We start from the raw sequence: 112,529 nt of genomic DNA, 5'->3' as shown, positions 1-112,529 counted from the left end.
GGGTGGCCTCGCTGCCGTGCATGCCGGGCCCGAGCCGCAGGTCCATCAGCACCACGTCCGGGGACAGGCGGCGGGCCATCTCGACGGCCTCCTCCCCGGTGGCGGCCTGGCCCGCCAGCTCGAAGTCGTCCTGGCCGGTCAGCATGGCGCACAGCCCGGAGCGGACCACCGGGTGGTCGTCCACCAGCAGGATCCGGATCACCGCCGTCATGGCGCGCTCCCGGACGGCAGCGGCAGTGCCGCCGCGATCGCGGTTCCCTCGCCGGGGACGGACTCCACGGTCAGGGCGCCGCCCAGCGCGGTGACGCGGTCGCGCATCGCGCGCAGACCGAAGCCGGTCCCGCGGCTGGTTCCGCGGCCGGCGCCATCATCACCGGTTCCGTCCTCGCGGGCGCCGTCCTCATGGAAACGGGCGGGCGGGCCGGGGGCGAAGCCGCGGCCGTCGTCGACGACGTCGAGCACGACCGTGTCGTCGAGGTAGGTGAGGGTGACCGCGGCGTGCCGGGCGGCGGCGTGCCGGCTGACGTTGCCGAGAGCGCCCTGGGCGATGCGCAGCAGCACCTGGTCGTAGTCGGCCGGCAGCGGCAGCGGGACGCCCGACACCTCGAAGCGCACCTCGGTGCCGGTGCCGGCCACCGCCGCGTCGCTGATGCGGCGCAGCGCCGCGGTGAGCGAGGAGTGCTGCAGGGCGGGCGGCGCCAGGGCCCGCACGAAGTTGCGCGCCTCCTCCAGGTTGTCCTGGGCGGCGCGTTCGGCCTCGTCGACGCGCGTCCCGGCCAGTTCCGGGTCGCGGGCCAGGTCGGCGCGGGCGGCGCGCAGCAGCAGGATGATGCTGGACATCCCCTGGGCCAGGGTGTCGTGGATCTCCCGGGCCAGGCGTTCCCGTTCGGCCAGGCGGGCGCCTTCGCGTTCGGCCTCGACGAGCCTGTCCCGGGTGCGCACCAGGTCGTCGATCAGCCTGCGCCGCTGCTCGCTCTCGGCGTGCAGGGCCTTGTAGACCAGGCCCATCAGCGTGGCGACGGCCGCGCCGACGACCGGGCCGACCACCTGGGCCCCGGTCAGGCCCCCGGTGTGCCAGCCGGTCGCGGCGACGGCGGCGGCGGTCAGCACGGCCACGCCGGGCAGGGCGACCGGCGGCGGCAGCAGGTGCAGGTGGGCGAAGAACAGCGGGAAGGCCAGCCAGACGTACTGCGGGGCCGCCAGCGCCAGCCCGGCCCAGCCGAGGGTGATCGCCACGAGCCAGATCCGGCCCAGCAGCAGGTGCGCGCGGCCGCCGAAGCGCGGCAGCCGTCCCTCGATGACGATCCCCGCCGCGTACAGCACGCCCAGCGGTACGCCGGCCGCGGCCAGGGGTGCGTGGCCGCGGCGGAGCAGGCCGATCAGCGCGACGGCCAGCAGGGCCGCGAAGGTGCCGTGGACGGTCCACCGCAGCAGCCGCAGCGCCGGAGGAAACGGATAGTTCATCATTTCTCGCTCAGAGTAGGCGAAAAATTCCATCCGTCGCGTCGTCCGAAAGGTGTACCCCGGGTCACCGTACGGGCGATCCCGGGCGGGCCGCGGGCATGACGCGCCGGGCGGGCCGGATCCCGGACGCTGGGAGAAGCCCCGGTGCCCGGCCTTCGGACACCGGGAAGAGCCCGGACTCCGGGCGCCGGGAGAAGCCCGGACCATCGACAACCGACCGGGGGGATGCGCCGTGTTCGTGGCGCTCAGAGACCTGCGTTTCGCCAAGGGGCGGTTCGCCCTCATGGGGACCGTCGTCGTACTCATCACGCTGCTGGTGACCATGCTGTCCGGACTGACCGCCGGCCTGGCCCGCGAGAACGTCTCCGCGATCGAGGACCTGCCGGCCGACCACATCGTCTTCGCCGGCGGCGGCGACCCCTCCTTCGCCGACAGCCGGATCGGCGAGGGCGCCTGGCGCGGCTGGCGGGACCTCGACGGTGTCCGGGCCGAACGCCTGGGCGTGTCCATGGCCCGCCTGACCCGCGGCGACCGGGGCGACCGCGGCGCCGCCGCGGCCGTCTTCGCCGTACAGCCCGGGGGGAGCCTCGCCCCCCGATCACTGCGCCCCGGCACGGTGGTGCTGTCGGAGGCCCTGGCCGGCGAGGGCGACCCGTCCATGGGGGAGGCGGGGGACACGGTGCGGCTGCTCGGGAAGGACCTCACCGTCGCCGGAACCACCGGTCCGGTCTCCTACAGCCACGCCCCGGTCGCCTGGATCGCCATCGAGGACTGGACCGCCGGGGTGCGGGGCCAGACCGGCCCCGACACCGCGGCGACCGTCCTGGCCCTGCGCACCGGCGGCCGGGCCGATCTCGCCGCGGCCGACGCCCGGCTCGGCACCGTCACCGTCCCGCTGGCCGACGCACCGGCCGCGATCGGCTCGTACACCTCGGAGAACGGCTCGCTGCAGTTGATGCGCGGCCTGCTGTTCGCCATCTCCGCCCTGGTCATCGGCGCCTTCTTCACCGTGTGGACCATCCAGCGGCGCGGTGACGTCGCCGTGCTCAAGGCGCTGGGCGCCGGCACCGGTTACCTGCTGCGCGACGCGCTCGCCCAGGCCGTCATCGTGCTGCTGCTCGGCGCCGGTCTCGGCGGCCTGCTCGGCGCCGCCCTCGGCGCGCTGGCCGCGGGCACCGTGCCCTTCGTACTGTCCGCCGCCACCACGGTCGTCCCCGTGGCCGTGATGGTCCTCCTCGGCGCCGCCGGCGCGGCCCTGGCCATCCGCAAGATCACCTCCGTCGACCCGCTGACCGCCCTGGGAGCCTCCCGATGACCCTCAAGCTCACCGACGTCGTCCTGACCTACCCCGACGGCGACCGTGTCCTCACCGCCCTGGACCACGTCGACCTGGCGGTCGCACCCGGCGAGTTCACCGCGGTCGTCGGCCCGTCCGGTTCGGGGAAGTCCAGCCTGCTGGCCGTCGCCGCCACGCTCATCCGTCCCGCCTCCGGCACCGTGTCGGTGGCCGGGACGGACGTCACCGACGCCGGCCAGGCCGCCAGGACCCGGATCCGCCGCGACCACGTCGGGATCGTCTTCCAGCAGCCCAACCTGCTTCCAGCGCTGACCGCGCTCGACCAGCTCCTGGTCATGGCCCACCTCACGGGCGCCAGGCCCGCCGCCGCGGTCCCGCGGGCCCGCGAGCTCCTGCACGCCGTCGGCCTGGACGGCAAGGAGGGCAGGCGGCCCCACCAGCTGTCCGGCGGCGAGCGTCAGCGGGTCAACATCGCCCGCGCCCTGATGAACACCCCCGGCGTCCTGCTGGTGGACGAGCCCACCAGCGCCCTCGACCACCAGCGCGGCGAGCGGATCGTCACCCTGCTGGCCGGGCTCACCAGGGACAACGGCCTGGCGACCGTGATGGTCACCCACGACGCCTCGGCCCTGTCCCTGGTCGACACCGTCCTGACCATGACCGACGGCAGGCTCACCGGCGGCCGGTGACCGCGCCGGCGCCGGTCTACGCCGTGGCCTTGGCGGCCTCGCCCGCCGCGGTCCGCCCCCGCGTGACGGGGCGGCGCCGGCCCGGCAGCCCGAACGTCGGGTTGGCGACCGCCCAGGCGGCCCCCTTGCAGACCAGCTCCTTGTAGACGGCGGCGAGCCGTCCGGTCAGCGCCGCCCGCACGGCGCGGTCGTCGGCGGTGACGTACTGGATCAGGCCGTCCCCGCGGCCCAGCGAGATGCACTGGTTGAAGTAGCGGATCGGCACGTCCGGGAGCTTCCCGCCGGTCAGGCGCGCCGCGATCGCGTCGGCGGCCTGCAACGCGGCCGGAGCGCCCGAGGCGCACGACATCCGCAACGGCTTGTCCCCCGGGCCCATCGCCATGGCCGCGTCGCCGACGGCGTACACGTCCGGGTGCGAGACCGAGCGCATGGTCGCGTCGACCGCGATCTGACCGGTGCCGGTGACCTCCAGGGTGGTGGCCTTCGCGATCGGGTGGACCGCGAAGCCGGTGGTCCACACGGTGACCGCGGCCGGGATGGTCCCGCCGCCGGCGGTGACGACGCGGCCGGCCTCGACGCGGGCGACGTCGGTGTGCTCGTGCACGGTGATCCCGAGCCTGCCGAAGACCTTCCGCAGGTGCTCGCGCCCCTTGGGGGAGAGCCAGTCGCCGAGGCCGTCGCGGGCGGCGAGGGCCACCTCGAGGTCCGGGCGGGCCTCCGCGATCTCGGTGGCGGCCTCCAGGCCGGTGAGGCCGCCGCCGACGACGAGCACGGTCCGCCCGGCGGCGAGACGGGCCAGGCGCTCGCGCAGCCGGAGCGCCCCGGGACGGCCGGCGATCTCGTGGGCGTGCTCGGCGACCCCGGGGACGCCCTGGGCGTTCCAGGCGCTGCCGAGGGCGTAGACGAGCGTGTCGTAGGCGAGTTCGGCGGCGCCGTCGGTGCCGGTGACGGAGACGGTCCGGCGGTCGGCGTCGACGCCGGTGACCTTCGCGATCCTCAGCTCGACGCCGGTGCCCGCGAACATCTCGCCGAGCGGCCTGGGGGTGAGGTCCTGGCCGGCCGCCAGCTGGTGCATGCGGACGCGTTCCACGAAGTCGGGCTCGGCGTTGACGAGGGTGATGGCGACGTCCTCGCGGCGCAGCCGCCTGGCGAGGCGGCCGGCGGCGATGGCTCCGCTGTATCCGGCTCCGAGGACGAGGATGCGGTGCTGCATTTCCTTCTCCTGTCGTGTACGGCTTCCGCCGGCGTACGGTTTCGCCCCTTGAACCGGGCGGCCCGCCGTTTCCTGACAGGGACGCGGTGTGAAGCACCTCACACCGCGTTCAGCGGCGGATCAGAAGACGTGGAACAGGGGCTCTCCGTGGTCGGCGGCCGCCCAGCGCGCGGTCGCGCGTTCGAGCTTGTCGGGGTTGACCTGGTTGCGGACCGCGACGACGCCCCCGGCGGTGACCTCCAGGCACATGACGCCGACGACCCGGCCGTCCACGACGGCCACGGCGGCGGGCTCGCCGTTGGCGGTCCAGGCGTAGACCCCGGGCGAGCCGCCGGCCAGGGCGCGCTTGGCCCCGCCGGGTTTGAACAGGCCCCGCAGGAACCTCGCGACCGCGGTGACGCCCTCGAACGCTCCGGCGCGGGCCGGGATCTTGCCGCCGCCGTCGCCGATCGCGATGACGTCCCCGGTGAGCAGGCGCACGAGCGGCTCGGTCCGGCCGCTGGCGGCGGCCGCGAGGAACTCCTCGACGATCCGCCGGGTGGCGGCCTCGTCGATCTCGGTGCGGGCCCTGCCGTCGGCGACGTGCTTCTTGGCGCGGTGGAGGATCTGCTGGCTGGCGGCCTCGGTGACGCCGAGGATCTCGGCGATCTCCCGGTGCGGGTAGCCGAACGCCTCCCGCAGCACGTACACCGCCCGCTCGGCGGGGGAGAGGCGCTCCATGAGGACGAGGACCGCGTAGGAGACCGACTCGCGCTGCTCGGCGGTCTCGGCCGGGCCGAGCATCGGGTCCCCGTCGAGCAGAGGCTCGGGCAGCCACTGGCCCACGTAGGTCTCGCGGCGCGCCCGCGCTGAGGAGAGCTGGTTGAGGCACAGGTTGGTGAGGACCTTCGTCAGCCACGCCTCGGGGACCTCGACGCGGTCGACGTCGGCGGCCTGCCAGCGCAGGAACGTCTCCTGCACGACGTCCTCGGCCTCCGCGGCGGAGCCGAGGAGGCGGTAGGCGATGGCCTCCAGGCGCGGCCTGGACGCCTCGAACCGGTCGACGTCGTTCGCGGTCAGGGGCATGACCCGATCCTAGAGCGGTCGCGCGCGGACCGGACTCGGTCGGGGCGGCTCAGGCGCGCCCGGTCTCCCGGTCGGTGGCGATGCGGCCGCGGAGCATCTCCTCCATCACGTCCATGAACCGCTGCGCCCTGGAACGGCCGATGACGAACGGGTTCTCCGGGCCCGCGGACCCGGCGCGGAGCCGCTCCATGCGCACCAGGCCCTGGTCGCAGGCCCCGTGGTTGTTCAGCTCGACGTCCACTCCCGCTCGCCTCATGTGGGAGGCGAACCTCCGCACCGAGGACAGCAGGGCACGCTTTCCCGTCGTGTCTGCGGGAGGGTTGGTCCCGCCCCACAGCATCGCGGTGTGCCGCCTCCCCCTCCACCGCACGGGGAAGATCGCCGAGACGGTCCCGGGGGTGTGGCCGGGGGTGCGGTGGAACACCACCGTCGTGCCGCCGAGGGTCAGCCGCTGTCCGTCGGAGATGTCCAGGTAACTCCCGTGGGCGGGGGAGGATGCGGCGGCGATCTTCCAGTCGGCCCGGTTCATCATGACCCTGGCCCCGTACCGTTCGGCGAGGTGGCGGGCGCCGCCGAAATGGTCGTCGTGGCCGTGGGCGGCCACCACGTACCGGATCTCCGCCGGGTCCACGCCCACCGCGCGCAGCCCGGGGACGAGGACCTTCTCGGCCTCCTCCGGCGACCCGAGCGCGTCGATCAGGATCACGCCTTCGGACGTCAGGATCGCCGTGACCGAGACGAAGCCGGTCGTCACCACCGCCACGTCGTCGAAGATCCTGAGCGGTTCGACGGGGTCCGGGGACGGCGGCACGGCGCCCGGGGAGAGCGCTCTGACGATGTTCCGCAGGATCGGGTCGTCACCCGCCAGCCTGGCCGCGCGGTCGTAGTGGGACCGCGCGCTCTCCGGCGCGGCGGCGGACGCCCGGGCCTCCTGGCCCGCCAGCGGCACGATGGCCGTGGCGGCCAGCACGGCGCGGCGGGACAGGCCGGAAGGAGGTTCGAAGGACATTCGGTGGCACCTGCTCTCACTCTCCCCGCGGTCGTACGGGACCATCGGGGCCGGACGTCGGCGCCGTCCAGCAGACCAGGGCCGATCTTGGGATGTCCAATATCGATCTTGCCCGCGCATCGATAGGGGAGCCGATATCGATGCAGGCCGGACGGTACGCGCGTGTCCTTCCCGGCCCCCGCGACGGCTCCCGCCGTACTGTCGGTGGCGGGCCGTACGATTTCCGGTGTGACCGGCAGATCCTCCGCGGCGCAGCGACTGCGCGACCTCGCGCGGCTGCGGCGCGTCCGCGACCGGATCGACCGGGAGTACGCGCAGCCGCTGGACGTCGAGGCGCTCGCCCGCGGCGCGAGCATGTCGGCCGGGCACCTCAGCCGCGAGTTCAAGCTCGCCTACGGCGAGTCCCCGTACAGTTACCTGATGACGCGGCGCATCGAGCGCGCCATGACGCTGCTGCGCCGCGGCGACCTCAGCGTCACCGAGGTCTGCTTCGCCGTCGGCTGCTCCTCGCTCGGCACCTTCAGCACCCGCTTCACCGAACTGGTCGGCATCTCGCCCGGCGCCTACCGCCGCCACGCGGCGGACGCGACCGCGGGGATGCCGTCATGCGTGGCCAAACAGGTGACCAGACCGGTCAGGAATCGAGAAGTGCCGGTCGCGGAGCCGCGGATAGGGTGACCGGCATGGACATCGCCATCCACACGGTCTTCCTGCCGCACGACGATCCGGACGCCTCCCTGGCCTTCTACCGTGACGTCCTCGGCTTCGAGGTCCGCGACGACGTCGGCTACGGCGGGATGCGCTGGATCACGGTCGTTCCCCCCGGGCGGCCCGGCACGTCCATCGTCCTGTACCCGCCGGCCGCCGACCCCGGCGTCACCGCGGACGAGCGCCGCGTCATCGCCGAGATGATGGCCAAGGGCACCTACGCCACCATCGTCCTGTCCACCGAGGACCTCGACGGAGTCTTCGAGCGGCTCCGGGCCGGTGACGCCGAGGTCGTCCAGGAGCCGGCCGAGCAGCCGTACGGTGTCCGCGACTGCGCCTTCCGCGACCCCGCGGGCAACCTGGTCCGCATCAACGAGACGCGCTGAACGCCCGGCCGGGAAGCCGCGCGCCACCGGAAGGAGACCGGAAATGTCGCCCGCACCTGGTTGGATCATCCAGGGCGACGCCGGCGCAGGCCGAAGGCGGGCCCGACCATCCCCCGCAACGAACGGAGACACCGCATGGCCCCGAGGACGAACCCGCAGTCGCCCTCGTCGCACCTCGCCGACAGCCACGACCTGATCCGCGTCCAGGGCGCACGGGAGAACAACCTCAAGGACGTCAGCGTCGAGATCCCCAAGCGCAGGCTCACGGTGTTCACCGGCGTCTCCGGCTCGGGCAAGAGCTCGCTGGTGTTCGGCACGATCGCCGCAGAGTCGCAGCGGCTGATCAACGAGACCTACAGCGCCTTCGTGCAGGGCTTCATGCCGACGCTGGCGCGGCCGGAGGTCGACGTGCTGGAGGGGCTGACCACGGCGATCATCGTCGACCAGGAGCGGATGGGCGCCAACTCCCGCTCCACCGTCGGCACCGCCACCGACGCCAACGCGATGCTGCGGATCCTCTTCAGCCGGCTCGGCGAGCCGAGCGCCGGGCCGTCGTTCCACTACAGCTTCAACGAGCCCGCCGGAGCCTGCCCCCGCTGTGAGGGCATGGGCAGGATCAACGACATCGACCTGACCCAGCTCTACGACGACGGCAAGTCGCTCAACGAGGGCGCGCTCACGATCCCCGGCTACAGCATGGACGGCTGGTACGGCCGCATCTTCGCCGGCTGCGGCTTCTTCGACCCCGACAAGCCGATCCGCGAGTTCACCGAGACCGAGCTCCACGACCTGCTCCACCGGGAACCGACCAAGATCAAGGTCGAGGGCATCAACCTGACCTACGAGGGTCTGATCCCGCGTATCCGCAAGTCGTTCCTGTCCAAGGACAAGGAGGCGCTGCAGCCGCACATCCGGGCGTTCGTGGAGCGGGCGGTCACCTTCACCGCCTGCCCCGAGTGCGGCGGCAGCCGGCTCAACGAGGCCGCCCGCTCCTCACGGATCAAGGGCGTCAACATCGCCGACGCCTGCGCGATGCAGATCAGCGACCTGGCCGGATGGATCCGCGGCCTCGACGCGCCGTCGGTGGCGCCGCTGCTGGCCACGTTGCAGCAGACCCTCGACTCGTTCGTGGAGATCGGGCTGGGCTACCTCTCGCTCGACCGGCCGTCGGGCACCCTGTCGGGCGGCGAGGCGCAGCGCACCAAGATGATCCGCCACCTCGGCTCCTCCCTCACCGACGTCACCTACGTCTTCGACGAGCCCACCACGGGCCTGCACCCCCACGACATCCAGCGGATGAACGACCTGCTGCTGCGGCTGCGCGACAAGGGCAACACGGTGCTCGTCGTGGAGCACAAGCCGGAGACGATCGCGATCGCCGACCACGTCGTCGACCTCGGCCCCGGCGCCGGTACGGCGGGCGGCGCCGTCTGCTTCGAGGGCACCGTCGAGGGGCTGCGGGCCGGCGGCACCCTCACCGGCCGCCACTTCGACGACCGGGCCGCCCTCAAGGAGACGGTGCGGACGCCGACCGGGAAGCTGGAGATCCGCGGCGCGACGGCGCACAACCTGCGGGACGTCGACGTCGACGTCCCGCTCGGGGTGCTCGTCGTCGTCACGGGCGTCGCCGGCTCCGGCAAGAGCTCGCTCGTGCACGGGTCGATCCCGGCCGGCGCGGGCGTCGTGTCGGTCGACCAGAGCGCGATCCGCGGGTCGCGGCGGAGCAACCCGGCGACCTACACCGGGCTGCTCGACCCGATCCGCAAGGCGTTCGCGAAGGCCAACGGTGTGAAGCCGGCGTTGTTCAGCGCCAACTCCGAGGGCGCCTGCCCCAACTGCAACGGCGCCGGCGTCATCTACACCGACCTGGCGATGATGGCCGGCGTCGCCACCGTCTGCGAGGAGTGCGGGGGAAAGCGTTTCCAGGCGTCGGTGCTGGAGTACCGCTTCGGCGGCCGTGACATCAGCGAGGTGCTCGCGATGCCGGTGACCGAGGCCGAGGAGTTCTTCCGCGCCGGCGAGGCGCGCACGCCGGCCGCGCACGCCATCCTCGCCCGGCTCGCCGACGTCGGGCTCGGCTACCTCAGCCTCGGCCAGCCGCTCACCACCCTGTCCGGCGGCGAGCGGCAGCGGCTCAAGCTGGCCACCCACATGGCCGAGAAGGGCGGCGTGAGTTCGCCGACTGCGTCGGCTTCGACACACTCAATCGGCTCGGGAGCACGAGCAAGCTCGCGCTCCTCTCGCCTCAATCGCGTGTACGTCCTCGACGAGCCGACCACCGGCCTGCACCTCGCCGACGTCGAGCAGCTGCTCGGCCTGCTGGACCGGCTCGTCGACTCCGGCAAGTCGGTCATCGTCATCGAGCACCACCAGGCGGTCATGGCGCACGCCGACTGGATCATCGACCTCGGTCCCGGCGCCGGCCACGACGGCGGCCGGATCGTCTTCGAGGGCACGCCCGCCGACCTCGTCGCCGCCCGCTCCACCCTCACCGGCGAGCACCTCGCGGCCTACGTCGGCGCCTGACCGGAGCCGCCGGGGCCACCAGAGTCGCCGGGGCCGCCGGGCCCGTGGAGGCCCTGGGGCCCGTTTCCGGAGGTTCCGCGGCGGAGATCCGTACCGTGCCCGCCGGTGTGACCCACCGCCTCCCCGGAGGCGCCGGGTCGCACCGGACGGGCGGGCGGTCCGGTTCCCCGCCGACCCTCTGACGGGGGTGCGGCAAACTATGACGGTGGTTGCAGGAGCGGACATCTCACCTCGGGAGGCCGAGGTGCTGGAACTGGTCGGGGCCCATCTCAGCAACGCCGAGATCGGGGCACGGCTGTACATCTCAGTGCGCACCGTGGAAAGCCATGTCTCCTCGCTGCTGCGCAAGCTGGAGGCTCCGGATCGGCGCGCGCTCGCCCGGCGCGCACCCGAGCCGTCCGGCGCCGGCCCGTCCCACCCGGCACCGGTTCTGCCGACCTCGCTGACCTCGTTCGTCGGCCGGGAGAGCGAGCGGGCCGAACTGACCGAGCTGATCAAGGCGCACCGGCAGGTGACCGCGACCGGTCCCGGCGGCGTGGGCAAGACCCGGCTCGCGCTGGCGGTGGCCGCGGAAGCGGCCGGCGAGTACGCCGACGGGGTGTGGTTCGTCGACCTGGTCCCGGTCACCGACCCGGGAATGATCGCCACCGCGGTCGCCGGGGCGCTCGGCCTCGGAGAGCAGCCCGGCCGCGACATGACCGCATCCGTGGTCGGTGCGCTGGCCGACCGTCAGGCGCTGCTGGTGCTGGACAACTGCGAGCACGTGGTGGACGGGGTGGCGCTGTTCCTCGGGCGGCTGCTGGCGGCGTGCCCCCGGGTGACGGTGCTGGCGACCAGCCGGGCCCGGCTGATGGTGCCGTTCGAACGGGTGTATCCGGTCCCGCCGCTGTCGCTGGCCGCCGACGGAGGGTCGGACGCGGTCGCGTTGTTCATGGAGCGGGCGGCGGCGGCCGGCCGGCCGGCGGATCTCCTGCGGCGCGATCGGATCGCCTCCGTCTGCGAGCGGCTCGACGGGATGGCGCTGGCGATCGAGCTGGCCGCCGCCCGGTATCCCACGCTCGGGCTGGACGGCATCACCGCCGCGCTGTCCCATCCGCTGCGGATGCTCACCGGCGGTTCCCGCGCCGACGAACGGCACCGTTCGGTACGGGCGGCGCTGGACTGGAGCCATGCCCTGCTGGAGCCGGCCGACCGGGCGCTGCTGCGCCGGGTGTCGGTGTTCGCGGCGTCGTTCACCGCCGCCGCGGCGGCGGAGGTGACCGGGGCGGAGGAGGGCATGGTCGCCGACGTCCTGGCCCGGCTCGCCGAACAGAGCCTGCTGGTGGTGACGGCCACTCCGGACGGTACGGAGTACCGGGCGCTGGAGACCATCCGCCAGTACGGCACGGAGCGGCTCGCCGAGGCGGGCGAGCTGGCCGGCGCCCGGTCCCGGCACCTCCGCTGGTGCCTGGAGCGGGCCGCCGGCCTGGCAGTGGCAGGACCGGACTGGCGGGCCCGGTTCGACCTGGTGGCGGACGACCTCCGCGCGGCCCTGGTGTGGGCGGCCGACCGGCCGGAGCGGAGCGCGGACGCCTGCGAACTCGCCCGGCACCTGGCGGAACTGTCCTTCACCCGCAACCTGGTCGGGGAGTCGCAGCGGCACTTCGAGCAGGCGGCCGAGCTCGCGACCGACCCCGCCGTCACCGCGTCGATGCTCCGGCAGGCCGCGGCCGTGGCCGGCTGCCGGACGGCCGGGGATGACATGTACCGCCTTCATCTCGCGGCCGCGGACGCCGCCCGCAGGTCCGGCGACTCGGTCGGCGCCGCCGCCGACCTGGCGACCGCCGCCACCGTCGCGTTCCGGTTCTCGACCACGTTCGTGCGCCTCCCGTCCGGGGAGGAGGCGCTCGAGCTGGTCGCCGAGGCGCGGGAGCGGGCCGGCGACGACCCGGTCGCACAGGCCGCGGTCGCCCTGGCCGAGGCCGCGGTGCTCGCCGACGCGTTCGGCGCCGCCCAGGGCCCGCCCGGCAACGCCGTACCGGAGACGACGGCGTACGCCGAGCGGGCGGTCGAGCTCGCCCGCCGGACCGGTGACCCGCTCGCGGAGTCGGCCGCGCTCGACGCGCTCACCGGCGCTCAGAGCTGGGCCGGTGACACGTTCGCCACCGCGGCCACGGCCCGGCGCCGGATCACGATCCTGTCGTCCATGCCGATCTCACCGGCCGGAACCCACGAACTGATCGACGCGCTCGGCATAGCCACCGAGGCCGCCCTCGGCGCGGGGGATGTGCGGGACGCCAGCCGATGGGCACGCCGGCTGGCCGGCCATCCGTCACTGGCGGAGGTCGGTCACCGCGCCACATGCCGGCTGCTGATGGTCGACGCGCTGGTGGGCGACGTCGACGAGGTGCTCACCGGCGGCGTCCGGTTCCTCGACGCGTGGCAGCGGGCGGGCAGCCCGTCCCGGTCGCTTCTCCGCCCGGCGGCGGCCGCTGTCGCGATGATCCACGATCTCCGTGACGACCACGCCGCCCGACGCGAATGGCGAGAAGTCCTGGATCGGCTCGGCGCGACGCCGGAGCACACCTTCGGCTACGGTGCGGTCTTCGACTCGATGGTCCTCCTGCACCGCGGGCGGGCGTCGGAGGCTCTGCTGCGGATGGCCCCCGAGCCTGAGCAGGTGTGGAAGTGGGTCACCTGGATCTGGCACCACTGGTATGTCGCGCTGCGTGCCGAGGCCGCCGTGCTCGCCGGGAGTCCCGGCGCGTGCGACCGCCTGGCCGAGGCCCGGACCATCGTGGCCGGCAACCCGGTCGCCGGTGCCATCGTCGAGCGGGCACGGGCGCTGTTCGACGACGACCGGGAGCGGTTGCTCGCCACGGTGGACGCGTTCGACGCCGCCGGCTGCCGCTACCAGTCCGCACGGACGCTGGTGCTCGCCGGCGGCGACCACGCCGCCCGCGGCGCGGCCGTACTGGCCGGCCTCGGCTTCGCCCCGATGGCCCCGCCCGTCCGCCCGGCAGCGCCATGAGGCCCACGCTGCGGCATCACCACAGGTCACAGCCATATCCGACCGAAACTTCGTGAGTGCCACCGAAAACCCTTCAGGCTCCTCCCGCAGCCCGGCCACCGGGGATCCGGCTCCGTTGACCCAAGGTCGTCCGTCCCTTTTCGCGCAGGACCAAAAGGCATTGCGGCCGGGATTCGGCTGGGGAAGCATTACCGCCACGGGCCGATGGGACGTCGTCTCATCCGTCTCACGAAGGACGGCGCACTGTCGACCCCCTGCCGGGCGCAATCATCTCTCAACGGCTCAGAAAGGGTGGTGACAGCCATCCGGCCCATGAGCGATTTATCTGCAGATAGCGGAAAGATCGGTCACCCCCGGCTGTCACCGACACCCGGACAGCACGATGCTCACGTTCTGTACTCCTGTGCTTGAGCACGCGTGCCGGCTTCCCCGAACCGTCCGGCACTCCACCCATTCCCTTGTGAAGGAGACCGTCATGCCCATCGCCGTCTCAGCCCAGCGCAAGCCGATACGGAAGACCAGGAACGTTCTGGCCGCGGCTCTGGCCGCGGGCGCGGTAGCGATGATCTTCTCTCCCCAGCCCGCGTCCGCGGACGGGGTGGTCCGGACCTACTGCGAGAGCGGCCGTGCGTGCGCCATCGACACGGGCCCATCCCCGGACAAGGTCTGGAACGCCCTTTGGTGCGGGTTCCACAACATGGGAGATGAGGGCTTCAACGACAAGACCGATAGATACCAGACGAGCGGCAACAGGATCCAGTTCGGTAACTACAAGGGGTCTGGCGACACCCACACCACGTCCAGCTTCGTCTGGGATTCGATTCTTCCCGCGAACAGCAGTGGATCCGTCCCTGCGAACAAGTACGACGCCATGTGGGTGTACTGCTGATCAGCGGGCCCGGGTGACGCCGAGCGGAGAGAGGCCACTCGTCGTCCGGGCCCGCTGACCAGCGCGGACGCCCTACTTTGCGTCTGGCGACACCGATCCGGGCGCCGGGCCTCTCAGCCGGTGTGAAGGACCCGGAAGTGATCCGGTCTCGCCGGGTCCCGATCGACGACCTGGATCGGCGCCCAGGCCCACTGCCGGACGCCGATGCCCGGCACGCGGGAGAACCGGATCGGCCCGCGGGTGCCTTCGACCTCGACGCGCGGCCAGGCTCCGGCGATGCGCGCCCGGTCCGTTCCGTGGGACCGCAGCACGTCGGCGAGGACGGCGACCGTGTCGTACCCCTCGAAGGCGACGAAGGAGGGCGCTTCGGCCAGCCGTTCACGCAGGGCCGCCTCGACCCGTGCGCCGAGCGGCCCGAGGCGCTCGGGCAGGTAGCGCAGGAACGGGATCGCGGCGCCCTCGCCGCCCAGCGCCGTCGCCCATCCGGCGAACTCCGGCTGCCCGGCCGGAGCGCCGATCATGACCTCGGCGAGGCGCCGGTCACGGCGGACGGCCCTGACGATCGGCATCGCCGGCTCCGGGTGGCCCACCAGCAGGAGGAGGGCCGTCGCACCGTCGGCGGCGAGTCGGTCGCACACCTCCGCGGGGGTGAGCGCGCTCACGTCGAGTTCGGCGACGGCGCCGCCGTGGGGAGCGAGGTGGTCCCGCAGGATGCGGGTCCCGGAGGCCCAGTAGACGCTCGGCTGGGTCGCCACGGCGATCCGGCGGTGGCCCGCGCCGAGGAGGAAGTCCGCGTAGACCCGCCAGCCGCGCGACTGCGCCGGGGCGAGGCGCGCGACCCGTTCCGTCGGCTGTTCGGTGAGCGCGTCGAGAACCGCCGACGAGCAGAGGAACGGCAGGCCGAGGGCGTCGGCCCTGGCCGCGGCGGCGCGGGCGACGACGCTGTGGTACTCGCCCGCCAGGACGGCCACGCCCAGGCGGGCCAGCTCGTCCACGGCCTCCGCGGCCCTCTGCGGATCGGCCGCGGTGTCCCGGACCACCAGGTCGAGGGGCCTTCCGGCGATCCCGCCGGCGTCGTTGACCTCGTGGACGGCCAGTTCCAGTCCGGCGAGCAGATGCCGGCCCGCCTCGACCCAGCCGGGCCGGGTCAGCGGCACGAGGACGCCGATCCGTACGGATGACTCGTCGGTCCGCTTCGCTCCGGGCGATGACGGTCGCGGGTTCATGCGGCGTCCTCTCCCGTGTGACGGTTCCGCCGGCTCTGCGCCGGCAGGGTGAGGATCTCGGCTCCGTCGTCGGTGATGGCGATCGTGTGCTCGCTGTGGGCCGTCCGGCAGCCCGTCGCGCTCCGGAGCGTCCACCCGTCGGCGTCGGTGACGAGTTCGGCGGTGTCGGCCATGACCCACGGCTCCAGCGCGAGCAGCAGCCCGGGACGCAGCGTGTATCCGCGGCCGGGCCGTCCGGTGTTCGGGACGTGCGGGTCCTGGTGCATCGTCGATCCGATGCCGTGGCCGCCGAACTCGGTGTTGATCGGATATCCCGCCTCGCGGAGGACGGTGCCGATGGCGTGGGAGATGTCGCCGATGCGGGCCCCGGGCCCGGCGGCGGCGATCCCCGCGGCCAGCGCGCGTTCGGTCGCATTGATCATCGCGACGCTCTCCGGGGGCCGCGTGTCGCCCACGATGAAGCTGATGGCGGCGTCCGCGGCGACTCCGCCCCTGGAGACGGCGAGGTCGAGGCTCAGCAGATCGCCGTCGGCGAGCGTGTAGTCGTACGGTCGTCCGTGGAGCACGGCGTCGTTGACGGCCGTGCAGATGTGGTGGCCGAACGGGCCGCGCCCGAAGGACGGCGCGTAGTCGACGTAACAGGACAGCGCCCCCGCCTCGACGATCATGTCCTTGGTCCACCGGTCGATGTCCATGAGGTTCGTGCCCACCGCGCTGCGGCTCTTCAGCGTCTGCAGGATGTCGGCGACCAGGGCGCCCGTGTCCTTCGCGCGGGCCAGCAGGATGGGGCTCAGGATCTCGATCATGCGGCGTCCTTCTCACGTAACCAATAGCTATACCGGCCATACTATACCGGTATAAGAATCGGAGGCATGTCCGGGCCGCCGTCCGCTCCCGCGGAGGCCGAGCCCGGACGACGTCCCGGCGTCTCCCGCGCCGGACCGCGCCGGACCGCGCCGGACCGTGGGGGACCGCTCGACGCCCGGCGCCGCGCGTGTCCCGCCGGAAGGCCGCCGGTCGCGGGTCGCGGGCACCCGCGAGCCCTTGCGCTCCGTTCCGCGCCTGGCGGTCGGGGGCGGGAATTCATGCCATTTTTCTCCTCTTGTTTGAGGGCTATTGTTTCGCCATCTTACGGATCCACTGTCCGGATATTTCGTGACCCGGTGTTAATTCATTCCTATTGGAGGTGGCTTCCATCAGAGCCAGCAAGCGGTCCGCCGGGTTCACCCGGTGGGGGAAACGCTTCCCCGATCCGGTCCCCGTGTTCGAAGCGGGCAGATCCCGTCCGTCTCCCACCCCGGCGGACGGAAACGGGAAACCGTTCCCCGTAAGGAGAGGAAGGGGCGGGCACGCGGGGCTGCCCAGGATCGCCGGCGCGCTCATGCTCGCCATGACGGCCGTGCCGATCGTCACGGCGGCCCCGGCCGCCGCCCGCGCGGCGGACCCGCCGTCGGTGGTGATCGACTCCTCCGAGGTCGCCCCCGGCGTCGTACGGCTCGCCGGGCGCTTCACCGGGGCGTACGACGTGTCCGTCGTGGTGAACGGCGAGCGGATCGAGCGCGCCCGGGTGAGCGACCCGGACGCCGACGACAGCGGGACATGGTCGTACGACCTGGACACCGGCGCGATGGACGGTGAGATCGAGGTCTACGCCAAGGCGACGGCTGCGGAGACGCGGTACGGCACGTGGTCGGAGCCGCTCACCCTGCGGGTGGACGACCCGCGGGCCAGGGCGCCCGAGGTGTCGATCGCAGAGCCCGCCGACGGGGCGCGGCTCACCCGGCCCACGCCGGTGCGGGTCGACGTCGCCGGGGCGGACGTGCGTTCGGTGCGGGTCCGGGTCAACGGCGGCCCCTGGCGGCGTGCCGCCGGCGCCGGGGGACGGTACGTCGCGCTGGTCAAGCCGGCGGAGTACGGCGACGTCATGGCGAGCCTGGAGGCGGAGGCGGTCGACGCGCGCGGCCACGTCTCCAGGTCGGCCAGCAGGTACGTGGCGTTCGGCGCGACGAAGAAGGAACGCCCGGTGCCGCACCGCCAGGACCGGGCGATGTGGATCTGGGAGAAGGCGTCCTACAACCTCGTGCTCAACCCCGGGTCGCGCCGCCTGCTGGAGACCGTTCTCCCGCCCGGCTCGACGATGTACCTGGGCGTGGACACGTACGCGGGACGCGACATGATCGAGGACGCGCGTCCCGGACTGCGCGATCTCGTGGCCTGGGCGCACCGCCGGAAGATGAAGGTGCACGCCACGGTGGCGGGCGGGACGCGCCCGCCCTACCTCGGCGCGCTCTCCCGATACCGCGACCGCGCCGTCGGGGAGATGGAACGGGTCCTCGACTACAACCTCTCCTCGAAGCCGGCCGAGCGGTTCGACGGGATCAACGTCGACATCGAGCCGTACAGCCTGCCCTGGTTCAACAGCGCCAAGCCCGACGTGCAGATCCAGTGGCTGGACACCCTCCGCGCGATGATCGCGCGCCGGGACGCCTCCGGGCAGCCCCTGCTGTTCGGCCCCGCCGTACCCCGCTGGCTGGACACCTCCGCCTGCTGCACGGACATCCCGTACGGCGGGACCGTCCGCGCCATGTCCGAGCACGTCCAGGACATCAGCGACTACATCGCGATCATGGACTACCGCGACCAGGCGGACGGCGGCGTCGGCATCATCGCGCAGGCCGCCGGTGAGATCGCCTACGCCGGGCGGATCGGCAAGCCGCTGTCCGTGGTGGTGGGGGTGGAGACGCTGGACATCGCGACCAGCGGCGACCCGTCCAGCATCACCTTCCGCGAGGAGGGCAGGGACGCGCTGGAGGCGGAACTGGCGAAGGTCTACCGGGCGTTCTCCGGCGACCCCGCCTTCGCCGGGGTGGCGCTGCACCACTACGACTCCTACCGGGAACTGCCCACGATCTGGGGCCCCTCGGCGCGATGGCCCGCGCCGCCCGCCGACTCCGGGCCGCCCACGGGCGTCGGGTCGCCGCCGAAGGCCGTCGCCTTCGACCACGCCACGGTCGACCTGACCTACGGGCGGGCGCGCGACGACACCGAGGTCGACTTCTACGAGGTGCACCGGTCGGCGGAGCCGGGTTTCACACCCGGCCCCGGGACGCTCGCCGGCAGGGCGCGCGGCCTCACCCACACCGACACCGGACTGCTGCCCGGCACCGCCTACCACTACCGGATCGTGCCCGTGGACGTGGCCGGACACCGCGGTCCCGCGTCCGACCCGGTCACCGTGACGACCGGCGCCACCGACCTGCGTCCCATGGTCGTGGAGTCGATGACCGTCACCCTGGAGGGCGGTGCGGCGCGGATGAGACTGCGGGTCGTGGACGAGGAGACCGGGCGGCCGGTGGCCGCCACGGTGCGCGGGCGGTTCACCTTCTCCGCCGGGCGCTACGTGACGGTGACCGCGGACGCCGACGGCTGGGCCACCGCGACGTCGGAGGCGCTGAAGCAGCCGACCGGCGAGGTCGGCTTCGCCGGTCACCGGCTGACCGCCGCCGGCCACTACTGGGCCGGCGCCTACGACCGGGGCAGGGACGTCACCGCCCGCTGGTGACGCCCGCCCCGCCGAAGGGCCGTCTCCCGTCGGAGGCGGCCCTTTCGTCATCCCTAAAGGAATGAATTCATCCCTTTTAGAGGTAAAAAAGGGGATGAATTAGCATTGACATTGCCCCTGTTTGACGAGAAGAATCCCGTTATGGAGCCACCTGATGGAATGAATTCCCTCCCCAGGGGAAGACGATTCCGCACCCTCGCGGCGCGCCTGCGGCAGGAGATCGTGCAGGGCCGCTGGCCCGTCGGCGGCAGACTGCCGACCGAGGCCGAGCTGGCGCAGACCTACGCGGTCGGGGTGAACACCGTGCGCCGCGCGGTCGACCTCCTGGTCGAGGAGGGGCTCGTCCGCCGCCGCCAGGGATCGGGCACATTCGTGGCGACCTCCGTCACCGCCGGGGCCAGGCCACGTCTCATCGGCGTGCTCGTCCCGTCGAACACCTACTACTTCCCCCAGGTCGTCCAGGGCATCGAGCGGGCGGCCAACGCCGCCGGAGTACGACTCGTGCTCGCGTGCTCCGACTACGACCCCGACGTCGAGCCGGCGCAGATCCAGCAGCTCATCGACGTCGGAGTCGCCGGTCTGCTGCTGGTGCCCAACCTGCACCTCGTGGCCGACCCCGACGCGCACCTGGCCCGTCTGCGCGAACTGCCGGTGCCGTACGTGCTGGTGGAGCGGCGGCCGTCCGACCCCCGCCCGGCCGACCCGACCTCGTACGTCTGCACCGACGTGCACGGCGGCGGCTACGCCGCGGTCCAGCACCTCAGCCGGCTCGGCCGGAGCCGGATCGGCTACCTCGGCCGGCTCGGCACCGCCAGCTCGGAGCAGGTCTTCGCGGGATACCGCCAGGCCGTCGCCGACCTGGGGCTTCCGGAGATCCCGGAGGCCGTGGCCAGGCAGCCCGTCTGGACGGGGACCGACATGCTCGCGTACGCCAACTCGCTGGTCACGGAGAAGGTCCGCGCGGTGGTGTGCCTCGGCGACCGCGAGGCGACCACGCTCCTGCCCTACCTGCGCCGGGTCGGCCTCACCGTTCCCGACGACATCGCCGTGGTCGCCTACGACGACGAGGTCGCCGATCTGTCCGAGGTGCCGCTCACCGCGGTGTCGCCTCCCAAGGCCGAGGTGGGCCGCATGGCGACCGAACTGCTGCTCCGCCGGATCGAACTCGGTCCCGTCGCCCCGGTCTGCCGGGTCGTCCTGCAACCCCGCCTGGCCGTACGGGCCTCCTGCGGAGCCGCCTCCGGGAGCCTCGTCGAGGTCCGCGTCCCGATGTGACGCGGCCGTCACCCTCACCCCCTTCCCCCCTTTGTTCCTGTTGGAGGTCCCAATGAGAGTGCGCACGCTCGCCGCCGCCGCGGCGGCCGTCCTCACCATGGCCGGCACGGCGTCATGCGGCGGCTCGGCAGACGACTCCGGAGCGGTCACCCTGAAGCTCGGCTTCTACGCCGCCGCCGGAGACAAGGCCGACACGACCATGCGGGAACTCGTCAAGGAGTTCACGGCCGCCAACCCGTCGATCAAGGTGCAGCTCGAGGTCGCCCCCTACGTCAAGTTCTTCGAGCGGCTCCGGACCCAGATCGCCGGCGGCCAGGCGCCGCAGGTGTGGCTGTCCGACGGCGTGCTCGTGCAGGAGTTCGCCGCGCGGGGCGCCCTCGCCGACCTGACCGACCGGGTCAAGACCGTCAACGCCGCCGACTACTCCGGCATCGAGCTGAACCAGGACGCTCAGGGCCGGATCCACGGTTTCCCCCAGGGCGCCCAGACCCCGGTGCTCTTCTACAACAAGAAACTGTTCGCCGAGGCCGAGGTCGCCGAGCCGACGGCCGAGTGGACCTACGACGACCTCGCCGCGGCGGCCAAGAAGCTCACCAAGGACACCAACGGCGACGGCAAACCCGACACCTACGGCTTCCGCGCGTACTCGCCGGGCTTCACCGAGAGCTGGTGGCCCGTCATCAAGGCGTTCGGCGGTGATATCGTCACCGACGGCAACCGCAAGGTGGTCGTCGACAGCCCGCAGTCCACGGCCGCGCTCGACTGGATGCTCGGCGCGATGGGCAAGGACGGCTTCGCCCCCGACTACGTGACCACCGAGGCCATGGGCAAGGGCGTCGTCCACACGTTGTTCGCCACCGGCCGGGTCGCCATGTCGTACGGGATCTACGCCCGCACCCTGCCCGCGGTGAGCGCGGGCGTCGACTTCGGGGTGGCGCCGCTGCCGAAGGGCCCGGCCGGCCGCGGCAACGTCGCGATCGTCAACTCCTGGGTGGTCAGCAAGGCGGCCTCGCAGGCGCAGGCCGACGCGGCGTGGAAGTGGATCACCTTCTTCTCCGGTGAGGGCCCGCAGCGCAAGTGGGCCGAGCTCGGCGAGGCGATCCCGATCAACAAGAAGGTCGCCACCACGGCCCTGCCCGCCGACCGCGGCAAGGTGTTCCTCGAATCGCTCGACGCGGCCACCGACCTCGGCACCAACGCCGTGTGGTCGGAGTACACCGAGGCCCTCGCCAAGCGGATGAACGAGGCGCTGTCGGGCACCACGCCCGTCGCCACCGCGCTCCAGACGGGGCAGAAGGAGTCCCAGGAGGTCATCGACCGCTTCTACGCGGGGCAGACCCAGTGACGGTGCTCACCAGAGGGACCGGGAAGGTGGCCGCCGAACAGCGGCCACCCGCCCGGCGACGGCACGCCGGCGAGCGGATCTGGGCGTTCGCCTTCGCCTCGCCCTACATCCTCCACCTGGTCGCGCTGGCCGCCTGGCCGCTGCTGGCCTCGCTGTTCTTCAGCATGACCGACTACGACCTGATGGCCCCGCCACGGTTCGCCGGGTTCGACAACTTCACCCGGCTCTTCGGCGACCCGGTCTTCTGGCGGACGCTCGGCAACACCGCGTACTTCGCCGTGCTGTTCGTGCCGACCCAGACGGCCCTGGCCCTGGCCCTGGCGATCGCGCTCAACCAGCGGCTGCGCGGCATGGCCCTGTTCCGCGCGGCCTACTTCGTCCCGGTCGTCTCCTCGTGGGTCGTCGTCGCGTACGTCGCCGACGCGGTCTTCAACCCGCAGACGGGCATCGCCAACCAGGTGCTCGGCCTGTTCGGGCTGCCCGCCGAGAACTGGCTGCAGGACCCCGCGCTGGTGATCCCCACGCTCGCGGCGGTCGCGGTGTGGAAGGGCGTCGGCTACATGACGGTGCTCTTCCTCGCGGGCCTGCAGGCCATCCCCGAGGACCGCTACGAGGCCGCGAAGATCGACGGTGCGTCGGCCTGGAACCGGTTCCGGTACATCACCCTGCCGGGCATCTCCGGCACCACGTTCCTGGTGCTGGTGCTCACCTCCATCGAGACCCTGCAGTCCTTCGAGCAGGTCTTCGTGATGACCGACGGCGGCCCGCACGGCGCGAGCGAGCTGACCGTGCTCTACCTCTACCGGCAGGGCTTCCAGTTCTTCCAGATGGGCTACGCCTCGGCCATCGCGTGGGTGCTGTTCGTGCTGGTGCTCGCGCTCACCATGGTGCAGTTCCGGCTCCAGCGCAGATGGGTTCACTATGCGTAAGACCGTTTCCTACGCGCTGGTGCTCGCGGGCGCCGCGGTCATGCTGCTGCCGTTCGTGGCGGCCCTCGGAAACTCGCTCAAGAGCTTCGCGCAGTACATCCAGGTCCCGCCGACGTGGATCCCCGACCCGTTCCAGTGGGACAACTACGCGGAGGTGTGGCGGCGTACCCCGTTCGGGCTCTACCTCGTCAACAGCCTCGTGATCGCGGTCCTCGCCGTCGCCGGCAACGTCCTCACCAGCGCCATGGTCGGGCACGCCCTGGCCAGGATGCGCCTGCCTGGCAAGCAGACGCTGCTCACCCTGGCCCTCGGGACCATGATGCTGCCGACCGTCATCACGATCGTCCCGAACTTCCTGCTGTTCCGCTCGCTGGGCTGGCTGGACACCCTGCTGCCGCTCATCGTGCCGTACTGGCTGGCCACGCCCATCGGGATCTTCCTGATGCGGCAGACGTTCCTCGGCATCCCCAAGGACTTCGAGGAGGCGGCGGGCCTCGACGGGGCCAACCCCTGGCAGGTGTTCTGGCGGGTCCACCTCCCGCTGGCCAAACCCGCCCTGGCCACGCTCGCGGTCTTCACCTTCACCACGTCGTGGAAGGCCGTGCTGGAACCCACCATCTACCTCACCTCGCCCGAGAACTACACGCTGCCGGTCGGCGTGCTGAGCCTCAAGGGGGAGTTCGTCGGGAACGACCAGCTCGTCACGGCCGCGGCGATGATGAGCCTGCTGCCGATGCTGGTCGTGTTCGTCCTGGCCCAGCGTTACTTCGTCCGCGGAACCATGTCCGCGGGACTCAAGGGCTGAAAACCCTCATCCGTTCGAGGAAGGAAATCGTGACCACAACATCCGGGCTGCGCCTGGGCGTCATCGGCGCGGGCACCATCGCGGAGTTCCACGTGGCCGCCGCCCGCCGGACCGCCGGGCAGGTGAAGATCGCCGCGGTGTGCGACGTGCGGGCCGAGGCGGCGGAGAAGCTGGCCGTGGAGGCCGGCTCCCGCGTCTTCACCGACCACCGGGCGATGATCGACGCGGGCGGCCTCGACGCCGTCGTGATCACCGTCCCGCACGCCCTGCACGCTCCGATCACCCTGGACGCCGCCGCGGCCGGGCTGCACGTGCTCGTGGAGAAGCCCATCGCCACCACGCGCGGGGACGCGGTCCGCATGATCGAGGCATGCCGTACGGCCGGCGTCGTGTGCGCGGTCGGACACGTCCTGCGCTTCGTTCCGACGCTGCGCACCGCCGCGGCCTTCCTCGCCTCGGGCGAGCTCGGTCACGTCGTGGTGGCCTCGGAACGGCGCACCGCCGACTACGCCGACCCGTCACGGCCCCGCTGGTTCCTCGACGCCGACATGGCCGGCGGCGGGATCGTGCTCAACGTCGGCACCCACAGCATCGACAAGCTCCAGATGCTCGTCGGTTCGCCGATCGTCGAGGTCACCGGCCACATCGCCGGGTCCGCCGGCGGATCGGTGGAAACGGAGGCGGTGGCCCTGGCCAGGCACGCCGACGGCGCCCGTTCGACGATCTCCGTCACCGGCACCGGCCTGCCGTTCACCGACGAGGCCGAGATCGTGTGCGGCGAGGGCGCGGTACGGATCAGCCGCGGCGAGGGCGTCTGGTCCTTCCGCGGCGGCGTCGCCACCCAGGTCGCCGCACCCGAACCCGGCGAGATGGCCAGGGCGTTCGCCGCGCAGCTCACCGACTTCGCGCGGGCCTGCGCCGCGGGGACCGCACCCGAGGTCACCCCGGAGTACGCGCTCTCCGTCCTGGACGTCGCCCTCGCCGTCTACGAATCCGCCCGTCACGGTTCCACCGTCACAGTGAAGGGACAGATGTGAACCCGCTCGCGTTCAGCACGCTCGGCATGCCGGGCGCCTCCGCCGACGAGGTGATCGCCACCGCCTCCCGGTACGGCTGCGCCGCCGTGGAACTGCGCTGCGCCGACGGTGAGATCGTCTCGCCGGAGACGTCCCCCGGCGACCTGCGCGCGGTCGCCCGCGCGTTCGCCGCCGCCGGGGTCGGGATCGTCGCCGTCTGCTCCTACACGCGCGTGGCCCGGCCCGACGGCGACCCGGTGGCCGAGGTCCTGCGCCACGTCGAGATCGCCGAGGCGCTCGGCTCGCCGTACGTGCGGGTCTTCGGCGGGGTCGAAGGGCAGGACGGTCCGGCGGCCGCCGCGACCCGCAGACTCGCGGAGGTGGCCGACCGACTGCCGGACAACGGCGTCGACGTGCTGCTGGAGACCCACGACGTCTTCCTCACCGGCGAGGCGATCGCCGGGGTCCTCGCCGGGGTCGGCTCGCCACGGATCGGGGCGCTGTGGGACGTGGTCAACCCGTGGCGCGCGGGGGAGACCGCCGCCGCCACCGCGGACACGCTGGCGCCGTACCTCAGGCACGTGCAGATCAAGGACGCGGCGACGCCCACCGAACTGGCGCCGGTGCTGCCCGGCCGGGGCGCGGTGGGGGTGCCCGGCGTGCTCGCCGAACTCGGCCGCATCGGCTACTCCGGCTACCTCGCGCTCGAATGGGAACGCGCCTGGTACCCCGACGCGCCGCCCATCGGAGAGGCGCTCACCGCCTTCCGTGAGGTGCTCGGGCGATGACCTCCCCGGTGAGCCCGCCCGCGACCCCGCAGGTGATCCCGCGGGTCGGCTCGTGGCATCCGGCGGAGGGGCGGTTCCCACTCGGCCGGGGCACACGGGTGCGCGGCCCGCACGCCGGGACGGCGCGGGACCTGCTCGGGCTGGACGCGGACGGCGACGGCCCCGGTGAGATCGTCCTCCGCCTCGTGACCGACCCCTCCCTCGGGGAGGAGGGCTACGTCCTCGCCGTCACCCCGGAGGAGGCCGTGATCGCCGCGGCGGGCGCCGCCGGGCTGCGCTGGGGCGCCCAGACGCTGCGCCAGCTGCACGGCCCCGGCGGCGTGCCCTGCGGCACCGTCCGCGACGTGCCCAGGTACGCGTGGCGCGGCGTCATGATCGACGTGGCCCGCTGGTGGCGCCCGATCTCCTTCCTGCGCGCGTACGTCGACCTGCTGGCGCTGCACAAGTTCAACGTCCTGCACCTGCACCTCACCGACGACCAGGGCTGGCGGTTCGAGGTGCACGGGCACCCGCGGCTCACGGGGATCGGCGCCCACCGCGCCGAGTCCCCGGCCGGGCACGCGCGGGAGGGCAGGTCCGACGGCACCCCGCACGGCGGCTTCTACACCCAGCGGGAGCTGCGCGACCTGGTCGACCACGCGGCGGCGCGCGGTGTGACCGTGCTCCCCGAGATCGAGTTCCCCGGACACTCCCAGGCCGCGATCGCCGCCTGCCCCTGGCTCGGCCACCCGTCCGCGAGGCCCGTCGAGGTGCGGACCTCGTGGGGCATCTCCTCGCACGTGCTCAACGTGGGCGACCGCGCCGCCGGGTTCGCCCGCGACGTGCTCGACGAGCTGAGCGACGTCTTCCCGTCCCGGTTCGTCCACATCGGCGGAGACGAGGTCCGCGGCGACGAGTGGGCCACCAGCCCCGAGGCCGCGCGGAGGGTTGCGGACGCCGGGCTCGCCGGCCCCGCGGCCCTGCACGGCTGGTGGGGCCGGCTCCTCGCCGATCACCTGCGCGGGCTCGGCCGCCGCGCGGTGGCCTGGGACGACATGCTCGACCACGACCCGCCCGAGGACATGGTGATCATGGCCTGGCGGGGCGCGGACCGGATCGAGGCGGCGTCGCGGGCGGGACACGAGGTGGTCGCCGCGCCCCACACGCACACCTATCTCGACTACGCCGAGTCGGACGCCCCCGGTGAGCCGGTCAGCATAGCCGGGCCGCTTCCGCTGGAGACCGTCTACGGATTCGACGCCGGCGAGGCCGTCCTCGGCACGCAGGCGCAGCTGTGGGGCGAGTACCTCCCCACGAGGGAACGCTTCGACTACAACGCCTTCCCCCGCCTCTGCGCCGTCGCCGAAGCCGCCTGGTCCTCCGGCCGGGACATCGGCGACTTCACCCGGCGGCTGACCGCCCACCTGCCGCTCCTCGACCGGCTGAGCGTGCGCTACCGGCGGCCGCACGACGAAGGAGCATGACATGTTCACATCCGAGCGGGAGCTTGAGGACCGGCTGGCCACCCCCTCGGCCGCGCTGGTCGCCGACGCCGCCGAACTGGACGGCGACCTCGTCGTGCTGGGCGCCGGAGGCAAGATGGGGCCGAGCCTGGTCCGGCTGGCCCGGCGCGCGCTGGACGCCGCGGGGCGGGACTCCGCCCGCGTGTACGCCGTGTCGCGCTGGTCGGACGACGAGGCGGCGCGGGCCCTGGCGGACGAGGGCGCCGACGTGGTCCGCCACGACCTGATGGGCGGCGACGACCTCGCCGCGCTGCCCGACGCGGCGAGCGTCGTCTTCATGGTCGGGGCCAAGTTCGGCACGTCGGCCGCGCCGTACCAGGCGTGGGCGGTCAACGCGGCGCTGCCCGCCGCCGTCGCCCGGCGCTACCGCGACTCGGCGATCACGGCGTTCTCCACCGGCAACGTGTACCCGCTGGTGGACGTGGCCTCCGGCGGCAGCGCTGAGGACGACCGGCCGGGACCGGTCGGCGAGTACGCGATGAGCTGCCTCGGCCGGGAGCGCATCTTCGAGCACGCCGCCGCCGTGTACGGCACCCGGGTCGCGATCCTGCGCCTCAACTACGCGGTGGACCTGCGTTACGGCGTGATCGCCGACATCGCGGCCACGGTGGCCGCGGGCGAGCCGGTCGACGTCACCACCGGGCACGTCAACGTCGTGTGGCAGGGGTACGCCAACGAGGTCGCGTTGCGCTCGCTGCGGCACGCGCGCGCCCCGGAGGCGTTCACGCTCAACCTGACCGGCCCGGAGACCGCCTCGGTGCGGCGCACGGCGACCCGCCTCGCCGCCGCGCTCGGCGTCGAGGCGGCCTTCGGCGGCGACGAGAGCGGCACCGCCCTGCTGAGCGACGCCTCCCGCTGCCACGGCCTGTTCGGCTATCCGGACGTGCCGCTGGACACGCTGATCGCGTGGCAGGCCGACTGGCTGGCGCGCGGGCTGCCCCTGTCCGGGAGACCGACGAAGTTCGCAGTCCGCGACGGGAGGTTCTGAGGTGTCGATCGACCTGCTCAGGGCGGGAACGGTCATCCCCGCCCATCCGCTGGCGCTGACCGGGGGGCGCACCCTCGACGAGCGCCGCCAGCGCGCGCTCACCCGCTACTACCTCGCCTCGGGAGCGGGCGGCGTGGCCGTGGCGGTGCACACGACGCAGTTCGAGATCCGCCAGGCGGGGCTGCTCCGGCCGGTGCTGGAGATCTCCGCCGACGTGGTGGCGAAGGAGGCGGAACGGCCCTTCGTCATGGTCGCCGGCGCGTGCGGCGACACCGCCCAGGCCGTCGCCGAGGCGGAGCTCGCGGCCTCCCTGGGCTACCACGCCGTACTGCTCTCGCCCAAGGTGCCCGGCGCCGGCGAGCCGGAGCTGCTGGAGCGTGCCAGGGCCGTGGGCGAGGTGCTGCCCGTCATCGGCTTCTACCTCCAGGAGGCGGTGGGCGGGCGCAGGCTCAGCCCGTCCTTCTGGAGCTCGCTGAGCGAGCAGGAGTCCCTGGCGGCGATCAAGATGGCGCCCTTCGACCGTTACCGTACGGTCGACGTGGTCCGGGCCGTGACGGCGTCGGGGCGCGGCGACGACATCGCGCTCTACACCGGCAACGACGACAACATCCTGGCCGATCTGCTCACCCCCGTCGCGGGGCGCCGAGTCGTCGGCGGGCTGCTCGGCCAGTGGGCGGTGTGGACCCGCGCGGCGGTGCTCATGTTCGAGGAGGTACGGCGGGCCTGGGCCGGCGACGACGAGGTCCTCCGCTCCCTGCTGGGCCGCGCCGGCGACCTCACCGACGCCAACGGAGCCGTCTTCGACGTGGCGGGAGGCTTCCGCGGCTGCATCGCCGGGGTCCATGAGGTGCTGCGCGGGCAGGGGCTCCTGGCCGGCACCTGGTGCCTCGACCCGTTGGAGGGGCTGTCCCCGGGGCAGGCCGGGGAGATCGCCCGGGTGCGCGCCGCCTACCCCTGGCTGTCGGACGACGACTTCGTCGCCGCCCGCCTGGACGACTGGCTGCGCTGAACACGTGTGAACGGCGGCCCGGGGCCGGGGGAGTGCGTCCTCCGGCCCCGGGCCGTGGTCGTGGTGCGGTGCGTGTGACGCGGTGCGCCGCCGGTCAGGCGCTCCAGTGCGCCGTGGAGAGGGCGCGGACCGCGTCCTCGTCCACCTCGACGCCGAGGCCCGGCCCGGTGGGCACCAGGGCCGTGCCGTCGACGACCTCCACCGTGCTCCCCCCGACGTACGCCGAGCGGACGAACTGCCGCCCGTTGAGATCGACCGGGGTGTCCACGCCGAACGCGGCGAACAGGTGCAGTGAGGCGGCGAACCCGAGATCGGTGTCGGTCAGTCCCGAGCCCATGACGCGCAGCCCCGCGTCCTCGGCGAGCTGGCACAGCCTGCGGGAGAGCGTGAGGCCGCCCGACCGCTGGACTTTCGCGATGGCGATGTCGATCGCGTCGAGCTTCACGAACGTGGCCAGGTCGGAGGGGTGGCGCAGGCTCTCGTCCAGCGCCACCGGCAGGGGGCTGTGGTCGCGCAGTCTGCGCAGCCCGGTGAGGTCGTTGGCGGGCAGCGGCTGCTCGAACGCCGACACGTCCAGGTCGGCGAGCCTGCGCGCCATGCGCAGCGCGCCGTCCACGGTGTACGCCTGGTTCGCGTCCACCCAGATGGGCGCGTCCGGGGCCGCCTCCCTGACCGCCGCCACGACGGAGACGTCCGTCGCCTCGTCGTGCAGGCCCACCTTGACCTTGTAGGCGTGGTAGCCCTGCGCCCGCCCCTCCTCGACCGCCTGCCGCACCTCGCCGGGGGTCTGGCCGGCCACGATCCAGCCGAGCGTGATCCGGTCGAGGCGGCGCTGGCCCCACAGCACGCCGACGGGGACCCCGAGGGCCCGGCCGAGCAGGTCGTGCAGCGCGATGTCGAGCGCGGACTTGGCGATGGGGGAGCCGATCGTCAGGCCGCGGTTGATCACCTTCTCGTAGGCCGCGCAGGCACCGTCCAGGTCCCACGCGGGTCGTCCGACCAGGGCGGGAGCGAGATAGCGGGCGATCGTCGTCGAGATCGACTCCACGGTCTCGTAGGTCCAGGCGGGCGTCGGCGTCGCCTCCCCCCAGCCGGTCCGCCCGCCGGCCGTCACCTTGACGAGAACCCGCTCGGCGGGCTTTCCCGCCGTGGTGACGCTTCCTCCGGAAATGCTGAACGACCGGATGGACGGCAATTCCACGACGAATACGTCGACCCGCTCTACGACCAGCGACTCCATGCTTCTCCAATGGGGAGGAATTCATACTGTTCAATGCATTCGGGCGCTCCGAACCTAGCACGACATAAATAGCAGACGAATTAAAGGAATGAATTCATGGCGGCCGCCGTTCGTGACGCCGGCTCGTCCTGTGCCGGCTGTGACCTGGGGCCGCCCCGGCGGCACAGCCGGGGCGGCCCGCCCGGGAGATCGTCCGCGGTTCACCTCACACGTGTGTCACGGCTTCTTCCCGCGTCCCTTTCTCCCTTCCAGGTCCCCTGCTCCGCGACCTCCCGGGTTCGCGGATTCCCTGTCTCCGGTTCACCTCAGGCCCGCGTCCACCGCGGCGGTCAGGACCCCGGGGTCGCCGGACATCTCCCAGATCATCACGCCGAGCAGGCCCTTGCTCCGCAGCCAGGCGGTCTTCTTCCCGATCGACCACGTGTCGTCGAAGGTCCACCACTGCCCGCCGTTGCCGGTGTGGCAGTAGGTCGCGACCGCCTGCTCGTCGTGCTTGACGGTGCACCCCGGCACACTCGCCAGCAGGTTGGCGTAGCCCCGGGTGCCCGCCTCCTCCTGGAACTGCCCGGGAGCGGCGCCGGTGGCCGGCTGCCACTCGCCGGATTTCCCGCCGTCGGCGACACCCTGCCAGCCGCGCCCGTAGTAGGCGAGGCCGATGGTGATCTTGCGGGGGTTCACCCCGGCCTTGAGGTAGACGTCGACCGCGTTCTCGACGCTGAAGTGGAACGGGTAGGGGTCGTCGGTGTCGGCGTACAGGTTGCCCTGGTGGCCGGTGCGGTTGGGCTCCCAGGAGTTGTCGCTCCCCGCGCCGTGGAAGTCGTAGCCCTGCACGTTGAAGATGTCCAGGGACTTGGCGACCTCGGGCAGGTCCCAGCCGGCGGCCACCTTCGCCGGGTCGGCCGGGGTGAACGCGGTCAGCTGGTAACGCTTGCCGGTCTCCTGGGTCAGGGCGTCGAGCTGCCTGCGGAACTCGGCGATCAGCAGCGTGTTGTTCGCCTTGTCGTCGGCGCCGATGTGGTTGCCGGCGTGGCCCTCCGCGCCCGGCCACTCCCAGTCCAGGTCGATGCCGTCGAAGATCCCGGCGGCGCTTCCCGGACCGCCCGCGGCGTTGTAGACCGGCAGGTTCCCCTTGATGTACATGTCGATGCAGGAGCTCACGAACTTCTTGCGGGAGGCGTCGGTGGCGGCCACGTCGGAGAAGTACTTGGAGTAGGTCCAGCCGCCGAGCGAGATCAGCACCTTGAGGTTCGGGTACTTCGCCTTGAGCTTGCGCAGCTGGTTGTAGTTGCCGCGCAGCTTCTCCCAGCCGGTGTCGGCCACGCCGTCCACCGACTGGGCCGCGCTCATCGGCCTGCCGTAGTCGGCGTCCGCGTCACCGGCGCCGTCACCCTGTTTCGGATCCTGGGGGTCGGCCGTGGTGCCCTTGGTGACGCCGTGCAGGCAGGTCAGGTTCACCGGGTCGATGTTGCCGAAGGCGTAGTTGAGGTGGGTCAGCCTGCCCGCGACGCCGGTCGTGTCGAGGTTGCGCACGAAGTACTGGCGGCCGTAGATGCCCCACTGCACGAAGTAGCCGACTCTGGCGTAGCCGCTGCCGACGATGTCGTCGGTGCTCACCTTCAGCGCGTCACTGGCGGCCGAGACGTTGTCGTACAGGTCACGGGCCCTGACGGTGAAGGTGTACTCGGTGGACGGCGACAGCCCGGTCACGGTGGCCGAGGTGCCGGTCACCGTCGCGGCCAGGGTCGTCCCGGTGTAGACCTCGTATCCGGCGACGCCCTTGTCGTCGGTGGAGGCGTTCCACGCGAGGGAGACGCTCGACGAGTTCTTGCCGGTGCTGCGCAGGCCGGTGGGCGCGGTGGGCGGCCGGGTGTCGTCGCCTGCGTTGTTGGTCGTCACCTTCAGCGCGGCACTGGCGGGGGAGAGGGTCCCCTTGCGGTCCTTGGTCCTGACGGTGAAGGTGTACTCGGTGTTCGAGGTCAGGCCGGTGAGGGTCGCCGCCGTCCCGGTGACGGTCGTGGCGAGGGCGGCGCCGTTGTAGACCTGGTAGCCGACGATGGGCAGGCTGCCCGGGGTCGCGGCGTCCCACTCCAGCGACACGGTCTTGGTGGTCTTGACCGGTGAGCGCAGGTTGCCCGGCGCGGCGGGCGGGGTGTCGGCCGAGCCGTCGCACCTCACGTCGTTGATCCGGCAGTTCGCCGGTTCGGCGGACGCGCTGAGCGTGAACGCGGGGCTGTAGGGCTCGGTGGACCTGTGCGCGGCCACCGACGTGTTGTAGTGGGCCGGGGTCAGGGTGACCTGGCGTCCGCTCTGGCTGAGCGAGCCGTTCTGGGCGTTGCCCGCGGTGACCCCGGCGGGCAGGTCGAAGGTGATCGTCCAGCCGTTGAGCGCGGCGTCGGTGTTGTTGTTGACCACGAACCTGCCCTGGGTCCCGTCGGCCGAGTAGGTCGCGGTGACGGGCGCGTCAGGAGGAGGCGGGTCACCGCTGCCGTCGCAGTTCGCGCCGTTGATCGTGCAGCTCGTGGGCCGGGCCGCGGCGCTGAGCGTGAACGTGGGGCTGTAGGGCTCGGTGTCGCCGCCGGCGCGCACCGTGTTGATGTAGAAGGCGGGGGTCAGCTTGACCCGCGTTCCCGTCTGGGAGGCGGTGGCGTTCTGGGCGCCGCTGACGGTGACCCCGGCGGGCAGGTCGAAGGTGATCGTCCAGCCGGTGACCGCGGCAGAGCCGGGGTTGCTCACCACGAACTTGCCCTGGGTCCCGGTCAGGGTGAAGGCGGCGGTGAGGCGGGCGGCGGCGCCGGCGGGTGCGGCGAGGGCCGCGAAAGCGATCGCCAGGACGGCGGCCAGTAGAACGGAGAGGCATCGGCGCATGTAGAAGCCCTTTCTTTTAGTAAAGTTTACTAACAATTAGGCGGATGCTAACTCCGCCCCGATGCTCCTACAAGGCCCAAAACAGCAGTGAGACGATCGGGAACGCAGGGCCGTACGGCCCTCAGGCGCCCGCCATCACCGCGGCGCCCAGCCCCAGCAGGACGACGCCGGTGGTCACGCTGAGCCCCCGCAGGACGGCCGGTCGCGACACCAGGGCCCGCCCCCGGCCGACGGCCCAGGTGAGCAACGTGTACCAGGAGGCGCTGACGAGCGCCCACAGGGCTCCCAGGGCGACGGTCGACAGGAACACCGGGCCTTCCGCGGTCACGAACTGGGGCAGCACCGAGACGGCGAACACGCCCGCCTTGGGATTGCCGAGGTTGGTGATCAGGCCGGTGAGATATCCGCCCGCGAAGCCGGTACGGCGCCCGTCCTCACGGGGCGGGCGGGCGGAGACGGTGGCGAGCGCGGTCCGGATCGTCTTCACCCCGAGGATCATCAGCACGACGCCGCCCGCGATCCGGAGCGCCGCGTACGCGGTGGGACTGGCAAGCAGGACGGCGGACAGCCCGGCCGCGGCGGCCGTGGACCACAGCAGGAAACCGGTTGCGTTGCCCGCGAGCGTGCCCCGGACCGTGCGTCGCCCGCCCTCCAGGACCTGCCGGACCATCAGGGCCTGGCTCGCGCCCGGCAGCATCGCCAGCAGCAAGGTGGTGAGGATGAAAACGGGCACATGTGTGGGCATGGGAAAAGAGCCCCTTCCAGGGATGGCGGCCGGTGGATGCACCACCAGGCTTCCTGTCTCGCGCCCGTAAGAGAAGTTAAAAGAGAAGGGTGCAGCGTTAAGATCGGTGAATGGTGGTGGATCCGGGACAGCTGCGGCTTCTCGCGTTGATCGAGCGGCACGGCTCCCTGACGGCGGCGGCCCACGCGCTCCGCCTCACGCCCGCGGCGGTCACCCAGCAGGTGGTCAAGGCCGAACGCGACTGGCAGGTGCCCCTGGTCATCCGTGGTCCTCGCGGAGCGAGGCTCACCGCGGCCGGCGCGCTGCTCGCCTCCCACGGCCGGACCGTGCAGGAGGCGTCGGACAGCGCCGAGGCGCAAATGGCCGCGCTGCTCGGCCACCTCTCGCTCCGCCTGCGGATCGGGGCGTTCCAGGCCGCCGCCCTGCACCTGCTGCCACCCGCCCTGACCGCCCTGCGGCACCGCCACCCGGACGCCGACGTCTCGGTCGTGGACGTGGTGTCCGGACGCGGAGCGGACGAGATCAGCGCGGGGCGCCTGGACCTCGCCGTCGTCGCGTCCTGGGGCGCGCCGCTCGCGCCGCCCCCGCACCTGCGGGCCCACCCGCTCCTGTCGGACCCGATGGTCGTGGTCCTGCCCGATGACCACCCACTGGCCACCGGGCGACCCGCCGGCACCGAACTCCGCCTGGAGCAACTGCGCGACGAATCGTGGGTCTCCATCCTGGCCGGCCACGCCGCCCGCGAACAGTTCCACGACGCCGCCCGCGAGGCCGGCTTCACCCCCGCCGTGCGGTTCGAGACCGAGTCCTACGACGTCGCCCAGGCCCTCGTCGGCACGGGCATCGCGGTGGCCCTGGTCTCACGCCTGGCCCTGACCCGTACGCCGGGCACCACCCATCGCGAACTGGCCCACCCCAGGCCCTACCGCCGGATCTACGCCGTGACCAGAGCCGACACCGGCCTCACCCCGCTCGCGGGCATGCTCATCGACCTCCTGCGTGATGTCGCCCGCGACATCACCGCCACCTGGGAGGCCCTCCCGCAGGGAGAACACCCCTCATCGGACCCACCCCCGGGAGCCTGAAAGGCCCTCGGCTCCGAACCGGCACCGCCGGCCGTGGCTGTGCGGGCGCGGGGCCGGGACCCGCGGTGCGACGGGAACGGCCGGGGCGTTCACGAAGCCGGCGTTCCGGAATCCACGTGCCGCCGGGCCGCCGCGATCAGTCTCCTGCTCGCGGCGAACGCGGCCTCCTTCCTCTCCGCCAGCGTGTCCCCGGGTCCGCCCTGGCGCAGGACCACCCCGAGGATCAGCCGGTCGCGGTCCCCGGAGGCGGGACGGACGGCCCACAGCAGCGCTCCGCCCGCCGCCGTGCTGGTGCCGGTCTTCATGCCGACCACCCCGCGCAGCCCGAGCAGCCTGTTGCTGTTGACGATCTCACCCGCGACGCCCGGTACGGTCGTCCTGACGGTGGCGACGATGTCACGCAGCACCGGGTTCCTCATGGCCTGCCTGGCCAGCCTGAGCTGGTCCACCGCCGTGCTGACCGTGGTGGACTCGTATCCGCTCGCCCCGGTGTAGACGGTGTCCCTCATGCCCAGCTCGGCGGCGACCGCGTTCATCCTGCGGACGAAGGCCCGCTCCGAGCCCGCGTCCCAGCGGGCCAGCAGACGCGCGGCGTTGTTCCCCGAGGGGATCAGCATCAGCTCGAGAAGCTGCCGCTCGGTGAGGACCTGGCCCGCGGTGATCGGCACCGTCGACTCGTCCCGGTTCCCCGCCTCGATCGCCGCCTGCCGGTCGACCTCGATGGACGGCCCCGCGGCGTTCACGCCGAGCGGATGGTCGCGGAGGATCACCAGGGCGGTCATCACCTTGGTGAGGCTCGCGATCGGCACGGGCCGCTGCTCGCCGTGCACCCTGAGACCGTTCGCCCGCCCGGTGAACTCGACCGCCGCCTGCCCTGTCGACGGCCAGGGCAGCGCGGGCGGGCGGGACAGGGCCGGCGGCCGGGCCGCGGTGGCCGGCGCCGGCCTGGAGCTCGACGACGGTGACGGCCTGCCCCGCGCGCCGCCGTGGACCGTACAGCCCGTGGCGGCGAGGACGGCGGACACGGCCGCCGCCGGCAGCAGCACGGAGAACAGCCGGTCCCGTGACCGGGGGAGGATGCGTGGTTCGCTCATGCCGAACTACGATTGGCGCCTGATGTGCGCGCGTCGTCCGCCGTATGTCATGGTTCATCGACGGCGGCCACCGCCGGCGCGACCGTGACACGACCATGACACGGCGCGGACGAGGCGGGGACACGGCCGGCCGACAGTGGACGGAGTTGACCGGGGGCGAGTTACGGAGCGTGCTGTGGTGCTCGGCGGCGTGTCGCGGGTTTTGCTGATCGAGGACGATCCGGCCGTGCGGGAGGGCCTCGAGCTGGCCCTGGGCCGGCACGGGCACCGGGTGCGCGCGGTGGAGTCCGGCGAGCAGGGGATGGAGCGGCTGCGCGCGGACCTTCCCGACGTCGTCGTGCTCGATCTGATGCTGCCCGGCATGGACGGGTTCGAGGTCTGCCGCCGCATCCGGGCCATCGGTGAGACACCGATCATCATGCTGACCGCGCGCGGCGACGACATGGACGTGGTGGCCGGGCTGGAGGCGGGCGCCGACGACTACGTGGTCAAGCCGGTGCAGCCCAGGGTGCTGGAGGCGCGCATCCGCGCGGTGCTCCGGCGGATCGGCCGGGACCAGGCCGAGCTGGAGCGGCACGGGGACCTGACCATCGACCGGGCCGCGCTGACGGTCTCCCGCCGCGGCGTGCCGGTGGGCCTCGCCCCGACCGAGTTGCGCCTGCTGCTCGAACTGTCCGGCACGCCGGGCCGGGTGCACAGCCGCCAGCAGCTGCTGGAGTCGGTGTGGGAGCACGACTACTTCGGCGACTCGCGTCTGGTGGACGCGTGCGTGCAGCGGCTGCGCGCGAAGATCGAGGACGACTCGGCGGCGCCCGTCTACGTGCAGACGGTGCGTGGGTTCGGGTACCGGTTCGGGCCGGTGTGAGCCGCCGGTGACGCCTCGGCCGAGCCTGGGGCTGCGCGCCCGGCTGCTGTCCGCCTTCGCACTGCTGTGCGTGGTCACCGCGACGGCGGTGGCCGGCGGCGGCTACGTCCAGGCCCGCATCGCCATCCTGGAGCGGACCCAGGACGCCGCGGTGAAGGCGATGACCGGCCGCCTGCAGGCGCTCTACCCGTTGCGGAGCGCGGCGCCGGGCCCGGAGGAGCTCGGTGGGATCGCCGAGGCCGCGGCCGACCCCGACCAGGGCATGCGCGCGGTCGCCGTCTACCGCGGGACGCACTCGCCGTTGCCGCCGGGCCCGCCCCAGCCTCCGGGACGGGGGCGTCCGAGCCTGAGCCCGCCGGTCCTGGACCCCGGGGTGATCCCCAGAGGACTGCGGCGGGTGGTGGCCGGCGGCGACACCGCCTGGCAACGCGTGGTGTGGCGGGGCACCCCCTTCCTGATCATCGGCACGCCGTTGCTGATCACCGAGCGGGACGGGGCGGCGCGGATGTCCGGCATCGAGGTCTACGTCGCGCGCAGCCTGCTTCCCGAACAGCAGAGCATCGACGAGCTCGCCACACGCGCCTGGCTCATCGGCGGGGCGGCCCTGGCGTTCGCGGTCCTCCTGGCGTCGCTGGCCACCCGTGGCGTGCTGCGCCCGGTGCGCGAGCTCGGCCGGGCGGCGCGTCTGCTGGGCGAGGGCGAGCTGCGGACCAGGATCGCGGTCCGCGGCTCCGACGAGCTGGCGGAGGTGGCGCGCACGTTCAACGACACCGCCGCGGAGCTGGAACGGCACGTCAGGCAGCTGCGCGAGATGGAGGCCGAGGCCCGCCGGTTCGTGGCCGACGTGTCCCACGAGCTGCGCACCCCGCTGGCCGCGCTCACCGCGGTCGCCGACGTCCTGGACGAGGAGGCGGCCCGGCTGCCCGAGCCCGCCGGCCGGGCCGCCAGGCTCGTCAGCCAGGAGACGCTCAACCTCACCGTTCTGGTGAACGACCTCATCGAGATCAGCAGGTTCGACTCCGGCGTCGCGGCCCTCGCGCTGAACGAGGTCGACATGGCCGAGCTGGTGCGCGCGACCCTGCGCGTCCGGGGCTGGTCGCAGCGGGTGAGCACCGACCTTCCCACCGGGGTGACGGCGCGGCTGGACCCGCGCCGGGTGGACGTCGTCCTCGCCAACCTCGTCGGCAACGCCCTGCGGCACGGTGAGCCGCCGGTGTCGATACGGCTCCGCGCCGACCCGCACCGGATCTCCCTGGAGGTCCGCGACCACGGGCCGGGGCTGGACGAGGCGGTGCTGCCGCACGTGTTCGACCGGTTCTACAAGGCCAGCGCGGCACGGGCCAGGTCCGAGGGCAGCGGCCTCGGCCTGGCCATCGCGCGGGAGAACGCGCGCCTGCACCGAGGCGACCTCACCGTCGCCAACGCCCCGGACGGCGGCGCCGTCTTCACGCTGCACCTGCCGCGCCGGGCACACGAACCGGACGGAGGCCCCGAATGAGACCCGGACCCGCCCGCCGCGCGCTCGCCGCGGGCCTCGTGTCGCTGGCCGCCGTGACCGGCTGCGGCGTGCAGCCCAGCGACGCCATCCCCGCCGGCGACCCTCCGAGCGGACCCGTCGCGCCGACCATCGCGCAGGCCACGAAGATCACCCTCTACCTGGTGAAGAACGGCCGGCTCCGCGCGGTGACGCGGACCGGTCTCCGGCTGTCCCAGGCGGACACGCTCGCGTTGCTGGCCGTCGGGCCCACCCCGACGGAACGGACGCGCGGGTTCACCACCGCCGTCCCGCCCGGAGCCGTCCCCTTCTCGGTGGCCATCGGGCCGGCCGGCCGCGTGGCGGTGAACCCGTCCGTCCCGGCCGGTGAGCTGTCCGCACCGGCCGTCGCGCAGATCGTGTGCACGGTCGCCGCCACGATGCCGGAAGGCCCCGCCCAGGTCACCGTCGTCGGCGCCGGGCGCGGCGCCGGCCCCCGCGAATGCCCTCTGGGTGACGGCGGCGACCCGTCCTCCGCTCCGGGCTGATCGCCGTGGCGCCGGAGAGACCGGGCGGAACGTACGGCAGGCGGCGGCGACCGCGGCGAGGGCGCGTCAGCGGGCCAGCGCGAAGCCGGCCGCCGCCTCCGCGTGCAGCCGGGCGCTCGGCAGCAGCGGCACGGTCGCGTCCTTCTCGGTGATCAGGAGCTCGATCTCCGTACAGCCGAGGATGACGCCTTCGGCTCCGTCGGCTGCGAGATCGGCGACGACCTGGGCGTACGCGTCCCTGGACGACTCCCGGAGCACCCCGCGCACCAGCTCGTCGAAGATCACACGATGGACCAGCTCCCGCTGCTCACGCCGCGGGACGACCACGTCGAAGCCGTGGGCGGCCAGCCGGTCCCGGTAGAAGGGCTGCTCCATGGTGAAGCGGGTGCCCAGCAGACCGACCCTGCGCATCCCCCTGGCCCGGACCTCCGCGCCCACGGCGTCGGCGATGTGCAGCACGGGCACGCCCGCGGCCCGCGCCACGTCGTCGCTCACCCGGCTGAAGGTGTTGCTGCAGACGAGCAGGACCTCGGCGCCGAGATCCTCCAGCTTCCGGCCGGCGTCGGCCAGCAGGGTGCTCACCTCGTCCCAGCGGCCGGCGAAGACGAGATCCTCGACGGTCGTGTAGTCGACCGACCAGATGAGGCTGTTGGCGGAATGGCTGCCGCCGAGCCGTTCGCGTACCCGCCGGTTGATGACCTGGTAGTAGATCACCGTTGATTCCCAGCTCAATCCGCCGATGAGACCGATGGCGCGCATGGAACTCCGTTTCGCTGGTCTGCGCCGGCACACCGATCGGTGCCGGCCGTGGTGACGGTGCCGCCACCGGCCGGGCGGTGCGTCGGCAGGGACTTTCCGGACCCGCTCGGTCCTCGGGGACGCGCCGGCGGTCAGGCGCCGGCCAGCGCGCGGGCGCAGGCACCGAGCCCGACCTCGCTGGAGGCCTTGACGAACACCACGTCTCCCGGTTCGAGAAGCGCGGTGGCCAGCCTGAGTGCCTCGGCCACGTCCTCGGCGGCGTGGACGGTCACGCCCCGGTCCGCCGCCTCCGCCGCCTCGGCCATCGCGAGCGGATCCCCGGCTCCCACCGCGATCAGCACGTCGAAGCGAAGGTCGGCGACGAGACGGCCGATCTCCGCGTGCCGGGCGCGGGAGGCGTCCGCCTGCTGCCCCATCGCACCGAGTACGGCGACGGTACGGCGGGCGCCGGCCAGGGCCTTCACCGCCCGCAGCCCGGCCCGCATGGACTCGGGGTTGGCGTTGTAGGCGTCGTCGACGACGGTGACGCCGTCCGGCCGTTCCACGATCTCCAGCCGGCCCGCCGAGCGCCGCCGCGCGCAGCTCAGCCCGTCGGCGATTCCGGCGGCGTCCAGGCCGAGTGCGGTGGCGGCGGCGGCTGCGGCCAGGGCGTTGCCCACCTGGTGCCCGCCCATGAGGTCCAGCTCGACCGGGGCGCGGCCGGAGGGCGTCACCAGCTCGAACGCCGTCCGCGCCCCGTCGCGCATCCGCACGTCCTCGGCCCGCACCGGCGCCTCCGGCGACCTGCCGTACAGCAGGATCCGCGCCCTGGTGCGGCCCGCCATGCCCAGGACGTACGGGTCGTCGGCGTTGAGCAGGGCGAACCCGTCCGCCGGAAGCGCCTCGACCAGCTCGCCCTTGGCCTCGGCCACGTCGGCGATCCGGCCTCCCATCCGCTCCACGTGCGCGGTGCCGACGTTGAGCACCAGTCCGACCCGGGGCGGTGCGATCCCGGTCAGATACCGCAGATCGCCCTTCCGGCCCGCGCCCATCTCCAGCACGAGGTACCGGGTGGCGGCGTCGGCGCGCAGCACGGTGAGCGGCAGGCCGAGCTCGTTGTTGAACGACCTGTCGGTGGCGACCGTCGCGGCGTGCCGTTCGAGCACCTGGGCCAGCAGGTCCTTGGTGGTGGTCTTGCCCACGGAGCCCGTCAGGCCGATCACGGTCGGGCTGATGCGTCCGAGCAGGTGCCTGGCCAGCAGGCCGAGCGCGAACTGGACGTCCTCGACCACGAGGGCGGGCACGCCGACGGGCCTGGAGGCCAGTACGGCGACGGCGCCGCCCGCGACGGCGCCGGCCGCGTGGTCGTGGCCGTCGGCGCGGACGCCGACCGTCGCGGCGAACAGGCCGCCGGGCGCCACCTCGCGGGAGTCGACCACCGAGGGCGCGGTCACCGGCGTCTCCGGGTCGCGCACGTCGTGCATCGTCGCGCCGACGACCCGCGCGATCTCGTTCAGCGTCATGGGGATCACGAGCCGCTCCCCGTGGTGCTGACGGCGGCACTCCTGGCGGCGCTTCCGGTGGTGCTTCCGGCAGTGCTCCTGGCGGCGCTCCTGGCGAACGCGAGGTCGATGAGGCGGCGCAGCAGGTCCGGGTACGGGACGCCGCCGGCGGCCCAGGCCCTGGCGTAGACGGAACGGGAGGTGAAACCGGGCATGGTGTTGATCTCCAGTGCGTACAGCCGTCCCGTGTCCTCCTCGTAGAGGAAGTCGGCACGGGCCAGGCCGTAGCCGCCGATCGCCCGGAAGGCGCGCAGTGACAGCTCACGCACCTCCTCGGCCACCCGTTCCGGCAGAGCGGCGGGGATGACGGCGATCTCGGCCGAACTGAGGTACTTGGCCTCGTAGTCGAGCCAGTCACCGGGCGCGATGAGCTCGCCGGGCACCGAGGCCTCCGGCGCGTCATGGCCGCCGAGCACGCCGCAGATGATCTCGCGCGCGGTCACGCCCTGCTCGACGACGACCTCCCGGTCGTAGGTCAGGGCCAGTTCCACGCCCGCGCGCAGCTCGTCCACGGAGGTGACCCGTGAGACACCGATGGAGGAGCCCAGACCGGCCGGTTTGACGTACATCGGCCAGTCGAGCGGCTTCACAAGCCCCCGGTGGTCGGTGGTGGCGCGCCATTCGTGGTCGGTGAACCACACGTACGGGGTGACCGGAATGCCCTCAGCCAGGAACGCCCGGCGCATCGCGACCTTGTTCATGGCCACGGCCGACGCCAGGACGCCGCAGCCCACGTACGGGATGCCCAGCGTCTCCAGGTGTCCCTGGACGACGCCGTCCTCGCCGAACGGCCCGTGCAGCGCGGGGAAGACCACGTCCGCCAGACCGCGTCGCAGTTCCACCGGCCATCTGCCCTGCCGGTCGATGATGACGGCGACGGGCTCGTACAGCTCCCTCGGCAGCGCGTCGAGCACGGCCTGCGCCGACTGCAGCGACACCTCGTGCTCGGCGGACGGCCCACCTGCCAGCACGGCCACGCGTACGCGTTCGGTCACGATCGATCAGCCTTTCTCGGTGACACGGAGCCGGCCGGACCCACCGCCGGAGAGCGGGCGCCGGTCGACTCCGTCCACCGTCGGCCGGCCGTGTCCCCGCCCCGTCAGCGCCGTGTCATGGTCGTGTCACAGCCGCACCGGCCGCCGTCGTCACACCCGGCGGCCGGCGGCTGCCCGACCGGCCGGAGTCCGGGAAAGACCCGTGACGTCCTGGTCCGGGATGCCGGAACCATTCGAACCGAACGGCTGATCCTCCCCGGCTCGGCGAGAGAGGCCGTGCGTTCTCGCGTGTGCGGAGACGGCCCTGTTCCGGCCCGCGGAATCGAGGCGTCCTGGGGCGTGTCCGATGGTCCGGTGCGGCGGAGCCGGAACGGTGGGAAAGTGATGTCGGCACCCGTGAGGCATCACCTGGCCTCACCACCCGTGTCATTCATCGGACACGCCTCAGGCGGATGACGCCGGGTCGTCGAGGGAATCCCCGCCTCGCGCACGTCTTCCGCCGTCTGTGCGTCCACGAGGCGTTGTCCGAGATCTGCCGCGTACTGATCCGCCTGCGTCGTCTCAGCTCATCGCGTCATGAATCTCCTGGCCGGCCCTCCTAATGAGTGTTAGCGAGTCGCCATCCGGCAGACTCGGTGCCTGGTAGCCGCCGGCAAGTGAGCACTTGTTCCTCCTGGACCCCGAGTCCTGGTGAAAGATCGTGCCCTTGCCGGTCGGCCGGGAGAGTTGATCGCTGATGGGATGTCGTGCCCGCCCGCTGTCGGCGTGAGCACTGCTTCATTAGGTCGCTGATGGTTCTCCCGCAGGCTGCTGCCACCGCCCGCGGCTCGGGTGGCCCGGCTGTTCGCGGTCCCCCTGCCGGGGACGAGCGGCATCGGCCGCGCGCTCGGTCCGCGGTCTGGTTCGCATCACGACGGTGTTGAGCAGGTGGGATCGGACGCCGATGAGAAATGGCGCCGACAGCCGTCTAAGTAGACGTCCGGTGAAAACGCGCTGCGCGCATCAAGGGAGAACAACGAGATGAGACCACTTCGATACTCGATCAACGTCACGCTCGACGGCTGCTGCCATCACGAGGCGGGGCTCGCCCCGGACGAGGAGTCGATGCGTTACTGGACCGCTGAGATGGAGCGAGCCGATGCCCTGCTGTTCGGCCGGGTGACCTACGAGATGATGGAGTCGGCGTGGCGGAAGCCGGCCACGGGCACGTGGCCTGACTGGATGGGTGAGTGGCAGATCCCGTTCGCCGAGACCATCGACCGGGCGAAGAAGTACGTCGTGTCGAGCACGCTGAGCGCGGTCGATTGGAATGCCGAGCTGGTGGGAGGCGACTTCGGGCAAGCGGTTCAGCGGCTCAAGCAGGAGCCGGGCGAGGGCCTGTGGGTGGGTGGCGTGACGCTCCCCCTGGCGTTGGCGGATCTGGGACTGATCGACGAGTACGAGTTCCTTGTGCAGCCGATCCTTGCCGGACACGGGCCGACGTTGCTCGCCGGTCTGCGCGAGCGCATCCAGCTCGAGCCCGTGGACCGCCGTGAGTTCCGGTCGGGGGCGGTCGCCCTGCGATACCGGCCCACGCGAGTTACGGCTTGACGTGATTCATCCCGGCACGTTGGCGGCTCCCTCGCGACGGAACGGCGGCTCGGATGTCGGCCTGGGTCTCCTGCGGATCGGCGGTGGGCGCCGTCATGTGCAGGGGCGGCGCATCGGCGCGGGCCGGGTGCTTGACCAACCCTATGATCGGGTTGGCGAGCATGGCCGGCAGGGCGGCGATCAGGTCGGCGGGCCCGGCCTCCCGGTAGGGGGTGCCACCGGGATACGGCAGAAGGTCTGGATTCGCGGGCGGGTACTGCCGGGCCGTGGGCACGGTCGGGACGCAGACCGGCGCCGTCAACGCTGCCGCGATGACCACCGGCGGGAACGGCACGAGTCGCGCCGCCCGGGTACGACGCCGACCGTCAACGCGGCGGCCGTGACGGTCGCGGCCGACAGTGCGGAGATTGCCGCCGGTCTCCTGGTCACCATCGTTCGGATGCCGATTCACGTCGTCTTCCTCTCGTGTCGTGCGGTGTGAGAGGAAGACGGGCCGGGCGTGCCGAGGAAACGTCGAGGATCCGTCAGAGCCGGTCAAGCACGTCGAGCGCTTCGCCCCTGCCTCGGTCGTCACCGACTCCGTCGAAGATCTTCAGTGCTTCCTCGGCCAGGTCGCGCGCTCGGCTCGCGGCGCCTTCCGCGAGGTTGACGCGCGCCAGCATCAGCAGCCCACCGGCGTCCAGCAGCCGATCGCCGAGGCGTACGGCGATGCCCCTCGCCTGCTGCGCCGCCTGCCTGGCGTCGGGAACCAGGCCCTGCGCCAGCCGTACCGCGGTCAGCTCCAGCAGCGCGTCCGCGTGCTGGTGGCGGTCGCCCAGACCGGCCAGGCGCGAGGCCGCGTCCGCAAGCCGCTCGGCCGCCTCCGCGAGGCGGCCCGCCCGGTGCGCTACCGAGCCCAGAGCGCAGATCGTCTCCGCCGTGTCCTTCGCGTTCTCGGCCACGGCCAGGCACTTGAGGAGGTTACGCTCCGCCTCGTCAAGTCTGCCCTGCTCCAGGTAGACCCGGCCTAGTCTGTGCCGGGTGCGAGCCACATCCCGCACGGCGCCCTCGCGCAGGAAGGCGCTCAGCGCAAGCCTGAGCCGGTCGTGGGCCAGATCCCACCGCTGTTCGGCGCGATGCAGGTCGCCCTGGTCGCGCAGGCTCAGGGCGACGCCGCGGGCGCTGCCCGCGCGGCGGGCGGCTTCGAGGCCGGTTTCGCAGATCCGCCGCCAGTCGTGCAGGAACCGCTGTCGTTCGAGGAAGGGGGTGAGCAGGTGCGCCAGCCGCCGGCTCTCCTCCCATAGTCCGGCCTCGTGCAGGTCGTCGACGAGGTGCACCAGGAACACCCGCTCGGCGTGGAGCCACTCCATCGAGTGTCTGATGTCCGTCGTCGCGGCGGGAGAGGGGACCGACTCGCCGGAAACAAGGGTGAACCGTGAGGCCAGAACCCTGGCCGTCGCGACCGCCGCGAGATTCGACAGCGCCTCCTGGGTGGTGTCGGCGTTCAGCTGTTCTCGCGCGAAGAGCCGGGTGAGGGCGTGCAGGCGGTAACGGACCTGGCCGGCGACATCGATCACGTGCGTCTCCAGCAGGCCCGCCTCCACCAGCGCCTCCGCGTGATCGCCGAAGACCGCGGCCGCCCAGCCGGCGAAGTCGGGCGCCGACAGCGCGCCGAGCCGGCGCAGCGTGCGCCTGGCCGGCTCGGGAAGGCCGTCGTAACCGAGACGCAACACCCCACGGACGGCCTGGTCGCCCACACGCAACCGGTCGAGCCGCCCATGCTCGTCCTCCAGCAGGCCCACCAGGTGATCGACCGTCCAGGCGGGGCGGGTGGCGAGCTGGGACCCGGCGACGCGCAGCGCGATCGGCAGGCCGCCGCACAGGCGCACGAGCCGTGCCGTCGCGTCCGGAGCCGCCCGCAGTGGCCCGGCGAGCCGGGTGATGAGGTCGCAGGCGTCGTCATCACCGAGGACGCCGACGGGCACGTGGGTCGCGCCGGTGAGCCCGCCGAGCGTGGAGCGGCTGGTGACGACCGTCGGGCACGATGTCAGCAGCGGCCGGACCTGGCCTTCGTCGGTGGCGTTGTCGAGCAGCATGAGCAGGCGCCGGTTGGCCGCGTATGTACGCAGCAGCCGCTCACGCCGTTCGAGGGTGGTGGGGACGGCTTGGGCGGGACAGCCCAGCCAGCGCAGGAAGTCCTCGAGCACCGCGGCGGGAGTGGTCGTCTCACGCAGGTCGGCGTAGAGGATTCCCTCGGGGAAGCGTTCCCTGTGCCGCCAGGCGGCGTGCACGGCCAGCGCCGACTTGCCCACGCCCGCCGGACCGTGGACGACGACCAGGTCGCCGATCACCCGGTCGACCAGGTCCCGTCTGTCGGTGAAGTCGGCCACGTCACGAGGCAGGAGCACGGGCGGGCCGGCGGAGACGTGCAGCGAGACGTCGTCGTGGAGCATCCGGTGGTAGAGCAGCTGAAGGTCCGCGTCAGGCTCGATGGCGTGTCCGTCGTCGAGCTCGTCGCGCAGCGCGGAGTAGGCGTTCAGCGCGTCCACCCGGCGGCCGCTGCGATAGAGCGCGAGCATGTATTGACCGCGGAAGCCCTGCCAGAGCGGGTGCTGCGCGATCAGCCGCCGTAGCTCCGCGAGGACCTCACGATGGAGACCCGCGTCGAGCTCGTAGCCGATCCGGCGTTCGAGCGCCAGCAGGCGAAGCTCCTGCAGTTCCTCACGCAGCGGCCCGGTCTCCGCCCAGCGCCCGGCGTCGGGGTCGACGTCCTCCAGCACCGGTCCTCGCCACAGGGCGAGCGCCTCCCGGAGGTCCTCCCGCGATCCCCGCGCCACAAGCCGCCTGAAGCGCTCGACGTCGAGCTGTTCCTCATCGATGGCGAGCGTGTAGGTCCCCGACACGGTGGTGATTACATCTTTGCCGATCAATCGCCGGAGTTGGCCGATGTATCCCCGTACGAGCGAATCGGAGCGTTCCCCGTCCTCACGAGGCCACAGCAGCGCGCGCAGCCGCCCGACCGTCAGCGGCCGCCGGGCGTTCAACACGAACAGCGCCAGCAGATCCCGGTGCTTGGGCACGGTCGGGGTGCGGTCCTCCGCATCGTCGCGTACCTCAAGTGCGCCCATGATGCGAAATTCCATGTGAATTTCCTCAATGCGACGGACAGATGATCATTTGATCCTCAGAATTTCATATTGATGACTCCTCTGGCTCCTTCTGATCCGCAGCGGTTGGGCCACTACCGGCTGGCGGGGCGGCTGGGCGCCGGCGGTCAGGGAGTGGTCTACGAGGCCTACGGCGAGGCCGGCGAGCGGGTCGCGGTCAAGGTTCCCAGGATCGACGATCCGGCCTCCCGAAGCCGGCTGGCCGCCGAAGCCGCGGCCGCGCAGCGGGTGGCGTCGTTCTGCACGGCCAGGGTCATCGAGGCCCATCTCGATGCGGCCCAGCCCTACATCGTCAGCGAGTTCGTCCCCGGGCCCAACCTGCGCCAGGTGGTCGAGGAGACGGGCCCGTACGAAGGGGACGCGCTGCGGCGCCTGGCCGTCGGGGTCGCCACCGCGCTGGCCGCCATCCACCAGGTCGAGGTGGTCCACCGCGACCTTAAGCCCGACAACATCATCATGGGTCCCGACGGGCCGCGAGTGATCGACTTCGGTGTGGCCCGGCAGGTGGGGCCGACCACGACGGGTCCGATCATGGGTACGCCCACCTACATGGCGCCGGAGGTTCTGACGGGTCGCGGCGCCACGGCCGCCGCCGACATCTGGGCCTGGGCGTTGGTGGTGCTGTTTTCCGCGTCGGGGCGCGATGCCGTACAGGATCGGGACCCCGTGACGGTCATCGGGAGCGTGCTCGGCTTCCGGCCCGATCTGAACGGCCTGGCGGAGCCTCTCGGCGGGCTGGTGGCCGCGGCGCTCTCACGGGATCCCGCCCGGCGGCCCTCGGCCAGGGGCGTCCTGCTGGGCCTGCTCGGCCTGCCTGACGACCTGGACGGCGGCGAACTGCTGATCGAGGGCGGCGCCGCGGCCGCCGCGCTGAAGGGTCCGGCGGATCCGGATCTGGGCACGATCGCCGAGGAGCTCTTCGAGGAACTCTCCGAACGCGAGAGGGTCGTCGCGCCCGAGGTCTTCCTGCGGATGATCGACGTCGACGAGACGATCAGGAAGGTCCCTCGCTCGGAGTTCCCGGGTTCCGAGGCCGTCGATGCGCTGCTGTCCCTCTACGCCGCCGCCGGGCTGATCGTCCAGGTGGACGCCACGGTGGATTCCGCCGTGGACCGCGGTTACACACTGGCCAGGCCCGCCCTGGTCCAGGCGTGGCCGCGGCTGCGGCAGTGGCTGGACGACAACCGTGAGGGTCTGCCCGTCCACCGGCGGCTGACCGAAGCCGCCCGGTTCTGGGACGGCCACGGTCGCAAGCCCGGTGATCTGCTGCACGGCTCCAACCTCGACAGGACCCTGCGGTGGGCCGCCACCGAGCGCAGGGACATCACGCTGATGGAGCTGGAACGCGAGTTCCTTGACGCCGCGGCAAGACGGACCAGACGGCAGTCCAGGCGCCGCGGCCTGCTCGCCGCCGCGCTCGCCGTCCTGTTGGTGGCCGCGCTTGGCGGACTCGGTCTGGCGGAGTACCGCCGGGGGGTCTCCGACCGGCAACGGGACGCGGCCACGGCCCGATCGCTCGCACTGCGCGCGGCCGGCCTGCGGCAGAGCGATCCCAGGCTCGCGATGCTGTTGAGCGTGGCGGCGTGGCGGCTGACCCCTTCACTGCCCGAGTCACGCGGAGCGCTCTACGAGGCGCTGTCCCAACCCATGACCGACTCCTTCACCGATCCGCACGCGAGTCCCGGAACCGTCTATGCCCTCAGCCACGACGGTCGCGCGCTCGCGGCCGTCCTCGGCGGCCAGGTGCGACTCTGGAACGTGCGGGCACACCGTCAGACCCGCGCTTTCTCCGGCGTGGGCGAGACGGTCAGGAAGGCCGCGCTCAGCCCCGATGCCAGGATGCTCGCTCTCCAGGACGATCGGAACGTGCGGCTGTGGGACGTCACCACGGGCAGGCCCGTCGGCGGCGGATTCGCGGCCGGGGTCGAGGAGTTCCAGCCGGGTGAGATGACCTTCGACCGAACCGGGCGGTTGCTGGCCGTACCCGAAGGCGCTTACGCGGCCCGATGGTGGGACGTGGCCGGCCGCACACCGCTCCGGGCGGGATCGGGGGCGGGTCTGGACGCCGTGAACGCCGACCGGAGCCTCGGCGTGGTCGCCTCCACGGGGCAGGGCCGCGCCGAGTTGTGGGATCTGCGCAGGAGCAGGCGAATCCTTGCGCCCTGGCTGCCTGTGAAGCATCGTTTCAGCGAGGTCCAGTTCAGTGAGGACGGCCGCACCCTCGCGTTCGTCGTGGACGGGGCGCAACAGAGACGGGTGCTGATAAGACGCGTGCCCTCGGGTGGCCTCGTGACGGACTACCCCGGTGGCGCCGCCGGAATGCGGATCGCGTTCAGCGCCCGGTTCGTGGCGCACTGGAGCCTGCTCGGAGAGCTGGTCGTGCACCGGAACAGCGACGAGCGCATCGTCATGGAGCGACAGCTGCCCGAGCCGCCGGACACCCTCCGCATCGACGAAGCCGACCGGGTGCTGCGCGTGGCGACGGACGGGGGGAGGGTCCACACGCTCGACATCTCACCGTTGTTCGACCACCCCGTGGCCAGGGGCACCCTTGACGGCGGCGCGCTGGTGGGACCGGGCGGGCGGACCCTCGCGATCGGCGTGGGCGACGAGACGCGGCTCTGGGACATCCGCGAGAGCCGGCAGGCCGGCGCGCCCGTCCCGGGGCCAGCCAACGTGTTCGCCTTCAGCGCCGACGGCAGACGCGTGGCCGCCGGAGACAGAGCCGGCAGGCGGGTACGGGTCGCCGACGCGGGCTCGGGCAGGCTGCTCACCTCCTTCGAGGTCTCGAACAGGCAGGCCACGGGCGTCGACGGCCTGGCGTTCAGCCCGGACGGCGGCACGCTGGCGGTCACGGTCACCGGGGTGGACGGCATCCTGCCCATGGAGCTGTGGAACCTGAAGACCGGCTCGGTCACCGTCACCGACGTGGCCGCCGGCGGTTCCCCGGCCTTCCACCCCGGCGGAGGGCTTCTCGTGGCCGGCATGGTCCCCGAACCCCTCGACCCGGTCAGCGGCTCCCGCCGCCCACGTCCCGAAGGGCTCGGCAGCCTCTCCACCCCCTACGCCTTCCGTCCCGACGGCGGACTCATCGCCTTCAGCGGACCCGGCCGGATCTCCCTGTGGAACTCCACCCTGACCTCCGCCGTCGGCGACCTGCCCGCCGCGGGCGAAAGCACCTCCCTCGCCTGGTCACCCGACGGGCGCACGCTCGCCTCCTACGAGTCCGGCGACCGGATCCGGCTGTGGGACGTGCCGAGCAGGCAATCGCTCGGTGTCGTGTTCGACGGCCTGACAGGCCTCGGCATCGGAGCGGGCGCTTCGATGGCGTTCAGCGTGGACGGCGAGACGCTCTACAGCACGACGCCGGAGGGCGTCGTGCGACGGCACCCTCTTGAGGGGGAGCGGGTCACGGCGGCCGTCTGCGCCAGAGCCGGCCGGACCATGACCCCACAGGAATGGCAGCGACACCTCCCCGGGATCCAGCGCTTCAGGGTGTGCGGATGACGCGCCGAGACGACCACCCGGGCTCACCGCTGTACCAGCCCGAGCCAGGCGGGCGGTCAGCGGCAGGGGCGTTTCCGGAACGTCGATCCTCGACGGACGGGACGCCCGGACACTCTTTTCGAGTGGGTAAGCGCTCCGGTCTCCGAGCGCCACCGTGGCTCGTCATCGTCCGCTGAGATGTCCCTGCCAGCAGCCATGCTCAACAGAAACTCAACATATTCTCAACACAAGGCGCCCTACCTTCTCCACAACCGAGCACCACGTACTCATCGGGAGAAGGAAGGAGACGACATGAAGGCCACGACGAAGATCAGCGCCGTTGTCGCGGCGGGGGTGTTCTCGCTGGTGCCGGCGGGAGGGCCGAGTGCGTCAGCGTAGAGCGCCGCATCGCCCGCCACTTCGGCATCCATTGCCTCGGCATCCGTGACCTCGGGCGTCCAGGCCGACTCGCCGAGGCCCAGCATCAAATGGCTCTGCGGGAAGCGGATCGTGAAGAAGTCCATCCCTGCCTGCTCGCACGGTAAGTGGGAGCAGGTAACGATCAAGAAGATGCGCCGCCTTCAGGGCCCGGTGCTCGGGTCGCCGCCACCAGGGGCAGAGTAACGTTGAGCAACTATTGCCACTCTTTGTGGTCGCGAGGTTGGTTCATCTCAGCGTCGAATAACCCTGGCACCCTCGTTTTCCGGCACACTCACGCCGCGAAGAACATCTGAATCGAAATGCGCGCTTGCACTGTCAGCCACCTATGTCACAGAGAGTGCTACCGCCAAAATCCGATCCGGTCCTCCCCGGAGGCCGGCCCGTCCCGGAACATCCCGTAGCGACAGTGCGTCCCCGCAGACCGGGGACAGACGCGTCCCTGAAAGTCCCAGACGCCCCGCCGTGGAATCACGGGACGCGTGCCGCAATTCCACGATTGGTACCAGCGGCGGCCACTCGGGCCACCGCCCACGATCGCCCCCAATCGATTACCAAGGAGCGAAAGTGTCCCTCATCAAAACGGCCACGACCGGACTTGTTGGACTGGTCACCGCAGGTGCGGCGCTCAGCATGAGCGCCTCCATCCCCTCCGCCAACGCCACCACCCGTCCGGCCGTGCGGACCATGGCGGACCTCGCCCAATCGGCGCCGATCGCGCGCAGGGAGGTCTCGACCAACGCAAGCGCAACGGCAAGAAGCGGCTGGTACAACATCCGGCACGAGGCGTTGGGCCCCGGCACGTTCTTGGAGACCCGTGCCTGGAAGCGACCCGCAGGTGACCGCGTAATGCAGGTCAAGGCCCGCTGCTGGGGCAACAACACAAGGATGTATGTCAAGCTCTACTACAGGTCCCGCTGGCACGCCGAGAAACTTGCCAAATCCGGCTCGTGGCGCTGCAACGGCAAATACGGCATCGTCCGTATCCACAACGCCGGGCACACATGGTATTGGGCGAGATTCGTCCTCGGAAAGAAGCACACCGTCGAGTACTGGGCGCAGTACTACAAGTAATCGGCCTGGTAGGCGAGCATGAGCTGCTGGGGTTTGTGCCGGTGGACAAGGCGGTTGGCCCGGAGCCGAGCGATGGTGATCTCCGGGCAGGCGGCGAGGTCGAGGTGAGGCTGGCCTGGATCGCTGAGCCAGATGCGGTGGCGTGTGCAGATTTTCTGGTGAGCGGCGGTGGACGGCGATGCGCTCGTCGATGCCGCGGCGAGCGGTGCATGAACGGGGGGTCGCGCTGATCGGCGCCGACACTCCCCAGGAGGTTCAGCCGTCAGGGTACGACGACGTGTTGATGCCGGTTCACGCCGTGGGACTCGTCGCGATCGGTCTGTGGCTGCTCGACAACTGTGACCTGGAGGCGTGCGCGGCGATGGCCGCCGAGCTCGGTCAGTGGGACCTCCACCTGGCGGTCGCGCCGGTCCGCTTCGCCGGCACGACCGGCAGCCCGGTCAACCCGATCGCCACATTCCGACCTCGGTTCACGAGGGGTGTGACGCCGTGAAGGACCCGGCCCGCCTCTGGAACGCGGTCACGGCCGGTGCGGACACGCCGTGCCGGTCGGGGCGGCGGAGGAGACGTGCCGTCCGCGCCCACCGGGGAAACGTCAAGGGGACCCGCCTCGTCCGCGCGCCGTGACCGCCGGTTGATCGTTGCTCCTCATGGCCTCCAGGCGACCGGGCCCGTAAGGGGGCTGAGAGTCTGGTGCGCGTGACAGTTGATGCGGTTGAGGAGTTCGAGCGGCATCGTTCGAAGCTGTTCGGGTTGGCCTATCGGATGCTGGGTTCGGCTGAGGAGGCCGAGGACGTCGTCCAGGAGACCTTCCTGCGTTGGCATCAGGCGAGTGCCGTCGCGGCGCCGTGGGCGTGGCTGGCCAAGGTCGCCACCAACCTGTGTGTGAACCTGTTGACGTCCGCTCGTGCACGCCGAGAAAGTTATGTCGGTTTCTGGCTGCCGGAACCGGTGCTGACCGCGGGCGGCGCTTTGGGCCCGCTGGACAGCGCCGAGCAGCGGGAGTCCGTCTCGCTGGCCTTCCTGGTGCTGCTGGAAAGGCTCAACCCGGTGGAGCGCGCGGTGTTCGTCCTGCGCGAAGCCTTCGGTTACAGCCATCGGGAGGTGGCCGGGGTCATCGACTCGTCCGAGGCGAACTCCCGGCAGCTGTACGCCCGGGCTCGTCGGCGCCTGACCGAGGCGCGTGGCCGCTCCGATCGCCGCCTGGACCAGGCCCGCCGCCGCGACCTGGTGGAGAGCTTCCTGAAAGCAGCGGAACAAGGAGACCTGCCGGGGCTGGAGAAGGTGCTGGCCGAGGACGTGACCGTGTGGGTGGACGGTGGCGGCAGAGTCAGCGCCGCCCGGCGGCCCATCTCCGGTGTCTCCAGGGTGGCGCGCTACCTGGTGGGGACGTTGAGCATCGCCGGTGAGGGGGTGCGGTTGTCGGCCACGGAGGTGAACGGCGTGCCGGGGCTGCTGGCCCGGGCCGGCGGGGAACTGGTCGGCGTACTGGTGCCGGAGACGTCGAACGGCCGGATCAGCGGGATTCGCATCGTCGCCAACCCCGACAAGCTGCGGTTGTCACATTCCGGAGGGCCATCCGGTTCCTAACGGGTGACCGCGAACGCCGGGACCCGGCGTGAGGCGGTGACCTGACAGCCGCGCGAGGCCGGACCACCGGCATCGCGCTCCCCATGGAGGATTGCCACTCATGACGAACCCGATCCTGGTGACGGGCGGTACCGGCCGGCTCGGCCGCGCGCTCGTGCCACGGCTTCTGTCGGCCGGTCATGCCGTCCGCGTGCTGAGCCGCAGACCGTCGTCGGATGAGCGGATGTGGCGCGGTGACCTGGTCACCGGCGAGGGCCTGGAGGGAGCGGTCGGCGGCGTCGGTGTGATCGTCCACTGCGCGACCGGTAACGGCCGTGCGGACATCGCCGGCACGCGCAATCTCATCCGGGCGGCGGCGCGAGCCGGACGCCCGCATCTGATGTACGTGTCCATCGTCGGCGTCGGCCGAGTGGACATGGCCTACTACCGGGCGAAGCTGGCATGCGAGCAGTTCGTGGAACGCTCCGCCCTGCCGTGGACGATCCAGCGTACGACGCAGTTCCACGAGCTCATCGTCTGGATGTGCACGAGTCAGCGGTGGCTGCCGTTGATCGTGATGCCCGGCGGGGTCAGCTTTCAGCCTGTCGACGCCGGCGAGGTGGCCGCCCGCCTGGTCACGCTGGTCGGCGCGCCGCCGGCAGGCCGGGTGCCGGACATGGGCGGGCCCGAGGTGCGCCCCGCCGCCGATCTGGCCCGCGCCTATACCCGCTCGCGCTCCAGCCGCCGGCCGGTGGTGTCGGTGCCGATGCCCGGGGCCGGCATCCGCGGCTACCGCGAAGGGGGCCATCTGACCCCTGAGCATGCTGACGGACGGATCACCTTCGAGCAGTTCCTCGCCGCATGAGTGCCCGCACCTGGCTCCGCGCCGGCCTGGCCTTCCTCGCCGTGGCGCAGTTCACCGTGGGAGGCTGGGCGCTGTCGTCGCCCCGCTCGTTCTTCGAGATTCCGTGGGTGGGGATGCGCATGCCGTACAACGCGCATCTGATGATGGACTACGGCGCGATGAGCCTGGCCACGTCGGTGGTGCTGGGCGTGAGCGTTTTCATCGTACGGCGGAGCATGACCCGTACGGCGCTCGCCGTGTACCTGGTGTTCGCCGCGCCGCACCTGGTGATCCATCTTCGGCTGCTGCACCACCTCACGCCCGGCGAACGCGTGCCGTTGCTGACCGCGCTCACGGCGGCCGTCGTGATCCCGCTGGTGCTGCTTCCGCTCACCAGCCGGCTTGAAAAGGCATAATTCCTCCCCCTCTCGGCGAGGGCGGCGAGTTCTGTCTGGTCGCTCCCTGGACTCGCCGCAGGCGGATTCGGTGACGGGTGGTTCCTTCCATACGGCTCAGGCGATGAAGCGGTGCCGTCACCGCGCTCTTCGCTCAGGAAGCCACGAGCAACAAGGCCACGGTTGTTCCGGTGACCACCGCCAGCACCACGGGCGCCACGGCGTGGGAGCGGTGGCGCCGGTGCGTGAAGTCGCGGGCGCGGAGATGGAATCCCACTGCTCCGATCAACAGCAGCGTGAGACCGGCCGCGGCCGCGACGGCGAGCGGCTTGAACCAGAGGCCGGCCGCGAGCCCGAGCGCGCCGGCGATCTCCAGGGTGCCGATCGAGCGGGTCATCGTCGAGCCGACGCCGAGCCTGAGCAGGTTGGCCGTCACGGGATCCCGTAACAGGACCTTCTGGGCGCCGGCGAGCAGGAAGACGAGAGCGACCAGAGCGCTCAGTGCGTTGGCGGCGAACGGCATGGTGCGACCTTTCACGATAAAGAGAACGAACGTTCTTTTTCTAGAAGGGTGGTGGCGAAGTTGTCAAGTACGAATGTTCGTTCTACGTTGTGATCCCATGGCACGCATGCCCAAGGAGCACCTCGAAGCCCGCCGCCGCCAGATCCTGGACGCCGCCCGGCGCTGCTTCATCCGCAACGGCTTTCATGCAACGTCCATGCAGGACGTGCTGGCCGAGGCCGAGCTGTCGGCCGGGGCCGTCTACCGCTACTTCAAGAGCAAGGACGACATCATCGCGGCGATCGCCGCCGAGGCTCTGGCCGAGGTCGCGTCGGCCTTCGAGGCGGAGGACGACGCGCGGCCGCCGGATCTGGACAACATCGTCGATCTCGTACTGGGGGTCGAGCGCCCGCCGCTGTCCGGATCGCAGGGGTCGGCCCAGCTGCTGGTCCAGGTCTGGTCGGAGGCTCTGCGATCGCCGTTGCTGGGCACGAAACTGAAGGAGGTCATGACGGAGGCCCGCGGCGTGGTCGGCGGCCTTGTGGCACGGCATCAACAGCGCGGACTGCTTCCCGCCGACGTCCCTGCCGAGCATGTGGCCGATGTCCTGATGGCTCTGGTCGACGGGTTCCTGGTGCGCCGCGCGGTGTTCGGCCACGCGGATCCGGTGACCTTCAGGAACGGCATGCGGGCCCTGATGTCGGCGCCCGCGCAAGCCGGCCGGTAGGGGAGGACATTCGCTCTTGACGGCGATCGGAGGCTCATGCTCTTCTAAAAAGAACGATCATTCGTTCTAAGAGGGTGGGTTTGTGACCACGAAAGCGGACGTTCTCATCGTCGGCGCGGGGCCGACCGGCCTGGTGCTGGCCATCGACCTGGCACGGCGGGGAGTGATCCCACGGATCATCGACGCCGCGCGCGCGGACCATCGGGAGAGCCGGGCGGTGTCGATCGTGGCGAGATCGCTGGAGATGCTGGACGACCTCGGGCTGGCCCAAGCGGCCATCGAGCGGGGCGTCCCGCTGCACACGCTGAACTTCTACCAGGGCACGACGGTCCTGGCCGAGATGGATGTGACGGCCGTGGACTCCCCGTTCCCGCTGGACCTGTGCATCCCGCAGTGGCAGACGGTCGCGCTGCTGCGCGAGCGCGCCGAGGAACTCGGAGTCACCATCGAATGGGGCACCCGCCTGGTCGGACAGCAAGCCGGTGAGCACGGCGTCAGCGTGGAACTCGGCCACGAGGACGGTCGCGGTGAACAGTGCGAAACCGGGTGGCTGATCGGCGCCGACGGCGCCCACAGCGCCGTGCGAGAGACGGCGGGCATCACCCGGGAGAGAGCCGACCTGAAGCGGGGGTTCATCCTGGGCGACGTCGCCGTGGACTGGCCGCTCACGCGGGACCGCTTCCATGTCTACTTCGGCAGGTCCGGCCTCGTGGCGGTCTTCCCCATGGTCGGGGGCTACTGGCGCATCCTGGCCAGCACGCCCGACGACCGGCCGCCGCAGACCCCGGGGCTGGACGACTTCGCCGCCTACGTCACCGAACGCACACCCCTGGACTCCCGCGTACGCGATCTGCAGTGGAGTTCGTCGTTCGTGGCCCGCGAGAGCCTGGCCGACCGGCTTCGCCAGGGCCGGATCCTCCTGGCCGGTGACGCCGCGCACAGCCACAGCCCGGTGGGCGGCCAGGGCATGAACACCGGCATGCAGGACGCCTACAACCTGGGCTGGAAACTCGCGCTCGTCGTCACCGGGCGCGCCGAGGAGTCCCTCCTGGACAGCTACGAGGCCGAACGCCGGCCCGTGGTCAAGGCCGTGGTCGACGCGACCTCGACCACCACGAAGGCCGCCACCGGCAGCACGCTGGTCGCCCGCAGAGCCAGGCGGCACGCGCTGCGCCTGTTCGGCCGGCTCAATCCCGTGCAGCAGCGGCTGTCGAACGCCTTCGGCGAACACCTCGTCCACTATCGCGACAGTGACCTCGTCTTCGAACGCTGGCACGAGTCACAGGCCAGGGCATGGAGTGACGTCGCCCGTACCGGACCGGAAGCCGGCGAGCCGGTGCGGGACGCCTACGTTGAGAACCGTGAGGGGCCGGTGGCTCTCCGTCACATCCTCCGGGCGCCGGGCCACCACCTCGTCCTGTTCGCGGCGGACACGACGGACTCCGCCACCCTGGCCGCCTGGCGTGTCTCCGCACACGAGGCGATGGCCGGGCACGGCGAGGTCCATGTCATCACCCGGGGCCACCTGCCGCACGAGCCCATGGACGGAGTCTTCGCCGACCTGCGCAGCGAGGCGCACAACCGCTACGGCGTGCGCCGCCCCAGCCTGTACCTGATCCGCCCGGACAAGTACGTGGGCTTCCGCGGCGACAGCGTCGACTTCGCACCCGTGAGCGACTACTTCCGCGCCCTGGGCGCCCGCCCGTGACACCGCCTGCCAAGATGAGGAGCCGGACAACCCCGTGACGCAAGAACCGACCGTCCCCGAAAGCCTGGCCGGAATCGGCGCCACCGCCTTGGGCGTGGCTCTCCTGCGAGCCCAGGAGAGCAGCCGCCCGGACCGGCTGTTCGATGACCCCTACGCACGGCACTTCCTCCAGGCCGTCGATCCGGCGTTCAGCCCTTGGGCCGCCGGGACCTCTCCGGCGACCGAACGTTTCCTGCAGGTCATGGCCGAGCAGGTCGCCGTCCGCACCCGGTTCCTCGATCGCGCGCTACTGGAAGCCGCCGAACGAGGATGCGAGCAGGTGGTCCTGCTGGCGTGCGGCATGGATGCCCGCGCGTTCAGACTCGCCTGGCCGCCCGGCACCAAGGTCTTCGAGCTGGACTTCGCCGACGTGCTCGCATTCAAGGCGGCCGTACTCGACGGCCGCGGCGCGACCGCCGCGTGCCACCGCGTCGAGGTCGCCACCGACCTGCGCCAAGACTGGCCGCGCGCGCTGACGGAGTCCGGCTTCGACCCGGGGCGGCCGGCCGCCTGGCTGGCCGAGGGCATCCTGTACGCGCTTCCGCCCGAAGCCGCCGACCTGCTCCTCGACCGGATCACCACCCTCTCCGCCCCGGCAAGCATGCTCGCCCTGGATCACATGAAGGACTCCGAACTGCTCCGCAGCGCCCGCGCGGACATCTCCGCCGAGCTCGTCGACCTATGGCGCGGCGGCCCCACCGAGAACCTCGACGCCTGGCTCGCCCGCCGCGGCTGGCAGCCCGCCGTGACGGACATCGCCGAGGCCGCGGCCGCCGGCAAACGCCCGGTTCCACCCGCGTTCGATCCCGCCCGCGCCGCCGTCGGCCGCGGCTGGCTGGCCACGGCACACCTCCCGGAACCTCCCTGAAAGGCCCTCGACGTTTCACCCCGCGGCCATCGGGCATGCGCGGTGCGCACGTACACACTCGAGATCCATCGGCCCTGAAGGGCACCGGCCCCTGCCGGCCTCCGTCGATGCCCGGCCGACCCACCGTGCCCGTTTCCAACACCGTCGCGGGACTCGGCATCGCTGCGGGCAACCTGCTGGCGGGCGCTTTGACCGGCAGCGCCGGAGTCTGGGTCGCGCCGGCCGTCCTCGGCTCGCTGTGCGCCCTGGCCGTCGCCGTGCTCAACCGCCGGGGATTCCTGCGGCCGCCGTCGTGCCGGCCCCGGCCGGACCCCGACACCCTGCTCAGTCATGCCGTGGCAGGCCCGAGACCTCGTGGTCGGCATGAAAGAGGGCCTCGGCGATGAGGGAGCGGACATGGGCGTCGCGTGCCCGGTACAGCACGCGGCGTCCGTCGCGGCGGGTCCGCACCAGCCCGCCCATGCGCAGCTTGGCCAGGTGCTGGGAGACCGACGGGCGGGCCACGCCGGTCATGGCGGCCAGCGAGGTGACGTCGTACTCGCCGCCCGACAGCAGCCACATCAGGCGCAGCCGGGTGCCGTCGCTGAGCATGCGGAACGCCTCGACCGCCGTCTCCACCTGCGCGCCGGTCGGTTGCTCCTGCAACGGGTTGGCACCTGCTTCGTTGTCGCGTGCATACATGACTACATATAATCCGGCAAAACACGCCTTATGCAAGCGAGGTGCGCACCGTGGCCGACCCGATACCCCCGCACAACCAGCACGACCACGCCGATCATCACGGCCACGGACATGGGCATGGCAACGGGCACGGGCATGGGGATGAGGGCGTGCGCGGGTTCAAGCGCCTGGTCTCCGCGGCCGGCCATGCCTTCACCCCGCACAGTCACGACAGCGCGGACAAGACCGACGCGGCCCTGGAGTCCAGCAGCCGCGGCATGCGGGTGCTGGCCATCTCCTTCGCCGCACTCATGATCACCGCTGTGGCGCAGGCCGTCATCGTCGCCTTCTCCGGCTCGGTGGCCCTGCTGGGCGACACCCTGCACAACTTCGCCGACGCGCTGACCGCGATCCCGCTGGCGATCGCCTTCTCGGTCGGCCGACGCGCGGCCACCCGCCGCTTCACCTACGGCTACGGCCGGGCCGAGGACCTGGCGGGCATCGTCATCGTGCTGCTGATCGCACTGTCGGCCGCGCTGGCGGGCTACGAGGCGGCCAAGCGCCTCCTCGATCCGCAGGACGTGCGGGCCCTGGCCTGGGTGGCCGTCGCCGGTTTCGTCGGCTTCCTGGGCAACGAGCTCGTGGCCCGCTACCGGATCAAGGTCGGCCGCCAGATCGGCTCGGCCGCCCTGGTGGCCGATGGCCTGCACGCCCGCACCGACGGTTTCACCTCACTGGCCGTACTCGCCGGCGCGGGCGGCGCCGCGCTGGGCTTCCCCGTCGTCGACCCGATCGTAGGGCTGCTGATCACCGTCGCCATCGTGTTCGTGCTGCGCGACGCCGCCCGCGAGATCTACCACCGGCTGATGGACGCCGTCGACCCCAAGCTGGTCGAGCAGGCCGAGCAGGCCCTCGCCGCGGTATCCGGCGTCCGGCGGGTGGGCTCGGTACGGCTGCGCTGGATCGGCCACGTCCTGCGCGCCGAGGTGGACATCCAGGTCGATCACCGGCTGCCCCTGATCGAGGCGCACGCCGTGGCCGTGGAGGCCGAGCACCGGCTCATACACGACGTGCCGAGGCTGAAGGCCGCCACCGTGCACGCCGACCCCGACGGCCCGGCGGCGGCTGAGCATCACGCCGTTTTGCTGGCGCACCGCCAATACTCCAGCATCACTGACGTGCTGCGGGTGGATCTGGACGTGACCGGAACTCCCACGCCGCAATAGCCGTCAACAGACCTGACAGGGCGCCACCAGGTTGGGTACCGCGAGTGGGCGCCGTGGACTTCCAGTCACCGGGGCCGCCCGGCTATCATGGACGCCGCCCGCGCAGGCCCTGCGATCTTGAAGTTTTTCTGCAAGGTTCCCTGCAGGTCTTCTCGATGGACGCGCGCTTCCGCCCGCCAACAGACTCCCTTCCTGAGATCCAAGCAGCGGACCCGATCGATCGGGACCGCCTCACAGGAAGCGCGATCTATGGCGAATCGATCCCGGAGAGTGCTGCCCACGGGGCTCGCGCTCGTCCTGGCCCTAGTGACGGCGGGCTGCAACGCGAACTCGCAGCCCACCGAGCCGGCCAGGGAAAGGAAGGCTGCGGCGCTCGACTCCGTGCCTCAGGGCGGGACCCTGCACTACCTCTCGCGGCGCGCGACCGAGTCCTTCGAGACCGCCAGCGCGCAGATGGTCCCGACCAGCCGGCTGCGGTGGGTGCACCGCGGGCTGACGTCGTGGCGGACGCTCCCGGACAAGGACACCGTGCTCGTGCCGGACCTCGCCACCGACACCGGCAAGACGGACGACGGCGGCAAGACGTGGACCTTCATCCTGAAGGAGGGCTTGAAGTTCTCCGACGGCACCCCGATCACCGCGCAGGACGTGAAGTACGGCATCGAGCGGTCGTTCGCACCGATGTTCCAGGGCGGTCTCGGCTACCACAAGACGTTGCTGGTCGGCGGCACCGACTACGAGGGCCCGTACGACGGCAAGGAGCTCGACTCCATCGAGGTCGCCGGCGACCACAAGATCGTCTTTCATCTGAGGCGTCCGTTCGGCAACTGGCCGTGGATCGTCAGCATGCCGGCCTTCGCGCCGGTGCCGGCCGCGGCCGACACCAAGCCGGAGACGTACGGCGAGCACCCGGTCGCCAGTGGGCCGTACCGGGTGACGAGCTTCCGCAAGGGCTCGCAGGCGGTGCTGGAGCGCAATCCGAACTGGAAGGCCGACACCGACCAGGTCCGATTCGCCGGCCCGGACAAGATCATCCTCGACATGGGGCTGAACAACGACACCATCGTGCAGCGCCTTATCGACGACAAGGGCGAGGACCAGAACGCGATCAGCAACGCGCTCATCTCGCCGTCGCAGTTCCAGCGGATCGAGTCCGACCCGGCGATCTCGGGGCGCATGGCCAACAGCCCGTCGGGCTACTTCCGCTACCTCGCCATGAACGTCAAGCGCCCGGGGCTCTCCGACGTCCGCGTGCGGCGGGCGATCAACTACGCGATCAACAAGGCCGAGGTGCAGAGCGTGTACGGCGGTCCGAAGTTCGGCGGCCAGATCACCTCGACCATCATGACGCCCGGCATCCCCGGCTACACCGAGTACAACCTGTACGACGGCGGTGAAACCGGCGACGTCGACAAGGCCAAACAGCTGCTCGCCGAGGCCGGCGTCTCCGACCTGAAGCTCACGCTCACCTACCCGACCGACGTGAGCGCGATCGAGGAGAAGGAAGCCCAGAGCATCAAGAACTCGCTGGCGCGGGCCGGTGTCAAGGTGGAGCTCAAGGGCCTCGACGGCAACGCCTGGTACGAGCTCATCTCCGCTGCCGACGGCGACTACGACCTGACGACGAACGGCTGGGGAGCGGACTTCCCGAGCGGCATGAGCACCATCCAGCCGCTGTTCGCGTCCAGCGAGATCGATAACGGCGGTGGCAACGCCTCGAAGTTCTCCAGCCCGAAGGTGGACGCCGCGATCGAAGCCGCGGTCGCGGAGCCGGACCTCGACAAGGCCGCCACGATGTGGGCCGCGATCGACAAGCAGATCATGCAGGACGCTCCCGTCGTGCCGATCCTCGTGCAACGCACCCAGGCCCTGGCGGGTTCGAAGATCTCGAACTACTTCATCCCCGCCTACCCGCCGTTCGCGAACGAGTTGGTCGTCGGTGTCGATCACTGAGTCGCAGCAGGCCCAGGGCCGGCGTACGTCGGTCCTGGGCCGCCTCCTCCGAAAGCGGTCCGGGGCCGCCGGCCTGGCCATGCTGGTCGTGCCGCTTGTCGCGGGGCTCTGCGCGCCGCTGCTCGTGCGGATCGAGGGGCAGGATCCGAACACCATGCACACCGACCTGCTCGCCCCCGACGGCGGCCGTCCACTGGGGGCCTTCGGTGGCGTCAGCGCCGACCACTGGCTCGGCGTCGTCCCGGTGACGGGCGTCGACCTGTTCGCCCAGATCGTCTACGGCATTCGCTCCTCGCTGTTCATCGCGTTCGGGGCGAGCATCCTGGCGATCGCCTTCGCCGCCGTCCTCGGTACGGCGATGGGGTACTTCGGCGGCTGGCTCAACGCCGTCGCGGGGCGGGTGATCGACTTCATGTTCGGCTTCCCGGGCCTGATGTTCGTCATCGCGATCACCGCGATCGTGCCGCCGGAGTTGCCGCGGGGCCTGGTCCTCGTGCTGGTGCTGGCCTTCTTCGGCTGGACCGTTCCCGCCCGGATCATCGGCGCCCAGGCCGGTGCCGTCAACGCCCGCGCCTTCGTCGAGGCGGCGCGCGCGACCGGGGCGCCGGCCTGGCAGATCATCCGCCGCGAGATGTCGCCGCACCTCTTCGGGCTGGTCGTCATCCTGTTCGCGATGTCACTGCCCGGCAACGTCAGCGTCATCGCGGGCCTGTCGTTCCTCGGTGTCGGCCTGCGCGGCGATGTCCCCGACCTCGGCAAGCTGCTCTCGGACTCGCTGCCGTGGATCTACAGCGGTGCGGACGTCTGGTACATGCTCTTCCCGGGCGCCGTCGTGTTCCTGATCGTATTCGGCGCCACGCTCGCCGGTGATGCGCTGCGCGACGTCCTCGACGTACGCACGGAGGATGCCGCATGATCGTCTACATCGCCCGCCGCCTGTTCACCGCGGTGTTCATGCTCCTCGCGATCGCCTTCGTGACGATCGCCCTGTTCTTCGGGGCCTCCAAGGACCCGGCCCGCGCGATGTGCGGCAAGCCGTGCCCGCCCGAGACCCGGGCCAAGGTCAGCGCCTACATGCAGACCGACCAGAGCCCGGTGTGGCAGTACACCGAGTTCGTGAAGGGCCTCTTCGCCGGCCGTACCTACGGCGAGGGCTCCCAGCAGGTGCACTGCGACGCCCCCTGCTTCGGCTACTCCTTTCCCAACCGCAGCGACGTCACGACGCTCATCGCCGAGCGGCTGCCCGTCACGTTGTCGCTCGCGATCGGCGCGGCCGTCCTGTGCCTCGTCGTGGGCATCGGCCTCGGCGCGTTGTCGGCGATACGCAAGGGCGGGGTCGTCGACCGGTTCTCGACCGGCTTCGCCATGTTCGGGCTGTCGGTGCCGACCTTCCTCGTCGGGCTGCTCGTCGTCCAGGTCTTCGGCTTCATGCTCAACGCGCTGCCGTACTCGGGGTTCGTGTCGTTCGCGGAGTCTCCGGTGGACTGGGCCTGGCACCTGGTCGGCCCGTGGATGGTGCTGTCGTTCATCCTGGCCGCCGGCTACGTCCGGGTCACCCGCAACCAGCTGCTCAACGAGCTCTCGGCCGACCACCTCGTCGCGATGACTGCGCGCGGCGCGTCGTCCCGGCAGGTGAACCGGCACGCCGTCCGCGGCGTCATGGTGCCGGTCGTGGCGATGTTCGCGCTCGACGTCACCGCGCTCCTGGGCGGGTCGGTCATCGCGGAGAAGGTGTTCAGCCTGCACGGGCTCGGCGACCTGCTGCTTTCCGGTGTGAACGAGTCTGACCTGAGCATCGTCGTCGGGGTGACGCTCTTCTCCGCCTTCCTCATCATCGTCGGCAACCTGATCGCCGACCTGCTGATGCCGCTTCTCGACCCGAGGATCCGCCGTGCCTGACCCCGTTCTCCAGGTCGAGAACCTGTGCGTTTCGTTCACCGGCGGCGGCGTCACCGTCGATGTCGTCCGGGATCTGTCCGTGCGGCTGGAGGGCGGCCGCACGCTCGCCGTCGTCGGCGAGTCGGGGTCGGGCAAGACGATGACCGGCAGGGCCGTCATGCGGTTGCTGCCGCGCGGGGCGAGTGCCACGGGCCGGATCGTCGTCGCCGGCCGGGAGATGCTCTCCGCCGACGAACGCGAGCTGCGCCGGGCCCGTGGCTCCGACGTGGCCATGGTGTTCCAGGACTCGATGTCCGCGCTCAGCCCGTACCTCGACATCGGCGCGCACATCGCCCAAGCGGTCCGCTTGCACGACCCGTCGGTCACCCGCCGCGCCGCGCGGGCCCGTGCCGTCGAGATGCTCGGCCGGGTCGGCATCCCCGGGCCCGCGGACGCCGTACGCCGCTTCCCGCACGAGTTCTCCGGCGGCATGCGGCAACGGGCGGTGATCGCGATGGCCCTGGTGAACCGACCGGCGCTGCTCATCGCCGACGAACCGACCACCGCGCTCGACGTGACGGTGCAGGCGCAGATCCTGGCCCTGCTCCGCGAGCTGCAACAGGAGTACGGCATGGCGATGCTCCTGATCAGCCATGACTTCGGGGTGGTGGCGAGGGCCGCGGACGATGTCCTCGTGCTGTACGCCGGCCGCCAGGCCGAGTACGGCAGCCTCCGCGACATCTTCGATCGGCCGGCCCACCCGTACACCGCCGGTCTCCGCGCGGCCACGCCGCGGCTGGACGCCCGGCTCGACACCGGAGGGCGGCGGACCCGGCTCCGTGCCATCCCCGGCTCGCCCACGTCGTTGCGTGCCGCCGGACCCGGTTGTGCCTTCGCGCCGCGCTGCGGCTTCGCGGACCAGGTCGGCGAACGCTGCGCTGCCGAGGCGCCACTGCCCACTGTCCGCCCGGCCGGCGAGGTCGGCGGCCTGCACCTTGCGGCCTGCCACCTCGATCGTCTCCCCGCACAGCAGGAGGTCGCCCGATGAGTGCGCCGATTCTGGAGATGACCGACGTCAGCAAGCGTTTCCGCACCGCCGGTGGCTTCGGCCGCCGGCGCGGGAGCTTCCTCGCCGTGGACGGCGTCTCCCTCCACATCGAACGGGGCGAGGCGCTGGGCCTGGTCGGCGAGTCCGGTTCGGGCAAGTCCACACTGGCGCGGATGGTCAACGGCCTGGTGGCGCCGACGTCCGGCACCGTCCGTACGAACGGGCAGGACGTCGCCGGCCTCGGCCGGCGAGGACTACGGCGGCTGCGGCGCAATGTCGCCATGGTCTTCCAGGACCCATTGGCGTCGCTGAACCCGCTGCAGACCGTGCGGCAGACGCTGGAGAACGTCTTCCGCGCGCACGGCGAGACGACGTCGACCGCTGAGCTGGTCGCGCTGCTGGAGTCGGTCGGCCTCGGCGCCGACTACCTGGGGCGCTACCCGCATGAGGCGTCCGGCGGGCAGCTCCAGCGCGTCGCCGTGGCACGCGCGCTCGCCCTCGGACCGGACCTGATCATCGCGGACGAGCCGACCTCGGCGCTCGACGTGTCGGTCCGCGCCCAGATCCTCAACCTGCTGGCCGACCTGCAACGCGACCAGGGGATCTCGTTCCTCCACGTCAGCCACGACCTGGCGGTGATCCGGCTCTACAGCGACCGCGTCGCCGTCATGCGGCGCGGCCGCATCGTCGAGACCGGCCCGTCCGACGAGTTCTTCCGCTCCCCACGGCACCCCTACACGCGCGCGCTGGTCGAGGCGACGCCGGAGGCGGAGCTGCTGACCTGACCTGCGGGAGCGTTGCGCGACGCCGAAGAGGCGTGCCACGATCATGACCATGATCCATTGAACGACAACCCCGTCGTGCCTCGGCCGGGGGCCGGCGCGACAGAGCACCGAATGAGGACATGTGGGAACCGACCTGTTCGTCCGGAAGTACGGGCGGGACGCAGCAGATGCGCCCGCCATCCTCATCCTCCACGGCGCCGTGGAGTCCGGCGCGTGCTACGGTGACGCCGTCGACCGCTGGGGCGGCGACTACCACATCGTGGCGCCGGACGCCCGAGGCCACGGCGAGTCGCCCGGCCGCCTGCCCGAGCACGAGGGCGTCCCGTCCACCGACGTAATGGTGCAGGACGCGATCGACATCCTCAACGACATGCTCGACGAGACCGGGCGCAGGACGCTCCTCGTCGGGCACTCCATGGGCGCGCGGATCGCAGCCTTCGTCGCCGCCGATGCCCCTCATCTCGTGGCCGGCGTCGTGCTCGAGGACCCGCCGTGGTGGGTGCCGGAGGCCGGCCCCAACCCTTGGCTCAGCGTCGAGCAGACGACCAAGGACCCCTTCGACTACGCCGGCACGGCATCGGTCGAGGAGCTCATGGACATGCAGCGCGAGCTCAAGCCCCACTGGGCGGAGCAAGAGCTGCGCCCGCTCGCCGAGGCGATGAAGGCCGTCGACATCGACTACATGCAACAGCGGGTCCACGAGAAGCGCCGGATCTGGACGCCGACCGCGCGGCAGATCACGGTCGGCCCGGCCGGCGTGCCGGCGCTGCTCGTCACCGGCACCGGCGACGTCATCGTCGACAAGCACTCCCGTGAGCGGCTCACGGCCGTCGCGCCCGGCTTCGACGTCGTCGTGATCGAGGGCGCCCACCACTGTGTGCGCCGTGACAAGCCGGAGGAGTACCACCGGCACGTCGACGCCTTCCTCCGGGAGAACGCGCCGCCCGGCCGGAACCGTCACTCGACGCTGAAGGTGTCGGATCGCGCAAGCGGACCGTAGATCTCCGAGCCCGGCTCGGCGACGGCGGCCCGCATCGCCTCCAGCCCCGCGCGTACGACGGGGTGACTCTGGTTGTCGCGCCGCGTTGTCATGATCACCTTGCGTAGCGGCGCGATGCCGCGCGTCGGCAGGATCGTCACCCAGTCGGCGTCGCGGGCGTAGAGCGCGGACTCCGGCACCAGGCAGATCCCCGCCTCCGCGGCGACCAGCGCCAGCGCGGCGCGGTAGTCGTCGGAGACATGGCTGATCGGCGGGTGAAAGCCGAGCTCGGCGCACGCCTGCAGCACCATCGTGCGGCACGGGTTGCCGGGCGAGGGCATGATCCAGCCCTCCTCGGCGAGCTGGGTGAGCGCGACGCCCTCCTCACCGGCCAGCGGATGGGCCTGGGGGAGGACGGCCTTGAACCGCTCGATGTAGAGCGGGAACTTCACGATGTCGGGGGAATCGCGCTCGGGGTCGGACTCGTACTCCAGGCTGATGGTCATGTCGATGTCGCCGCGCATCAGCATCCGGTGGCTCATGTGCACCTCCGCGTCGAGGACCGTGACGTCGACGCCCGGCGCCTTGTGGCGCAGTTCGACGATGGCGGGCGCCACCAGCCAGCTGATCGCCGTGGGGAACGCGCCGATCCGGAGCTGCCCGAGGACACCGCCCGCGTGCGCGGCCAGGTCAGCCTCGGCGATCTTCAACAGGGAGCTGATCTCCTCGGCGTGTCCGGCGAGGATGCGCCCGGCCGGCGTGAGCGCCAGCTTGCGCCCCGTGCGTACGACGAGCGCGTGGCCGACCTCGCGTTCGAGCGCCGCGAGCTGCTGCGACACCGCGGACGGCGTCAGGTGCAGCGCCGCCGCGGTCGCGGTGACCGAGTCGGACAGTACGAAGGCGCGGAGGATGAGGAGACGTCGAGGGTCGATCGTGGGCACGCGTGCTCCGTGGCGAGTCGGCCGAGCGTCCGTCGCGGCGCATCCGCGAGGCGGGACCAGGAACCCCGATGCTAGCGTGCGCCTCCGGGACGCGTCCGCTCCGGCATGGTGCACCGCTCAGCCGCCGGATCACGTGACCTCGGCTGCGGTTCACAGCGCAGCGTCCCGGCCTCCAGCCGAGGCCCGACCACCCCGGACGCCACGTGCCACCGCGGCGCAGGCCCCGCGTGGCCACCGGACGGTACATGTGGATCATCCGGACGACGACAGGTACCGGCCGGTTTCTCAGGCATGATGCCGTCCCTCCTCACACCAGGCGGCGGAGGGACGGCATCGTCACCATGCCTGCATCAGGCCCAATCGAAACCAGGTGACCACACGTGAACGTCGTCAGTCATCTCTCTGCCTCCCTTCATGCCTTGATGAGATAGCCGGACGGCTGGCCGGCGTGTCGCTAGCCCACCTCATCACCTGCCGTATGCGGCAGAGGGCTGACGTGGTGGGCAAGGTGCCGCCATCCGTGGTCGCGGCGGACCAGAACGTCCGTGGCAAGGCCACGCATGGTGAACGGTGCGCCGAGATGCACGCCGGTTTCGCTCCAGACGTAGGAGCAGACGGCGGCGTCGCCGTACTGACGCACTTCCATCGCGTCCACCGCCCACTCGTCGATCCTGGCCTGGGCGAAGAAGGCGGTCGCCTCGGTGATGAGAGCGAACCGCCCGACGGAACGACCCGCGGGACCGCCGGAAGACAGATAGTCAGGCAGAACCAGCTCGGAGAGGGCCTGGGGATCCCGATCCTTCATCGCCTGCCACCACGCGGTGACGGCGGCCTGCGGCGTGGCGGTCATCGTGTCTCCTCCGCGCCTCGGAGTCGCGCGGGCGCATGCGGCCGGTCGGCAAGACGGGCTCGCTCCCACTCCAATGGGCACGTGGGCACCGCGTCAACGACGCCCAGTTCGGACAGCGCCGCCGCCAGGATCTCCCGGCGACAGGCGGCATAGGTCAGCACGTGCGCGATGACGCCGCCCAAGGTGAAGCTCTGAACCGGATCGCACAGCGCGTCGACGAAGGTGTCATCCCAGGCATTCCGCTGACGGATGTCCCGTACGAGTGCCCGGAAGTCTGTGCTCGCCCGCTCCCAACGCGTGCGCAGGCCGCTTGGGGAGCGGTCACCGTCGGCGGGCAGATCGCGACCCGCAATCGCCGCCGTCCAGACCTCCTTGGTCCAGACGAGCCGGTCGAGCATGTGACGCACCGTAGGTTCGGGGCCGTCGAATCCGAGCAGGACGTGTCCTGGCCGGACCTCCCTGTCCCATTGCTCGCTGGTCAATCCGCCGGCGCGGTCAAGCAACGCCCCGGTGAGCCAGTCGTCGTGGTCTATCAGCCGATCAGTCAGGTCCATCGTGATCTCCGATACTTCGCCGGTCACGAACAAACCGGCAGGGGGGTGGAAGTGGACACCGTTCGGAGCCGGGAGCCGAAAGTCCGCTTCCTGAGCCTTGTACTTGATTGGTGACCTTCCGAAGGCGCGCCGAAAGGCGCGGGAAAACGCTTCGGTCGAGTCGTAGGCGGCTTCGAAACCGGCGTCCGTGACCGACGATCCCCCGGTCAGGCGCCAGGCGGCGCGTTCCAGCAACATGCGGCGGCGGAAGGCCGCCGGCGCCTCGCCGAGCCCTGCTGACAGCAGCCGATCGAAGTGGAACCGGCTCAGGTGGGCTCGGTCGGCGATCCGCCGGCCGTCGAGCCGCTCGTCAAGCGTGGCCAGCACCGTGTCGAGCAGCATCCGCAGGCGGTCGGGCCGCACGTTGTCCATACGGGTGATTCTCCGGCGCCGAGCCGCTTCTCCGCCTGATCGGTTTTGCTGTACTCGATGACACGGCATCGAGGCGGAGCAGCGACCCGTCACATGCCGGCTCCCCGGCCGCCGGGAGCGAGGGTCACCCGCCGTATGGCCCTGCCCCTTCCCAGGTGAGCGGTCCCGTCGCCACACGCGGCCTCGGTGGGCGGCGTCGCCGCCGGTCAGATGCAGGGCGAGCGGCAGGCCGTGGGCTTCGGTGATCAGATGGAGCTTGGTGGTCGGCCCGCCCCGGGACCGGCCGAGGGCCTGTCGTCTTTGGGAGGCTCTCGCGTCGATCGTCCCTCCGCCGTCCCCCTTTTTCGGGCGCCGGCGGCGTGCTGATGGGCTCGGGCGATGGTGGAATCGATGCCGGCGACCAGCTGCACCGCGCCGAGGGAGTCGTCCTTGACCTGCATCTCCTCCAGCAGGCGGGTCCAGGCGCCGTCTTCCTCCCAGCGCTTGAACCGCTCGTAGCAGGTCTGCCGGGGACCGTAGCGTTCCGGGACGTCACGCCAGGGCGCTCCGGTCCGCAGCCTCCGCGAGATCCCGTTGATGACGGCGCGGTGATCCCGCCAGGGCCGTCCCCTGCCGTCCTTGGCGGTCAGCAGGGGCTCGATCCGCTGCCGGGCTTTGCCGGTCAGCTCACCTCCTCGCACCACGAGGAATCATCTAACCGCACCACCGAGATCATTTATCAGACACGCCTCAGGAAGGGGCTCCGCGCCCGCCGGTGCCCACACCGGCCGCGAGATCGGCTTCGGGCCTCGGTGCGGCCGGCGCCGGGCGGCCCAGCAGTCCCCACAGGACGCGCAGCGCGACGGCGGGGGCCAGGAGCCTGGCGGGCGCGTCGATCAGGTTGAGGACGCGCAGGAACGCCGCCCCCACCACGGGGTCGGTGGTCGCGGCGGCGTGCACCCGGTTGACGTAGGCGTTGACGAAGCGGACCATCGCCGTGCGCCGCCCCTCGACCCCCGGGAACCGCAGGTCGGTCCCCACCGAGATCGACCAGGGGGCATCGATGATCCTGGCCGCGCCGCGGAAGAACCGCCGCGCCAGGCCGTCGGCCCCGCGGGTGAGCAGGCGGCGCAGCAGCAGCGCCTCAAGCGCGGCGACCGTCATCCCCTGCCCGTAGACGGGGTTGAAGCTGCACAGGGCGTCGGCCATCACGAGGTAGCCGTCGGGGAAGCGCCGCAGCCGCTCGTAGCGCCGCCGCACGCTGGCCGGGTAGCGCATCCGCACCGGCGCGCTCAGCGGCACCGCCGACCGCACGACCTCGGCGATCTGCGGCGCGGTGAGCGTCGCGGCGTACCGCGCCATGCCCTCGTCGTCGGTGGGCGGCTCCTCACCCAGCATGCCGGACAGGACGACGGCGAACGTGCCGTTCTCCTGCGCGGCCACGATCCCCGCGCGCGGCAGCTCCGGGGTGGCGTTGGTGAAGGCGCCCAGCAGACCGCCGAGATGGTGCGGCTCCCGCCGGTAGGTGCGGGTCACATAGGTGATGCCGACGCGCACCTGCTCCTGCGCGGCGGGCGCGTAGCCCAGCTCCTGCAGCCAGACCGGGCTTCGGGAGCCGCGCCCTCCGGCGTCCACGACCAGGTCGGCGTGGATGACCGACTCCGCGGCCGGCGCCGTGTCCCCGGCACGGGGCCGCACTCGCACGCCCGTGACCCGTCCGGAGCCGGGCGCCGCGACGAGGCCGGTCACCTCGCACCCGGCGACCAGGTTCACGCCGGGCAGCGCCGCCACCCGGGCCCGCACCACGTGTTCGAGGAGCGGCCTGCTGATTCCGAACGCCACCAGGGGGGAGGGCACCCGGCGCATCCGGTGGCCGTCGTTGTACCAGTGGACCTGCTCCTGAAGGTCGATCAGGGGCGCGCCCATGGCGGCCAGCTCCTCCGTCAGGCCGGGGAACAGCTCGTCGAACGCCTCCCTGCCGCGGGCCAGCAGGACGTGGAGCTGCCGGCCCTGCGGCACGCCGCGACGGCTCGCCGCCTCCTCGGGCAGCAGGTCACGATCCACCACGGTGACCTCGGCATGGGTTTCGCTGAGCGCGCGGGCGGCCAGCAGCCCGCCGATGCTCGCGCCGATCACAACCGCACTGTCGGTCCGCTCCATGCTCAGCACGGTAGGCCGCCGGTCGCCGGCCCGTGTATCGCCCGTTGCTCGGTCGGTGAGCCGTCTTCACACCGCACCGCGAGGTCACCGGCGCGGGCTTGCCCAGCGGCGGCGACAGTGGTCCGGTCCGCCGGCGGACCGGACCGCACGCGGGTACGAGGATCGTCCCCCGGCCGTGGTCGCGGCCAGGCGAGGCGGGGGTCTCAGCCCGCCGCGCCGCCCCTTCCGCCGGTGTCGCCTTGACGCGTCGGAACTAGAAGTGATCTTGCTGACATCTCATGCATATCTACTGACACCTACTGGCAGAAGCCCAGGACGGCTTTGTGGCAATCCGCACCGAGCCGACCCTCTCGTGTGCGGGGCGCGGGGGAGTGAAGCACTCATACCCGGATATCCAGGGTTGCGATAATGAAGCTTATCGCAACCCTGCTTCATGAAACCCATTGCTTCAAATTTCGTTTCGTTACATAACCGACAGCAATATCGTTCGAACGAAACGAAACCTCTCCGCCTGGCTGGCCAGCGCCCTACCGGCTTTTCGAAGAGGCGGAAGGCGGCGCCGAGCCTCCGTCGCTTCGTAGAACAGTCCGCTGAAAGCGATGCCGGCAGGCTCCGTGCCGGGAGGGTCGCCGGGGTCGCGCCCCCTGTCGCGGGGTTCGTGACTTTGACGGTTGTCCGGTGGGCCAGGACATGGCCGAAGCCCTCATGCTATAAATAAACCGGCAGCCGGTTTGCTAATGAGACAGGAGGACTGAGTGGCGCGGACAGTCGATCAGGCTGCGCATGCCGGACGGCGGACGCAGTTCCTGGACGCGGCAGAGATCCTGCTGCATACCAAGGGCTACGAGCAGATGAGCGTGCAGGACGTCTGGTCGCAGGTGGGCGCCTCCAAGGGCGCCTTCTACCACTACTTCGCCTCCAAGCGGGCGCTCATCGAAGCGGTGATGGAACGCATGGCCGACCAGATCGCCGCGGCATTGGCCCCGCTGGTCGCCGACCCGGACACGCCGGCACTGGAGAAGCTGCAGAGCTTCTTCACCGGGCTGGGCCAGTGGAAGGCCCAGCGGCGCAAGCTGCTGGTCGCGCTGCTGCGTGTCTGGCAGTCCGATGACAACGCCGTCGTACGGCAGAAGTTGCGCCCGGGCATCGCCGACCGCATCGCCCCGCTGCTGGCCGGTGTCCTCGAGCAGGGCGCACGCGAGGCCACCCTGGCCGTCACGCATCCGGAGGAGACCGGCCGCGTTGTCGTCGCGCTGGTGCAGGACCTCAACGACCGGCTGGCCGAGCTGATCCTGTCTTTCGACGCCACCGGCCGGCCGGGCCTGCCTGCTGCTCAGGAGACGGTGGCCGCCCACACCCAGGCCCTGGAGCGGATTCTCGGTCTTGCCGAGCACTCCGTCGTCCTGGTCGAGCCCGACGTGCTGAGCCCGTGGTTCACCGCCACCCCCACCGCGCCCACCGTCACCGCCACCGCCACCGGTGGCGACGACATCTCGACCTTATGAAAGGACGCCGGCCATGACCATCGCGCTGAGCGTCGTGATCGCCCTGTTCTATCTGCAGGCATTGGCCAAGTTCGGCCTGTGGCTGTTGGTCCCCTATCAGGTTCGGATCAAGCGGATCGCCGCCTACTACGCGCGCTCGCAGCGCCTCATCGGCATCTATGACACCCTCACGCTGCTGTGCGTCGTGGCCATCATCGGCCTGCAGTTCGCCGCCGGGTTGAGCGCGCTGAGCTTCGCGGCGGGGCTGGTAGCCGGCATGAACCTCATCCAGATCTTCATCCACCGCTTCAACGAGCCCCTGGCCGAGAACCGGCGCCCGCCCGCGCCGGCGGCGCCCAACATCACCATGTCGTACGCCATCCAGGCCAGGCCCGCCCTCGGCTGGCGCGAGATCGTCATCATGGCCGGGTTGTCGCTGTGGGCGCTGTACGTCATCGTCACCGAAGTCCTGGCCGGTTAGAGGGGTGTCCCTTCTCCGGGCGTCGACACCTGGAAGGCGGGCCGTGGCCGACTGGCCGGGACAATCGCACGGCAACTCGCCACGGCTTCCGATCCGGAGCTCACCGCGCTCTACGAAGAACACCTCGCCCCCCGCCCGGGAGACGCGGACCGGCCGGTCGAATCCGAGATCGCCATCCCGATGGTCTTCCGCTTCGGAGGGCGGGAGCTGCGGCTGTTCTCGACGACCACCACCTTCGGGACCCCGATGGACATCACCCTGGACGAGGTCGCGATCGAGTCGTACTACCCGACGGACGCCGAGAGCGCCGCCTACTTCACCTCACCCGACGCCCGCGTGTAGCCGACCGGGGCAGGGTCCGATCAGGGCCCACCGGCAAGCCCTGTGACCCTCCCCGAGTCGGCGGCGCTCACGGCGCCGGTGTTCCTCTCGCGGCCGACGGCGGGGGCGGGCCGGTGCGGATCGGCGTCGCCGTGCCCTGCAACCTTTCGCCCGGCGGGTCGCGTTGGGAACGGGCGAGAGGAGACCACATTGGATCGTCACGACGGCTTCCGCGAGTTCGTGCTCGCCCGCCGGCAGGCGCTGATGCGGACCGCGTACCTGCTCACGGGAGACGCCCACCTCGCTGAGGACCTGCTGCAGAGCGTACTGATCAATGTCGTGGGGCGGTGGCCCGAGCTGTCCGCGGACGGCAACCTCGAGACGTACACGTGCAAGGCGCCGGTGAAGGCCCTGTTCTCCCGAAGCTGCCGCGAAGTGACAAGCAGCTCTCTGTGATCAGAGTGACGCTCGGTCAGGGAGAGCGAGGCGGGTCCGGGGACTTCGCTGGCCTGGAGAGCGGCGAAGTCGGCGTGCGCGGCCTCGATGGCTTCGGGGTACGCCTCGCGCTTGGCGTGTTCGGCGAGCGCCCGGTAGATGCCGGCCACGGAGGGGTTCTGGCCCTTGCGCTTGCCGGTGGGGATGAACAGGCCGGGCTGGATCTGCTCGACGGACTCGCCGTTCGCCCGGCGTCGCAGGACGGTGTGGAGCATGTCCTCGGTGATGACCGGCGGCCGGCCGCCGTGCTTGCCCTTGCGGGCCGCGGTGTCGAGCCCCTCCAGGGTCGACTCGCGGATGCTCTCCCGCTCGGTCTCCGCCATCGCCGCGAAGAACGCGAACAGCAGCTTGCCGGGCCCGGTGGGGTCGTAGATGCCGGGCAGGGGCCCGGCGAGCATCTCCAGGACCAGGCCGTGGGCGGTGAGGCGGTCGGCGAGCGCGGTGAGTTCGGCGGCGTCGCGGCCGAGCCGCTTCATCTCGTACACGGTGAAGATGATCCGGCAGTGCGGGGCGTGTGCCTTGATCTCCCGCGCGGTCCGCAGCGCCTCCTCAAACTTCGGGCGGCCCCGCGACCTGTTGTTGATCTTGCTACGGCAGAGGATCGTTTGTGAGAGTGACCCCGGGTGCAACTCCGGCCGTTGCTCATGCGCGGGCAAGATCATCGGCATGGTCGTGCTTTGCGGGTGGCGCGGTTATGGCGCGGGGGGCTGAGTGGTGACGCGCGAGCGGGGACGGCAGGAGTGTAAAGGTTCCCTTGACGCCGCAGATCACGTAAAGACATTCTTGACATGTGACTGATTCATCGATGTCTCTCGCGGGCATGGCCGCCCGCCTTAGTGAGCAGGCCTCCGCCCTGGTCGAGTCGCTCGGCAGCCCTGTGGCTCAGCCGGCCTATCTCGACCTCGTCCGGCTCGCCCGTGATGTCGACGGATTTGCAGATCAGGTGCTGAAGCTGTGCGTGCAGCAGTCCCGGGACGCCGGACACACCTGGCAGGAGATCGGGGAACTGCTCGGCGTCACCCGCCAGGCCGCATTCCAGCGGTTCGGCAAGCCCATCGACCCGAGAACGGGAGAACCCATGGACAAGACCGTGCGCATGGCTGACGCCGCCGCCCGCGCCACCGAGATCGCCACCGCCGTCCTCGACGGCCGCATGGACGAAGCCCGCCAGTCGTTCAACGCCGAAGTGCTGGCGGCCTTCACCGACGAGGTTCGCCTCAACGGACTGGCCACGGTCACCGGCCTCGTCGGCGCCTTCGAAGGCTTCGGCGAGGGCGAGCCGTTCGTCCGCCGCATCGGCGACCACACGGTCGTCGACATCCCTCTGCGCTATGAGGCCGGCGAGATGAAGGCCCGCGTCGCCTTCGATGCGGAGGAGAAGGTCGCCGGCATCTTCATCCTCGCACCCGAGACCCCGTGACCCCCCGCACCGCTCCCCGGCCCACGGTGGAACGTCAGGAAAGGCAGATGATCATGGCCACAGCCGACGACGACGGCACGATTCACTGCGACGACCATGAGATCACCATCCGCCGCTACTACCTGTGGGGGCCCGAGACGATCCCGTACGCCTCGGTCACGGGCGTCAAGACGCTCGCGCTGACCGGCGCCAACCAGATGCGCCGGTGGCGCATCTGGGGCTCAGGTGACTTCATCCACTGGTGGAACCTCGATCCGCACCGGCCCAAAAAGGACACGGCCCTCGTGCTCGACGTCGGCCGCAGGGTCCGCCCCACGATCACACCGGACGACACGGCTGCCGTGGCCCGCATCATCACCGAACACGGGCAGGGATGATGGGGGCGTACGTCACCACGCTGATTCCCCTTGCGGTCCTGCTCGGGAGCGTGGGCTGGGTCTACCAGGACGCGTCGGCCCACGCCAGGCGCGGAACACCCGTCTACTTCTCGGCGGGATCGATCGAGCTGAGCAAGCCCCCCGCCTGGGCCCTCGGCTGCCTGTGCTTGTGGATCGTCTTCCTGCCGCTCTACCTCACGTGCCGGCGGCAAGCCAGCTGACAGCCGATGAGGCGGCCAAACGGGGCCCGCAGCCGCGGATGCGCCGAATGTGGCGTGCTACGCGCCATCGCTCCGTGTGGCTCCCAGTCTCACCGGAATTCAGGTGACTCCTGACCCAGGCGGAGACGTGGCTCTCGCCAACCTCGGAGAAAGCAATCTCGTCCTCGGTGAGGACGTCGCGCGCATCGTTCATGCTGCTCAGGATGCCCCGGAGGCGGGCGCCGATCGGGCGGTTTCCGCCTCGGGCGCGGTGCGGGGGCCGGCCACCGCGGCGGCGAGGTCGAGGTGGGAATTCATGTCCGGCTCGAACCGGCCGTAGGGGTTCACGTGCGTCCAGAACGGCGGGGACAGAGCCCGCCGGTCGGCGTCGGTGAGCCGCTCCCGCCACTTCTCCTTGCTCAGGATGTCCTGTAGGAGCAGGGTGTTGACGTGCACCAGCGCGGACTGAAGCAGGTGCAGGGCCAGCATGGAGACCTCCTGGGACTCCTTGTCGGAGCCGGTCAGGTCGCCGTCCTTGCCGTAGAACAGATCGTGGTTGGCGGTTCGCCCCTGGCACCCAGATCTCCCGCCGAAGCAGCGCATCCCGCAGGGCCACCAGCACGCACAGCTCGTACGGGATGCGCTCCATCCGGCCGCGCTCATCCACCACGACCTTGCGCCACTCTTCGCACACCACCCCACCCAGCGGAATCTTCTCCGCCTCGTCGAAGAACGCCCCCTCCTTGGCGATGGGCTGGTCCAGATACCGCTTGAGCAGGTCGATCGCATCCATCACCGGCCGGTAGGCGGTGTTGTTGCACTTCAGATCTTCCGGAGGGCGAACCCGTTTTCGCCACCGGTCTCTGGCGGAGCGGATCGGAGCTCACGGTGCTGTTGGACGGGAAGCGCCGGCGTGCCTACGGGGTCGACACCCGCACCGGGAAGGCCCATCGGCTGACCGACTACCCGGAAAAGGCGGCTCTGGTCCTGCCGGGGCTCGCGAGCGACGCGATGACGATCTCCGGGTAGGAGCGGAACCGGCCTGCCGGGGCGCCGTACCCTACGGCGCCCCGGCAGGCGTGGTCGGTCGCTGTCCCGGTGGTCCTGGAGACCGGGGCCCTGCCTCACGTGCGTGCTCCTCCCGGAGGCCCGGCGTCCGGAGCCGCCGACATGGCCGGTGCGACGGCGGCGGCGCGGGCCTGCAACGCGTCCAGCACCTCGGCGTGCCGCGCCGGGACCGTCACCTCCAGCGCCAGGTCGCCGTCGGCGACGGTCACGGCGAAGGCGAAGAAGGAGCAGCAGCCGCTCTCCCGCGCCGCCAGCTCCGCAGCGCGTGCCGCGTGCCCGGGGGAGAAGGCGAGTTCCAGCCGCAGCCGCGTGGGCCGCTCACGCCGTACGGCCTGTACGGCCTCGGTGAACAGCGCGTCGAACTCGGCCACCCGCAACGGCTGCTCGGCGGTGGGCAGCGTGCACGCCGGTGGCACCCATGCCCGGCCGGAGACGATGTCGTCACTCATGCCTCGACGGTAAGCCCGTACCCGGGTACCGGATGCGACGTCCTCGCCGGGGTGGCGCGTCCATGCCGCTCCATGCCACACTCACTGTTATAGAACTCATAAATGAGTTATAGAACGATAGGAGTGTGACATGCGAGACGTGCTGCCGCGGCGCGCACCGGCCCCGCCGGACGGAACGATGGGCGAGCCCCGGGCCCGGGGCCGGTTCGGCGGGTACGGCGGACGGTACGCGCCGGAGTCCCTGGTGGAGGCGTGCCGCGAGGTGGACGAGGCGTTCCGGGAGGCATGGGCGGATCCGGGGTTCCGCGGCGCGCTGGCGGAGCTGCTCGCCCTGCACGCGGGACGGCCGACCCCGCTCACCCCGGCCCGCCGGCTGTCGGAGGAGTTGGGCGTGCGGCTGTACCTCAAGCGCGAGGACCTCGCCCACACCGGATCCCACAAGATCAACAACGTGCTGGGCCAGGCACTGCTGGCCACCCGGATGGGACGGCGCAGGCTGATCGCCGAGACCGGGGCGGGCCAGCACGGGGTGGCCACCGCGACCGCCGCCGCGCTGCTCGGGCTGGAGGCCACGGTCTTCATGGGCGAGCGCGACATCGAACGCCAGGCGCTGAACGTCTTCCGGATGCGCATGCTGGGCGCCGAGGTGATCCCGGTGACCACGGGCAGCCGCACCCTCAAGGACGCGACCAGCGAGGCCATGCGCCACTGGGTGGGAGCGACCGGCGACTCCCACTACTGCATCGGCTCGGTCATCGGGCCGGACCCGTACCCGTGGATGGTCAGGGAGTTCCAGCGGGTCATCGGCGACGAGGCCCGCGGGCAGTGCGCCGCCGAACTGCGGACCGGCGTGCCGGACCACGTGGTCGCGTGCGTCGGCGGCGGCTCCAACGCGGCCGGCACGTTCGCCGGATTCGCCGACACCCCGGCGCGCCTGATCGGTGTCGAGGCGGAGGGCGGCGCCGGGGCGGCCCTCGGCCGGCCCGGCGTCCTGCACGGCTGTCGCTCGCTGTTCCTCCAGGACGACGACGGGCAGATCCCGCAGGCGCACTCCATCGCCGCCGGACTCGACTACCCGGGGGTCGGCCCGGAGCACGCCCACCTGCGCGACCTGGGCCGGGCCCGCTACGTCACGGTGACCGACGACGAGGCGGTCGGCGCGGCCGTACGGCTGGCGCGCACCGAGGGAATCGTCCCGGCGCTCGAATCGGCGCACGCCCTCGCCTGGGTGATCCGCGCGGCGGGCGGCGACCTGCCCGGGGGGTCGACGGTGCTGATGACGCTGTCCGGCCGGGGCGACAAGGACGTCTCAACCTTGAAGGAGCTGCTGTGACGAACCCCGCGACCCTCGCCGCGGGCGCGGTCGAACGCCGCCTGCGTGCCCGCCGGGACGCCGGCCGCGGCCTGCTCATGCCGTACGTCACCGGGGGGATCACGCCCGGCTGGACGGAGTACCTGCGGGCGTTCGCCGCCGCCGGCGCGGACGCGATCGAGGTCGGCCTGCCCTTCTCCGACCCCACGCTGGACGGCGTCACCATCCAGCAGGCCGGTGACACGGCGCTGGCCCGGGGGGCGAGCACCCGCCGGATCCTCGCCGGCCTGTCCGGGGTGCGGGGCCTGGACGTGCCGCTGGTCGCCAGCACCTACTACAACCTGGTGCTGAACGACGGCCCCGAGGCGTTCTGCGCCGCGCTGCGCCGGGCCGGCGTCACCGGGCTGATCGTGCCCGACCTGCCGGTGCACGAGGCGGACGAGCTGGCGGACGTGGCCGCCGACGCCGGGATCGACCTGGCCCTGCTGGCGTCGCCGTCGACGCCGCAGCCGCGGCTGGCGGAGATCGCGCGCCGCAGCCGCGGATTCGTCTACGCGGTGTCGCTGATGGGCACCACCGGCGAGCGGGCCGCCCTCGCCGCTTCGGCGGCGGAGCTCACCGGGCGGGTCAGGAGCGTCACCGACCGGCCGGTCTTGCTAGGATTCGGTATCTCCACCCCGGCCCAGGCACGCGAAGCCCGCCGGTACGCCGACGGCGTGGTGGTCGGCGCCGCGGTCATGCGGCGGGTGCTCGACGGGGCCGGGCCGGACGACCTGCGGACCTTCCTCACGGCGCTGCGGCAGGCCCTCGACCAGGAGTGACCGATCACGATGACCCCCGACGCCGGGCACGAGGCGAGATACCGCGCCATCGCCGCCGACCTCGCCGCGAAGATCCGGTCGGGACACTACGCCCCCGGTGAGGCCCTGCCGCCGCAGCGGGAGCTGAGCGCCTCCTACGGGGTGACCCTCATGACGCTGCGCCAGGCGTTGCGGGAGCTCAGCGACGAGAAGCTGATCGTGCAGCGGCCCGGCAAAGGCACGTTCGTCGCCCCGCCCCACCTGGCGTACCAGCTCGACTCGCTCCGCAGCCTGGTCGACGACCTGCGCAAACAGGGTCACGACGTGCGTACCGCGGTGACCGGGCGGGCGGTGCGCCGGGCCCCCGGCCGGATCGCCGCACAGTTGCGGCTGCGTCCCGGCGACACCGCCCTGCGGCTGGAGCGGGTCCGCGAGTTCGCGGGACGTCCCGCCGTGCACCAGGTGTCCTGGGTCCGCCGGCCGGTGGCCGACCGGATCCGCGACCGCGACTTCACCTCCGTCTCCCTCTACACGGCCCTCGCCGACGAGGGGGTGACGGTCGCCCGGGCGTCCGAGGTGGTCCGGCCCGGTCTGCTCGACCCCGCCGCCGCCCGTCACCTCCAGGAGCCGGAGGGCAGCCCGGTGCTCGTCAGCGCCCGGATCACCTACACCCTCGACGCCACGCCCGTGGTGTCCGACCACGCCACCATCCTCGGCAGCATGATGGAGATCCGCACCGAACGCGCCGCCACCGGTCTCTCGCTCACCTGGGGCGCCACCAGCTGAGCCGTGGCCCCGGTCGTCGTCAGGACGGTTCGGGGGCCTCCCAGCGGGTGACCGAGAAGGTCGCGGAGACGGGGTCCCCGGCGGTCACGGCGGTCACCTTCAGCAGCGCGACGTACTTGTCGAAGCCGTCGAACATGCAGAACCGGTCCCCGGTCCGCAGTTCGGACATCGGCACGTCGAGGTCGTCACGCCCGCCGCGGATCGCCGTCTCCTGGCAGGCGGTGATGTCCGGGTCGGCGTCGCCCTTCACCCGGGCCGCGTATCCGCCGAACCGCATCTTCGGGCTTCCCAGGCAGCTCGGGAAGTACTCGACGTCCCCTCCGCCGCCGGACAGCATGTGCCGGTACCGGACGCGCGGCATGTCCGAGGCGATGCCGACGCCGCCGGGGCTGCAGTCGTTCGCCTCGGCCACGTCGTCGGACACCGTGAACGGCTGGTCCTCGTAGCTCCTGTCGCCGGGCTTCGCCAGGGGACCCTCGACCTCGGGCGGTACGGCCCACAGCGTCGCCGACAGCGTGAGCTCCGCGACCGGGGAGCCGCTCACCTTCACCACGCGCAGGAGGAGCACGCGGCCCTCCGTGGCGAAGTCCTCACAGAACCGCTCGCCCTCCGCCAGGGCCCGGGTGCGGTAGCGGTCGATGGCCGTGCCGCTGCCGACCGCCGCCCGTGCGGCGTCCCGGCAGCCCGTCTCGTCGAGGTCCCCGGCGTCCGCCGCCGCCTGGGCGACGGCCACGTCGTCGAAGTCGAACCGCCCGTCCGACGAGGAGCAGGGGGGCGACCACGCCAGGACGGGCGGCCTGTCCTCCTCCGTCTGCCGCCCGTAGTCGTCCTGGCGCGGGTCCGACTCGTCGGTCCCGAGGACGCGGGGCCCGTCGTCGGCGAATTCCACGTAGACGTCCGACGGGCAGCCGTTCTTGATCGCCTGGATGTCGCTCAGCGAGATCTCCCGGTCCCGGTAGAGCAGCCCGGTCCTGGGGACCGCCGGCGTGGGGGACGGCGACCCTTCCGGTCCCTGCGACGTGGGCGACGCCGATCCGGCCGGCGTGCGGGGCACCGGTCCGGCCGGGTCCGCGGACCGCGCGTCGCCGTCCCCGCAGCCCGCGAGGACCACCGCCAGCAGCAGGACGAGGCCGGTTCCCCATGACACCCCGGCCCGGCGGCCGTCGATTCCCTGCACGTCAACTCCTTGATCAGATTCGTCGGGCCACCCACCGTAGCGACGGCCGGAGCTCCGGGGGGCCGGTTTCGTACGATGTCCGGTCTATCGCCGGGCGTACTCCCGGGCGGCCAGGGAGGCGGCCAGGAGATACGGGCCGAGCAGCAGGACGGCGCACAACAGCGCGTACCAGAACCGCGGGCTGAGCGGCCCGAGCAGGAACCCGTCGGCCGCCCAGGCCAGCACGGTCACCGCGACGGGGGCCACGAAGAAGACGAACCAGGCCAGCACTCCGGCGAACCCGGCCAGCCACAGCCACCGGAACCACCGCCCGGCCCGCACGTCGGCGGGCGCGGCCGAGAGCAGCTCCGCCGCCTGCGCCGGGGTCAGCCCGCCGAACGCGCGCCGCAGCATCAGCGACTTGACCCGCCACAGGTCGCGGCAGCCGAGCACGTTGACCAGCACGCCGTACAGGTCGGTGCGCAGGAAGACCATGCACTGCCACAGCAGGCCCGCCAGCTTCACGAACACCCATGTCGAGAGCGTCGCGTCCACCAGGGGGTCCGGCGACCACGTTCCCCGCAGGATCAGCAGGCGGGCGCCCAGCAGCAGGCTGAGCAGGACCACGTCCACGGCCATCCCGCCGAGCAGCGGCCCGTAGCGGCGGCGGCGCGGCACCGTCCAGATCTGGGACAGGTCGGTCTCCAGGACGGGCAGCATCATCCGCCGGTCCACCCCGAACCGGGACTCGACGCCGATCGCCCGGGCGGCGAGCCAGTGCCCGCCCTCGTGCAGAGCCGTCGAGACCAGGAAGAACGGCACGAGCAGCAGCGCGCTCAGCCCGACGTCGCCGAGCAGGAACGCGTCCCGCGCCGGGTTCGGGAACAGGGACGGCGAGGTGGCGAAGACGGCCAGGCAGAACAGGGCGAGGACGGTGTAGCAGGTCCAGGCCACCGGTCCGAAGAAGGGACGGGCCGCGCGCTGGCTGACCCCCGCCATCCAGTTCCGCATCTGGATGGGCGCGGTGCGCACGGCCCGGCGCTCCTCGTCGGGCCGGTCGTCGAGGAACCCCAGTTCGGCGAGGGTCGCCACGAACGACGGCATGTCCACGGGCTCACCGGCGAACGCCTCGGCCTCGGCCGCGGCCTCCTCCTCGGTCGCGCCGCGCAGCAACGCCGAGATCACCACCCCGCCCACGGCCGGCATGGTCACGAAGGTGCCGGTGGCCGGATCGCCGACCAGCGCCTCCTCGCCCTCCTCGACGACGCTGAGCGGGCGCAGCGGGACCCCGCCGCTCATCGGCTCACTGCCGGGCCAGCGCGCACGCCGGGCACGCGGGGTCGCGGGGGAAGGGCTGCCACACCGGGACGAGCCCGTTGAGCAGGTCGACGACCACCCGGAACCCGGCCGCGCGAGGCGGCTCGACGCCGGTCAGGTACCGCATGGCCTCGTAGGCGACCAGCGACCCGACCTGCATCGCCATCGGCCCGGTGAGGCCGTTGGCGAGCCGCAGCCCGCGGGTGATCCGATGGGCGACCGCCGTGGTCGTGGGTTCGTCGGGGCCGGGCAGGTCGGACTCGTCGCAGCGCAGGCAGGCGCTCTGGCCCGGGTCGACGGAGAAGTAGATGAGCTGGGTGCGGGTCATCCCGCCGGCCACCCAGGGGACGCCCGCGCGCAGCGCCGCCTCGTTGACCCACAGGTTCGCGTCCATCTCGCCGTCGAGGCCGCCGGCGATCAGATGGACGTCACCGGTCAGGTCCTTGAGGTCGTCCGGGCCGGAGATCCACCGGTCCACGGCGCGGACCTCGATGCCCGGGTCGTACTCGCGCACCCACTCGGCGGCGCGTTCCACCTTCGACCGGCCGATGTCGGAGTGCCGGTAGAGGAACTGGCGGGCGAAGTTGCGCGGAGCGATGTCGTCGCGGTCCACCAGCGTCAGCGCGCCGACGCCGAGCCCGGCCAGGCACTGCACGAGGGACGAGCCGCCGCCGCCCGCGCCGAGCACCAGGACGTGGGAGTCGCGCAGCCGCCGGACGAACTCCGCCCGCGACCTGCCGAGCCGGGCGAAGACCCCGAAGAACGTCAGGTTGGAGAAGTGCCGCTCGTCGGCCTCCGGGTCGCCCAGCAGGCGTTCGCCGGCGTCCTCGACCAGGCCGAGGGAGTCGAGCCCGGCGAGACCGTCGCGGACGTCCTCCACCGTGACGGCCACGCCCCGCGCGGCCAGCGCCTCGCTCAGCGCCTCCGCCGTGGCCGGCCCGCGGGCCAGCTCGTCGAGGAGCGCCGCGATCCGGCCGTCCGGGTCGGCCAGCGTGTACGCCTCGCGCGGGTCGTGGACCACCACCAGTTCGTCGCCGAGGGACTCCCAGGCGCACTCTTTCAGCATCACTGTCATCGCAGCATCACCGGCATCGTTCATCCGCGTCGCTTCCGCATCGCTCGTCGGGACGGCGCCGGCCGGGGGGCGGCCCGCGCCGTCCCCCCGACCGGCTGAGAGGCGGTGCCTCAGGTCATGACCTGGGTGGCCTTGACGGCCTCCACCTTGCGAACCTCGATCTTCATCTCATCCACCTCCTTCCGGACGTCTTTGATCAAGGTCCTCCCTTCACCCACACAAACCGCATATGGTCGCCATAGAAGAGGCAGAACCGCTGATCGTTCCGGGAGACGAAGTGGACTTCGCGGTCCTCGGACCGGTCCGGGCCGCCGACGCCGGGCGGCCGATCCGGCTGACAGCCAAGGCGCGCGCGGTGCTCGCCGTCTTCCTGCTCCACCCGGGCGCCGTGCTGTCCAGGGACCGGCTGATCGCCTCGGTGTGGGACGACCCGCCCCGGTCCGCCCTGCCGAACCTCCAGACGTACCTGACCGCGCTGCGCCGCGCCTCGATCGACGTCGAGACCGTGCCGTACGGCTACCGCCTGCGCCTCGGCCCCGACCGGCTCGACCTGCTCGCCTTCGACGAGGCCGTACGGCGGGCCCGGCTGGAGGCGGCGGGCGGCGACGCCGCCACGGCGGACCGGCTGTTCGCCGAGGCGCTGGCGCTGTGGCGCGGCCGGCCGGCCGAGGACGTGCCGCTGGCCGCGACGATGCAGGCGCGCGTCGCCGAGCTGGAGGAGCGCCGGGAGAACGCCCGGCTCGGCTGGATCGACGTGCGCCTGCGGCTCGGCCTGCACGACGAGCTCGTCGGCGAGCTGACGCCGCTGGTGGAGGCCGCGCCGCTCAACGAACGCCTGTGGCACCGGCTCATGCTGGCGCTGCACCGGGCGGGCCGGCGCGCCGAGGCGCTGGAGGCGTACCGGCGGGCCCGCTCGACGCTCGTCACCGAGCTGGGCGTGGAACCCGGCCAGGAACTACGCGGCCTGCAGGCGGCGGTCCTCGACGACGCCCCCGCCCCGGCCCCCGCTCCGGAGGAGGCCCGGCAGCCCGCCTGGACGGGGATCTGCCTGCTCCCGGCCGACATCGCCGACTTCACCGGCCGCGAGGACGAGACCCGCGACCTGGTCGCCGCGCTGGACGGCACCGGAACGGCGCCGGTGATCGTGACGGTGTCGGGCCCGCCCGGGGTCGGCAAGAGCACCCTGGCGGTCCACGTCGCGCACCTGGTGCGGCGGCGGTATCCGGACGGCCAGCTGTTCGTCCGGCTGTGCGACGCCTCGCTGTCGCCCCGCGACCCGGCCGACGCGCTCGCGGAGCTGCTGCGGGCGCTCGGCGTGGACACCGCCGGCCTGCCCTCCTCCGCCGGGGAGCGGGCGGCGATGTACCGGGCCAAGCTCGCCGACCGGGCGGTGCTCGTGGTGCTGGACGACGCGGCCGGCGAGGCCCAGGTGGAACCGCTGATCCCCGGGACACCGGGATCGGCGGTCCTCGTCACCTCCCGCGGGCCGCTGCCCGCGCTGCCCGGCGCGACCGCGTACGCGCTGGACGTGCCGCCGCCCGCCGACGCCCGCGACCTGCTCGCGGGCGTGGCCGGGGCGGGCCGCGTGGCGAGCGACCCGGAGTCGGCGGAGACGATCGTGGACGCCTGCGGGCGGCTGCCGCTCGCGCTGCGCATCGCGGGGGCGCGGCTGGTGACCCGTCCCGCCTGGCCGCTGGCCGAGCTGGCGCGGCGGCTCGCCGACGCCTCGGCGCTGAACGAGCTGCGGGCGGGCCACCTGGACGTCCGCGCCACGTTCGGGGCGAGCTACGCGGCGCTGTCGGCCCCCGCGAGGTACGCGTTCCGGCTGCTCGGATCGGTGGCCGCCGACGGCGTGGCCGCCTGGACGGTGGCCGCGCCGTCGGGGGCGACCGCCCGTGACGTGGACGGCTCCCTGGAGGAGCTGGCCGCCGCCGGACTGGTCACCGCCGGTGACGCCGACTCCGCCGGCCAGCCCCGCTATCGCATGCACGACCTGCTGCGCGGCTTCGCCGCCGAGCTGTTCGCCGCCGAGGAGAGCGAGCGGAGCCGGACGGAGGCGCTGCGCCGGATCGCCGCCGCCGCCCGGGACCGCGCCGTCGACGCCGCCCGTGAACTGCCCCTCGCCTTCGCCCCGCCGCCGCCCGGCGTCCCGGCCCGGACGCCGCCCTGCCCCCGGGGCGGCGCCTGGCTGGAGGCGGAGCGCGGCGTGCTCGTCGCCGTGGCCGAGACCGCCGCCCGCGCCGGGCTGGCGCACGAGGCGGCCGGACTCGCCTGCGCGCTGGCGCCGTTCCTGGTCGTGCGCGGTTTCCACGACGAGGCCGTCCGCATGCTGGGGACGGCCGCCGGCGCCGCCGCCGCGGCGGGTGACGCCGACGCCGAGACGCGCCTGCGGCTGGTGCGTGCCGACGCCGAGGTGGACCGCAGACGCGCCGGCGAGGTCGCCGGCGAGTTCCGCCACCTGCTCGACCGCTGCTCACGGGCGGGGGACCGGCACGCCGCCGCGTACGCGTCGCTCGGTGTCGCCGCCACCCTGGAGGCGGATCTGGGATCCGCGCTCGCCTTCGCCACCCTGGCCGCCGAGCGGTTCGAGGCGCTGGGCGACGGGCACGGCCTGCTGAGCGCGTGGACCGAGATCGCCGCGATCCAGCTCTTCGTGGGCCGTAACGACGCGGCCGTGGTGACCTGCCGCCGGGCCCTCGCCCACGCCGGGGGACACAGCGCGGTCCACCGGGCCCGCTTCCTGCGGATGCTCGGCATCGCCTGCTATGAGACGGGCCGCGTCGAGGAGGCGATCGGCCTCTACCGGGCCTGCCGGGACCTGTGCCGGGATCTGCGGTGGAGCACCGGCGAACGTCTGACGCTGCACCGGCTGGCCCAGGCCGAGGCCGCGCTGGGCCGCCACGACGCCGCCACCGGCATCCTCCTGCGGTGCGCGGAGATGTCCGTCAACGCCGGGGACACCCGGGGGGAGGCGCTGATCTCCTACACGATGGGCGAGATCAGCCGGTGGCGGGGCGACGAGCGGGCCGCGCTGGCCCACTTCACCACCTGCCTCGACCGGCTCGACCCGCTCAACGAGCACTTCTGGTCCGCCCGCACCCGCGACCAGATCGCCCGTTCCCGGGCCGTCCTCGGCTGACCGAAGGGGCCGCAGTGACGAGGCCGCCGGTCATTCCGAGCCGGACGGGGGCCAGTGGGAGAGCCTGACCGCCTGCTTGAGGAAGACGATGCCGTCGATCATGTCGAGCCGGGCCGGGTCCAGCGGGAAATAGGCGAAATCGTGGGATACGCGTGGGGTGAGGTCCGGGACTGCCTCGGCCAGGCGGCGGGCGTCGACGAGGGAACGGTCCCAGGGCAGCGTGGACAGGACGCCCTCGACGGTGTCCGGGGGCGGGGTGTCGTCGCCGGCCGTGCCGAAGGCCGAGGCCAGGAACGCGTACCGGTCGCGCAGATGCGTGGCGGCGATCGCCCCGGCGCCCCACCACTCCAGCTCGTGGTCGCCGAACGACATGAGGCTCCTGTTCCGCTGCAGGTGGAGGTTTTGGGCGAAGACCAGGGCCGGGCCGTGCTCGGCGACGGCCAGCAGGTTGGCGGCCATCATCGCGTCCCGCAGAGCCGACAGCCGGCCCCAACGCGCCGGGGACGTGTCGGCCATCCAGTGGTGGTAGCGGAGCAGGCCTACGGCGGTGCGCCCGTACAGTGCCGCCCGCTCCATGTCCCGCGCGCTCAGCCGCGGCGCCTGCGTGTCGAGCAGCGCCACCAGGTCGTCGGCGATGACGCGCAGCCGCTGGGCGTCGGCCGACCGGCCGATCGACCGGGACGGATCCATGACCGTGGCCTCGTCCGACCACCGCTCGTCCGGGCCGAGCAGCGCGTCGAGGGTCTCCGCGGTGCAGGGGAGCGGTCCGTCGAGGAGGGAGTGCAGGGCGGTGAGCGCCTGGCGCGGGCTCGCCGCCCAGTACTCCAGCGGGCCGTCGAACCCGAAGAACCGGAGCTTGTCGTCGTGCTCCTCGTTGTACGCCCGCATCCAGCGCACGAGTTCGCGGTTACCCGGTGCGTCACCGAAGCCGTGGCTGAAGCCGCGTTCCATGACGTCGTCGAGCGTGCCCGCGCCCGTCGTGACGTAGTCGTCCACCGCGAGGCCCATCAGGCAGTCGCTCTCGATGGCGAACGAGCGGTAGCCCTCGTTCTCGGCCAGATGCCGGAAGATCTCGTTGCGCACCTCGCCCAGTTCTCCCACGAAGTGCCTGGCCTCACCCAGGCCGAGCAGCAGGGGCTCGGCGGGAAGCGACCGGAGGAACGCCGAGACGCCCGCGCCGTCAAGTGAGCGGGCCGTGTCCTTGATGTCCATGCCTTCAACGGTATCTTTGAACACTCGGTGTAAGCTTTTCCCGAAGAAATCCCTTTTTTTTCCGAGGAACCTTCAATCAGGGGTGCACTCATGAGGCCGGTGGACCTGGCACGCGAGCACGGCCTGTCCACCCAGGCGATCAGGAACTACGAGGACGCCGGCATCCTGCCCGCCTCCGGACGCACGGTCCACGGCTACCGCGTCTACACGCCGCTGCACGCGAAAGCCCTGCGCGCGTTCCTCGCCCTCGTGCTCGGACACGGTCACCAGACGGCCACCTCGATCATGCAGGCGGTCGACCGGGGAGCCGTCGAGGACGCGCTGCGGCTCGTCGACGAGAGCCACGGCCGCCTCCTCGACGACCGCCGCACCCTCCAGGCCGTCGAGGCCGCGCTCCGCGATCTGGCTCCCGTGCCACAGGAGCACGGCGACACGTTCATCGGCCCGCTGGCCAGGAAACTCGGCATCCGTCCCGCCACTCTGCGCAAATGGGAGAACGCCGGACTGGTCCGGCCGCGCCGCGACCCGCAGACGGGCTACCGGGTCTACAACGCGGCCGACGTGCGGGACGTCCGGCTGGCCCACCAGCTCAGGCGGGGCGGCTACCTGCTGGAGCAGATCGCCCCGCTGATCGCCCAGGTCCGCTCCGCCGGAGGCGTCGCCCCGCTGGAGTCGGCCCTGCACGACTGGCGGGCCCGCCTGTCCGCCCGGGGCCGCGCCATGCTCAGGGGTGCCGGCGAACTCGACGTCTACCTCCGCGCCCGCGAACCCTGAGCCCGGGTTCGTCCGGGTCCGGGGCCGGTGTCCGTCCGGCCCGGGCCCGGAACAGGCCTGGGGCGTCGGCGTGCCCGCGCGAGCCCGGTGTCACCGGCCCTGCCCGGCGGCGTTCCCTCTTCCCTTTTCCCGTCCATCCGGTCCCGCGGCGCGGACCGTCCGGGGCGTGAGGCCGGTGCGCCGCCTCACATTCGGCGGAGGTGCGTCGTCGTACCGCAGAGACGGACGCTGAGAAAGGAAGCCGAGCATGGAGCCGGTGAATGTAGCGGTCATCTACTACAGCGCCACGGGCACGGTTCACGCCCTGGCACGGGCCGCCGTCGAAGGCGCGGAGAAGGCCGGCGCGAGTGTGCGGCTGCGCAGGGTCGCCGAGACGGCCCCACAGGAGGCGATCGCCGCCAGACCTGACTGGGCCCGCCACCTACGGGACACCGCCGACGTCGTCGAGGCGGGCCTCGACGACCTGGGCTGGGCCGACGCGGTGCTGTTCGGCACCCCCACCCGCTTCGGCAACCCCGCCGGCCAGCTCCGGGCGTTCATCGACACCACCGGGCCCCTGTGGTACCAGGGAAGGCTCGCGGGCAAGGTGTACTCGGCCTTCACCGCCTCCAACACCGCCCACGGCGGGCAGGAGTCCACCATCCTGGCGCTGGGCAACACCTTCTACCACTGGGGCGGTGTCATCGTGCCTCCCGGCTACACCGACCCGATCCAGTTCCGGTCGGGCAACCCCTACGGGGCCTCCCACGTGACCGGCGACGGCGCGCCCGGCGACGTGTCCCTGGAGGCGGCCCGTCACCAGGCCCGCCGCGTCGCCGATGTCGCGGCCGCGCTCAAGAGGGGCGGCTGGAGCGCGGGGTGACGCCCGTGACGGCCCACGAGGAAACCGAGTGCCCTGTCATCGATCGGCATCGGATCCGATTGGATGGACGCCGCCACGGTGTCCAGGAATCTCCGGGGTGGCGGCCCAGGAGGCGAGCAGACGCAGGCTCTCTTCGGAGGGCGATCCGGGTTCGGCGGTGTAGATGGTGAGGGTGAGGCCGGGTTCGGCGGCCATCTCCAGGCCCTCGTAGGCGAGGGTGAGGTCGCCGACGGCCTGGTGGTGGAAGCGTTTGGTGCCGGTGCCGTGGTGGCGGACGTTGTGGGCGCCCCAGCGGATGCGGAACTCGTCGCTGCGGGTGGACAGTTCGCCGACCAGGTCGTGGAGATCCTTGTCGTGGGGGTTGCGGCCGGCTTCGGTGCGCAGGATGGCGACGGCGATGTCGGCGGCCTGGTCCCAATCGGGGTAGAAGCGGTGGGAGGCGGGGTCGAGGAAGTTGAAGCGGGCCAGGTTGGCCTGGTTGCCGGGGGTGGCGTAGACGTCGCTGTAGAAGGCGCGGGCGAGCCGGTTGGCGGCGAGGATGTCCATGCGGCCGTTGCGGACGAACGCGGGCCCGGCGGTGATGGCGTCCAGGGTCCATTGCAGGCTGCGGTGCGGTTTCCACCGGCCTTCGGCGGGTCGGCGGCGGGGGCGGGTGAGGGCGTCGGTGCCGTCGGCGGCCTGGGTCAGGTTCAGCAGGTGGGCGCGTTCGGCGTCGTCGAGCCTCAGTGCGCGGGCGAGGGCTTCCAGGACCGCCGGGGAGACGCCGGCGAGGTTGCCGCGTTCGAGCTTGGCGTAGTACTCCACGCTCATGTCGGCCAGGGCGGCGACCTCGCTGCGGCGCAGTCCCGGCACCCGGCGCCGGGAACCGGCGGGCAGCCCGGCCTGCTCGGGGGTGATCTTTGCGCGCCGCGAGGTCAGGAACTCGCGGGCTTCCTCACGGCTGTCCACACCTCGACATTACGTGCCGGCGCGGCCGTAGGGATGTACTGCCGGCACACCCTTCACCGGTGACTGGTTACGTGCGCCGACCAGGGGTTATCTAGGAAGTGTGGGCTTCATCCCGCCGGGTGTCGGGCCGGTGATCGGAGAGGCCCGTGCCCGGCCCCGGCGGTCCGCCGTCTGAGGTTCCGGGCTCCCACGCGCACGCGGCACGGCCGGAGGCCTACCGGTGCGCCCCTATCGAGCAAAGGACTCTCCTCATGCGCGGAGCAGTGATCCACGCCCCTGGCGACATCCGTTTCGAGACCCTGGACGACCCGGAGATCCTCCACCCCACTGACGCGATCATCCGCACCGCGGTGACGTGCGTGTGCGGCTCGGACCTGTGGCCCTACCGCGGTGCGGAGCCGACCGACGCGCCGCATCCGATGGGCCACGAGTACGTCGGTTTCGTGGAGGAGGTCGGCTCGGAGGTGACGGCGGTGAAGCCGGGGCAGTTCGTCGTCGGGTCGTTCGCGACCTCGGACGGCACCTGCGCCAACTGCCGCAACGGCTTCCAGTCCAACTGTGTGAACCGTGAGTTCATGAGTACCTGCCAGGCCGACCACGTCCGCATCCCCAACGCCCAGGGCACGCTGGTGGCCACCGACGGCGTGCCCGGTGAGGAGTTCTGGCCGGGTCTGCTGGCCGTCTCCGACGTGATGGGCACCGGCTGGTGGGCCGCCGACGCCGCCGAGGTCCGCCCCGGCTCCACCGCCGTGGTGGTCGGTGACGGCGCGGTCGGCCTGTGCGCGGTGATCGCGGCCAGGCAGATGGGCGCCGAGCGGATCATCGCCATGTCCCGGCACGAGCCCCGCCAGAGGCTGGCCCGCGCGTTCGGCGCGACCGACATCGTCACCGAACGCGGCGATCAGGGCGTGGCACGGATCAAGGAGCTGACCGGCGGAATCGGTGCCGACAGCGTGCTGGAGTGCGTCGGCACTCCCGAGGCGATGCGCCAGGCCCTGCACTCGGCGCGGCCGGGCGGCAACGTCGGGTTCGTCGGCGTCCCCCACGACGTGACGGTCGACGGGCAGGAGCTGTTCTTCTCCCACGTCGGCCTGCGCGGCGGTCCCGCTCCCGTGCGCCGTTACCTGCCCGACCTGATCGAGCGCGTCCTGACCGGCGCCATCGACCCGGGCAGGGTCTTCGACCTCACGCTGCCCCTGGACCAGGTCGCCGAGGGCTACAAGGCCATGGACGAACGCCGCGCCATCAAGACCCTCCTGAAGCCATGACCCCGAAGTCCTGACCACGTTCGCACGCCCGCGCCGCCGCCCCCGCTACCGCCTAGTTCCGCACCATCCAGGCCACGTCCTGACTCAGGCCGCACCGCGCACCTCCGACAGGAGCGATTCCTCATGAATCCCGTCTATGACTTCACCGGCCAGGTCTCCTTCGTCACCGGCGCCTCCTCCGGGATGGGCCTGGCCGCCGACGAGAGCGCCTGCAGCCCCGGCGCCGGCTACGTCACCGGCGTCGCCCTGCCCGTCGACGGCGGCTACACCGCCCGATGACGGCTCGACGCCCTGGCCCGTTGAGCCGGCGCGGCTGAGCCCTCACCCTCGACGGCCGGGAGGGGAGGACCGCCGCGCCTCGCCGCCGGTGCGCTTCGGCTCCCCCACCGTCGCCGGTAACGTGGTGCCGCTCTCATCGGCCCGGCCTCGGCCCTCTCCTGCGACAGGCGGTCACTCACGCTCATGGCGGAAACAGGATCTCCTCCACCGGCACCTCGTACGGAACCCGCGGATGAGGGCTCCGACGGCGAGGGCGCCGGCCCTGTGACGCGGCCGTCCGGCGGCGGGGAGCCGCCCGGCCGTCAGGGGCCGCTGTGCGCCCGTTCCGGCTGCGGAAACCGGCTGGAGATCTCCGGACGGCGCGCCGGGCGACCGGCCGTGTACTGCGGTGACTCCTGCCGGGCCGCCGCCCACCGCGCCCGCGCCGCCGCCCACACGCCGGTCGTGGCCGAGGCGTTGCGGCGTGCCGAGGCGCTGGCCGCGCCGCTGCTGAGCGCGGGGGAGCAGTGGTCCGCGGCGCTGTCGGCGCTCACCGCCCAGCTGAACGCCGCCACCACCGGCGCCCTGGCCCAGCTCGACGCCGCCGAGGAGGCCGCGGAGGAGTCCCGGGCCGCCGCCGCGCTCGCCGAGCAGCGCGCCGCCGAACGCGTCACCGCCGCCGAACGCCGCGCCGCGGCGGCCGAGGACAGGGCGAAGGCCGAGGTCGAGGCCGCGCGTACCGCCGTGAGCGAGGCCGCCGTCGTACGGGAGCGCGCCGAGGAGAGCGAGCGGACTGCCTGGCGGGCGGTCGGGGAGCACCAGAGTGAGCGCGCCCGCGCCGAGCAGACCGCCGCCGAGGCCGTACGGCGGGCCGCCACCGCCGAGGCGTCCGCGCGTGACCGGGCCGCCGAGCTGGCGGCGCTGACCGCGGCGGCGGCCGGTGAGCGCGAGCGGGCCGCCGCGCTGCAGGCCGAGCAGGCGGCGAGGATCACCGCGCTGGAGGGCGAGCTGGCCGGACGCGCCGCCGAGCTCGCCCGGACGGGGGAACGGCTGGATGCCGCCGAGGGCCGCGCCGGCCGCGCCGAGTCCGAGCGTGACCGGGCCATGGCCGACGCGGAGCAGGCCCGTACGGAGATCGGGGAGATCCGGGCGGAGGCCGGGCGGATCCGCGAGGAGCTCACCGCGGAGCTCACCCGGCTGCGGGAGGAACTGGCCGGGGAGCGGGCCGCGGCGCGTCAGGCGGGCGGCGAGCGTGACCGGGCCCTGGCCGAGCGCGACGCCGCCGGTGAGGAGTTGCGGGCCGTCCGTGCGGAACGGGACGCGGCGCGCGCCGAGCGCGATGAGGCGCGTACCGCCGCCGCGGTGGCCGAGGCGCGCTCCCAGACCGGGGAGGAGGCGCTGCGCCAGGTCGAGACGGCCGCCCAGGAGGCCGTACGCCGCCTGCTCGCCGGGTGGGAGACGCGCGGACGGGAGACGGAGTCCGACGATTCCACGGGGAAGAATACGGGTGGGGGTATGGTTGCGGGGGAGTGAGGGCGTCCTCGGGACGCCCCGCCCGGAGTGGGGAAGACCTCCGTCTCCTCCGCGTCCGGGTGCGCGCCGGGCGGGAAGGTGAAACATGGAGATGGACGCGACGGTTCTGTCCGACGCCCTCAACCGGCTCAAGCGGGCCCACGGCCAGCTGGGCGGGGTGATCGCGATGATCGAGAACGCCGAGGACTGCGAGCGGGTGCTGACGCAGCTGGCGGCGGTGTCCAAGGCATTGGACCGCGCCGGATTCAAAATCATCTCAACCGGCCTGCAGCAGTGCCAGCTGGCACGGGAGAACGGCGAGGAGCCGCCGATCACCCCCGAGCGGCTGGAGAAGCTGTTCCTGGCCCTGTCCTGAAGCGGCCCGGAGTCCTGAGGCGGCCAGGGACCTCGCAAGCCGAAGCCTCGCGGACCGGGATCCCGCGGACCGGAGCCTCGCGGGCCGGCGCCTCCCGGGTCGGGTGGATGCGTCGGGCCCGGATGCCCGTTCGCCGGCCTGCCGAACGGGTACCCCCTCCGAACTGGGGATACCCCTGACCGATGGGTACCCCCGTGGGTATATCCTTCTGATCGATGGATACCCCCCCTGGTATTTTTGACGAGGAGTCGCGTGATGACGGTCCCCGAAGCGGCCGGCTGTAAGCCGTACCGCGACGACCCGGTCCTGATTCCGGCTCCGGCCACGCGAAGGCCCCGCCGGCGCGAAGGCCCCGACGACACGAAGGCGGTAACACGGTGACCACGATCCACGTCGAGGTGGTGGAGACCTCCTCCCTGGGCGACCGCAGCTACCTGGCCCACGACGGCCACGTCGCGCTGGTGGTCGATCCGCAGCGCGACATCGACCGGATCCTCGCCCTGGCCGGCCGGCTCGGCGTGCGCGTCACGCACGTGGCCGAGACCCACCTGCACAACGACTACGTCTCCGGCGGACTGGCCCTGGCCCGGGTGGCCGGGGCGACCTACCTGGTCGCCGGGGCCGACACCGTCGGCTTCGACCGGCTGCCGGTGGCCGACGGCGACGAGATCGTCCTGTCGGAGGCCATGCGCGTCTCGGCGGTGGCCACCCCGGGACACACCTTCCACCACCTGTCGTACGTCCTGTCCGGCCCCGAAGGGCCCGAAGGCGTGTTCACCGGCGGGTCGCTGCTGTTCGGCACCACCGGCCGCACCGACCTGCTCGGCGAGCGGCACGCCCACACCCTGGCCCACCACCAGCACGCCTCGGTGCGCCGCCTGGCCGACCTGCTGCCCGACGGCGCGCAGGTCTGGCCCACCCACGGATTCGGCAGCTTCTGCTCGGCCGCCCAGTCCGACGCCCCTGACTCCACCATCGGCCGCGAACGGCGGGCCAACCCGGCGCTGAGACTGGAGGCCGACGACTTCGTCGCCGAGACCCTGGCCGGGCTGGACGCCTACCCCGCCTACTACGCCCACATGGGTGCGCGCAACGGCGCCGGCGCCGACCTGATCGACCTGACCCCGGCCGGGATCGCCGACGCCGGGCAGCTGCGGGAGCGGATCGCGGCCGGAGAGTGGGTGGTGGACCTGCGTTCGCGCAAGGCCTTCGCCCGGCGGCACCTGACCGGCACCCTGAGCTTCGGCCTGGACGGGCCGATGTCCACCTGGCTGGGCTGGATGGCCCCGTGGGGCGCGCCGATCACGTTGCTGGGCGAGTCGCCCGAGCAGGTCGCCGAAGCCCAGCGCGAGCTGGCCCGCATCGGCGTCGACCGCCCGGCCGCCGCCGCGACCGGCGCCCCGGAGGAGTGGGCCGACGGCGACGAGACCCGCCTCGGATCGCTGGCCGTCGCCACGTTCGCCGACCTGGCCGCCGCCCGCGCCGGGCGGGCCCCGCACGGGCTGCCCGTCCCGGACGCGGTGCTGGACGTGCGGATGACGAACGAGTGGCGCGCCGGGCACATCGACGGCGCCGTGCACATCCCGCTGCCCGACCTGCCGGACCGGCTGGCCGACGTGCCGGACGGAACGGTGTGGGTGCACTGCGGCTCCGGCTACCGCGCCGCCGCGGCCACCGGCCTGCTGCGGCGGGCCGGGCACCGGGTGGTGCACATCGACGACGCCTACACGGAAGCCGCCGGCGCGGGCCTGACCGTCACCGCCCCCGAGAGCTGACCGCCCGGAGACCACCCATGCCGAAGCGGTCTGCCCGGGAAGCGGCCGGCCGCCGTCACATCCCGACAAGGAGCACCACATGACCACCGCCACGAACCCGGCGGCCCCCGCCGCCCTGGACGCCGCGTCCCTGCGGGTCCTGCTGGAGTCCGGCCGCCCGCCCCGGCTGATCGACGTGCGCACCCCCGGCGAGTTCGAGACCGCCCACATCCCCGGCTCCTACAACGTGCCGCTGGACCTGCTGCGCGAACACCGCGCCGAGCTGCGCGCCCACCTGGACGAGCAGGTGGTGCTGATCTGCCGGTCCGGGCAGCGCGCCACGCAGGCGGAACAGGCCCTGGCGACCGCGGGCCTGCCGGGCCTGCGCGTGCTCACTGGCGGCATCACCGCCTGGCAGGCCGCCGGAGCGCCGGTCGCGTCGGGCAGGCCGCGCTGGGACCTGGAACGTCAGGTCCGCCTGGTGGCCGGCTCGATCGTGCTGGGCTCGGTCCTGGTCAGCACGGTGTTCCCGCCGGCCAAGTGGCTCGCCGCGGCCATCGGCGGCGGGCTGACCTTCGCCGCCCTGTCCGGCACCTGCGCGATGGGCATGATGCTGGCCAAGCTGCCCTACAACCGCGGCCCGCGCGCCGACATCGCCACCGTGCTGGGCGCCCTGGCCGGCGGTCACGGGTGAGCCGGCGCGCGGCCGTCCCGGCACGGGACCGCGCCCCGGCTCGCTGAAGACGATCGAGACGACCGAACGGAGAAAGTCATGCCGACCGCTCTGGGCCTCGGCGCCGCGATCGGTGTCCTGCTCGGGCTGCTGGGCGGCGGCGGATCCATCCTGGCGGTGCCCGCCCTGGTCTACGGCGTGGGCCTGCCCCTGAGCTCCGCCGTGCCGGCCTCCCTGTTGGTGGTGGGGATCTCCTCGGTCACCGCCGTCCTGCCCCGCGTCCGCGCGCACCAGGTGCGCTGGCGCATCGCCGCCGTCTTCGGCGGCGCCGGAGCGGTGGCCGCGTTCGGCGGCGCCGCACTCAACCGGCTCCTGCCACCGCAGGCGGTCCTGATCGGCTTCGCCGCGCTCATGATGCTGGCCGGGTGGCGGATGCTGGCCGGGGAGGCCTCCACGGGCGGGGCGTGCGAGCTGCCCGGCGGCGGCGTCAACTGGCGCGGCTGCCTGCCCAAGGCCATCGGCGCCGGCACCGCGGTGGGCGTGCTGACCGGCCTGTTCGGAGTCGGTGGGGGGTTCCTCGTCATCCCGGCCCTGGTGCTGGGGCTGGGACTGCCGATGACGGCCGCGGTCGGCACCTCGCTGCTGATCGTGGTGGTCAACTCGGCCGCCGGGTTCGCCGCCCACGCCGGGGAGCCGGCGCTGGACTACGGCGTCATCGTGTCATTCACCGCGGCGGCGGTGGCCGGGTCGCTGACCGCGGCCCGGCTGGGCCGCCGCCTGGATCCGGTACGGCTGCGCCGCTGGTTCGCCTACCTGGTCTTCGCTGTGGCGGCATTCGTCGCCGCCCAGGCGGTGTTCAACCCGGCCGCGCTGAGCCACTGAACCGGGCCGCCGAACCCTGGACCTGCCCCGGCCACGCCCCGGAAGCCGGGTGACGATCCCGGCTCCCGGGGCATCACTCGCGGTACAACCCGTGAGAGCCGTCCGAAGAACAGGAGAACTCCGTTGAGCCGCCCCCGAATCATCACCTTCCGCACGCCGCCCGGCGCCGCGGTCACGACCGGCGAGGCCCCGTGATGGACGCCGCCGCCTGGGACGAGCGATACGCCGCCGCCGAACTCGTCTGGAGCGCCGAACCCAACCGGTGGGTCGCCCAGGCCCTGGACGGCCGCCCGCCCGGCACCGCCGTCGACCTGGCCTGCGGGGAGGGCCGCAACGCCGTGTGGCTGGCCGAGCGCGGCTGGCGGGTCACCGGCGTGGACTTCTCCTCGGTCGCCCTGGGCAAGGCCGAGGCGATGGCCGAGCGCCGCGGGGCGCCGGTGACCTGGGTGCACGCCGACGCCACCGCCTGGAGCCCGCCCGAGCCGGTCGACCTGGTCGTCCTGGCCTATTTCCACCTGCCCGCCGCCGAACGCCGCCGCGTGCACCGGACGGCCGCGCACGCCCTGGCCCCGGGAGGCACGCTCCTGGTGGCCGGGCACGACACGACGAACCTGACGCGCGGCGTCGGCGGGCCGCAGGACCCCGCGGTGCTGTTCACCCCCGGTGACGTGCTGGCCGACGTCGAGGGTCTGGGGCTGGAGACCGTACGCGCCGAGCAGCTCGTTCGGCCGGTGACCGGTCCCGGCGGGATCCGGGACGCCATCGACGCGGTGGTCGAGCTGCGCCGCCCGGATCCCGCCGGCGACGTCGACGCGCCCGCGTAGGTGTCCGCTCTGCCGCGTCGGGATTATCGGAAACACTTTATGCGGGCGGCAGTCCGCCCATAAGGTGCTGTCTGCCGAACAATGACCCGTGTCATGTTCCGGGGAAGGCCCGTTCGCCAACGTTCGACAAGGAAGTCCGTGAGCGCATCAACCGACGTTCCCGCCCTGCGCCTCAACGGCCTGGTCAAAAGATTCGGCCACGGACTCGCGGTCGACCACGTCGACCTGGAGGTGCCGGGCGGGTCGTTCTTCGGCCTGGTCGGTCCCAACGGAGCCGGCAAGACCACCACGCTGTCGATGGCGGTGGGCCTGCTGCGGCCGGACGCGGGCCGCGCCGAGATCTTCGGCCAGGACGTGTGGGCGGCCCCTGAGCGGGCCAAGGCCACGGTGGGGGTGCTGCCCGACGGGCTGGCCATGCCCGAGCGGCTGACCGGGCGGGAGGTGCTCACCTACCTGGGCCTGCTGCGCGGCCTGGCCGAAGACGTGGTGGCACGGCGGGCCGAGGAGCTGCTGGCCGTGCTGGAACTGGACGGTGCGGACAGGACGCTGGTCATCGAGTACTCGACCGGCATGCGCAAGAAGATCGGGTTGGCCATCGCGCTGCTGCACGCGCCGCGCCTGCTGGTGCTGGACGAGCCGTTCGAGGCCGTGGACCCGGTCTCGGCCGCCGCGATCAAGAAGATCCTGCGCGGCTTCGTCGCCGGCGGCGGCTCGATCGTGCTGTCCAGCCACGTGATGGCGCTGGTGGAGCAGCTGTGCGACCGCGTCGCGGTGATGGCCAAGGGCCGGGTGGCCGCGGTCGGCACGGTGGACGAGGTGCGTGGCGAGCGTTCCCTGGAGGACGCGTTCGTCGGGCTCGTCGGTGACCAGGACGACGACGTCAGGGAGCTGTCGTGGCTGTCGCGCTGACCATGGCCCGGATGAAGCTCGCCGTACTGCGGCACTCCTTCCACGGCACACGCGCGCAGATGGCGGGCACGGGAGCCGTGCTCGGCGTGCTGCTCGCGGCCGGAACGGTCTACCTCGCCTTCGCCGGCCCCGACCTGCTGGCCGCCGGGTACGCGGTCTGGCTGCTGGGCTGGATGCTCGGGCCCGTCTTCATGGGCGGCGGCGACGAGACGCTGCGTCCGGAGTACTTCTCCCTGCTCGGCCTGCCACCTCGCCGTCTGGCGACGGGGCTGCTGGTCGCGGCCTTCGTCGGCGTCGCACCGCTGGTCAGTCTCGGCGCGCTGCTCGGGCTGCTGGTCGCGGGCGTCCGCCTCGGTGTGGTGAACGCCCTGGTGGCCGTGGTCGCGATGGTGCTGCAGCTGGCCGTGCTCGTGCTGCTGTCGAAGGTGAGCGTGGCGGTGGTCGGGCTGGCGTTGCGGTCCCGGCCGGGTGCGCTCACCTCCGGCCTGATCAACGGCGCCCTCCTGGCGGCGCTCGGGCAGATCTGGGTCTTCTTCGTGGTCTTCGGCCAGACGGGCGTGCCCGCCGCGGTGTGGTACCTGCCCTCCGGGTGGGGACTGCTCGCCGTCCGGGGCCACTGGTGGGCGCTCGGCGCGCTGGCCGTACTGGCGCTGCTGCTCCTGGGCGCGTGGGCGGCCCTGATCGCCCGTCGCGTGGGCGCGGCCCGGGTCTCCGCGGGCGGCCGGCGGCCGATCACGGCGGGCACCGCCGTCGGCGCGGTCGTCGCCAAGGAGCTGCGCACCTGGTCACGCGACCTGGTGCGCAACCACCAGTTCGCCTTCGCCCTGTCGTACGCGCTCTGCTTCACCGCGAGCCCGCTGCTTCTCGGCTGGGACGCCATGCTTCCCTACGCCGGCCCCGTCTTCGTCGTGATGGCGGCCGCCATGACCGCCAACCTCTACGGCACGGACGGCACGGCCCTGTGGCTGACGCTCATGACGCCCGGCGCGAGCGACGTGCGCGGCCGGCAGCTGGCCTGGCTGTCGGCTCACGCGCCGGTGGCGACCGTGCTCGCCGTGGCGTTCACCGCTGTCGCCGGCGGCCCGTGGCCGCCGGTCCTGGCCCTGATGCCCGCCCTGCTCGGCGGCGCGGCCGGGCTGGTGCCGTTGATCTCGGTGTACGCCCTGGTGCCCGGCACCGACCCGCACCGCCGCGCGGGCAACCCGCTGCGTACCAGTGAGGACGACAGCGGCCTGACCGGCCTGGCCTACCTGATGCTCGTCCTCGTGGTCCTCACCGGCGCGCCCGCGGTCCTGACGGCGATCCGGTACGGCTGGGCCGGCGTGGCCGTCGGCGCCGCGTCCGGCGCACTGTGCTACTGGGGTCTCGGCCTGCTGGCCGAGCGGCGGCTGCGCGCGCACGGCCCCGAACTGCTGGACGTCATGCGGACCGGCCGCAGGCCGCGGACGACGATGACCTCCCGCTTCGACCAGCTGTCCAAAACCCGGAAGACCGTCGCCGGCTGGTGCTTCGGCTTCGGCGCCGTCCCACTGGTCCCGCAGGGCGTTCTGGCCGCCGTCTTCGTGTCCGACGGCATGCTGCGCCACAGCTGGTTCCTGGCCACGTACATGCCGCCCGGCCTGCGCTATCCGGTCGCCGCCGCCTTCGTCCTGCTCGGCCTGGCGATGTACGGCATGGGTGTATGGGTCATCAGGCGGCGGCCGGCTCCGGCGGCGTCGTAGGGCGCGGGCCGGAGGCGGGGCCGGGTCAGGTGCGGGCGAGGAAGAAGGCCCGGACGTCCCCGGCGAGCAGTTCCGGCACCTCCATCGCGGCGAAGTGGCCGCCGCGGTCGAACTCCGACCAGTGCCTGACGTCGTACAGCCGCTCGGCCAGCGGCCGCACCGACTGGGTGATGTCGTGGGGGAACACCGCCACGCCGAGCGGCACCCGGCAGGGCTGCCCGCCGCCTCGCGGGCTGTCGCGGTGGAGCCGGCCCGAGGAGGCCGCGGTCGCGGTCAGCCAGTACAGCGATACGTCGGTGAGTATCCGGTCGTCGCCGACCGGCGTGGCCGGGTCGGTCCACTGCGCGAACCGCTCGGCGATCCAGACCAGCTGGCCGACCGGCGAGTCGGTCAGCGCGTAGCCGATGGTCTGCGGGGTGAGCGCCTGCAGGGCCTGGTACGGCGGGCGGTCCGCCATCAGCCGCCGGACCTTGTCCAGCCGGGCCTCGTCCGCCTCGGACACCTCGACGCCGGGGTCCGGCCGGGTCGGCAGGTAGTTGACGTGCACCCCGACGACGTTCTCGGGCGCGACGGCGCCGAGTGCGATGGAGATGCCCGCGCCGAAGTCGCCGCCCTGCGCGCCGTAGCGCTCGTATCCGAGGCGGCGCATCAGCTCGGCCCAGGCCCGGGCGACCCGGACGGTGTCCCAGCCGCGCTCGTGGGTCGGCCCGGAGAAGCCGAAACCGGGGATGGACGGGATCACCAGGTGGAAGTCGCGCGACAGCGGCTCGATCACGTCGAGGAACTCCAGGAACGACCCGGGCCAGCCGTGGGTGAGGATCAGCGCGAGCGCGTCCGGCTTCGGGGACCGGACGTGGACGAAGTGGATGTTCTGGCCCTCGATCTCGGTCGTGAAGTGCGGAAGCTCGTTGAGCGCGGCCTCGTGTTCGCGCCAGTCGTAGCCGGTGCGCCAGTGCTCGGCCAGTTCCCTGAGCCGCGCCAGGGGGAAGCCGTAGTCCCATCCGGCGTCGGCGACCTCGTTGGGCCAGCGGGTGCGGGAGAGCCGGTCGTTCAGGTCGTCGAGGTCCGCCTGGGGGACGGCGATGCGGAACGGCTTGATCATGGTCTTCACTCCGGGGGACTCGTTCGACGCCTGATGGCCGGAGGGTTTCCACGACCATGACGCCCAATTGATTGGCAAGGCCAACGTTGGTATCACCAACTGTACATGCATTCATTGGTCACGCCAACGGTATGTGGCGGCCGGTTCGACGCGGTGGCAGGCCGGGTGCCCACCAGGTCGGGCTCCGTCGATGTGGTCGGGCTCGGGGACGGGCGCGCCACCGACCCGATGCGCCGGGGTACACGACCGGCCCGTTCCGGCCGGGTTCGGCGTGGGAGGTCAGCCGAAGTCGCGACGGCGCAGGGACAGCAGGCCGCCGATGAGAAGGAGGACGGTGACCGCGGTGAGCGCGAGGGTCGGGCGGGCATCGTACGGCGTCCCGGTCATCGCGTTTGCGACGTAGTGGAACGGCTCCACGGGGAGACCGCCGAAGAATCCGTAGAAGGGGGTGATGATCTGTCCCAGTGCGGAGGTCAGGACCCAGGCCGACCAGGAGATCGCCACGACGGCCCGCGGTGTCAGCCCGTACGCGAGCACACAGACCGCCCCCACGCTCCACGCCGCGGGCACGGTGGTCAGCGCCCCCGCGACGAAACGGGGTAGATCGATGGCGAGGTCGCCGACGAGCAGCGAGAACACCATGCCGAAGACCAGGCCGGCGACGGTCATCAGCGCGGCTGTGCCGAGCCCGGCCACGAGCAGGTGCCCGCCCGCCCAGCGCAGACGGGTCAGTGAGGTGGCCAGCACCGCCTCCCCCCGGCCCGAGACCTCCTCCGCCCGCAGCCGGATGACCATGAGCACCGGGTAGAGCGCGACGGCGTACGCCATGATCATGATCAGGTACCAGACGTACGCGGCAAGTGACGGCGATCGCATGCCGGTCATGGTGGTGATGGTGTCGAGCATGATGCTCGGCCGCGTGAGCAGGTCGTTCGTCAACGGGGACAGCCCGCCTGCGGCCCCCGCGAAGACCCCGACCCCCACCGCCCACTTCAGGAGCAGGCCGCGGTGCAGCCGCCAGGCCAGGCTGACCGGGCCGCGCAGCTTCGGGGCCGTGGCCGGGCCCGGCCGCTCGGTCAGCACGCCCGCGCCGAGGTCACGGCGGTCGAGCAGCCGGCACGCGAGCGCGTGCGGCGCCGCGCCGGCCACGAACACGACACCGGCCAGCCACCACCGCTCGTCCTGGTACGGCTGCACGAGATGACTCCAGCCGATGGGGGACAGGTACTTCAGCCAGGGCTGTCCCATGGCGTCCCCGGAGATGCGCATCACGTAGGCGAGCCCGAGCACGGACAGAGCGATCGTGGTGGCCGTGCGGGCCCCGGCGGCGAGCTGGGCGGCGACCGCGGCGACGCCCCCGAACAGCCAGCCCGCGAGCGCGATGGCGGTGCCGTACGCGACCGACCCGACCGGCGGGAGCCCGACCGTGATCAGCGCGGCCGCGGTCAGCGCCCCGGCGAGCAGGCTGACGCCCGTCGCCACCAGCACGGCGGCGATCAGTGGGGCACGACGGCTCACGACGGCGGCGCGGACCAGCTCGGCCCTGCCCGCGTCCTCCTCCCTGCGGGTGTGCCGGATGACCGACATCAGGGCGGCGAACGCGCTTGCCACGTACAGGAAGCCGCCGCTGCGCCAGGTCGCGAGCACCTCGAGCCGGGGTTCCACCCGGCCGCCGCCGATCGCATGGAGGAAGGGCGTCCTGGTGATGATGCCGAGGTAGGTGAGCTTCAGCTCCCTGGTGGCCATGTAGCGGTTGATGTAGGCCACCATCACCAGGCTCATGCCCACGATCAGCAGGATCCACCAGGGGGCGATGGACCGTTCGCGGCGCAGTGCCAGGCGGACCAGGTGGCCGGTGCCGGTGAAAGGGCTCATGGTGTCGCTCCTGCGTGTCGCCCGTCGCTCCCGCCGGGGCGGCCGTAGCACCGCAGGAACGACTCCTCCAGGGTGGGGGGCCTGTGCACCTCTCCGGCGCCCGCCACGACGAGAGCGAGGCCGTCCGATGCGCGGGTGGCGCCGAACGTCTTGACCGAGCCTGTCACGGAGATCGCGTCACGCATCGGGACGCTCCTCGGCCGAACCGAACGTGACTCCGGTGTCCGTCCGGGTCCTGTCCAGGGCGTCGCGGTGGGCGGCGGCCTCTTCAGGGCTGAGCCAGGGGTGGGAGTAGAGGTCGAGCAGGGTCAGGGCGAGCAGGTGGGCGCCCTCTTGACCGGAGACGTCGGCGCCCAGCCCTCGGGACACGTGCTTGTGGAGGATCGCGACGGCCAGGGCCATCGCCGTGCCCACCGTCGCCCTGGCCTTGCGGCCGGTGAAGGGGGGATCAGAGCGGCGCTCGTCCAACCTTGCGAGCCACTGCTCGCTCATCTGGACCATCGCGTCGAACACCGGCTCGGCCCATCCTTCGGTCAGGGCGCGCGCCAGGTATCGCTGGTAGGGCCCGAGGGCCGCCATGGAGGCCGCGACGTGGTTCACGCTGTTCACGCCGGCGGTCGTGTCGGCGTCGGCCTGCTCGTTGATCCTGCTGATCAGTTTGATCAGGTGGGCGTCACACGCCTCGCGCAGGGCCTGCTTGGACCCGAAGTGATGGCGCAGCAGTCCCGGAGAGACGCCGGCGGTCTCGGCGATCGCCCGGGTCGTCGCCCTGTCGAAGCCATGCTCCCCGAAATGCCGCAAGGCCGCGTCCCTGATCCGCGCGCGAGCGGTCAGGTCCTCAGCCTCGTGTCCTGATGTCGTCACTGCCCGTAGCTCCTATCCGATTGCATAGTAAATTGCCCTTCTGGAGAGAATGCTATGCAAGCGCATAGTACGTCTGAGGCGCGGGAGTGAACAGGGGAGAGGCCGAGTACGAGAGAAAAAGGGACGGTCATGTCGCCGGCCAAGGCGATCACACGGCTCCCGCGAGCGCGCCGCATGGCCGGGACGGGTGTGCTCCGAAGGCGGCGACGGCCCGGCCCCGGCGGGTGCCGAACCGGCCGGGCACGTGCGCATCGGTCACGCTCGCGCCTCCACCGCCCGGCGGTCCTCGGACGGCGGCGCCGCCGTCACAGCGCTGCGCTGCGAGGGGCGGCGCCGGCCGTACGGCCCGCTCACCGGGTGCGGCGGAGGGCGGCGTCGAGGTCGCCGAGGTAGGCGGAGACCGGGCCCAGGCTGAGCACGCCGCTGCCCGCGCCGGCCAGCTCCGCCGCCGCGGGTACGAGCGCGGCGCGGGCGCGTTCCATCGTCTCCCGGTCGCCGGCGGCGATCGCCGCCCGTGCCACCAGGCACCACAGAGCCTCATGCAGCAGGTCGCCGGGCGGGTCCGGGACCGCGCGCAGCGCCTCCGCCGCCTCGTCACGGCGATCCCGGTCCAGCAGGACCAGGGGCCGGACCCACGGCTCGTACGGCCCCCAGCCGGTGAGCCCGCCGGTCCGCGGGGACCCGCCCTCGCACACTCCCGGGTCGGCGTGCCCGCCGGTCCGCGGGGACCCGTCCCCGCGCACTTCCACGTCGGCGTGTCCGCCGGTCCGTGGCGGTCCCTCCCGGCGCACCCGCAGGCACAGCAGCGCGAGCGGCAGCAGGCCGCACTCCAGCCCCGGCATGCCGACGCCGTCCGGCCGCGCGGCCGCGTAGGCCGCCTCCACCTCCGCCCGCGGCGCGCCGCCCTCCTCGGCGAGCCGCATCACCCGGTACAAACGGGTGAACACGCCCGCCAGCGGCAGCTCGTTGCGCCCGGCCAGGCGGTCGGCGGCCTCCGCGTGGCGGTCGGCCGCCGCGAAGTCGCCGAGCGCGCCGCGGGCCTGCAGACGGATGAGGTGCCCGAGCACCTCGAAGGTGACCAGGCCGTGACGGGCGGACAGCGCGACCAGCTCGGCGCCGATCCCGTCGCGGCGCGCGGCCAGACCCGCCCGGTGGAAGGTCTGCATGAACACGCCGTTGAGGGCGAACGCCAGCAGCGCGGGATCGTCCAGGTCGCGGGCGAGCCGCTCGGCCTCCCGGGCCGCCCGGAGGGCGCGCGCCGTACGGTCGCCGCGCGACTCCACGGCGATCGTGGCCAGCAGCCGCGCCCGCGCCGCCTCGTGCCCACCGGGCGGAAGCGCGGCCAGGGCGCGCTCGGCGGCCGCGACCACCTGGGCGGCCTGCTCCGGATCGTCGACCCGGGTCCAGATCGCCGGGACGTCGTAGGCGCCGATCACGCGGGCGGTCAGCTCCGCGTCGCCCAGCTCCTCCGCCGCCGAGACGGCGGCCACCCGGTGCCGTCGTGCCTCCTCCAGACCGCCCGCGCCGGTCACCGCGAGGTTGCGCAGCAGGCCCACCGTCGACTCCAGCCGTGCTCGGGCGCCGGAGGCCACGGCGCGGTCGTAGGCCGCGGCCGCCCGCGCCCACACCCGGGCCGCACCGGCCGCCGCGGAGCCGTGGTCGAGATCGGGGCCGGGGTCGGGGCCGGGGTCCGGAGGGTCGAGATGGCGGGCCTGGCCGAGGATGTCCGCCTCCAGACGGCGCAGCCGCGGCCCCGGATCCACCCCGAGCTGCTCGACCAGGAGCGTCCGCGCCCGGCGCAGCACCGCCAGGGCGTCCCCCTGGCGGCCGGCGCGGTACAGCGCGAGCGCCAGCAGCCGCCAGGCGTCCTCGCGCCAGGGATGGCCGGTCACGTGCGCGTCCAGGTCCGGCACCGCCTCCGCCGCCAGGCCCAGGGCCAGCCGGGCCTCGGCCCGGCGCTCGACGGCGTGCAGCCGCAGCTCCGCCAGGCGGGAGCGTTCGGCGCGGGTCCAGTCCTCGTCGGCGAACTCGGCGTAGGCGGGTCCGCGCCACAGGTCCAGCGCCTCTCCCAGCCGTGCCGCCGCCTCGGCGGGAGGCAGCGCCGCGGCGGCGGTCACCGAATCCTCGAAGCACCAGGCGTCCACCGCGCCGGGGTCGGCACGCAGCGCGTACCCCGGCCCCTCGGTGACCAGCAGCCGGGCCGGGGCCCGGGGCGGGCGCTCCGGCTCCAGTGCGCGGCGCAGCGCGGCCACGAAGGTGCGCACCGCACCCACCGGGCCCACGGTGTCGGGGAAGGGGTCCTCCCACAGGTCCTCCACCAGCCGGGTGACCGGGACGACGCGGCCGCGGGCGACGATCAGCCGGGCCAGCACCGCGCGGTGCCGCGGCCCCCTGAGCGCGATCGCGTCCCCGGCGCCGTCCCAGGCCGCCACCGGCCCCAGCACCCCGAACGTGACCCGCATCCCCCGACCGTCCCCTCCGGGCGCCCGGCTGTCTCACCCGGCGCCGATCCGGCATCGCCCCCGGTCAAGCTACCGGCTCGGGCCACCGCGCCGGGAACGGCGGAGACCCGGCCACGCGACGCCGGTCCGGCCGGGATCCGTCCGGCCACGCGGACCCCTGCCACGTGCCGGGGTTGAGGAACCCCGGGATGCCGAGGAGCAGGAGCCGCTCGGTCTGGAGGGGGTATCGCCGAGGCGAGCCCAAAAGGGGCCACGGGATGGTCACACCTATGGCATGCGGCTTTAGGGTGGGGACCGGCGCGGTGGCCCTCCGTTTCCAGCCCCGGCCCTACTTATCCCAGCACCCGTCCGAGGAAGCCGCGCAGGTAGCCCGCGACGACGTCCAGGTGGCTCTCCAGCAGAAAGTGACCGCCGTTGATCAGGTGCACCTCCGCGTCCTTTGCGTCGCGGGCGAAGGCCTGCGCGCCGGCCGGGCCGAAGATTTCGTCGTTGCGGCCCCACACGGCGAGCACCGGGACCTCGCTGGTGCGCAGGAATTCGTGCAGCAGCGGGTAGAGCGGGCGGTTGTTCTGGTAGTCGTGGAACAGCGCCAGCTGGACCTCGTCGTTGCCCTCGCGGGAGACGAGGGCGAAGTCGTGCTCCCAGGTGTCCGGGCTGACCAGGCTCGGGTCGGGTACGCCGTGCATGTACTGCCAGCGGATGGCGTCGATGCTCAGCGCGGCGCGGACGGCGGGTTCGGTGTCGGGGCCGGGGTTCGCCCCGTAGGCCCAGACGTCGGTCCAGAACGACTCGACGAAACCGTCCTCGTAGCCGTTGCCGTTCTGGGTGACGAGGGCGGAGATCCGTTCGGGGTGCTGGAGCGCGAGGCGCCATCCGATGGGGGCGCCGTAGTCCTGGACGTAGAGGGCGTAGCGGTCCAGGCCCAGTTGGTCGAGCAGTCCGGAGGTGAGTTCGGCGAGGGCGTCGAAGGTGTAGGTGAATTCTCCCACGAGGGGGGCGTCGGAGTGGCCGAAGCCGAGGTGGTCGGGCGCGACGACGTGGTAGTCGTCGGCCAGCAGCGGGATGAGCTCGCGGAACATGAACGAGCTGGTCGGGTAGCCGTGCAGCAGGACGATCACGGGAGCGTCGGCGGGGCCGGCTTCGCGGTAGAAGATCTCATGACCGTCGACAGCGGCGGTCCTGTGGTGCACCGAGTGCATATCTAACCTCTTTGGGTGTCTAATCCGGTTAGTTTCTCGCCATGCAAGCACGGGATGGTCTAACCTGTCAAATGATTCGATCTGGTTAGAAGGGGAATGGCACCCGATGGACGCGCTACTGGACCTGCTCAACAGCAGGCCACTGGTCAACGGCGAGGAACAGGACGCACTCGGCGACCCGTCCGAAGGCAGGCGCTGGGCGCAGGAGCGCGGCGGCGATGGCAGCCTCGCGGAGCTCGCGCTGCTGCGCGAGACGCGCGACATCCTGCAGGGCATAGTGCGCGGAGAAAGCTCGCCCGCCACGATGAGCCCGCTGCTCGAAGGGGTCCACCAGACCCCAGAGATCACTTCGGGTGGCCTTCAGTGGACGCTCAAGACCCCCCCGCATGCCCGGCTGGCCGTTGAGATGGTCCTCGCCTGGGCCGCCACCGAGAAGCAACTGCCTGGCCGACTGCGCCCCTGTGCCAACAACGAGTGCCAGCTTTTCCTGCTCGACCGCAGCCGCGCCAACCGCGCCCGCTGGTGTTCAATGGCCGTCTGCGGCAACCGCGAAAAAGCACGTCGCCACTATGAACGCACCCGTTGACCCGTCCCCACGCGGCTAGCGTTCTCAAGCCCGCAAGGGCAAGCACGGCGGCCGGCCGCCGGTCATCACCGAGGACATGCTGCACACCGTGCTGCGGCGCCGGGCGAACGGCGAGTCCGTCGAGCAGATCCAGCCCGGCCTGATCATCCCCACCGGCAAGCGCAAGGGCCAGAACCCCTCCGTGGCCGGCATCTACCGGGCGCTCGCCGAGCACGCCAGGCGCGAGGCGTACCCCGAAGCCATCGAGGCCGCGCACGCCGACTTCGCCGCCCTCCAGGCCGGTGCCGTTCCCGAGCCCCGTACCGGCGCCGCGGCCGTGGCGCCGGGCTGCTCGTCGATCACGAAGCAAGATCATCCCATGGCCCCTTTTGGGCTCACCTCGGCCTCCGGGGAGGATCGGACCGGATTTTGGCGCTGCGGAGTCGCTCTTGACGACGATTCGTGAAGACGGCCGTTTGCCCTGGTCGAGGTCCTTGGCGTGCCTGCTCGTGCCTCATATGGGGCATACGGAGGGGCAGGGCCGGAGGGTGCCGATGGCCCCGCCTGCCTCCTGAATCCCGGTTCATCGGTCCGACCCTCCGCGGTGGCGTTCAGCGCGGGATTGCCCAGTCCGGCATCCAGGTCCCCGCGGCGCGGACCTCCTATCTGAGACAGCGTTTCCGCAGGTCGCGTCTTCGCGGACCGGCAGTGCGGCGGGTGTTTGTGTTACTGGTTGTCGTTGAGGAGCCGGTAGGGGCCCACTCGGCGGGTGGACGTCGTTCCGGTCCGGTCGCGGTAGGTCAACCGGGTGCGTTCGCCTCGCCGGCACGCGGTGGCCAGGTCGAGGAGCAGCGCGGGGGAGATCTGGCTGTCGTCGGGTCGTGCGGTGTGGGTGAACGCGGTGTCCAGCCCGCCGAGCCGGTCGGCGATCCTGGCCGGCAGCACCCGGCGTAGTTTCAGCAGCGCCGACAGGGCTGCCTGGTCGCTGCCGGAGACTCCGCTGAAGGCGGCGGTGCGCAGCCCGACAGCGACTGCGAGGGCCTCCTCCTCGTCAAGGATCAGTGGCGGAATGCTGGTTCCGGGCCCGAGGTGGTAGCCGCCCCATGGGCCCATCTCGGATTCGATGCCGTAGCCGAGCTCACGTAGCCGGGCGATGTCCCGGCGAACCGTCCGTTCGGTGATCTCCAGCTGGGCGGAAAGATCAGCGCACGTCCAGGACCGCCGCGTTGACAGCAAAGACAGCAGCCGCAGCAGCCGCGCCGCGGTGTTGACCATGGCTGACTCCTCGGCCGAAAAGTCCATTACGACGATGACCTCCGCCAAGGTGCGCTAGATGACGGAACCGGACGGGCCGAGGTGACCGATGAAGGAGCAACACTGATGGAAGCACGCATGAAGAGCGTGGCGAATTCCGACGTGATCACAGCGGTCCAGCATCTCCAGAAGGCGATTCACGCCGGTGGCGTCGACCCGCTCGTGCTCGAGCTGGTCCATCTGCGGGCCAGCCAGATCAACGGCTGCAGCCCGTGTGTGTTCGCCGGCGTCCAGTCGGCGAAGAAGCATGGAGAGGCCAACGAGCGGCTGCACAGCGTGATCACCTGGCGCGAGACCCCGTTCTTCACCGAGGAGGAGCGGGCGGCGCTCGCGCTGACCACCGATGCCCGAGCCTGGCGGGAGTGGCTCGCAGGCACCACGACAGCTCGGCAGGGGTGTGGCTGGTCCTCGCCAAGCGGAACACGACCCGGCCCACCAGCCTGACCTATGACCAGGCGCTCGACGAAGCCCTGTGCCACGGCTGGATCGACGGTCGGCTACGACGGCGGGATGAGATCACCTTCTGCCGGCGCTTCACCCCTCGCGGAAGGCGAAGTCCCTGGTCGGCGCGGAACGTTTCCATCGTCACCCGTCTGATCGGTGAGGGCCGGATGCATCCGGCCGGAATGACCGAGGTCGAACGCGCCAAGGCCGACGGCCGCTGGGAGGCGGCCTACGCGGGACAAGCCGGCATCGAGGTGCCGGCCGATCTGGCCGCCGCACTGGCCGCGAAACCCCAGGCACAAGCCATGTTCGACATTCTCACCTCCCAGAACCGCTACGCCGTTCTCTATCGGATCACGAACGCCAAACGCGCCGAGACCCGAGCCCGCCGTATCACCCGGCTCGTTGACATGCTCGCCCGCGGCGAGGCGATCCACCCGCAAAAGCGCGCCCTCGGCAGTTGAACGCTGGACCACTCCTCTCCCCGCCTCGCTCCTCTAAGCCCACGCGCATGCGGCGCGACGTTCGGCCAGAGCCGGAACCTTACCCAGCCCCCCAAGAACAAGGCCCTGCACCCGCTCAGCATCTTGGACCCGATCGACGACACTTACCGCCGCAAGCTGAACAAGCAGCTCACCGTGCAGGAGTCGCGGCACCGGCTCGCCCGCAAGATCTGCCATGGCGGCAACGGTCAGATCCGGAAGGCTTATCGGGAGGGCCAGGAGGATCAGCTAGCGGCTCTGGGGCTGGTCGTCAACGCGGTCGCGCTGTGGAACTCCAAGTACCTATCGGCTGCGGTCGACCGGCTGCGCGCCGACGGCGTCCCGGTGAAGGATGAGGATGCCGCCCGGCTGTCCCCGCTCGGCCACGCCCACCTCAACGTCCTGGGCCGCTACTCCATCTCCTCCTCCGCACCGGCCGAAGGACTGCGGCAGCTCGGTGAGATCCCCGACCTGCCCGACTTCCCCGACAGCGACGACCTGGAGGAGGAAGGGGCGTAGGACCTGCCGGGGGGGGGGGGGGGGCCCCCCCCCCCCCCCCCCCCCCCCCGCGGGGGGCCCCCCCCCGGGGGGGGGCGCGGCGGGGGGGGGCGGGGCGGGGGCCCCCCCCCCCCCCCGCCGGCGCCGGG

At 72.1% G+C, this 112,529-nt stretch carries 104 protein-coding genes and 2 pseudogenes (1 of these 106 running past the window's edge); 67 read left to right on the top strand and 39 right to left on the bottom strand.

The genetic code is table 11. The annotated features are described in order from the left end of the window. Both ACFYSC_RS31465 and ACFYSC_RS31460 read right to left on the bottom strand, forming a co-directional pair. On the bottom strand, positions 1 to 211 hold the 5' end (the start) of the coding sequence (locus tag ACFYSC_RS31465; RefSeq protein ID WP_389968865.1) for a response regulator. Its footprint begins 422 nt before the window's first position; the window shows 211 of its 633 coding nt (coding positions 1-211); it begins with the start codon at positions 209 to 211; its stop codon lies off the left edge, out of view. After that, a complete protein-coding gene (locus ACFYSC_RS31460; RefSeq protein WP_389968863.1) occupies positions 208 to 1,467 on the bottom strand; it encodes a sensor histidine kinase in 1,260 nt (419 codons plus the stop codon). Before ACFYSC_RS31460 ends, ACFYSC_RS31465 begins: the two co-directional genes overlap by 4 nt. 229 nt (positions 1,468 to 1,696) lie before the next feature. On the opposite strand from ACFYSC_RS31460, the gene ACFYSC_RS31455 reads away from it, so the two are divergent. Both ACFYSC_RS31455 and ACFYSC_RS31450 read left to right on the top strand, forming a co-directional pair. Next, a complete protein-coding gene (locus ACFYSC_RS31455; protein WP_389968861.1) occupies positions 1,697 to 2,779 on the top strand; it encodes an FtsX-like permease family protein in 1,083 nt (360 codons plus the stop codon). Then, positions 2,776 to 3,450 (top strand): ABC transporter ATP-binding protein, encoded by a 675-nt coding sequence (locus ACFYSC_RS31450; protein ID WP_389968859.1) that lies wholly within the window; start codon positions 2,776 to 2,778, stop codon positions 3,448 to 3,450. The genes ACFYSC_RS31455 and ACFYSC_RS31450 overlap by 4 nt, the downstream gene beginning before the upstream one ends. A 16-nt stretch (positions 3,451 to 3,466) precedes the next feature. Here ACFYSC_RS31450 and ACFYSC_RS31445 read toward each other — a convergent pair whose 3' ends face one another. The 3 genes from ACFYSC_RS31445 to ACFYSC_RS31435 form a co-directional block, all read right to left on the bottom strand. Then, a complete protein-coding gene (locus ACFYSC_RS31445; protein WP_389968857.1) occupies positions 3,467 to 4,663 on the bottom strand; it encodes an NAD(P)/FAD-dependent oxidoreductase in 1,197 nt (398 codons plus the stop codon). Positions 4,664 to 4,783: 120 nt separating this feature from the next. Further along, positions 4,784 to 5,728, bottom strand: coding sequence for an RNA polymerase sigma-70 factor (locus ACFYSC_RS31440; RefSeq protein WP_389968856.1), 945 nt, complete (start codon positions 5,726 to 5,728; stop codon positions 4,784 to 4,786). Between the two features lie 49 nt (positions 5,729 to 5,777). Continuing rightward, positions 5,778 to 6,737: an MBL fold metallo-hydrolase gene (locus tag ACFYSC_RS31435; protein WP_389968854.1), complete on the bottom strand. Its 960-nt coding sequence runs from the start codon at positions 6,735 to 6,737 to the stop codon at positions 5,778 to 5,780. A gap of 219 nt (positions 6,738 to 6,956) precedes the next feature. On the opposite strand from ACFYSC_RS31435, the gene ACFYSC_RS31430 reads away from it, so the two are divergent. The 5 genes from ACFYSC_RS31430 (at position 6,957) to ACFYSC_RS31410 (ending at position 14,256) form a co-directional block, all read left to right on the top strand. After that, positions 6,957 to 7,415 (top strand): helix-turn-helix transcriptional regulator, encoded by a 459-nt coding sequence (locus tag ACFYSC_RS31430; RefSeq protein WP_389968924.1) that lies wholly within the window; start codon positions 6,957 to 6,959, stop codon positions 7,413 to 7,415. Between the two features lie 5 nt (positions 7,416 to 7,420). After that, positions 7,421 to 7,831 carry a VOC family protein gene (locus ACFYSC_RS31425; protein ID WP_389968852.1) on the top strand — a complete coding sequence of 137 codons (411 nt, stop codon included), beginning with the start codon at positions 7,421 to 7,423 and terminating at the stop codon, positions 7,829 to 7,831. 135 nt (positions 7,832 to 7,966) lie between these two features. After that, a complete protein-coding gene (locus tag ACFYSC_RS31420) occupies positions 7,967 to 10,357 on the top strand; it encodes an excinuclease ABC subunit UvrA (protein WP_389968850.1) in 2,391 nt (796 codons plus the stop codon). 205 nt (positions 10,358 to 10,562) lie between these two features. After that, positions 10,563 to 13,367, top strand: a complete 2,805-nt coding sequence (locus tag ACFYSC_RS31415; RefSeq protein WP_389968848.1) for an ATP-binding protein — start codon at positions 10,563 to 10,565, stop codon at positions 13,365 to 13,367. Between the two features lie 475 nt (positions 13,368 to 13,842). Continuing rightward, entirely contained in the window at positions 13,843 to 14,256 is a 414-nt protein-coding gene (locus ACFYSC_RS31410; protein ID WP_389968846.1) for a hypothetical protein, read from the top strand. Between the two features lie 113 nt (positions 14,257 to 14,369). On the opposite strand, the gene ACFYSC_RS31405 is transcribed toward ACFYSC_RS31410, so the two are convergent. Together ACFYSC_RS31405 and map are read right to left on the bottom strand one after the other, a co-directional pair. After that, positions 14,370 to 15,482: an ABC transporter substrate-binding protein gene (locus ACFYSC_RS31405; protein WP_389968844.1), complete on the bottom strand. Its 1,113-nt coding sequence runs from the start codon at positions 15,480 to 15,482 to the stop codon at positions 14,370 to 14,372. Next, on the bottom strand, positions 15,479 to 16,288 hold the full coding sequence (gene map, locus ACFYSC_RS31400) for a type I methionyl aminopeptidase (RefSeq protein WP_389968842.1): 810 nt from the start codon (positions 16,286 to 16,288) through the stop codon (positions 15,479 to 15,481). The genes ACFYSC_RS31405 and map overlap by 4 nt, the downstream gene beginning before the upstream one ends. A gap of 575 nt (positions 16,289 to 16,863) precedes the next feature. On the opposite strand from map, the gene ACFYSC_RS31395 reads away from it, so the two are divergent. The 10 genes from ACFYSC_RS31395 (at position 16,864) to ACFYSC_RS31350 (ending at position 28,701) form a co-directional block, all read left to right on the top strand. Next, entirely contained in the window at positions 16,864 to 19,044 is a 2,181-nt protein-coding gene (locus ACFYSC_RS31395; protein ID WP_389968840.1) for a hypothetical protein, read from the top strand. 159 nt (positions 19,045 to 19,203) lie between these two features. Beyond that, complete coding sequence (locus tag ACFYSC_RS31390) at positions 19,204 to 20,319, top strand: GntR family transcriptional regulator (protein ID WP_389968838.1); 1,116 nt, start codon at positions 19,204 to 19,206, stop codon at positions 20,317 to 20,319. A 52-nt stretch (positions 20,320 to 20,371) separates the two neighbouring features. Beyond that, positions 20,372 to 21,664 carry an extracellular solute-binding protein gene (locus ACFYSC_RS31385; RefSeq protein WP_389968836.1) on the top strand — a complete coding sequence of 431 codons (1,293 nt, stop codon included), beginning with the start codon at positions 20,372 to 20,374 and terminating at the stop codon, positions 21,662 to 21,664. Positions 21,665 to 21,666: 2 nt separating this feature from the next. Continuing rightward, on the top strand, positions 21,667 to 22,593 hold the full coding sequence (locus tag ACFYSC_RS31380) for a carbohydrate ABC transporter permease (RefSeq protein WP_389968834.1): 927 nt from the start codon (positions 21,667 to 21,669) through the stop codon (positions 22,591 to 22,593). Then, a complete protein-coding gene (locus tag ACFYSC_RS31375; RefSeq protein ID WP_389968832.1) occupies positions 22,586 to 23,398 on the top strand; it encodes a carbohydrate ABC transporter permease in 813 nt (270 codons plus the stop codon). The genes ACFYSC_RS31380 and ACFYSC_RS31375 overlap by 8 nt, the downstream gene beginning before the upstream one ends. A 29-nt stretch (positions 23,399 to 23,427) precedes the next feature. Then, positions 23,428 to 24,435: a Gfo/Idh/MocA family protein gene (locus tag ACFYSC_RS31370; RefSeq protein WP_389968830.1), complete on the top strand. Its 1,008-nt coding sequence runs from the start codon at positions 23,428 to 23,430 to the stop codon at positions 24,433 to 24,435. Then, on the top strand, positions 24,432 to 25,202 hold the full coding sequence (locus ACFYSC_RS31365; protein ID WP_389968828.1) for a sugar phosphate isomerase/epimerase family protein: 771 nt from the start codon (positions 24,432 to 24,434) through the stop codon (positions 25,200 to 25,202). Before ACFYSC_RS31370 ends, ACFYSC_RS31365 begins: the two co-directional genes overlap by 4 nt. Further along, on the top strand, positions 25,199 to 26,665 hold the full coding sequence (locus tag ACFYSC_RS31360; protein WP_389968826.1) for a beta-N-acetylhexosaminidase: 1,467 nt from the start codon (positions 25,199 to 25,201) through the stop codon (positions 26,663 to 26,665). The genes ACFYSC_RS31365 and ACFYSC_RS31360 overlap by 4 nt, the downstream gene beginning before the upstream one ends. A gap of 1 nt (position 26,666) precedes the next feature. Beyond that, the gene (locus ACFYSC_RS31355) at positions 26,667 to 27,692 is read left to right on the top strand and encodes an NAD-dependent epimerase/dehydratase family protein (protein ID WP_389968824.1); all 1,026 of its coding nucleotides are present in this window, start codon (positions 26,667 to 26,669) and stop codon (positions 27,690 to 27,692) included. Position 27,693: 1 nt separating this feature from the next. Further along, positions 27,694 to 28,701 carry a dihydrodipicolinate synthase family protein gene (locus ACFYSC_RS31350; RefSeq protein WP_389968822.1) on the top strand — a complete coding sequence of 336 codons (1,008 nt, stop codon included), beginning with the start codon at positions 27,694 to 27,696 and terminating at the stop codon, positions 28,699 to 28,701. Positions 28,702 to 28,795: 94 nt separating this feature from the next. Here ACFYSC_RS31350 and ACFYSC_RS31345 read toward each other — a convergent pair whose 3' ends face one another. The 3 genes from ACFYSC_RS31345 to ACFYSC_RS31335 form a co-directional block, all read right to left on the bottom strand. Next, positions 28,796 to 29,941, bottom strand: a complete 1,146-nt coding sequence (locus ACFYSC_RS31345; RefSeq protein WP_389968820.1) for a mandelate racemase/muconate lactonizing enzyme family protein — start codon at positions 29,939 to 29,941, stop codon at positions 28,796 to 28,798. 300 nt (positions 29,942 to 30,241) lie between these two features. Then, positions 30,242 to 32,806, bottom strand: a complete 2,565-nt coding sequence (locus ACFYSC_RS31340; RefSeq protein WP_389968818.1) for a glycosyl hydrolase family 18 protein — start codon at positions 32,804 to 32,806, stop codon at positions 30,242 to 30,244. Positions 32,807 to 32,927: 121 nt separating this feature from the next. After that, positions 32,928 to 33,539 (bottom strand): LysE family translocator, encoded by a 612-nt coding sequence (locus ACFYSC_RS31335; protein WP_389968816.1) that lies wholly within the window; start codon positions 33,537 to 33,539, stop codon positions 32,928 to 32,930. Between the two features lie 122 nt (positions 33,540 to 33,661). On the opposite strand from ACFYSC_RS31335, the gene ACFYSC_RS31330 reads away from it, so the two are divergent. Beyond that, entirely contained in the window at positions 33,662 to 34,636 is a 975-nt protein-coding gene (locus ACFYSC_RS31330; protein ID WP_389968814.1) for a LysR family transcriptional regulator, read from the top strand. A gap of 89 nt (positions 34,637 to 34,725) precedes the next feature. Here ACFYSC_RS31330 and ACFYSC_RS31325 read toward each other — a convergent pair whose 3' ends face one another. Further along, entirely contained in the window at positions 34,726 to 35,730 is a 1,005-nt protein-coding gene (locus ACFYSC_RS31325; RefSeq protein WP_389968812.1) for a D-alanyl-D-alanine carboxypeptidase family protein, read from the bottom strand. A gap of 190 nt (positions 35,731 to 35,920) precedes the next feature. Between ACFYSC_RS31325 and ACFYSC_RS31320 the strand changes: the two genes are divergently transcribed. The 3 genes from ACFYSC_RS31320 to ACFYSC_RS31310 are packed head-to-tail and all read left to right on the top strand — an operon-like array spanning position 35,921 to position 38,617. Next, positions 35,921 to 36,595: a response regulator gene (locus ACFYSC_RS31320; protein WP_389968923.1), complete on the top strand. Its 675-nt coding sequence runs from the start codon at positions 35,921 to 35,923 to the stop codon at positions 36,593 to 36,595. A gap of 7 nt (positions 36,596 to 36,602) precedes the next feature. Continuing rightward, positions 36,603 to 38,093 carry an ATP-binding protein gene (locus tag ACFYSC_RS31315; RefSeq protein WP_389968810.1) on the top strand — a complete coding sequence of 497 codons (1,491 nt, stop codon included), beginning with the start codon at positions 36,603 to 36,605 and terminating at the stop codon, positions 38,091 to 38,093. Beyond that, complete coding sequence (locus ACFYSC_RS31310) at positions 38,090 to 38,617, top strand: hypothetical protein (protein WP_389968808.1); 528 nt, start codon at positions 38,090 to 38,092, stop codon at positions 38,615 to 38,617. The genes ACFYSC_RS31315 and ACFYSC_RS31310 overlap by 4 nt, the downstream gene beginning before the upstream one ends. A gap of 66 nt (positions 38,618 to 38,683) precedes the next feature. Here the strand turns inward: ACFYSC_RS31310 and ACFYSC_RS31305 are convergent, their stop codons facing one another. The 3 genes from ACFYSC_RS31305 to ACFYSC_RS31295 all read right to left on the bottom strand — a co-directional run bounded on the left by ACFYSC_RS31305 (position 38,684) and on the right by ACFYSC_RS31295 (position 41,912). Next, complete coding sequence (locus ACFYSC_RS31305; protein WP_389968806.1) at positions 38,684 to 39,376, bottom strand: aspartate/glutamate racemase family protein; 693 nt, start codon at positions 39,374 to 39,376, stop codon at positions 38,684 to 38,686. A gap of 131 nt (positions 39,377 to 39,507) precedes the next feature. Next, entirely contained in the window at positions 39,508 to 40,878 is a 1,371-nt protein-coding gene (gene murF, locus ACFYSC_RS31300; protein ID WP_389968921.1) for a UDP-N-acetylmuramoyl-tripeptide--D-alanyl-D-alanine ligase, read from the bottom strand. Positions 40,879 to 40,883: 5 nt separating this feature from the next. Continuing rightward, positions 40,884 to 41,912, bottom strand: a complete 1,029-nt coding sequence (locus ACFYSC_RS31295) for a D-alanine--D-alanine ligase family protein (RefSeq protein ID WP_389968804.1) — start codon at positions 41,910 to 41,912, stop codon at positions 40,884 to 40,886. 1,020 nt (positions 41,913 to 42,932) lie between these two features. Between ACFYSC_RS31295 and ACFYSC_RS31290 the strand changes: the two genes are divergently transcribed. Beyond that, a complete protein-coding gene (locus tag ACFYSC_RS31290; protein ID WP_389968802.1) occupies positions 42,933 to 43,502 on the top strand; it encodes a dihydrofolate reductase family protein in 570 nt (189 codons plus the stop codon). Here the strand turns inward: ACFYSC_RS31290 and ACFYSC_RS31285 are convergent. Further along, positions 43,492 to 43,953 (bottom strand): hypothetical protein, encoded by a 462-nt coding sequence (locus ACFYSC_RS31285; protein WP_389968801.1) that lies wholly within the window; start codon positions 43,951 to 43,953, stop codon positions 43,492 to 43,494. The genes ACFYSC_RS31290 and ACFYSC_RS31285 overlap by 11 nt on opposite strands. A gap of 73 nt (positions 43,954 to 44,026) precedes the next feature. Next, entirely contained in the window at positions 44,027 to 46,624 is a 2,598-nt protein-coding gene (locus tag ACFYSC_RS31280) for a BTAD domain-containing putative transcriptional regulator (protein ID WP_389968799.1), read from the bottom strand. Positions 46,625 to 46,681: 57 nt separating this feature from the next. Here ACFYSC_RS31280 and ACFYSC_RS31275 point away from each other — a divergent pair, with 57 nt between their 5' ends. Further along, positions 46,682 to 50,155, top strand: a complete 3,474-nt coding sequence (locus tag ACFYSC_RS31275) for a serine/threonine-protein kinase (protein ID WP_389968797.1) — start codon at positions 46,682 to 46,684, stop codon at positions 50,153 to 50,155. A gap of 266 nt (positions 50,156 to 50,421) precedes the next feature. Here the strand turns inward: ACFYSC_RS31275 and ACFYSC_RS31270 are convergent, their stop codons facing one another. Further along, the gene (locus ACFYSC_RS31270; protein ID WP_389968795.1) at positions 50,422 to 50,658 is read right to left on the bottom strand and encodes a hypothetical protein; all 237 of its coding nucleotides are present in this window, start codon (positions 50,656 to 50,658) and stop codon (positions 50,422 to 50,424) included. Positions 50,659 to 51,139: 481 nt separating this feature from the next. Here ACFYSC_RS31270 and ACFYSC_RS31265 point away from each other — a divergent pair, with 481 nt between their 5' ends. From ACFYSC_RS31265 to ACFYSC_RS31245, 5 genes are all read left to right on the top strand, one after another. Continuing rightward, positions 51,140 to 51,646 (top strand): hypothetical protein, encoded by a 507-nt coding sequence (locus ACFYSC_RS31265; RefSeq protein WP_389968793.1) that lies wholly within the window; start codon positions 51,140 to 51,142, stop codon positions 51,644 to 51,646. A 277-nt stretch (positions 51,647 to 51,923) separates the two neighbouring features. Beyond that, complete coding sequence (locus ACFYSC_RS31260) at positions 51,924 to 52,139, top strand: hypothetical protein (protein ID WP_389968791.1); 216 nt, start codon at positions 51,924 to 51,926, stop codon at positions 52,137 to 52,139. 206 nt (positions 52,140 to 52,345) lie between these two features. After that, positions 52,346 to 53,236, top strand: coding sequence for an RNA polymerase sigma-70 factor (locus ACFYSC_RS31255; protein WP_389968789.1), 891 nt, complete (start codon positions 52,346 to 52,348; stop codon positions 53,234 to 53,236). A 100-nt stretch (positions 53,237 to 53,336) separates the two neighbouring features. Beyond that, a complete protein-coding gene (locus ACFYSC_RS31250) occupies positions 53,337 to 54,080 on the top strand; it encodes an SDR family oxidoreductase (RefSeq protein WP_389968788.1) in 744 nt (247 codons plus the stop codon). Continuing rightward, complete coding sequence (locus ACFYSC_RS31245) at positions 54,077 to 54,475, top strand: hypothetical protein (protein WP_389968786.1); 399 nt, start codon at positions 54,077 to 54,079, stop codon at positions 54,473 to 54,475. The genes ACFYSC_RS31250 and ACFYSC_RS31245 overlap by 4 nt, the downstream gene beginning before the upstream one ends. Before the next feature lie 133 nt (positions 54,476 to 54,608). Here ACFYSC_RS31245 and ACFYSC_RS31240 read toward each other — a convergent pair whose 3' ends face one another. After that, the gene (locus ACFYSC_RS31240) at positions 54,609 to 54,977 is read right to left on the bottom strand and encodes a DoxX family protein (protein WP_389968785.1); all 369 of its coding nucleotides are present in this window, start codon (positions 54,975 to 54,977) and stop codon (positions 54,609 to 54,611) included. A gap of 106 nt (positions 54,978 to 55,083) precedes the next feature. On the opposite strand from ACFYSC_RS31240, the gene ACFYSC_RS31235 reads away from it, so the two are divergent. The 3 genes from ACFYSC_RS31235 to ACFYSC_RS31225 all read left to right on the top strand — a co-directional run bounded on the left by ACFYSC_RS31235 (position 55,084) and on the right by ACFYSC_RS31225 (position 58,298). Continuing rightward, positions 55,084 to 55,683 carry a TetR/AcrR family transcriptional regulator gene (locus ACFYSC_RS31235; protein WP_389968783.1) on the top strand — a complete coding sequence of 200 codons (600 nt, stop codon included), beginning with the start codon at positions 55,084 to 55,086 and terminating at the stop codon, positions 55,681 to 55,683. Positions 55,684 to 55,765: 82 nt separating this feature from the next. Next, complete coding sequence (locus tag ACFYSC_RS31230) at positions 55,766 to 57,391, top strand: FAD-dependent monooxygenase (RefSeq protein WP_389968781.1); 1,626 nt, start codon at positions 55,766 to 55,768, stop codon at positions 57,389 to 57,391. 34 nt (positions 57,392 to 57,425) lie between these two features. After that, positions 57,426 to 58,298: an SAM-dependent methyltransferase gene (locus ACFYSC_RS31225; protein WP_389968779.1), complete on the top strand. Its 873-nt coding sequence runs from the start codon at positions 57,426 to 57,428 to the stop codon at positions 58,296 to 58,298. A 324-nt stretch (positions 58,299 to 58,622) separates the two neighbouring features. On the opposite strand, the gene ACFYSC_RS31220 is transcribed toward ACFYSC_RS31225, so the two are convergent. Next, the gene (locus ACFYSC_RS31220; protein WP_362931960.1) at positions 58,623 to 58,979 is read right to left on the bottom strand and encodes a metalloregulator ArsR/SmtB family transcription factor; all 357 of its coding nucleotides are present in this window, start codon (positions 58,977 to 58,979) and stop codon (positions 58,623 to 58,625) included. A 149-nt stretch (positions 58,980 to 59,128) separates the two neighbouring features. Between ACFYSC_RS31220 and ACFYSC_RS31215 the strand changes: the two genes are divergently transcribed. The 7 genes from ACFYSC_RS31215 (at position 59,129) to ACFYSC_RS31185 (ending at position 66,848) form a co-directional block, all read left to right on the top strand. Beyond that, positions 59,129 to 60,184 (top strand): cation diffusion facilitator family transporter, encoded by a 1,056-nt coding sequence (locus ACFYSC_RS31215; RefSeq protein ID WP_389968776.1) that lies wholly within the window; start codon positions 59,129 to 59,131, stop codon positions 60,182 to 60,184. 249 nt (positions 60,185 to 60,433) lie between these two features. Beyond that, on the top strand, positions 60,434 to 62,137 hold the full coding sequence (locus ACFYSC_RS31210) for an ABC transporter substrate-binding protein (protein ID WP_389968775.1): 1,704 nt from the start codon (positions 60,434 to 60,436) through the stop codon (positions 62,135 to 62,137). Continuing rightward, positions 62,124 to 63,053 (top strand): ABC transporter permease, encoded by a 930-nt coding sequence (locus tag ACFYSC_RS31205; protein WP_389968773.1) that lies wholly within the window; start codon positions 62,124 to 62,126, stop codon positions 63,051 to 63,053. The genes ACFYSC_RS31210 and ACFYSC_RS31205 overlap by 14 nt, the downstream gene beginning before the upstream one ends. Next, positions 63,050 to 64,036, top strand: coding sequence for an ABC transporter permease (locus ACFYSC_RS31200; RefSeq protein ID WP_389968771.1), 987 nt, complete (start codon positions 63,050 to 63,052; stop codon positions 64,034 to 64,036). The genes ACFYSC_RS31205 and ACFYSC_RS31200 overlap by 4 nt, the downstream gene beginning before the upstream one ends. Continuing rightward, positions 64,029 to 65,063 (top strand): ABC transporter ATP-binding protein, encoded by a 1,035-nt coding sequence (locus ACFYSC_RS31195; RefSeq protein ID WP_389968769.1) that lies wholly within the window; start codon positions 64,029 to 64,031, stop codon positions 65,061 to 65,063. Before ACFYSC_RS31200 ends, ACFYSC_RS31195 begins: the two co-directional genes overlap by 8 nt. Further along, positions 65,060 to 65,848, top strand: a complete 789-nt coding sequence (locus ACFYSC_RS31190; protein WP_389968767.1) for an ATP-binding cassette domain-containing protein — start codon at positions 65,060 to 65,062, stop codon at positions 65,846 to 65,848. Before ACFYSC_RS31195 ends, ACFYSC_RS31190 begins: the two co-directional genes overlap by 4 nt. A gap of 121 nt (positions 65,849 to 65,969) precedes the next feature. Next, a complete protein-coding gene (locus tag ACFYSC_RS31185; protein WP_389968765.1) occupies positions 65,970 to 66,848 on the top strand; it encodes an alpha/beta fold hydrolase in 879 nt (292 codons plus the stop codon). Here ACFYSC_RS31185 and ACFYSC_RS31180 read toward each other — a convergent pair. The 5 genes from ACFYSC_RS31180 to ACFYSC_RS31160 form a co-directional block, all read right to left on the bottom strand. Beyond that, positions 66,806 to 67,768 (bottom strand): LysR family transcriptional regulator, encoded by a 963-nt coding sequence (locus ACFYSC_RS31180; protein WP_389968763.1) that lies wholly within the window; start codon positions 67,766 to 67,768, stop codon positions 66,806 to 66,808. The two genes, ACFYSC_RS31185 and ACFYSC_RS31180, sit on opposite strands and share 43 nt — an antisense overlap. 454 nt (positions 67,769 to 68,222) lie before the next feature. Beyond that, positions 68,223 to 68,618 (bottom strand): nuclear transport factor 2 family protein, encoded by a 396-nt coding sequence (locus tag ACFYSC_RS31175; protein ID WP_389968761.1) that lies wholly within the window; start codon positions 68,616 to 68,618, stop codon positions 68,223 to 68,225. Continuing rightward, positions 68,615 to 69,583, bottom strand: coding sequence for a helix-turn-helix transcriptional regulator (locus ACFYSC_RS31170; RefSeq protein WP_389968759.1), 969 nt, complete (start codon positions 69,581 to 69,583; stop codon positions 68,615 to 68,617). The genes ACFYSC_RS31175 and ACFYSC_RS31170 overlap by 4 nt, the downstream gene beginning before the upstream one ends. 245 nt (positions 69,584 to 69,828) lie before the next feature. Further along, positions 69,829 to 70,266 carry an IS5 family transposase gene (locus ACFYSC_RS31165; protein ID WP_389968757.1) on the bottom strand — a complete coding sequence of 146 codons (438 nt, stop codon included), beginning with the start codon at positions 70,264 to 70,266 and terminating at the stop codon, positions 69,829 to 69,831. 46 nt (positions 70,267 to 70,312) lie between these two features. Further along, positions 70,313 to 71,722 carry an FAD-dependent oxidoreductase gene (locus ACFYSC_RS31160; RefSeq protein WP_389968755.1) on the bottom strand — a complete coding sequence of 470 codons (1,410 nt, stop codon included), beginning with the start codon at positions 71,720 to 71,722 and terminating at the stop codon, positions 70,313 to 70,315. A gap of 755 nt (positions 71,723 to 72,477) precedes the next feature. On the opposite strand from ACFYSC_RS31160, the gene ACFYSC_RS31155 reads away from it, so the two are divergent. From ACFYSC_RS31155 to ACFYSC_RS31140, 4 genes are all read left to right on the top strand, one after another. After that, a complete protein-coding gene (locus ACFYSC_RS31155; protein WP_389968753.1) occupies positions 72,478 to 73,227 on the top strand; it encodes a TetR/AcrR family transcriptional regulator in 750 nt (249 codons plus the stop codon). Between the two features lie 13 nt (positions 73,228 to 73,240). Beyond that, positions 73,241 to 73,687 (top strand): hypothetical protein, encoded by a 447-nt coding sequence (locus tag ACFYSC_RS31150; protein WP_389968751.1) that lies wholly within the window; start codon positions 73,241 to 73,243, stop codon positions 73,685 to 73,687. Positions 73,688 to 73,867: 180 nt separating this feature from the next. Beyond that, positions 73,868 to 74,029: a hypothetical protein gene (locus tag ACFYSC_RS31145; RefSeq protein ID WP_389968749.1), complete on the top strand. Its 162-nt coding sequence runs from the start codon at positions 73,868 to 73,870 to the stop codon at positions 74,027 to 74,029. Between the two features lie 243 nt (positions 74,030 to 74,272). Beyond that, positions 74,273 to 74,464, top strand: a complete 192-nt coding sequence (locus ACFYSC_RS31140; RefSeq protein WP_389968919.1) for a hypothetical protein — start codon at positions 74,273 to 74,275, stop codon at positions 74,462 to 74,464. Between the two features lie 296 nt (positions 74,465 to 74,760). Here the strand turns inward: ACFYSC_RS31140 and ACFYSC_RS31135 are convergent. Beyond that, positions 74,761 to 75,165 (bottom strand): annotated as a pseudogene (locus ACFYSC_RS31135) (recombinase family protein); the annotation flags it as partial. Positions 75,166 to 75,293: 128 nt separating this feature from the next. Between ACFYSC_RS31135 and ACFYSC_RS31130 the strand changes: the two are divergent. Genes ACFYSC_RS31130 through ACFYSC_RS31120 form a run of 3 tightly spaced genes read left to right on the top strand, consistent with a single transcriptional unit; the run spans position 75,294 to position 76,521 of the window. Further along, complete coding sequence (locus ACFYSC_RS31130; RefSeq protein WP_389968748.1) at positions 75,294 to 75,923, top strand: DUF3887 domain-containing protein; 630 nt, start codon at positions 75,294 to 75,296, stop codon at positions 75,921 to 75,923. A gap of 47 nt (positions 75,924 to 75,970) precedes the next feature. Continuing rightward, on the top strand, positions 75,971 to 76,300 hold the full coding sequence (locus tag ACFYSC_RS31125) for a hypothetical protein (protein WP_389968746.1): 330 nt from the start codon (positions 75,971 to 75,973) through the stop codon (positions 76,298 to 76,300). Beyond that, positions 76,297 to 76,521: a hypothetical protein gene (locus ACFYSC_RS31120; protein WP_389968744.1), complete on the top strand. Its 225-nt coding sequence runs from the start codon at positions 76,297 to 76,299 to the stop codon at positions 76,519 to 76,521. The genes ACFYSC_RS31125 and ACFYSC_RS31120 overlap by 4 nt, the downstream gene beginning before the upstream one ends. Before the next feature lie 198 nt (positions 76,522 to 76,719). On the opposite strand, the gene ACFYSC_RS31115 is transcribed toward ACFYSC_RS31120, so the two are convergent. Then, positions 76,720 to 77,163, bottom strand: coding sequence for a Tn3 family transposase (locus ACFYSC_RS31115; RefSeq protein ID WP_389968742.1), 444 nt, complete (start codon positions 77,161 to 77,163; stop codon positions 76,720 to 76,722). Positions 77,164 to 77,388: 225 nt separating this feature from the next. On the opposite strand from ACFYSC_RS31115, the gene ACFYSC_RS31110 reads away from it, so the two are divergent. Beyond that, entirely contained in the window at positions 77,389 to 77,529 is a 141-nt protein-coding gene (locus ACFYSC_RS31110) for a hypothetical protein (RefSeq protein WP_389968740.1), read from the top strand. 95 nt (positions 77,530 to 77,624) lie between these two features. Here ACFYSC_RS31110 and ACFYSC_RS31105 read toward each other — a convergent pair whose 3' ends face one another. Then, on the bottom strand, positions 77,625 to 78,017 hold the full coding sequence (locus tag ACFYSC_RS31105) for a hypothetical protein (protein WP_389968738.1): 393 nt from the start codon (positions 78,015 to 78,017) through the stop codon (positions 77,625 to 77,627). A gap of 130 nt (positions 78,018 to 78,147) precedes the next feature. On the opposite strand from ACFYSC_RS31105, the gene trpB reads away from it, so the two are divergent. The 3 genes from trpB to ACFYSC_RS31090 are packed head-to-tail and all read left to right on the top strand — an operon-like array spanning position 78,148 to position 80,915. Next, entirely contained in the window at positions 78,148 to 79,350 is a 1,203-nt protein-coding gene (trpB, locus tag ACFYSC_RS31100) for a tryptophan synthase subunit beta (RefSeq protein WP_389968736.1), read from the top strand. After that, the gene (trpA, locus tag ACFYSC_RS31095) at positions 79,347 to 80,150 is read left to right on the top strand and encodes a tryptophan synthase subunit alpha (RefSeq protein ID WP_389968734.1); all 804 of its coding nucleotides are present in this window, start codon (positions 79,347 to 79,349) and stop codon (positions 80,148 to 80,150) included. Before trpB ends, trpA begins: the two co-directional genes overlap by 4 nt. 9 nt (positions 80,151 to 80,159) lie before the next feature. Then, positions 80,160 to 80,915, top strand: coding sequence for a GntR family transcriptional regulator (locus ACFYSC_RS31090; protein ID WP_389968732.1), 756 nt, complete (start codon positions 80,160 to 80,162; stop codon positions 80,913 to 80,915). A gap of 19 nt (positions 80,916 to 80,934) precedes the next feature. Here ACFYSC_RS31090 and ACFYSC_RS31085 read toward each other — a convergent pair whose 3' ends face one another. The 3 genes from ACFYSC_RS31085 to ACFYSC_RS31075 form a co-directional block, all read right to left on the bottom strand. Next, positions 80,935 to 82,092 (bottom strand): hypothetical protein, encoded by a 1,158-nt coding sequence (locus ACFYSC_RS31085; RefSeq protein ID WP_389968730.1) that lies wholly within the window; start codon positions 82,090 to 82,092, stop codon positions 80,935 to 80,937. Positions 82,093 to 82,176: 84 nt separating this feature from the next. After that, positions 82,177 to 83,370 carry a hypothetical protein gene (locus ACFYSC_RS31080; protein ID WP_389968728.1) on the bottom strand — a complete coding sequence of 398 codons (1,194 nt, stop codon included), beginning with the start codon at positions 83,368 to 83,370 and terminating at the stop codon, positions 82,177 to 82,179. Positions 83,371 to 83,374: 4 nt separating this feature from the next. Beyond that, complete coding sequence (locus tag ACFYSC_RS31075) at positions 83,375 to 84,463, bottom strand: HesA/MoeB/ThiF family protein (RefSeq protein WP_389968726.1); 1,089 nt, start codon at positions 84,461 to 84,463, stop codon at positions 83,375 to 83,377. Positions 84,464 to 84,692: 229 nt separating this feature from the next. Here ACFYSC_RS31075 and ACFYSC_RS31070 point away from each other — a divergent pair, with 229 nt between their 5' ends. Beyond that, positions 84,693 to 87,602, top strand: coding sequence for a BTAD domain-containing putative transcriptional regulator (locus ACFYSC_RS31070; RefSeq protein ID WP_389968724.1), 2,910 nt, complete (start codon positions 84,693 to 84,695; stop codon positions 87,600 to 87,602). Positions 87,603 to 87,632: 30 nt separating this feature from the next. On the opposite strand, the gene ACFYSC_RS31065 is transcribed toward ACFYSC_RS31070, so the two are convergent. Further along, a complete protein-coding gene (locus ACFYSC_RS31065; protein ID WP_389968722.1) occupies positions 87,633 to 88,814 on the bottom strand; it encodes an erythromycin esterase family protein in 1,182 nt (393 codons plus the stop codon). Between the two features lie 90 nt (positions 88,815 to 88,904). On the opposite strand from ACFYSC_RS31065, the gene ACFYSC_RS31060 reads away from it, so the two are divergent. After that, positions 88,905 to 89,588, top strand: a complete 684-nt coding sequence (locus ACFYSC_RS31060) for a TioE family transcriptional regulator (RefSeq protein ID WP_389968720.1) — start codon at positions 88,905 to 88,907, stop codon at positions 89,586 to 89,588. 247 nt (positions 89,589 to 89,835) lie between these two features. Then, complete coding sequence (wrbA, locus tag ACFYSC_RS31055) at positions 89,836 to 90,450, top strand: NAD(P)H:quinone oxidoreductase (protein WP_389968718.1); 615 nt, start codon at positions 89,836 to 89,838, stop codon at positions 90,448 to 90,450. Positions 90,451 to 90,486: 36 nt separating this feature from the next. Here wrbA and ACFYSC_RS31050 read toward each other — a convergent pair whose 3' ends face one another. Then, positions 90,487 to 91,398 (bottom strand): helix-turn-helix transcriptional regulator, encoded by a 912-nt coding sequence (locus ACFYSC_RS31050; protein ID WP_389968716.1) that lies wholly within the window; start codon positions 91,396 to 91,398, stop codon positions 90,487 to 90,489. 251 nt (positions 91,399 to 91,649) lie between these two features. Here ACFYSC_RS31050 and ACFYSC_RS31045 point away from each other — a divergent pair, with 251 nt between their 5' ends. The 10 genes from ACFYSC_RS31045 (at position 91,650) to ACFYSC_RS31000 (ending at position 101,575) form a co-directional block, all read left to right on the top strand. Further along, positions 91,650 to 92,666, top strand: coding sequence for a zinc-dependent alcohol dehydrogenase family protein (locus ACFYSC_RS31045; protein WP_389968714.1), 1,017 nt, complete (start codon positions 91,650 to 91,652; stop codon positions 92,664 to 92,666). 123 nt (positions 92,667 to 92,789) lie between these two features. Continuing rightward, entirely contained in the window at positions 92,790 to 92,945 is a 156-nt protein-coding gene (locus ACFYSC_RS31040) for a hypothetical protein (protein ID WP_389968712.1), read from the top strand. Between the two features lie 264 nt (positions 92,946 to 93,209). After that, positions 93,210 to 94,457: a hypothetical protein gene (locus ACFYSC_RS31035; RefSeq protein WP_389968710.1), complete on the top strand. Its 1,248-nt coding sequence runs from the start codon at positions 93,210 to 93,212 to the stop codon at positions 94,455 to 94,457. 85 nt (positions 94,458 to 94,542) lie between these two features. Continuing rightward, entirely contained in the window at positions 94,543 to 94,812 is a 270-nt protein-coding gene (locus ACFYSC_RS31030; RefSeq protein WP_362931900.1) for a metal-sensitive transcriptional regulator, read from the top strand. Positions 94,813 to 95,189: 377 nt separating this feature from the next. Further along, a complete protein-coding gene (locus ACFYSC_RS31025; RefSeq protein ID WP_389968708.1) occupies positions 95,190 to 96,587 on the top strand; it encodes a rhodanese-like domain-containing protein in 1,398 nt (465 codons plus the stop codon). A gap of 79 nt (positions 96,588 to 96,666) precedes the next feature. Continuing rightward, positions 96,667 to 97,260: a rhodanese-like domain-containing protein gene (locus ACFYSC_RS31020; protein ID WP_389968706.1), complete on the top strand. Its 594-nt coding sequence runs from the start codon at positions 96,667 to 96,669 to the stop codon at positions 97,258 to 97,260. A gap of 78 nt (positions 97,261 to 97,338) precedes the next feature. After that, a complete protein-coding gene (locus ACFYSC_RS31015; protein ID WP_389968705.1) occupies positions 97,339 to 98,121 on the top strand; it encodes a sulfite exporter TauE/SafE family protein in 783 nt (260 codons plus the stop codon). 194 nt (positions 98,122 to 98,315) lie between these two features. Next, the gene (locus ACFYSC_RS31010) at positions 98,316 to 98,945 is read left to right on the top strand and encodes an SAM-dependent methyltransferase (protein ID WP_389968703.1); all 630 of its coding nucleotides are present in this window, start codon (positions 98,316 to 98,318) and stop codon (positions 98,943 to 98,945) included. A 93-nt stretch (positions 98,946 to 99,038) separates the two neighbouring features. Beyond that, the gene (locus ACFYSC_RS31005; protein ID WP_389968701.1) at positions 99,039 to 99,854 is read left to right on the top strand and encodes an ABC transporter ATP-binding protein; all 816 of its coding nucleotides are present in this window, start codon (positions 99,039 to 99,041) and stop codon (positions 99,852 to 99,854) included. Further along, positions 99,839 to 101,575: a hypothetical protein gene (locus ACFYSC_RS31000; RefSeq protein ID WP_389968699.1), complete on the top strand. Its 1,737-nt coding sequence runs from the start codon at positions 99,839 to 99,841 to the stop codon at positions 101,573 to 101,575. Before ACFYSC_RS31005 ends, ACFYSC_RS31000 begins: the two co-directional genes overlap by 16 nt. Before the next feature lie 25 nt (positions 101,576 to 101,600). Here the strand turns inward: ACFYSC_RS31000 and ACFYSC_RS30995 are convergent, their stop codons facing one another. From ACFYSC_RS30995 to ACFYSC_RS30970, 6 genes are all read right to left on the bottom strand, one after another. Beyond that, entirely contained in the window at positions 101,601 to 102,677 is a 1,077-nt protein-coding gene (locus ACFYSC_RS30995) for an epoxide hydrolase family protein (protein WP_389968697.1), read from the bottom strand. 279 nt (positions 102,678 to 102,956) lie between these two features. Continuing rightward, complete coding sequence (locus ACFYSC_RS30990) at positions 102,957 to 104,552, bottom strand: ABC transporter permease (RefSeq protein ID WP_389968695.1); 1,596 nt, start codon at positions 104,550 to 104,552, stop codon at positions 102,957 to 102,959. Continuing rightward, positions 104,549 to 104,737: a hypothetical protein gene (locus tag ACFYSC_RS30985; RefSeq protein ID WP_389968693.1), complete on the bottom strand. Its 189-nt coding sequence runs from the start codon at positions 104,735 to 104,737 to the stop codon at positions 104,549 to 104,551. The genes ACFYSC_RS30990 and ACFYSC_RS30985 overlap by 4 nt, the downstream gene beginning before the upstream one ends. Next, positions 104,730 to 105,416, bottom strand: a complete 687-nt coding sequence (locus tag ACFYSC_RS30980) for a TetR/AcrR family transcriptional regulator (RefSeq protein ID WP_389968691.1) — start codon at positions 105,414 to 105,416, stop codon at positions 104,730 to 104,732. The genes ACFYSC_RS30985 and ACFYSC_RS30980 overlap by 8 nt, the downstream gene beginning before the upstream one ends. A 350-nt stretch (positions 105,417 to 105,766) precedes the next feature. After that, complete coding sequence (locus tag ACFYSC_RS30975; RefSeq protein ID WP_389968689.1) at positions 105,767 to 107,878, bottom strand: BTAD domain-containing putative transcriptional regulator; 2,112 nt, start codon at positions 107,876 to 107,878, stop codon at positions 105,767 to 105,769. Positions 107,879 to 108,210: 332 nt separating this feature from the next. Continuing rightward, complete coding sequence (locus ACFYSC_RS30970) at positions 108,211 to 109,077, bottom strand: alpha/beta fold hydrolase (protein WP_389968687.1); 867 nt, start codon at positions 109,075 to 109,077, stop codon at positions 108,211 to 108,213. Between the two features lie 106 nt (positions 109,078 to 109,183). Between ACFYSC_RS30970 and ACFYSC_RS30965 the strand changes: the two genes are divergently transcribed. Continuing rightward, positions 109,184 to 109,663 carry a CGNR zinc finger domain-containing protein gene (locus ACFYSC_RS30965; protein WP_389968685.1) on the top strand — a complete coding sequence of 160 codons (480 nt, stop codon included), beginning with the start codon at positions 109,184 to 109,186 and terminating at the stop codon, positions 109,661 to 109,663. 76 nt (positions 109,664 to 109,739) lie between these two features. Further along, positions 109,740 to 110,108 (top strand): hypothetical protein, encoded by a 369-nt coding sequence (locus ACFYSC_RS30960; protein WP_389968683.1) that lies wholly within the window; start codon positions 109,740 to 109,742, stop codon positions 110,106 to 110,108. Between the two features lie 260 nt (positions 110,109 to 110,368). Here the strand turns inward: ACFYSC_RS30960 and ACFYSC_RS30955 are convergent, their stop codons facing one another. Further along, positions 110,369 to 110,917 carry a helix-turn-helix transcriptional regulator gene (locus tag ACFYSC_RS30955; protein WP_389968682.1) on the bottom strand — a complete coding sequence of 183 codons (549 nt, stop codon included), beginning with the start codon at positions 110,915 to 110,917 and terminating at the stop codon, positions 110,369 to 110,371. Positions 110,918 to 111,022: 105 nt separating this feature from the next. Between ACFYSC_RS30955 and ACFYSC_RS30950 the strand changes: the two genes are divergently transcribed. The 3 genes and pseudogenes from ACFYSC_RS30950 to ACFYSC_RS30940 form a co-directional block, all read left to right on the top strand. Further along, complete coding sequence (locus tag ACFYSC_RS30950; protein ID WP_389968680.1) at positions 111,023 to 111,400, top strand: carboxymuconolactone decarboxylase family protein; 378 nt, start codon at positions 111,023 to 111,025, stop codon at positions 111,398 to 111,400. Then, on the top strand, positions 111,352 to 111,864 hold the full coding sequence (locus tag ACFYSC_RS30945; protein WP_389968678.1) for a YdeI family protein: 513 nt from the start codon (positions 111,352 to 111,354) through the stop codon (positions 111,862 to 111,864). Before ACFYSC_RS30950 ends, ACFYSC_RS30945 begins: the two co-directional genes overlap by 49 nt. A gap of 99 nt (positions 111,865 to 111,963) precedes the next feature. Then, positions 111,964 to 112,401: pseudogene (locus ACFYSC_RS30940) on the top strand (Tn3 family transposase); the annotation flags it as partial. Positions 112,402 to 112,529 lie beyond the last annotated feature (128 nt).

This window comes from Streptosporangium sp. NPDC004379, assembly GCF_042873875.1.
Taxonomy (GTDB): domain Bacteria; phylum Actinomycetota; class Actinomycetes; order Streptosporangiales; family Streptosporangiaceae; genus Streptosporangium.
Note: the sequence above shows the minus strand (reverse complement) of the source record. Positions and strands in the feature narration are given on the sequence as shown.

What these genes read in the sequence shown, in the direction of transcription:
- trpB (WP_389968736.1), top strand. Translation starts at nt 78,148, where the DNA reads ATGCGAGACGTGCTGCCGCGGCGCGCACCGGCCCCGCCGGACGGAACG.
- ACFYSC_RS30990 (WP_389968695.1), bottom strand. Translation starts at nt 104,552, where the DNA reads ATGAGCCCTTTCACCGGCACCGGCCACCTGGTCCGCCTGGCACTGCGC.
- ACFYSC_RS31425 (WP_389968852.1), top strand. Translation starts at nt 7,421, where the DNA reads ATGGACATCGCCATCCACACGGTCTTCCTGCCGCACGACGATCCGGAC.
- ACFYSC_RS31410 (WP_389968846.1), top strand. Translation starts at nt 13,843, where the DNA reads ATGCCCATCGCCGTCTCAGCCCAGCGCAAGCCGATACGGAAGACCAGG.
- ACFYSC_RS30950 (WP_389968680.1), top strand. Translation starts at nt 111,023, where the DNA reads ATGGAAGCACGCATGAAGAGCGTGGCGAATTCCGACGTGATCACAGCG.
- ACFYSC_RS30975 (WP_389968689.1), bottom strand. Translation starts at nt 107,878, where the DNA reads ATGCGGGTCACGTTCGGGGTGCTGGGGCCGGTGGCGGCCTGGGACGGC.
- ACFYSC_RS31125 (WP_389968746.1), top strand. Translation starts at nt 75,971, where the DNA reads ATGATCATGGCCACAGCCGACGACGACGGCACGATTCACTGCGACGAC.
- ACFYSC_RS31390 (WP_389968838.1), top strand. Translation starts at nt 19,204, where the DNA reads ATGAATTCCCTCCCCAGGGGAAGACGATTCCGCACCCTCGCGGCGCGC.
- ACFYSC_RS31120 (WP_389968744.1), top strand. Translation starts at nt 76,297, where the DNA reads ATGATGGGGGCGTACGTCACCACGCTGATTCCCCTTGCGGTCCTGCTC.
- ACFYSC_RS31310 (WP_389968808.1), top strand. Translation starts at nt 38,090, where the DNA reads ATGAGACCCGGACCCGCCCGCCGCGCGCTCGCCGCGGGCCTCGTGTCG.
- ACFYSC_RS31075 (WP_389968726.1), bottom strand. Translation starts at nt 84,463, where the DNA reads ATGACAGTGATGCTGAAAGAGTGCGCCTGGGAGTCCCTCGGCGACGAA.
- ACFYSC_RS31355 (WP_389968824.1), top strand. Translation starts at nt 26,667, where the DNA reads ATGTTCACATCCGAGCGGGAGCTTGAGGACCGGCTGGCCACCCCCTCG.
- ACFYSC_RS31020 (WP_389968706.1), top strand. Translation starts at nt 96,667, where the DNA reads ATGACCACCGCCACGAACCCGGCGGCCCCCGCCGCCCTGGACGCCGCG.
- ACFYSC_RS31040 (WP_389968712.1), top strand. Translation starts at nt 92,790, where the DNA reads ATGAATCCCGTCTATGACTTCACCGGCCAGGTCTCCTTCGTCACCGGC.
- ACFYSC_RS31385 (WP_389968836.1), top strand. Translation starts at nt 20,372, where the DNA reads ATGAGAGTGCGCACGCTCGCCGCCGCCGCGGCGGCCGTCCTCACCATG.
- ACFYSC_RS31070 (WP_389968724.1), top strand. Translation starts at nt 84,693, where the DNA reads ATGGTCGCCATAGAAGAGGCAGAACCGCTGATCGTTCCGGGAGACGAA.
- ACFYSC_RS31160 (WP_389968755.1), bottom strand. Translation starts at nt 71,722, where the DNA reads ATGGAGCGGACCGACAGTGCGGTTGTGATCGGCGCGAGCATCGGCGGG.
- ACFYSC_RS30965 (WP_389968685.1), top strand. Translation starts at nt 109,184, where the DNA reads ATGGACGCGCTACTGGACCTGCTCAACAGCAGGCCACTGGTCAACGGC.
- ACFYSC_RS31435 (WP_389968854.1), bottom strand. Translation starts at nt 6,737, where the DNA reads ATGTCCTTCGAACCTCCTTCCGGCCTGTCCCGCCGCGCCGTGCTGGCC.
- ACFYSC_RS31015 (WP_389968705.1), top strand. Translation starts at nt 97,339, where the DNA reads ATGCCGACCGCTCTGGGCCTCGGCGCCGCGATCGGTGTCCTGCTCGGG.
- ACFYSC_RS30960 (WP_389968683.1), top strand. Translation starts at nt 109,740, where the DNA reads ATGCTGCACACCGTGCTGCGGCGCCGGGCGAACGGCGAGTCCGTCGAG.
- ACFYSC_RS31060 (WP_389968720.1), top strand. Translation starts at nt 88,905, where the DNA reads ATGAGGCCGGTGGACCTGGCACGCGAGCACGGCCTGTCCACCCAGGCG.
- ACFYSC_RS31460 (WP_389968863.1), bottom strand. Translation starts at nt 1,467, where the DNA reads ATGATGAACTATCCGTTTCCTCCGGCGCTGCGGCTGCTGCGGTGGACC.
- ACFYSC_RS31170 (WP_389968759.1), bottom strand. Translation starts at nt 69,583, where the DNA reads ATGGACAACGTGCGGCCCGACCGCCTGCGGATGCTGCTCGACACGGTG.
- ACFYSC_RS31175 (WP_389968761.1), bottom strand. Translation starts at nt 68,618, where the DNA reads ATGACCGCCACGCCGCAGGCCGCCGTCACCGCGTGGTGGCAGGCGATG.
- ACFYSC_RS31200 (WP_389968771.1), top strand. Translation starts at nt 63,050, where the DNA reads ATGATCGTCTACATCGCCCGCCGCCTGTTCACCGCGGTGTTCATGCTC.
- ACFYSC_RS31005 (WP_389968701.1), top strand. Translation starts at nt 99,039, where the DNA reads ATGTTCCGGGGAAGGCCCGTTCGCCAACGTTCGACAAGGAAGTCCGTG.
- ACFYSC_RS31145 (WP_389968749.1), top strand. Translation starts at nt 73,868, where the DNA reads ATGGTCTTCCGCTTCGGAGGGCGGGAGCTGCGGCTGTTCTCGACGACC.
- ACFYSC_RS31240 (WP_389968785.1), bottom strand. Translation starts at nt 54,977, where the DNA reads ATGCCGTTCGCCGCCAACGCACTGAGCGCTCTGGTCGCTCTCGTCTTC.
- ACFYSC_RS31010 (WP_389968703.1), top strand. Translation starts at nt 98,316, where the DNA reads ATGGACGCCGCCGCCTGGGACGAGCGATACGCCGCCGCCGAACTCGTC.
- ACFYSC_RS31235 (WP_389968783.1), top strand. Translation starts at nt 55,084, where the DNA reads ATGCCCAAGGAGCACCTCGAAGCCCGCCGCCGCCAGATCCTGGACGCC.
- ACFYSC_RS31150 (WP_389968751.1), top strand. Translation starts at nt 73,241, where the DNA reads ATGACCATCGCGCTGAGCGTCGTGATCGCCCTGTTCTATCTGCAGGCA.
- ACFYSC_RS31305 (WP_389968806.1), bottom strand. Translation starts at nt 39,376, where the DNA reads ATGCGCGCCATCGGTCTCATCGGCGGATTGAGCTGGGAATCAACGGTG.
- ACFYSC_RS31420 (WP_389968850.1), top strand. Translation starts at nt 7,967, where the DNA reads ATGGCCCCGAGGACGAACCCGCAGTCGCCCTCGTCGCACCTCGCCGAC.
- ACFYSC_RS31080 (WP_389968728.1), bottom strand. Translation starts at nt 83,370, where the DNA reads ATGAGCGGCGGGGTCCCGCTGCGCCCGCTCAGCGTCGTCGAGGAGGGC.
- ACFYSC_RS31270 (WP_389968795.1), bottom strand. Translation starts at nt 50,658, where the DNA reads ATGGACTTCTTCACGATCCGCTTCCCGCAGAGCCATTTGATGCTGGGC.
- ACFYSC_RS31445 (WP_389968857.1), bottom strand. Translation starts at nt 4,663, where the DNA reads ATGCAGCACCGCATCCTCGTCCTCGGAGCCGGATACAGCGGAGCCATC.
- ACFYSC_RS31395 (WP_389968840.1), top strand. Translation starts at nt 16,864, where the DNA reads ATGCTCGCCATGACGGCCGTGCCGATCGTCACGGCGGCCCCGGCCGCC.
- ACFYSC_RS31405 (WP_389968844.1), bottom strand. Translation starts at nt 15,482, where the DNA reads ATGAACCCGCGACCGTCATCGCCCGGAGCGAAGCGGACCGACGAGTCA.
- ACFYSC_RS31245 (WP_389968786.1), top strand. Translation starts at nt 54,077, where the DNA reads ATGAGTGCCCGCACCTGGCTCCGCGCCGGCCTGGCCTTCCTCGCCGTG.
- ACFYSC_RS31220 (WP_362931960.1), bottom strand. Translation starts at nt 58,979, where the DNA reads ATGTATGCACGCGACAACGAAGCAGGTGCCAACCCGTTGCAGGAGCAA.
- ACFYSC_RS30955 (WP_389968682.1), bottom strand. Translation starts at nt 110,917, where the DNA reads ATGGTCAACACCGCGGCGCGGCTGCTGCGGCTGCTGTCTTTGCTGTCA.
- ACFYSC_RS31065 (WP_389968722.1), bottom strand. Translation starts at nt 88,814, where the DNA reads ATGGACATCAAGGACACGGCCCGCTCACTTGACGGCGCGGGCGTCTCG.
- murF (WP_389968921.1), bottom strand. Translation starts at nt 40,878, where the DNA reads ATGACGCTGAACGAGATCGCGCGGGTCGTCGGCGCGACGATGCACGAC.
- ACFYSC_RS31275 (WP_389968797.1), top strand. Translation starts at nt 46,682, where the DNA reads ATGACTCCTCTGGCTCCTTCTGATCCGCAGCGGTTGGGCCACTACCGG.
- ACFYSC_RS31325 (WP_389968812.1), bottom strand. Translation starts at nt 35,730, where the DNA reads ATGAGCGAACCACGCATCCTCCCCCGGTCACGGGACCGGCTGTTCTCC.
- ACFYSC_RS31140 (WP_389968919.1), top strand. Translation starts at nt 74,273, where the DNA reads ATGCGGACCGCGTACCTGCTCACGGGAGACGCCCACCTCGCTGAGGAC.
- ACFYSC_RS31450 (WP_389968859.1), top strand. Translation starts at nt 2,776, where the DNA reads ATGACCCTCAAGCTCACCGACGTCGTCCTGACCTACCCCGACGGCGAC.
- ACFYSC_RS31045 (WP_389968714.1), top strand. Translation starts at nt 91,650, where the DNA reads ATGCGCGGAGCAGTGATCCACGCCCCTGGCGACATCCGTTTCGAGACC.
- ACFYSC_RS30970 (WP_389968687.1), bottom strand. Translation starts at nt 109,077, where the DNA reads ATGCACTCGGTGCACCACAGGACCGCCGCTGTCGACGGTCATGAGATC.
- ACFYSC_RS31250 (WP_389968788.1), top strand. Translation starts at nt 53,337, where the DNA reads ATGACGAACCCGATCCTGGTGACGGGCGGTACCGGCCGGCTCGGCCGC.
- ACFYSC_RS31090 (WP_389968732.1), top strand. Translation starts at nt 80,160, where the DNA reads ATGACCCCCGACGCCGGGCACGAGGCGAGATACCGCGCCATCGCCGCC.
- ACFYSC_RS31345 (WP_389968820.1), bottom strand. Translation starts at nt 29,941, where the DNA reads ATGGAGTCGCTGGTCGTAGAGCGGGTCGACGTATTCGTCGTGGAATTG.
- map (WP_389968842.1), bottom strand. Translation starts at nt 16,288, where the DNA reads ATGATCGAGATCCTGAGCCCCATCCTGCTGGCCCGCGCGAAGGACACG.
- ACFYSC_RS31190 (WP_389968767.1), top strand. Translation starts at nt 65,060, where the DNA reads ATGAGTGCGCCGATTCTGGAGATGACCGACGTCAGCAAGCGTTTCCGC.
- ACFYSC_RS31375 (WP_389968832.1), top strand. Translation starts at nt 22,586, where the DNA reads ATGCGTAAGACCGTTTCCTACGCGCTGGTGCTCGCGGGCGCCGCGGTC.
- ACFYSC_RS31340 (WP_389968818.1), bottom strand. Translation starts at nt 32,806, where the DNA reads ATGCGCCGATGCCTCTCCGTTCTACTGGCCGCCGTCCTGGCGATCGCT.
- ACFYSC_RS31290 (WP_389968802.1), top strand. Translation starts at nt 42,933, where the DNA reads ATGAGACCACTTCGATACTCGATCAACGTCACGCTCGACGGCTGCTGC.
- ACFYSC_RS31330 (WP_389968814.1), top strand. Translation starts at nt 33,662, where the DNA reads ATGGTGGTGGATCCGGGACAGCTGCGGCTTCTCGCGTTGATCGAGCGG.
- ACFYSC_RS31105 (WP_389968738.1), bottom strand. Translation starts at nt 78,017, where the DNA reads ATGAGTGACGACATCGTCTCCGGCCGGGCATGGGTGCCACCGGCGTGC.
- ACFYSC_RS30985 (WP_389968693.1), bottom strand. Translation starts at nt 104,737, where the DNA reads ATGCGTGACGCGATCTCCGTGACAGGCTCGGTCAAGACGTTCGGCGCC.
- ACFYSC_RS31280 (WP_389968799.1), bottom strand. Translation starts at nt 46,624, where the DNA reads ATGGAATTTCGCATCATGGGCGCACTTGAGGTACGCGACGATGCGGAG.
- wrbA (WP_389968718.1), top strand. Translation starts at nt 89,836, where the DNA reads ATGGAGCCGGTGAATGTAGCGGTCATCTACTACAGCGCCACGGGCACG.
- ACFYSC_RS31360 (WP_389968826.1), top strand. Translation starts at nt 25,199, where the DNA reads ATGACCTCCCCGGTGAGCCCGCCCGCGACCCCGCAGGTGATCCCGCGG.
- ACFYSC_RS31030 (WP_362931900.1), top strand. Translation starts at nt 94,543, where the DNA reads ATGGAGATGGACGCGACGGTTCTGTCCGACGCCCTCAACCGGCTCAAG.
- ACFYSC_RS31210 (WP_389968775.1), top strand. Translation starts at nt 60,434, where the DNA reads ATGGCGAATCGATCCCGGAGAGTGCTGCCCACGGGGCTCGCGCTCGTC.
- ACFYSC_RS31115 (WP_389968742.1), bottom strand. Translation starts at nt 77,163, where the DNA reads ATGAGCGCGGCCGGATGGAGCGCATCCCGTACGAGCTGTGCGTGCTGG.
- ACFYSC_RS30995 (WP_389968697.1), bottom strand. Translation starts at nt 102,677, where the DNA reads ATGATCAAGCCGTTCCGCATCGCCGTCCCCCAGGCGGACCTCGACGAC.
- ACFYSC_RS31440 (WP_389968856.1), bottom strand. Translation starts at nt 5,728, where the DNA reads ATGCCCCTGACCGCGAACGACGTCGACCGGTTCGAGGCGTCCAGGCCG.